A 115343-nucleotide genomic window follows, 5' to 3' on the forward strand; every position below is an offset into this window, starting at 1 on the left:
GTTTTCAAGAAATCCCGACAGAGGAAATGGAACAGTTAGGACTTCCGGAAGAATGGTTGAAGCAAAAATAAAAGCCCGTTGTCGCTTCGGTTGTCGAGCCGGTTGTCGGTCTGGTTGTCGGGCAAAAATCCCGAAAGCCTTGATATTGCGGCACTTTTCCCTCTCTGACAACCATGACAACCAATATTATAAAGAAAAAGGAAATAGTAAAAAGATAGTATCGCCCGATAAAGAAAAAAGGTTTTCTGATGTCCGTTGTCGGAACTTCGTTGTCAGACCTTTCCTTGTCGGGCTTTTTCATTCAAGGAGGAATATCGTATGACAAATATTGTGAACAGTACACTACCCACCCCAAATAACCATTCGGAGAAAAACAAACCGGATGGAGTTTTTGTGATTAAGCAAGGCAAAACAAATTATAAAGTCAAAGTGTTTTTTGACCATAGTAGCGGTTTGACTGCGGAGGACAGGTTGAAACGCATTATTCAGGCAGAAGCAGAGAGAGAATCTGCGTAAGTAATATGAAAAATATCCACGCACCCCCTTGACAAAAGCTTTCAGAAGATACCCTCCTGTCCGCTATGGAGAACGCAGGAAAGGATGATATCCCCGATGAGGCGGAGCGAAAAGGTCTTGGCACGCCTGCGACCAGGGCGGCTATCATCGAAAAGCTGGTGGCAGCCGGATTTGTGGAGCGCAAGGGCAAGAGCCTGATCCCCACGAAAGCAGGTATCAACCTTGTTACGGTCCTGCCGGAGCCGCTGACCTCTCCCATGCTGACAGCGGAATGGGAACAGAAATTGACGGAGATCGCAAAGGGCGGCGCTGACCCGGATACCTTCATGGACGGTATCCGCACGATGGTCCAGGAGATCGTGTCCACCTATTCCTGCATTTCCGAGGATGGCAAAAAGCTGTTTGTCCCGGAGAAGGAAGTGATCGGTACCTGCCCCCGCTGCGGTCAGCCGGTCTATGAGGGCAAGAAGAACTTTGCGTGTTCGGATCGGTCCTGCGGTTTCGTCCTCTGGAAAAATGATCGCTTCTGGACGAGCCGCAAGAAGGAGCTGACAAAGAAAATGGCAGCGGACCTTCTGAAAAAGGGACGTACCAATGTCAAGGGAATGTGGTCTGAAAAGAAACAGACCACTTATGACGCTGCGGTGATCCTGAACGACACGGGCGGCAAGTACATCAATTTCAAGCTGGAATTTCCAAAAAGAAAGGTTGGTGCTGATGGCAGAAAATAAGACTTTGGAACATTTACCCGAAGTGAGGGCGGCGGTGGCTGCCCTCTCCCCGGAGGACCGGGAGGTGCTGGCGGCGGTGCGGACCTCGCCCTTCAAGCTGACAGCGCCGGAGCAGTTCAAGGAGTTTGCGGCCAACATCGACTATTTCGTATTTGAGCCCAATATCCACGATCTGAATGATCTGGGGTGGCGGTATCTGGCACAGCACATGGATATGCTGCTGCCCCCGGAACTTCTGAAAGCGATCGACCCTGTTCCGTTTGGCAAGTACGCCATGCAGGAGGAACAGGGCCATTTTACGAAACACGGATATATTTCTCTCTCCGGCGACGAGTGGAACCATGAACGCCCTGCGGAGCCGGAGAAAAAGCCCTCCATCCGGGAACGGCTGGAACAGGGCAAGAAGGAATGTGCGGAGAAAAACAAGGCGCAGCCCCATAAGGAAAAATCTGCGCCGGAACTGTAAGGAGGTGCTGATATGCCATATTACGATCACGACAAGGATTATCCCTTTGCCGCCTTTATCACCAATCTTGGGAAGTACAATGAGGGCGAGCTTGTGGGCGAGTGGGTGAAGTTTCCCACCACCGCCGAGGAATTGAAGGAAGTGTTTAAGCGGATCGGGATCGGCCAGAAGGATAACTTCGGCAATCCCTATGAGGAATGGTTCATCACGGACTATGACTGTTATGTGGACGGCCTCTATGACAAGCTGGGCGAATACGAAAATCTGGACGAGCTGAATTATCTGGCATCGAAGCTGGATGAAATGGACCAGAGCAACTATGCGAAATTCCAGGCCGCTATGGAGATCGGTGACTATACCAGCAGCCTGCAGGAAATCATCAACCTCACGGAGAATCTGGATTGTTATGAGATTTACCCCAATATCGAGGATTATGACGATCTGGGGCGTTATTATCTCGAAGAACTGGAGGTTTCAAAAGTTCCCGCCCACCTGCAGAACTATATCGACTATGAAGCCTATGGCCGGGATGTGGCGTTGGAGGAAAACGGCACTTTCACCGATCAGGGCTATGTGTGGGATACCAGAGAAGCCTTCCATGAGTATCATGACGGCGAGCGCGGCAGTATCCCCGACGAGTACCGGGTGATGACTTTTCAGGACGATCTTCCCGAAGAAGAAAAATCTGAATGGGCTATGGATATCGCCTTTGACATGGACGAGTTTTTCCGTCAGAACGATCCGCAGTATGCGGCAGAGCACCCGGAGGCGCACGCCGCAAAGGAAGAACTTTACGAAAACCTGATGGCCGGACGCATTTCCGCTTTGGATGAAAAGCTGGCGGCGTTGGGGCAAACGCAGGAGGACTATCTCCCTTCGGAGATTGAAAAATTCAAGGACGCCACGGGCTATGAGGAATTTCTGGATTTTGACCCGGCGGAGGTCAAAGCCGCTTTGGATGACCCGGAGAAGTCCCATGCAGATGAAATGCTGGACGCCGCGGAGAGGCCTGCCTCGGAAAAGATGACTGTGCTTGTAGTGGAGCCTATGAAGGAACCCTATGTGAAGGAAATCGCCCCCGACCTTCATTCCCTGCAGGCAGAGGTTGGCGGTGATATTGGAGCGACTTATCCCTATTCTGACCCGGTAGCGCTGGTCTGTAATGATGAAGGCAAACTCATTGGGCTTGACCTGAACCGTGGGCTGCGGGATGAAAATGGAGAAATTTATGATATCGTAGCAGGAACTTTCCTGGTGGTTGGACTTGGTGAGGAAGATTTTGCGTCCCTGTCCCCGGAACTGATCCAGAAATACACGGAACAGTTCAAAACGCCGGAACGATTTATGCAGATCAATGGCAATATCGTCGTTCTCCCTGTCCCGGCAGAGAAACAAGACCTCGCTTTTCTTCCAGACCGTTTTGAGACCGGCGAGCGTGTGCAGACACCGAGGGGCAGCTTTCAGGTGACGGCTATGAGCCGGGAGCAGATGGAGGTAGCCGGTTACGGTGTCCACCATATTTCCGATGATGGAAAGTATCTTATCATGGGGAATGGCACACGGGCCTTTGCCGTGGCAGCGGAGCAGCCGGAAAAGGACAATCCTCTCCGCACAGCGGAAATGACGCTGGAGGATGACTACGGCATGATCGACGGCGTTATCAACAACGGCAGACGCGGCGAAGAATTGGGAAAAGCCCAGGAGTACGCAGAGCGGACAACGCCGGAGAAGCCTTCCATCCGTGAGCGGTTGGAGGATGCCAAACGGGAGTGTGCCGAGCACAAGTCCCCAGAAGGAAAGAAGCCCGTCCGTGATGTGCCGGAGCATGATTGCCTATGAGCCGAAGCAAGAAGTGGCGGCTGGAATGGGCGTTCTTCCTGGGCGAGAACGGCAGGCGGCAGTATAACCATATCTGTAAAAAATGTGTTCATGGCTGCAAGCAGAGTTTCCGGGCGTGTCTGGTCGCTTGTCCGTATTACAATTCCAAACGATCTAAAATCTGTGAAGATAAGGGTGGAAAAACCGCAGAATAATTCCCTGTATCCGTATTTTCAAAGGGAGCCTTTATGATTTCTCATGTGTCGGTCTGCTTGCTGACACATGAAGAAAAAGGCTTGATTTCAGACACTTTCTGTCACGCAAAACGGGAGTACAGCTTTTCGGTTCGTCCGATCTGCTGTACTCCCGCTTTTTTTATTTATTTTCGTCATTATCAGGCTTTTCCGTTTCCGCTACGCTTTCTATCATGTCAACGACTACGGCATTAAGCTGTGCGGCGTTCTGCGATGTAATGACCGGTCGCCCGGTATCTTTTTCAATATCCTGTCGAACCTGACCGGCATAGCTGCCGCCACGACGGGCAATTTTCTGACTTTCAGAAAATCCTTCCGGCTGATGTGCTTTTGACAGTTCTGTGGTTGTTGCCTCTGCCAGCATATTCAGAACAATTTCCATCGTGCTCATGTTATCACGAAGGTTTTCTTTTTTCAGACCTTTCAGCTTCTTATATTGCCGAGTAGTCATGCCGGACCATGCTTTCGTGATCTCATCGGTGAGAATGGCATATTCTTTGCCCTGCTGTACGCCGCGCTCCTGCCATTCCGCGGTAAGCTCATTACGGACACGGATAGAAAGAAGCCGCTGATGAATCCAGTCTGTATCATAGCCTTTTTTCTGATAAGTCTCTAACGCACGGTCGATTGCCTGCTCCGGGTCAATCGTTTCTTCGATGCGTTCACGGCCGACCTGAGCAAGCCAGAGTTTGAATGGTTCAGCCTTAGGTGATGGGATGGACTGAATAATGCGTAAAATCTGTTCAGCCGTTGCCGCCAGCACTTTGCGCTTTTTGCCTGTTGCGCCCATCATTGTTACCTGGGGACAATTTGTCCCCAGGTAGCTTGCAAGCTGTTCATCACGCTTACGCATTTTTTTGAGGTAGTCTGTTGGATTGGAGCTATCTGTCAGAACAGCGATAACATCCACAACGGAGAAATACCATTCTTCCTGTTCTTCGTCCCATGCGGTGCGTATTTTTCTATCTTCAAAAAGCTGGATGGAATTATTTTCGTCCATGCGCTTCAACCTCCTTAGAGTATGTATTTTAATTTTAACATGAAAGGTTTTCTATTTCTATAAGAGAAGCAAATTTCGCCGTAGTAGGTGTTGTGGGAATGTGCGTAAACTGCCAGGATTGTGAGGCTGTGGGAAAGCTGTTTGCAGACTTGTGGGAAAAGGCTTGTCTTTTTCCATCAGGTTGTGAATGGCTTTTCCATCGGCACGAGCGGCAGTTTTCCATATTTCCATGACGCAAGAAAATCATCCAACGATCAGCCGGTACACCGTCAGCGGCACATACCACACCGCCACAATAAGCCGCCAGGCCAGAACGAAACCGCCGATTACACCGCCGATAATAAAGTTCAATGCAAACAAGGCGATCCCTCCACCAAGGGAGCCGCCGCTCGGCACGATCCAGAGGCACATCCGATGGAGGCCAAACGGCAACCCGCAGAGTATCCAGATCCATACATAGTCAATCTCTCCGTTCTTCATGCAGACGGATTTGAAGATACAATATAGGATCAGTGCCACGGTCACGGGCAGTACACTTTTGAAGAAAAATGCTTTGATCGCTTCGCTTCTTGTCATCGGTAAAACCTCCTTCCGCAGTTCCATTATACAGGATGCCGGGAGCTGCGCCCAGCGTCTTTTAAAGAAAATTATTCAAGCTCATGCCGCCGCTGTTGTTCCTGTTCCTTTGCAACGGTCAGCAGCGCATCCACATTTTGCTTGACGGTCTCGTATTCCTGGGCTTCGGCTCTTGTGGCTTTATATTCAGCAAGGAGCCGTTCCTTTTCTGCGTTGAGATTGGCAAGCTCCGTTTTCATGCTTTCCGTTGTTGGCAGCGGCACAGCCCCCATCCGTTTCAATTCTCTGGTGGCCGCTTCAAAAAGGATGATCTCGCCCTCATGCCCCCGCAGGAACTTTTCTTTATCATTCGATCTGCGGTATCGGTCATAAAGCGGCTTTAGCTGACGGTAAGTTCCGGCGTGCTTCATCACAAGGGCAAGTTCGGCACTTCTACTTTCTATCCGCTTGATTTCTGCATGAGCGGTATCTCTCCGTGCGGATAATGCGGTCAATTTGCTTTCCAGTTCTCCATAGCTGCCGATTCCGTGTTCGGTCAGGAAATTCATGGTCTTGGCGGCCTGTTTCAGATTGTTCAGCTTCGCCCAATGGGTGAAGCCTGCACTCTGCTGTGCTTTGATGTTATTCTGGATATCAATGAGCAGGCTGATCTTTCCGTCCTGCCGTTTCGGTTGGCGGGAAGGTCTGGATCGTCCGGCGATCCGGGCGGTAAGGGCTTCTTCGGTGTAGTCAACCCCCAGCGTTTTCAGACGGGTGAACCGTTCCTGATCCGGTGCTCTGGCAGAGATATACTTGCCGCGCTTGATCTCATAACCTTCTCTCTGCAGGCGGCGAAGCAGTTCTTCCAGATTGGAACAGGCTGGCAGGAGCCGGTCGATGGCCGCTTTCAGCTTTGCCTTATAGCTAGTGCCGTTCTGCGTGGCCTGATGTTCAATATAGCTCTTGCCCTTGTCCTGTCCAGGAATAATGACAGACAGACCATGTTCCTTGCAAAGCCGGTCGGAGGTGCGGCGGATATAGTGATAACTCCGCTTGTTGGAATGATAATGCTTGTGATCCGCAAAGCTGACCGCATTGAAAATCAGGTGGTTATGAACATGATCTTTGTCTATGTGGGTGGTAAGGACAAACTCATACTTGCCGCCCAGGATTTCTTTTGCGAGTTCCATGCCGATCTCATGGGCCTGTTCCGGCGTGACCTCCCCAGGCTGAAAGGCTTGGATCAGGTGGCGGCCCAGGTTTGTTCCCTTGTCGATGGCGTGGCGGCGGGTCCAGGAAAATTCGATATCCGCAGTTTCGGCGGCGCAGCCATAGGCGGATACCAGGAGCTTCCCGTCTGTTTTCTCCGGGTTGCAGATATAGTCAATGGCTGCTTTCAGCGTTGACTTGATAGGATGTGTCTTTGTAACTGCCATATCTGATCCAGCCTTTCCCGTATCTCGTCCATGTCGGCCTGATACGCAGGACCTCCGGCGTTGATCCGCTTGGCGATCTGGTTGATGTTCCGACCGATGGCGGAAAGCTCTTTGGTAAATGCCTTGATATCTGCGGTGTCAGTATAGATGATATACCCGTCAATCGCCATCTTGCGGAGGTAGGCGCCATATCTGCGTGTGGGTAGCTGGCTCATTTTTTCGTCTATGAGCCGTTTTTCATCCTCCGTGACATAGAATTTCATTTGGATATTCCGCTTTCGGTTTGCCATGCGTCGCCTCCGTTCTTTATAAGGGTTTGGGACTATCCCAACAAGCAATTTTGAATTTTCGGGTAGAGGGCCTGAAAATCTCAAAATTCGCAAGCGGGTACTCGCTTGCTGTGCTTGCTACCGTAACCCTACCCTCGTATTCTCTCCCTACTAATACTACAATTTGAAACGGAGATTTTGGCTGACTTACTGAAAAAATCTAAAGAAAGACGGTATTGTTGCCTTTAACAGGTGATAATACCGCCTCTACATTTATATATTTCCCAAATTCTTTGACCGCCGGTATTCCAGCGGAGAAAGACCAAACTGCTTTTTGAACACGGCTGCAAATTTTCCTTGATTAGAGTAGCCGACCTGTTCGGATATTTCGGCAATCAGACGCTTTGTGTCCGAAAGAAGCCTTGCGGCTTCGTTCATACGGAGTTCCCGCAGCCAGGTGGATATATTCTGTCCATATACGCCTCTAAAATAATTTTTCAGGCTGGTTTCACTGACCGAAAATCGTTCTGCAATCTGTCTTACAGGGATGTGCTGGCGAAGGTCATCAGAAAGGATTTGTGCCGCCCTTTTTGCAATTTCAACCTGTGTTTCCGTGTAGAAGCCGCAAGTTTTCGGAGGCCGGATTTCCATGTTAAGAAGCCGGTGGAGAAGTTCAAGAGTATAGATTTGCAAATGGAAGGCAGAGGGTCTTTCGGATAGCCGCCAGAGGTTTTGAAATATATTTTCCAGTTCACTATCCGCTTCGTTGATATATGTCTTATGATTGCCACAATAATTTTCTTCCAGCGTAGGGAGGTCAAGTGAAAAAGATTTCAAAAGTTCACCGCAGGACTGTAAAAGAAGTGGCAGGTCAAAGTATATTTTTATGCCCTGATATTGCCGTGTGGGAAAGATATATTCTTTCTGTGCGGTCTGTTCACTGACACAAAAATCATTTTCCTTCAGGTAAATGTAGGAGCCGTCATCCAGAAGCAATTCACTTCTGCCCGAAACGCAATAGTTAATCAGCAAAGGCTTTAGATCTGAATTTTCATCCGACTCCGGCCATACGGGAGCGTTTACAAAAATAAAAGCCAAAGTCAGCCCCGGAAAGAGCGTATGGAATGTCATGCGTCCCTTGCCATCTGCCCGATCCAAAAGCAATGTGCTGCTATTTGGACTGTTTTTCAAGGTCACACCAGAAACAGCATCGCTGTTTTCTAAAATGTTGTATATCATGTTACGCAACTGCTTCGCCCCTTTCATCACGCAAAATCGCTGATAGTATTATACCTGCGAGAAAACTCCTGGTCAATGGATATTCTGGTAGAGCGAAAAAGCTCCTTGCTATACGGGCTTAAAATACCGATATGTGCATAGAAGCACAGCTGAATTTATGCTATCATTAGGGTCGGTTAGCAAGAACTAATCAAGACGAAAGTAATCATGTTAGGAGGTTTCGCAATGAACAACAAATTGCAAGGAAAGGATCTCATCAATATCGGTATTTTCACGGCGATTTATTTTATCGTCATTTTCGCTGCGGCGTCCATCGGTTTTATCCCGATTTTCATTCCGCTTATCAGCGTGATCGTGCCGCTTGTGGGCGGTATTCCGATGATGTTGTTCTTCTCCAAAATCAAAAAATTCGGTATGCTTACCATCTGCGGGGTGCTGCTCGGTATCATTATGTTGCTGACCGGCATGGGCTGGTGGTGCATCCCTACCGGGCTGATTTTCGGGCTGATTTCCGATTTTATGATGAAAGCCTGTGACTACAAGAACGCCAAGCGTGAAGTGCTGATCCACGGCGTTTTTTCCATGTGGGTAATCGGGGCGTTTATTCCCATCGTTGTGACGCGTGACGCTTACTACCAGAGCCTGCTCCCCGGCTACGGTCAGGAATATGCCGACACGCTCATGGCTTATATGCCCGACTGGATTTTGCCTGTACTGCTTATTGCTGCTTTCGTCAGTGGTCTTGTCGGCGGCCTGATCGGACGGAAGATTTTCAAAAAGCACTTTGAGCGGGCGGGAATTGTGTAATGAGCCGCGAACTTCTTGCAAGTCAAAAAAACAATAGCGGAATTTTATTAGACCCCCGGACAAAACTGGCGGTACTGATTACCATAGCTGTCTTTATTTTAGGCGGTTCGTATGAAGGTATCATGCAGTATTACATCATCGTGTTGGCAGCGATCCCGCTGTTACTTTTGTCAGCGGCCAGAAAATGGAAAGGCGCTGTTCTCTATATCCTGATTTTTGGAGGCAGTCTGTGCCTGGAAATGTTCGGCCTGTCCCGACTGACCGGCGTAGCAAACTACATCGCGGTAGCCGTCGTTGGTATTCTTCTGCGGTTCACCCCCAGCGTGGTCATGGGATATTTCGTGGTAACTACAACCACGGTCAGCGAATTTGTTGCGGCGATGGAACGGCTCCACCTGCCGCAGCAGATCACCATTCCTATGTCTGTGATGTTTCGCTTCTTTCCCACGGTTGCGGAAGAATGGAGCGCCATTGGGGACGCCATGCGGATGCGTGGCGTCCGCTTTGGCGGTGGTAAAGCTGGTACGATTTTAGAGTATCGGATTGTTCCCATGATGATCTGCTCCGTCAAAATCGGGGAGGAACTGTCCCAGGCAGCCCTTACGCGGGGATTGGGAGGCCCGGTAAAACGGACGAATATCTGTAAGCTGGGTTTTCATGTGCAGGATGTTATTTTCCTGCTGATCTGTCTGGGAGCATTTGCAGCGCAAATCTATGTGCTTGCCGCAAGGGGGTGAAGGAAATGATTGAATGTCAAGATGTGTCCTTTTCTTATCCTGCCAGTACCCTTCCCGACAGTGAGAGGCAGGCCGGTGGCGCTTTGAAACATATTTCCTGCACTATTGAGGACGGTTCTTTTGTCCTGCTCTGCGGGACTTCCGGCTGTGGGAAAACAACCATGACCCGGTTGTTTAACGGCTTGATCCCCCATTATCATGAGGGGACTTATACCGGCTCCGTCTATCTGGATGGAAAGGATACCCGTGACCTGTCACTGTTTGATATTTCTCTGAAAGTCGGTTCTGTATTTCAAAATCCGCGTTCTCAGTTTTTCAATGTGGACACGACCAGCGAACTGGCTTTCGGCCCAGAGAATCACGGCATAGCGGAAGATCTTGTGCGTGACCGTGTAAAGCGTGTAGCTGCACAGCTAAAGTTGGAGCCGCTGCTTGATAGAAGTATTTTTTCTTTGTCCGGCGGTGAAAAGCAAAAAATCGCCTGCGGATCGGCAGCGGCGATTGACCCGGATATTTATGTGCTTGATGAGCCATCATCCAACCTTGACGCATACGCTATCGCTGATTTCCGGCAGCTTCTCTTTACTTTGAAATCGCAGGGAAAGACCATCATCATCTCTGAACACCGGCTGTATTATCTGTCCGGCCTCTTTGACCGTGTCCTGTACCTGAAAGATGGAGAAATTGACGGTGATTATACAGCAGAGGAATTTTGCGGCCTGTCGGCAAAACAGCGCGACGATATGGGATTGCGTCCTCTTGACCTTGCGGGGCTTTCAGAAGTTGAAGGCCCGCCGCAGAGAACGAATGAGGCGGTTTGGACGATAAAGAATGTATCTTTCGCCTATAAGCATGAGCCGGAAACCTTGCATATAACGGAAACCTCTTTCCCATCCGGCAGCGCCACGGCCATCATCGGACATAATGGTGCTGGAAAATCCACATTTGCCCGGTGTCTATGCGGATTGGAAAAGCACTTCAAAGGAACGGTGCAGGATCAGAGCAAGAACTATTCCAGAAAAGAACGATTGAAACTCTGCTATATGGTCATGCAGGATGTAAACCACCAGCTCTTTACTGAAAGTGTTCTGGATGAAATTCTGCTCAGTATGAGAACTGAGGATAAGCAGAGGGCAAGAGAAATCTTGCAGGAGATGGATCTGCTGCCTTATGAGGACTGCCACCCGATGGGACTGTCCGGCGGCCAAAAGCAGCGCGTGGCGGTTGCCTCTGCGATTGCTTCGGAGCGCCCTCTGATTTTATTCGATGAACCGACCAGCGGTCTTGACCTGTTTCACATGAGGCAGGTTGCCAATGTTGTTAATCAGGTGGCGAATACTGGAAGAACTGCGCTTGTGGTAACGCATGACCCGGAATTTATTCTACGCTGCTGCAATTATGTCCTTCACTTAGAAAACGGGCAAATTCAGGAAAGTTATTCCATAGAGGACAGCGATGGCCGAAAACGCCTGCTAAAGTTTTTTCTGAGTGATATGAAGAAGGAGGTGTCCACAGAATGAAGGAGGAAAAGAAAGACTCACCCATAGGAACTTTATGGGGATGGGGCAAACCCTATCACGGGAAATTCATCGGCAGTATTATCCTTGCAGTATTAGGCGTGGCCTGCCAGATGGTGCCCTATTTCTGCGTGGCGCATATTGTCACAATGATGTTGTCTGGGGAACAGAATTTTTCCCGCTATGTGACCGCTGGTATTATTGCACTGTGCGGCTACTTTGGGAAGGTGCTGTTTTCCTGTCTTTCTACAACGATTTCCCACACAGCGACCTATTACACGCTGCGTGATCTGCGGGAGAATATCACCGCAAAGCTGGCTCGCGTCCCGATGGGGACGATTTTAGATACTCCGTCCGGCCAGTATAAAACGACGATTGTTGACCGGGTTGAAGGCATGGAATCGACCTTCGCACACCTGCTCCCGGAAATGACCGCAAATGTGCTGGTGCCTTTGGTGATTGTCGTATATCTGTTCGTTATGGACTGGCGCATGGCGCTCCTGTCCCTTGTTACGCTGGTGGTGGGCCTTGCTGTCATGTCCGCCGGTATGAAGAATTATCCCGTCAAATGGGAGGGCGCGGTTAAAGCGGGAAAGCAGATGGCAAACGCCATTGTAGAATACATCGGCGGGATTGAGGTGGTAAAGGCGTTCAGCCAATCCGCCGGTTCCTACAAAAAATATTCTGACGCGGTGAATTATAACGCCAACTACTATGTGGACTGGATGCGGGAAAACCAGAAAACCATGAGCGCCTACAACGCCATCCTGCCCTCAGTGCTGATTTGCGTGCTGCCCTGCGGTTTTGCATTCTGGCTCTCCGGCAGTCTGGAGCTTTCCACCTTCCTGTCCATTGTGATTTTCTCGCTGGGGCTGATTGGGCCGATTATTGCGGCCTTTACCTTTACGGACGATTTGGCTGTACTGGGGACAAATGTGGAAGAAATCAGCCAGCTTCTGAACGCCGAAGAACTAAACCATAAAGAAACGCCGATCAAGCTGGAAAATACCGGCATTTCTCTTAGGTCTGTGTCGTTTTCCTATGACGGGACAACAGAGGTTTTGCATGATGTGAATCTCGCCATCCACCCCGGAACCATGACCGCTCTTGTAGGGCCGTCCGGCTCCGGCAAGTCTACGGTGGCGAAGCTGATTGCCGGGTATTGGGATGTTACATCCGGCAGCATTACCCTCGGCGGCCATGAGCTGAAGGATATGCCGCTGTCTGAAATTGCAGACCAGATTTCCTATGTATCTCAGGACAACTACCTGTTTAACCGCAGTATCCGGGAGAATATCCGCATGGGAAGACCCAGTGCCACGGACGCAGAGGTGGAGCAGGCAGCCAAACAAAGCGGCTGCGACGCCTTTATCCGCAAGCTGGATAATGGCTATGATACGGTTGTCGGCAGCGCCGGTTCCCATCTTTCCGGCGGTGAACGCCAGCGGATTGCCATCGCCCGCGCCATGCTGAAAAATGCGCCGGTTGTCATTTTGGACGAGGCAACTGCCTATATCGACCCAGAGAATGAGGCGCTGGTGCAGAAAGCCATTTCCACTTTGACTGTCGGCAAGACCCTGATTGTGATCGCACACCGGCTGTCTACCATTGTTGGCGCAGATAACATCGTTGTGGTGAAGGATGGAAACATCCACGCACAGGGTACGCATGAGAAGCTGCTGGAAACCTGCCCCCTCTACCGGGATATGTGGCAGGCGCACATCGGCGCGAAAGACCAGATGTAAGGGGGTGTTGTCGGATGTATGGAACATTGAAAAAAATCTTTGCTTTTGCAGGCAGCAAAAAGGGGCTTCTAAAAAAATCCCTGTTATTCTCATTCCTGTCCGGGCTGTTTTCAGCCATGCAGTTTGCCGCCCTCTTTGTAGTGATCGGCGCGCTGGTATCTGACAACCGGGACGGAAAGTTTATCTGGCTTTCGCTGGGGATTATGGCCGTTTCCCTCATTGGGCGTATTATTACGACCTATTTCTCCACGATGGAGCAAACGGAAACCGGCTATTGCATGGTGGCGGAAAAGCGTATCCACATCGGAGATCGGCTGCGCTACATCCCGATGGGCTACTTCAACAAGAATAGTATCGGGAACATTACCGCCATTGTCACAACAACTTTGGGCGATGTAGAGAACTCAGCAGCCCGTGTCCTGGTGTCAGTGCTGGGCGGTTTTTTCAACTCGGTTGCCCTTGTCATCGTCCTGTTGGTATTTGACTGGCGGATCGGTCTTGTGGCCGTTGCTGGTGTCCTGATTTACCTTGCGGCGGCGGAACTGGCGCTTCGCAAATCTGCCGCGCTCAGCGGGGTACGCCAGCACACACAGGAGTCCCTTGTGGAGTCTGTGTTGGAGTACATTCAGGGGATGGGGATTGTCAAAGCATTTGGACTGGAACGGGACAGCACGCAGTCTATCGGCAGTGCAATTAAGGCGAGCTGCCGAGATAACCTGAAATTGACAAAGGCCAGCGTTCCCTATGACGCCATCAAACAGGCCGTTGTCCGGGTGTTTAGCGTCCTGTTGCTTTTGGCCTCGGTCTGGTTCTGGCTGGACGGCTCCCTGTCGCTGGCCTACGGCTTGATTTTGGTGATTGCTTCTTTCATGGTGTTCAACGATTTGGAGAACGCCGGGAATATGGCCTCTCTGCTACAAATGCTGGCGGCCTCGATGGATACGGCAAACTCCATTGATGACACGCCGGTGATGGACGAGAAAGGCGCTGACATTACGCCGAAGTCCAGCGAGATCGTGTTTGACAAGGTGGATTTTTCCTACGCAGACCGCAAGATATTAGATCAGGTCAGCTTTACCATTCCCGAAAAAACGACTACGGCCATTGTCGGCCCTTCCGGGGCAGGAAAGACAACGATGTGCAACCTGATTGCCCGTTTTTGGGATGTGAATGCCGGGAAGATTACCATAGGCGGTACGGATGTACGGGATTTTAAGCTGGACAGCCTGATGAAGAATATCTCGATGGTGTTCCAGAGCGTATACCTCTTTGCAGATACGATTGAGAACAATATCAAGTTTGGCTGCCCGGACGCCACCCATGAGCAGGTGGTTGAGGCGGCGAAGAAGGCTTGCTGCCATGACTTTATTTCTGCCCTGCCGGATGGCTATGACACTGTGATTGGCGAGGGCGGCGGCACTCTGTCTGGCGGCGAGAAACAGCGGATTTCCATCGCCCGCGCCATACTGAAGGACGCACCCATCATCATTTTGGACGAGGCGACAAGCAGTGTTGACCCGGAAAATGAGGATGAATTGCAGCGGGCTATTGAGGCGCTGACCCATGACAAGACTATCATCATGATTGCCCACCGGCTGAAAACCGTCCGCAACGCCGATCAGATCCTTGTACTGGACAACGCTCATATCGTCCAGCGCGGCACTCATGCGGAGCTGATCCAGCAGAAGGGCCTGTATGCCGACTTTGTATCGGCCAGACAGGAGGCCATCGGCTGGAAGTTGGCTCAGTAAAGGAGGTTCAGATGAAACTTCATGCGTCCGGGGAGGACTACCTGGAAACCATCCTTGTTCTCCAAAAGAAACTCGGTATGGTGCGCTCCGTGGATGTCGCCCGGCACTTGGAGGTCACAAAGCCCAGCGTGTGCCATGCGGTGGCGACCCTGCGTGAAGGTGGCTTCCTGACAATGGACAGCGGCTATTTCCTTCACCTGACCGATGTGGGCCGTGAAGTGGCGGAGCAGATCTACGAAAAGCACCGCTTCTTTACCGACCGGCTGATCGAGGCTGGCGTAGACCCGGTAACGGCGGAAAAGGACGCCTGCCGGATGGAGCATATCATCAGCCAGGAGTCCTTCGAGCATCTGAAAAATGCTTACAAAACAAAAAAAGAATAAACTGCCCGCATAGCAAACGGGTGAAACAGTAACGCGGCCGGGCACATCGAACCCGACCGCGTTACTCGTCTTTCTGGAAGGCTTCCGCCTGTTTGCAGAGCGCGATAAATTTTTCGATCTCTGCTTCGCTTTTCCCGGCAAAGAAGTCCACGACTGTTTTCGAGACTGTCTGATTTACCATTTCCGGGAAAATGGCGGCGTCTACGCTGATATTCAGTTCTTTGGCGACAAGGACCACCGTTTCAAATTTCGGATTACTCTGGCAGGTCTCCAAATCTATGATCGTGCGGGGGTTCATACCGAGGCGTTCAGCTAACTGCTTCTGCGTCAGATGCTGGCGCTTCCGTTCTGACCGCACCTTCCATGCAAATAGATCCAGCGGATTGTTCACTACACATCACCTCTACATCATTGTAGGGTGTGCTTCCGCTCATATAAATAACCATACAGCTCATGCAAAGTGAGTTATAACTCATATTTCGGAGTAAAGGGGGATATGGATGAGAGCGCCAACACAAAGGAGGTCAAAATAAGGCGGGGTTTACCGTTTGTACGGCGGATGCCCATGCCACTACGAAAAATATTCCAATAACGCAGCCGCGAGCCATGCTCATGAAAGTGAGTTATGGCTCGCTTTTTATATACTGTGGCTCATATCTCACAAAACCCGTTTCTTTGAGCGCCTGGGCGTGGGCTGCCGCTCCCCGCCCCGTTTCGTTCCGGCCTGTCAACCCGAACGAAACGAAAGGAGCCAATTATGAGCGGCAAAAAATTTTTTCAGATAGATCCCGAAAACCGGCCAAACCAGACCACTCGTGAACGAGTAGTGAGCGAAAGGGGAAGAAAAGAACTGCCTCCCGGCACGAAGGGAGGTGAGAACTTGAAACCTGACCGCCACTACGAGCACAAGCAGTACGCCTTTGATAGCTACTGCAAGAAGGTGCTGAAATGCGAGGCGTGCAACGGCTATCGCCAGATCAGCCGGCACCAGAAGCGTTTCACATCTTTGGAAGAACTGTCCGAGGCAGAAATGGCCCAGCTTGCGGTATATGACCGCTACCCGTGGGAATACACGACCTTCCCTGTGGGAGGGGGCGTGATTCTGATCGAGGATGACGGGCTGGCCGAGGCGCTTCTGGGGCTGTCCCAGGAGGACCGGGAAATCTTTATGATGCACTGGTTCCTGCGGATGACCGACGCACAGATCGCCAGGTACATAAACATGCCCCGCCGGACGGTCAATACCCGCAGGCATAAAGCCTATCGGCTGCTGACAGAGCTGATGGGAGGTGAAGCGGATGACTAAATCTGCGTGCACGCGGGCATCGCTGATCCCTTACCCGGTGATTGCCGCCGCTGTCGGAGGCGACCCCGAAGCGGTGAACCGGGTAGTCCGGCATTACTCCGGCTACATTGCCGCGCTGTCTACACGGACGAGCTATGGCCCTGACGGCTATCCCCGTCCCCAGGTGGACGAAGATCTGCGCGGTCGGCTGGAAGCAAAGCTGATTATTTCCATTCTGGATTTTGACCTGAGCTGATCCAGGACCGGGCGCTGCGTGTTCCCCTTTCCACGCGGCGTCCCGTTATAGCTCCTTGACAAAGAAAGCCCGTTGGGAGGCCAACGCCGCAGTATAAGGCAAACGGATACATTCCTGTTTGTGCCGAGCCATACGGCCGGTGCGCCATGACCTCGTTTCAAGTCCGCAGGACGGGACCACTGTAACGGGCGAGCGAACAACGCCAGACCGCAAAGCAAGCGTGGCAGCTTGTGGGCGATGACACACGGGCAGGGTTAAAGATACTCGCGCATTGAACGCCCACAAAGCATTGTGCGCCGCACCCATCAGCATGGGCCGGGGTGAAACTCCCGTGGAGCTGTGCCAACAGCCGTCCGTAAGCCTACTTTTCTTTTTTGAAAGTTTATGGATAGATCGTAAACTTTTCAATTAGCAGCAGACAAACACGGAGCAGCACGGTAAAATGATGGTGGAAGTTATATTACCCACACATATTCGTGCTGTTCCTTTTCATAACTGAAAGGGGGTTCTCATGTCTCAAACATGGAACGGCACGAAGAAAGAAACCCCTGAAAGAAGGACATATACGGTTGACGATATTGCTCAAATTCTGGGCATCGGAAGAACTTCCGCATATATCCTTGTAAAAGAAGGGCACTTCAAAATCGTGCGAATTGGTAACGCCATACGCATTTCCAAGCGGTCATTTGACGAGTGGCTTGACTCCCTCGACCTGTGATCCAAGAAAGGAAGAACGATATGGCATCTATAATCAAGCGAAAGAAAAACTATTCCGTTGTTTACAACTATGTGGACGAAAACGGAGAAACCAAACAGAAGTGGGAAACCTGGCATACCCACAAAGAGGCCTTAAAGCGCAAGGCGGAAATCGAAAATCAGCAGCACACGGGAACTTTTCTCCCGCCAAGCAATCAGACGATCACCGAGTTCCTTTATGACTTCGTATCTCTTTACGGGGAAAAGAAATGGGGCGTGTCTATGTATGACGGCCAAACGGCACTGATTGCGAACTATATCAATCCAATCATCGGTGATATGGAGGTACAGGCGGTTACTCCCCGTGCGGTTGACGGTTATATCCAGACCTTGCAGAAAACCAAGTCGGTGTCTACCAAGACCCGAAAGGCCGTTACCACCTATGTCAGCGACAAGACCATTGAAAAGATCATCAAGCTCCTGCGGTGTGCGTTTAAGCAGGCGGTACGATGGGAAATCATTGCAAGAAATCCCTTTGACAATGTGATCCTCCCGAAAACGGAGTATGCGAAACGGGATATCTGGACAGCGGATATGATCCGTCTTGCTCTGGACAAATGCACGGACAGCAAGCTCTATGTGGCAATGAACCTTTCCTTTGCCTGCTCTCTGCGTATGGGTGAAATCCTGGGGCTGACCTGGGAGAACGTCCATATTTCCGATGAAGATATTGCGGCGGATAATGCCTATGTCTACATCGACAAGGAGCTGACGAGGGCATCCAAACGGGCGATTGAAACGCTGGGTGAGAAGGATATCTATTACATCTTCACTCCGCTCATGCCGAACACCAGCACAAGAATTGTTCTAAAAAAGCCGAAAACCGATTCCAGCATCCGTAAGGTGTGGCTACCGAAAACGCTGGCCTACATTCTGCGGGAATGGAAGAAGTCCCAGGACGAGCTGAAAGGTTTCCTGGGCGACGAGTATCAGGACTTCGATCTGGTGGTGGCACTTCCCAATGGACGGCCCTGCGAGGATCGTATCATCCTCAAAGAATTTGCAAAGCTCCGTGAGGACGCAGGGCTACCGAAGGTGGTCTTTCATTCTCTCCGTCATTCCAGTACCACCTACAAACTGAAACTGAACCACGGCGATCTGAAAGCCACCCAGGGCGATACGGGCCATGCCGAGATCGACATGATAACCAGTATCTATGCTCACATTCTGGACGAGGATAGAAAGGTCAATGCTCAGAAATTCGAGACAGCCTTCTATGCCAAGCCTGATCTTCGCAATGTCCGTCCGCCGGAGGAACCGGCAAAATCGGAGCCTGCGACCCTGGACCTTGAAAGCCTTGTGGAGCAGCTTCAGAAGTCGCCGGAACTGGCAAGTGCGCTCGCAGCCCTGATAGCGGCGCAAGCCCCGGCAAAGTGATCCGAAAAATCGAATTAGCAAAATGCAGAATTTTCTTAGCAAATTTCTGAAAAGCGTTCGAGTCCAATTAGCAAATATACATCATGCGGCGCATAAAAATCTCCCGGTAACGGAAGTGAAATTACCGGGAGAAGGAGGAAGAAAAAAACGCTGCAAACCCCGAAAAAGGCTTGCAGCGGTGCTTTCTGGCGTCCCAGAGAGGATTTGAACCTCCGACCTCACGCTTAGGAGGCGTGTGCTCTATCCAACTGAGCTACTGAGACATTTATAAGTTTTATGCAATTTTCAAGGCTCGAAGGAATCGAACCATCTGCCGCTTAGGAGGCGTGTGCTCTATCCAACTGAGCTACTGAGACATTTATAAGTTTTATGCAATTTTTACTGCTCGAAGGAATCGAACAATCTGCCGCTTAGGAGGCGGACCCTCTATCCTGGTGAGGTACGGAGGCATTTATGAAACTTTAGCATTTTGCGAACAGACAGATAATCGCTTCTTGCCAAAAGGCGATGGCCGAAACATATCTTAGGAGGGGCTCTATCCGGCTGAGCTACTAAGATAAATTTCAACTTCTTTATTTTACACGCCGGGGGGAGAAATGTCAATGGATACCGCGAAAAAATGCGAAAAGCTCTTGCATTCTTCCTTATAAGAGCATATAATACAAAGGTTAGTGCGGGAAAAGCACAAAGATACAGAATCCAGCCATGAGAAAGGGGCTTTTACCATTGCAGAACGAAAAATTGAGAAATGTTGCCATTATTGCCCATGTTGACCACGGCAAGACCACCCTGGTGGACGAAATGCTCAAGCAGGGCGGTGTATATCGGGAGAATCAGGAGACTGTAGACCGGGTCATGGACTCCAACGACCTGGAGCGGGAGCGCGGCATTACCATCTTGGCCAAAAACACCGCCATTCGCTACGGCGACACGAAAATCAATATTGTAGACACCCCGGGCCACGCCGATTTCGGCGGCGAGGTAGAGCGTATTTTGAAGATGGTTAACGGCGTTATCCTGCTGGTGGACGCCGCTGAGGGGCCCATGCCCCAGACCCGCTTCGTCCTCAACCGTGCCCTGGAGCTGGGCCACCGGGTTATCGTGGTGGTAAACAAGATCGATCGGCCCGACCAGCGCATCCACGAGGTGGTGGACGAGGTGCTGGAGCTGCTGCTGGATCTGGACGCCACCGACGAGCAGTTGGATTCCCCGATGCTGTTCTGCTCTGCCCGACAGGGCATTGCGTCCTATTCCCCCGATGTGCCCGGCACAGATCTGAAACCGCTGTTTGACACCATTATTGATTATATCCCCGCGCCGGAGGCGGATGTGGATGAGCCGTTCCAGATGCTGGTGTCCGCCATTGATTACAACGAGTTCGTGGGCCGTATTGCCATCGGGCGCATTGAGCGGGGGACCCTGAAGCAGAATCAGGAGATCGCCGTGTGCAACTACCACGACCCCGATGCGCCGGCCAAGAAGGCCAAGGCCGTGAGCCTGTATGAGTTTGAGGGCCTGGGCAAGAAGCCGGTCACGGAATCCACCGCAGGCAACATCGTTGCCCTCAGCGGTATCGGTGATATTACCATCGGCGACACCATCTGCGATCCCGGTGCTGTGGAGCCGCTGCCCTTTGTGAAGATCTCAGCCCCCACGATGGAGATGACCTTCTCCATCAACGACTCACCCTTTGCGGGCCGGGAGGGAAAATTTGTCACCTCCCGTCAGCTGCGAGAGCGGCTGTTCCGGGAGACGCTGAAGGATGTTTCTCTGCGGGTATCTGAGATTCCCGGGGCAATGGACGCCTTTAATGTGGCGGGCCGGGGCGAAATGAGCCTGTCTATCCTCATTGAGACCATGCGCCGGGAAGGGTATGAGTTCCAGGTATCACCTCCCCGGGTGCTGTATGAGACCATCGACGGCAAGAAGTGCGAGCCCATCGAGCGCCTGGTGGTGGATGTGCCCGGCGAGTCTGTGGGCGCGGTTATCGAGAAGATCGGCGCCCGGAAGGGCGACCTGGTGGAGATGACCCCTGTGGGAAACCGCATGAAGGTGGAGTTCCTGGTTCCGGCCCGGGGCCTGTTCGGCTACCGCAACGAGTTCCTTACCGATACCCGGGGCGAGGGCATCATGGCCAGCGTATTTGACAGCTACGCCCCCTATAAGGGTGAGATGAACCGCCGGAATACCGGGTCCCTTATATCCTTTGAGACGGGTGAGTCCATCACCTACGGGCTCTTTAACGCCCAGGAGCGGGGTACGCTCTTTATCGGCCCGGGCGTGAAGGTGTACGAGGGTATGGTGGTAGGCGTGTCTCCCAAGCAGGAGGACATCACCGTAAATGTCTGCAAGAAAAAGCAGCAGACCAACACCCGTGCCTCCGGCTCCGATGATGCGCTGCGTCTGGTGCCGCCTCGGAAGATGAGTCTGGAGCAGTGCCTGGAATTTCTGGCGGATGATGAGCTGCTGGAGGTCACGCCGGACAATCTGCGTATCCGCAAGACCATCCTCAACCACGAGAAGCGCATGAAGGCCGCCCATGGCGGCAAGAAAAAGTAAAAAAAACCCGGGCCGGCAGGTAAGCAACCTGCCGGCCCGGGTTTTTTTAGCTTTATGAGATTTTCGCATCTGGCATTTCACGCGTTTTTTGCCCCTGAATGCGGCAGGTGTTCGCTCTGATCAGAACTTCAGGTTGACCCGTACGTCGTCCAGAGCAGGTGCCTTGGCGATCAGACCCTGCTGGAGCATCCAGTCGATATTCTCCTGCCAGCACGCGTCGGACTGGGACAGGAAGGCGGCGCTGTCGGTCTCCATCATGGGCAGCAGCACGCCCATGCTCTTGCGCTCCACCGTCTCAGACAGGGGGAAGTTCTCCTCGTTCTGGTTGGCCAGCAGGGTCTTCAGCGCCCCTTCCGGGTCGGCCTTCATGTCGGCAAAGCCCTTGGCGGATGCCCGCAGGAAGGCGCTGAGGGTCTCGCTGTCGCTGGCAATGGCATCGTCATTGGCCAGGAACACACCCTCATAATAGGTGGGCACGCCGTAGGAGTCCAGGGCGAACCAGTTCACCTCAAAGCCCTCCTCCTCCATCTGGGGCACTTCGTGGTTCACCAGACAGCCGATGGTGGCATCCACGTTGCCAGTGGTCATGGAACTCATCAGGTCAAAGCCCACGTCCACCATGGTCACGTCGCTGTAATCCGCGCCCACATACTGCATGATGCTGCGGATCAGCGCCTCTGAAAGCTCCGTGCCGGCATAGCCGATGGTCTTGCCCACCAGGTCCTTGGCGCTGGTGATGTTCTTATCCTTCAGGGACAGCACGATGTTCAGCGGCCCCTGCACCACAGCGCCGATGGATTTCACCGGCACATTCTGCTCCGCCCGGGCCTGGATGACATCCTGCTGGTAGTACAGGCCGATATCTGCCTGTCCGGCGGCCACCAGGGAGATGGCGTCATTGGCGTTGGAGGGGAAACGGATGTTGACCTTCAGCCCCTCGTCGGCATAGTAGCCCTTCTCTATAGCCACATACAAAAAGGAGTGCAAAGCATTGGGATACCAGTCCAGCACTACGTCCAGCTCCTTCAGGTTTTTAGAGCTGCCGCTGTCATTTTTCTTAGCGCCGCAGCCGCAGAGCAGCAGCATGGCGCAGGCCAGCAGTGCACAAAAAAAACGCTTGCAATATTTCATTTTTATAACCTCTCTTATCATTCGGTTGTTCAGGATTCGCCCCGCCAGCGAACCAGCTTTTTCTCCAGCAGCGACACCAGCGCTACCGCCAGCATAGCCACCACCGACAGCAGTACGATGGGCGCAAAAACCCCCGCGCCGTCCAGCTGGGTCATCATGCGGCGGGAGAAATAGCCAAGGCCGCTCTGGGCCCCCAGCCACTCGCCGATGGCCGCGCCGATGATGCTCATGGGGATGGCCATTTTGATCGCGGAGAAGAAGTAGGGCAGCGTGCAGGGCACCTTGATCTTGAAGAAAATGTCCCGCTTGGTCGCGCCGTAGGTCAGCAGCAGCTCCGTCATCTCCACCCTGGCGGACTGCAGCCCGTCGTATACCGTGATGGTAATGGGGAAAAAGGTGATGAGTACCGTCACCAGCACCTTGCTCCAGATGCCGTAGCCGAACCACAGCACAAACAGCGGCGCAATGGCCGTGGTGGGGATCGTCTGGGAGGCCACCACCACCGGATAGATCGCCTTACGGAAAACCGTGCTGGCGTCCATCAGGATGGCAAGACCCAGGCCCAGCACCAGGGAAATGGCAAGGCCCACAAAGGTCACCAGCATGGTGGCCGGCAGATGTACGGTAAACAGCACCGCCCGCAGCGCCCAAAGCTTTTGCAGGATCTGGATAGGTGTGGGCAGGATGTAGGCCGCGTTCACCTCCATTGCCCCCAGCTGCCACAGTATCAGCAGCGCAAACAGGAAAATCAGGGCCGGCAGATTGCCCCTGCAGGCTTTTTTCATACCGTCACCTGCTTTCTCAGCATGTCCACCAGCTGTTCCCGCAGGGCCACGATCTCCGGCCGGGTCAGATCCTGCCGTGTGCGCGGATAGTCCATGGGGACCGGGATCTCCCGCAGGGTGTGGATGGGTGTTTTGTCCACCACCAATACGCTGGAGGACAGGAATACCGCCTCCTCCACGTCGTGGGTGATAAACAGGATGGTCTTCTTGTGGCGCTGCCACTGATCCAGCAGCCACTCCTGCATGGAGATGCGCGTCAGAAAATCCAGAGCCGAAAACGGCTCGTCCAGCAGCAGCAGGTCGCTGCCGGCCAGCATGGTCCGGGCAAAGGCCGCCCGCTGCCGCATTCCGCCGGAAAGCTCGTCCGGCCGCTTGTCCCGGCAGCCGGCCAGCCCCACATCCGCCAGGGCCGCATCGATCAGCCCCAGCCGCTCCGCCTTTGTGCCCCGCCGCTGGATCTCCAGCGGCAGCGCCAGGTTTTCCCCGATGGTCCGCCAGGGAAACAGCATGTCCTTCTGGGGCATATAGCCGCAGTAGTGCTTTTGCCCGGAAACGGGCTTGCCAAGGACGGATATGGTGCCGGATTTCGGCTGCAGCAGGCCGTTGGTCATGCGGAAAATAGTGCTCTTTCCGCAGCCGCTGATACCGATAATGCAGTGAAAGGACCCCGGCTCCACGGAAAAGGAGAGCCGGTCAATGATGTCAAAGTCCTCACCGGGATACTGAAAGGACACCTGGTCAAAGCGCAGAATACTCATGTGCGTATTTCCCAAGCCATATCCCAGAAGCCCAGCTCATAGCGGCTGCAGTTGACGAAAATATCCGTCAGGTAAGCCAGCTGCTCCTCCGTGGCACCGGCTGCCAGGGAGTCCATCAGCTCTATCAGCGCCCGGTTGGTGGCGGCGTATTCTTCGGAGGCATAGCCCCGGATCCATTCGCCGTAGAAGGGATGCTCCGCCGCACCGGGGATCTGGGCCAGGGCCTGTCCGATCTCGGCATAGCTCCAGGAGCAGGCCAGGATGGATGCCACGATCTCCGCAGGCCCTCTTGCCTCTGCCACGGCCAGCATGTAATGTGTATAAGAGAGGTTGTCGAGGGCAGGCTGCACGTTAAATACCTGCTCCTCAGAAATGCCAAGGCGTGCCATATAGGCCCGGTGGATTTTCATCTCACCGCCTAAAATGGCATCCACATTGGCGGAAAATGTCCGCATCAGCTCCGGGCTGCGAGCCTTGACCACCCCCAGGGCAAAGACCCGGGCATAGTCAAAAAGATAGAGATAATCCTGCAGCATATAGTGCTGGAATTTCTCCACCGGCAGCGTTCCGTCGCCGATACCGGTCACAAAGGGGTGCTTCAGGCATGCCTCCCAAATGGGGGCAGCTGCTTCACGAAGGCGGCAAGACACAGAATTCGTCATTTTACTCCGCCTCCTTCATGTATTCGCTTTTCAGATCGAAAAGATGGTTCATAGGTCCGCGTCCGCGGCCCAGATCCAACATGGCCCCCAGGGCGCCGGAAATATAGTCCTTTGCCCGGCGCACTGCTTCCTCCAGGTCCATGCCCTTGGCCAGATTGGACGCAATGGCGCTGGACAGGGTGCAGCCGGTGCCGTGGGTGTTGGGATTGTTGATGCGGCGACCCTTGAACCAGTGCCCGGTGCCGTCCTTCCAGAGAAGGTCGTTGGCGTCGTTCAGGTCGTGTCCTCCTTTGCAGAGCACAGCGCAGTGATACCGCCGGCTGATAAGCTCGGCCGCGCGCTCCATATCCTCCGGGCTGCTGATGGGCATTTCCGCCAGGATCTCCGCCTCGGGAATATTGGGCGTGGCCACCTCTGCCAGAGGCAGCAGCTCCGTTTTCAGGGCCTGTACCGCGTTCTCCTGCAGCAGGCGGGAGCCGGAGGTGGCCACCATCACGGGATCAACCACGATGTGCTGGGCCCCATACTGGCGCAACTTCTGCGCAATAACGGAGATCAGCTCCGAGGAGGACACCATACCGATCTTTACCGCATCGGGGAAAATATCGGTAAACACGGCGTCCAGCTGCGCGGATAGAAACGCGGGTGTGGAATCCAAAATGTCTGTGACGCCGGTAGTATTTTGGGCAGTCAGGGCCGTGATAGCGCTCATGGCGTATACTCCGTGAGCGGACATGGTCTTGATATCTGCCTGGATACCGGCGCCTCCGCTGGAATCGCTTCCAGCGATGGATAATGCTGTTTTCATTGCTTTGCTCCTTTCTTCTTTCAGCATTACTTTTCTATAGCGGCAGAAAGTGGTGCCCCCGATCTGCCGCTTGAAGGCCCCGGCACAGAGGCCGAGACAAACTTCCGTATAGGGTTTTACAGAATATGCAGCTGCTCTGCCCGGGCGCGCAGGTCCAGGGCAGCCTGCCTGGGGTCGGCCGCCTTCATGATAGCGGAAACCACGCAGATACCGGCAATACCGGTTCCCTGCAGCACGTCGATATTGTCCCTGTTCAGTCCGCCGATGGCGTTGACCGCAATAGGAACCGCCTTGCAAATATCCCGCAGCGTGTCCGTGGAGGTAAGAACGGTTTTCACCTTAGTGGTCGTGGGATAAATCGCCCCTACGCCCAGATAATCCGCCCCTTGCTCATAGGCTTCCAGCGCCTGAGGCACGGTCTTCGCCGTAGCGCCGACGATTTTATCCGGCCCCAGGATTCTCCTGGCAATGGCAATAGGCAGATCGCTTTGCCCCAGATGCACGCCCTCGGCGTCGATGGCCATGGCCACATCCAGCCGGTCGTCAATAAGCAGCGGAACACCGTATGGCAGTGCAAGCGCATGCACCTTTTCCGCCAAAGACATATACTCCCGGGTGGTTCTGTTCTTTTCCCGGATCTGCAGCAGGGTCACACCCCCCTGCAGGGCTGCCTGGGTTCTGCGCAGGAATTCCTCCTCGCTGAACCCTGTGCTGTCGGTGATAAAATACAGACTGGTATCAAGCTTCTTCATTTCTGATCTCCTCCCGATCCATATATCGTTCTATCTCCGCCTTTCCCACCGTGGAGAGCTTATCCATCAGATTCACCTGAAAGCTGCCGCTGCCGCGGTCCGTTTCCGCCAGCTGCCCGCAGATGCCCAGCACCACGCAGGCGGTGACGGCGGCGTCCATATCCGGCTGCACCGAGAGATAGGCCGCTGTCAGCGCCCCCAGCATGCAGCCCGTTCCGGTGATCCCGGAGAGCTGTGGGTTGCCGTTTTTCACGTGGACAAGGCGTTTGCCGTCGGTGATAATGTCCACCCTCCCACTGGCAAGGATCACTGTGTGGTACGCCCTTGCCAGCTCCATGGCCGTGCGATCCAGGGTCTGTACGTCCAGCGCCGCGTCCGCGTCCACCCCGGAGGAGCAGTAGTTCTCCCGGTACAGGGCATGGATTTCGGAGTAATTGCCCTTAATGACGGCAGGTGTCGCCTCTTGCAGCAGCTTGCGGATATACCCCCGGCGCAGCCTTGAGCAGGCAACGCCCACCGCATCCAGAAGAACGGGGATGTGCCTGTTCTGGGCCGTCCGGGCGGACAGGCGCATAGATTCCATACGCGCATCCGTTATGTTTCCCAGATTCAGCATCAGGGCCCGGGCGGTGGCGGTGATCTCCTCCACCTCGGCCGGATGCTCCGCCATAATAGGGCGGGCGCCCACGGCAAGGACGGCGTTGGCGCACTGGTTGATGGAGATGGGGTTCGTAATGCAATGGATCAGGGGGCTGTATTCCCTGACTCTTTGGCAAATATCAGCAATGGGCTGCATCCTTTGTTTTCACCTTCTTGATGACATAGTAAATGATTGCCGCGGCAACGCAAACGCCCGGCGCTGCATAGGCCAGAATGTTCCAGATAGAGCCGGTGAGCTTGAAGATGTTCGAGGCGATCTTGATGACCACGAACAGGATCGCGCCGAAGGCGGCGATGGTCAGCGAGTCGGAGAGCACCGTGCTCTTGTCGGTGTAGCTTGTGGAGTTCAGCTTCAGCTGGAGCTTGGTGAGCATCCCGTTGGATGCGATCTTACGCAGAAATACATAGGCGATGCTGCCGCCGATGAGGGTGCCGCAGATAAAGGAGGGCACGTAGAACATCCAGCTCAGCCCGTCTCTGCCCCACAGGTAGCTCATCACCGGGTAGGATACAATGGCGCCGATGATGCCGGTGCCGATGACTTCGCCCACAACGGCGCAGATGATCTTACCCTTGGACATACGGTAAAACACGCCGGACAGGAATGCCCCGAACACGGCACCTGTCAGGGCCAGGGGTGGGATCCCCATGGTCGCCATGCGGATAATGCCGATAAGGGTGGCGCAGAGCAGGGAATACCACGGCCCCATAAACACGGAGCAGACGATATTGATGAAATGTGCCATGGGGCACATTCCCTCCACCCGGAGGATGGGCGAGATGACAACACCCAGAGCAACGAGCATGGACAGTACGGTCAGCTTCAGAATACCATTTGAGTTTTTCACTTGTAGTGCCTCTTTTCATATTTTTATACGAAGCGATGGCTTCGTTCGGTCGAGAATCCATTTTCTCCTCTCACCCCGAAACACGGGTTCCCTTCGCAAAAATACAAGATACAAGGCGCTCCCCTTCTATCCGCCCGAAACCACTCGGGATAGGTCTCGTCACATCCTTTCTCAAAATATAAAACGGAAGCTGCCCGGTTTGGGTAACTTCCGCGAAAGAATATACAGGTATCCCTACGTTGGCATTATCCAAATCAGGTTATCGGTCGAAGGTTTTGCCTTCCTCTCAGCCTGTAACACAAGCTCCCGTCTAAAATGTGGTGTCATTATACACCTGTCGTCAGCCGATTGCAAGTGCTATTCGGCAAAATATTTGCATTCCATTGTTGTTAAGACTGTCCTGCATCGTGGCGCGAGCTTTTTTGCCCCGATCATTGACGAGGGAGGAAAATCATAGTACAATACAGAAAAATCAACGTAGGGGGAGAAAAATGACACTGAATGAGATGAAAATCGGCAGCACGGCGGTGATTCGCCAGGTGGGTGGTGAGGGGCCCCTGCGGTGCCGCCTTTTAGACATGGGGCTCATACCGGGCACGAAGGTCACGCTGCAAAAAGTGGCGCCCATGGGCGACCCTATTGAGATTCGCGTACGGGGCTATGAGCTGACGCTGCGTGTGGAGGACGGACAGAAGATTCAGGTGGAGGAGGTAAAGGCATGATCTTTGCGTTGGCAGGCAATCAGAATTGCGGCAAGACCACGCTCTTTAACGCTCTTACCGGCTCTAACCAGCATGTGGGCAATTTCCCCGGTGTAACGGTGGATCAGAAGATAGGGGAGATCAAGGACGGCAAGAGCGGCTCGGTGGTAGATCTGCCGGGCATCTACTCTCTGCGCCCCTACACCCAAGAGGAGATCGTGACCCGGGATTTCATTCTCAAGGGAAAGCCCGATGGGATCATCAACATCGTAGATGCCACCAATATTGAGCGGAATCTCTACCTGACACTGCAGCTGCTGGAGCTGCGGGTGCCCATGGTGCTGGCCCTGAATATGATGGATGAGGTGCGCGCTAACGGCGGGACCATAGATGTGCAGGAGCTGAGCCGCTGCCTGGGCATTCCGGTGGTCCCCATCAGTGCGGTGAAGGGGGAGGGCGTGTCGGAGCTGCTGAATCAAGCAGTACACACCGCCCGCACAAAGACTTTGCCCAAGGTATACGACTTCTGCTCGGAGGAGTCTGCGGTGCATCGGTGTATCCACGCAGTGGTGCATATGATCCAGGACCACGCCGACAAGGCGGACATCCCGGCGAGATTTGCCACTACGAAGCTCATTGAGGGCGATGAAAACATCCTGCAGCAGCTGCAGCTGGATCAAAACGAAAAGGAGCTGCTGGAGCACTGCATTGTGCAGATGGAGAACGAGAGCGGCCTGGACCGCAACGCCGCCCTGGCGGATATGCGCTACAGCTTTATTGAAAAGGTAGTGGAAATCTGCGTGGTGAAGTGCCACGAGAGCAAGGAGCACCGCCGCTCTGTGCAAATGGACAAGGTGCTCACGGGTAAGTATACGGCCCTGCCGGTGTTTTTCGGCGTGATGTTTCTGATTTTCTACCTGACCTTCAACCTTATCGGGCAGAATCTGTCGGATTTTCTGAGTCTGGGCATTGACAAGCTGACTATGCTGGCCGATAAGGGCCTCACGGCCTATGGCATCAATCCGGTGGTGCATAGCCTCATTATAGACGGCGTTTTTGCCGGTGTAGGCAGTGTGCTTTCCTTCCTGCCCATCATTGTGACGCTGTTTTTCTTCCTGTCCATTTTGGAGGATACCGGCTACATGGCCCGGGTGGCTTTTGTCATGGACAGGCTCCTGCGGAAGATCGGACTTTCCGGGCGCAGCTTTGTGCCTATGCTCATCGGCTTCGGCTGCACGGTGCCGGCTATTATGGCCACCCGTACCGTATCCTCGGATCGAGACCGGAAAATGACCATTTTGCTGACACCGTACATGAGCTGCTCGGCAAAAATACCCATTTATGCGGTGTTTTCTGCCGCCTTTTTCCCAAATCATGCGGCCCTGGTGATGATCGGTCTGTATGTGACAGGTATCCTGCTGGGGATTCTTTTGGCGATTGTGCTGAAGGACACAGCTTTCCGTGGGCAGCCGGTTCCCTTCGTGATGGAGCTGCCCAACTACCGTATGCCCTCAGCCAAGAGCGTAGGTCTGCTGCTGTGGGAAAAGGCCCGGGACTTCCTGGAACGCGCCTTTACCGTTATTTTCCTGGCTACTATTATTATTTGGTTTCTGCAGACCTTTGACACAAAGCTCAATGTGGTCACAGACAGTGCCGATAGTCTCCTGGCCCTGGTGGGACAGTTTATCTCCGGCATATTCAGACCCCTGGGCTTTAACGACTGGCGGGTTGCCACGGCACTGATTTCGGGCTTCACGGCTAAGGAAGCGGTGGTGTCCACCCTGGCTGTGCTGCTGAATACCAGCACAGCCAACTTGGGAGCGGCCCTGGGCACCCTGTTTACACCGCTGTCGGCACTGTCTTTCCTGGTATTTACGCTGCTGTATACGCCGTGCATTGCGGCGGTGACCACCATTCGCCGGGAGCTGGGCTCCTTCTGGAAAATGCTCGGCGTGGTGGTGCTGCAGTGCTCGGTGGCATGGCTGATGGGTATGCTGGTGTATCAGATCGGAGGGCTGCTATGAACGCATGGGACTGGTTGCTCCTGGCCGCTGTTCTGGTGGGGGCCGGGTTTGCCCTGGCGCATTTGCTAAAGAGCAAAAAGAGCGGCTGCTGCGGAAACTGTCACTCGTGCGGCGGCTGCTGCGAAAGAAAATAACGGAACGGGCGGATGCTTCGGCGTCTGCCCGTTTTTCGTGGGGACTGGCACAGTTTTGCCCCGGGAGACATAAAATACCCAAAGGGGTGGATGCTATGCTGAATCGATTTACACAACTGCGGCGCAAGGAGGTCATCAACCTCTGCGACGGCTGCCGCCTGGGCTGCGTGGGAGATGTAGAGGTGAAGCTGCCGGAGGGAGAGGTCCGGGCGCTGATCGTGTTCGGCCCGTGCCGGTTTTTCGGCCTGTTCGGTAGGGGCGAGGACTACTACATACCCTGGGACTGCGTGCAGAAATTCGGGGATGATATCATTCTCATTGACAAACCGTTCCGCCGTCCGGAGGGGCCGGGGGACCGAAAGCGCCGCCGGTGGGGATAAGGCGGAAAAAACCGCAGAAAATATAGAAAATCAAGAAAAACCACTTGCATTTTAGATTTGTATGTGGTATTATATTTCAGCATTCCGCACAGGTTTGGACTCTCGGTCGGTGCCGAAACGGTTGGCCGGGGGGAGGAAAAGCCTGGAGGGTAAAACTAAATTTCAAAGGAGAACGAATCAAAATGGCAAATCAGAATGTTGTTTCCATGAAGGCTCTGCTGGAGGCCGGCGTACACTTCGGTCACCAGACCCGCCGCTGGAACCCCAAGATGGCTCCCTACATCTACACCGAGCGCAACGGGATCTATATCATCGACCTGCAGAAGACCGTGAAGAAGCTGGAGGAGGCTTACAACTTCGTGCGTGAGCTCAGCGAGTCCGGCCAGAGCCTGCTGTTTGTGGGCACCAAGAAGCAGGCTCAGGAGGCCATTAAGGACGAGGCCCTGCGCTGCAATATGTACTATGTGAACGCCCGCTGGCTGGGCGGCATGATGACCAACTTCAAGACCATGCGTACCCGTGTGGACCGCCTGAACCAGCTCAAGACCATGCAGGCCGACGGCACCTTCGATATGCTGCCCAAGAAGGAAGTTATCAAGCACCTGGGCGAGATCGAGAAGCTGGAGAAGTATCTGGGCGGCGTGAAGGAAATGAAGAAGCTGCCCGGCGCTCTGTTCATTGTGGACACCCGCAAGGAGCGCAACGCCATCGCTGAGGCACACCGCCTGGGCATTCCCGTTGTGGCCATTGCCGATACCAACTGCGATCCCGATGAGATCGACTATCCCATCCCCGGCAACGATGACGCCATCCGCGCCATCAAGCTGATCTCCTCCGTCATGGCCAATGCCATGATCGAGGGCCGTCAGGGCGAGCAGACCGAAGAGGCTGCCGCTCCCGCCGAGGAAGCCGCCGAATAAGCTGATTCCTTTTACCGCTGAACCAACGGGGCAGGGCGTGTCCCTGCCCCTTATTTTATGAATCATTGAACTGGAGGATATAAAAATGGCTTTTACTGCTGCTGATGTTAAGAACCTGCGTGAAATGACCGGCGTGGGCATGATGGACTGCAAGAAGGCTCTGGTGGAGACTGACGGCGATATGGACAAGGCCGTAGAGTACCTGCGCGAGAAGGGCCTGGCCAAGGCCGCTAAGAAGGCCGGCCGCATCGCTGCCGAGGGCATGAGCTATGTGTGCGTGGAAAACGGCGCTGCTGCCCTGGTGGAGGTGAACTGCGAGACCGACTTCTGCGCCAAGAGCGACGCCTTCGTGGCTTTCGTGAAGGATATTGCCAAGACCGTTCTGGAGTGCAATCCCGCCGATGTGGATGCACTGATGAACTGCAAGTATGTGGGCACCGATCTGACCGTGGCCGAGACTATGCCCGAGAAGGTTATGTCCATCGGTGAGAACCTGCAGATCCGCCGCTTTGTCCGTGTGGACACCAACACCTCCGTGGGTTATGTCCATGCCGGCGGCAAGATCGGCGTGCTGGTGAATCTGGCGGTGGAGGGCGGCATCGACGCCACCGAGATCGGCAAGAATGTTGCCATGCAGATCGCGGCCCTGAATCCCCGCTTCTGGGATAAGTCCCAGGTGAGCCAGGAGGTGCTGGACGAGGAGAAGAAGGTGGCCCTGGCTCTCATGGATCAGGATCCCAAGATGGCCTCCAAGCCCGCACAGGTCAAGGAGAAGATCGTCATGGGCAAGATGAACAAGTTCTATCAGGAGAACTGCCTACTGCAGCAGGAGTTCGTCCGGGGTGACCTGTTCACCGGCTCCGTAGAGGGCTACATCGCCGACGCAGCCAAGAAGCTGGGCGGCTCCGTGAAGTTTGTGAACGCTGTGCGCTTCGCCACCGGCGAGGGCATCGAGAAGAAGCAGGAGGACTTCGCCGCTGAGGTCGCTGCCCAGATGAACATGGGCAAGTAATTCTTGCTATAATACAAATTGAAAGGACGGTTCCGAGAGGGACCGTCCTTTTTAAGACTGGCGAAAATTCCTGCGGAATTTTCTGCCAAAAGGCTTGCAGTCTGCCGCCTGCGGGCGGCAAACTCTGCGAGTTTTTCTGTTAACAAATGAATCCTGTCATTCCGAGGGAGCGAAACGACCGTGAGAGTCCGTATTCTCCCTCGAAATGACAGGTTTTTTGCGCTTTATCATAGCTTCTCCAGCTGCTCCGGGGTGTCGATGTCGATGAGCTGGGAGGAGGGGACATCCAGGAGCAGCAGATCGTCTTCATGGGCCAGGATCACCGAGCGGCCGCCGCAGTCACCGGTGAGGGCCATCAGCTCCGGAAAGAAGCGGGCAGGGAAGAGGCAGGGGTTTCCCCGACGACCGTTATGGCCCAGGCCCACGATACGGTCCGGGTGGGCGGCGGCAAAGTCCAAAAGCCGAGACACCGTCTCCTTTTGCAGCTTGGGTTGGTCCGCTACCAGAAAAAGCACCGCATCGCAGTCCTCCAGGGCCGCCAGACCAATGCGTATAGACTCGCTCTGTCCCCGCTCCGGGTGGGGATTGTGCAGGGGGGTGAAGCCGTATTTTTCCGCCGGTGCCGCCACCTGGGGGTACTGGGTCACTACCACCACCCGGTCCAGCTTATCTGCGGGAATAGTAGAAAGGGCACGGTCTATCAGCGTTTCCCCGCACCCCAGCTCCGCCGTCAGCTTGTTTCCGCCAAAGCGGTGGCCAAAGCCCGCGGCCATTAAAACACATCCGATTTTCATAGGCAACACTCCTTTTCCGTAGTATACCCAAATTTCCTCTTTCCTGTCAACGGAATGTATCATTATTTGCAAAATAGAATCACGGTGTCCCTTTTCAAAAGGCGTTTTTTATGGTACAATGCATGATGGTAATATGTAATTAATATATCCTTTTATAAAAAATGCATAAGGGAGGCTATACAATGCCAGCAACGAAAATCGGCGACAAGGTCATCCGCGTGGATGCCATCGAAAAAGCCCGGGGCGAGGCAACCTATGTCTGCGACATGACCCTGCCGGATATGCAGTACGCCTACATGGTCCGCTCCACGGTCCCCAGAGGCACCATCGACGCCATCCACCTGCCGGAAATGCCCGAGGGGTATTATTTTATTTCCGCCAAGGATATTCCCGCCCAGGGGAAGAACGAGCTGTGGATGATCCTGAAGGACTGGCGCTGCTTTGCTGAGGATTATGTGCTGTATGTGGGTGAGACCATCGGCCTGGTGGTGGGCCCCGACCGGACTGTCCTGAAGGACCTGCGAGATCAGATCAAGATCGACTATACCGAGCAGACCCCTGCCGTGACCATCGATGAGGGCATCAGCAGTGTGGGAGGCCCCATGTTCCCGGAGAAGGGCAGCAATGTCATGTGCGAGCTGTTCTGCCAGAAGGGCAGGCCCATGGAGGAGGTTTTCGCTGAGGCGGACGAGATCTTTGAGGAGACCCTGACCACCCCTTACCAGGAGCATGTCCACCTGGAGACCAACAGCGCCATTGCCGACTATGAGGATGGGAAGTTCGTGTTCTACGCTTCGGCGCAGTGCCCGTTCTACATCCGCAAGTCCATTGCCGGTCTGCTGGATATTCCCTATGACGACATTATCATTCGCCAGTGTACCACCGGCGGCGCCTTCGGCGGCAAGGAGCATTTCCCGGATGTGCTCTGCGGAGCGCTGCTCATTGCGGAAAACAAGATCCGCAAGCCCATCAAGATGGTTTTCGACCGGGAGGAGGACACCCAGTTCAGCGTGAAGCGCCATCCCTCCAAGTGTATCTACAAGACCGCTGTGAAAAACGGCGAGATCATCGGCACCGAGGGCCATATCTACTACAACTGCGGCGCCTACCTCTCCTCTTCCTTCGTGGTGCTGCAGCGGGGCGTGTTCCATGCCAACGGTGTATATACTATCCCCAACACCTATCTCAAGGGTGAGGGCATCGGCACCAATACCTTCCCCACCTGCGCGTTCCGAGGATTCGGTGCGCCCCAGACTCTGTTCTGCTTCGAGACCCACCTGACCCACTTGGCCCACCATCTGGGCGTGGATCCTCTGGCGTTCAAGATGCGGTACCTGGCCAAGAAGGGCGACGAGACCACCACCAACGGCCACATCATCGAGGATGTGAAGCTGCCGGAGATGATCGATGTCATCACGAAGGAATCTGACTACTGGAATAAGATCAAGGAATATAAGCCCGGCTGCGGACGGGGCATCGGCGTAGCACTTTATAACCACGGCGACGCTTTCACCGGCAACGGCGAGCAGGCCATTATCAAGGGCCACGCCCGGCTGACCAAAACCGGCGACAAGGTGGAGATTTTCGTGGGCTCCACGGAGATGGGTCAGGGCTTCCGCACCACCCTGCGCAAGATCTGCGCCGCCACCCTGGGCATTTCCATGGACAATATTGAGTATAAGAATCCCGATACCTCCAAGGTGGTGGATTCCGGCCCCACCGCCGCTTCCCGGTCTACGATGGTCGTGGGCCGTCTGGTGGAGCGGGCCGCGCTGGAGATGAAGGAGCGCTGGAACGAGGGCGATTTCTCCACCGAGGTGGAGTATGAGCATCCCGAGGGCTACCCCTGGGATCAAGCCACCTTCCGGGGCGATGCATACCTGGGCTACGGCTGGGGGGCTGTGATCGTGGAGGTGGAGGTGGACAAGCTCACCAATGAGGTCAAGACCCTGGGTGTGTGGTCCTCCCATGAGATCGGCAAGGCCATTGACGAGCTCATCGTTCACGGCCAGGTCAACGGCGGAATCCTGCAGTCTCTGGGTTACGGCTCCATGGAAAAGCTGGAAAATAAGAAGGGCTATTTCAAACAAAAGAGTATGTCCGACTATGTTATTCCCACCTCCATGGACTTCCCCAAGCAGTTCTGTCACATTCAGGAAAATCCTTATCCCTGGGGCCCCTACGGAGCCAAGGGTATGGGCGAGCTGGTGTTCAACGGCGCATCTGCGGCCTATGTGGATGCGGTGGAGCGGGCCTTGAACTGCAAGTTTACTTCCATCCCCATTCCTGCTGAAGATATTGAGGAGGCGCTGAAGAATGTATAACGATGTTCGATTTACGCTGAACGGCAAGCCTGTGGTCTACACCGGTAACCCCCTGCGGCGGCTGCTGGATGTGCTGCGGGAGGACTACGGTCTCACCGGCAGTAAGGAGGGCTGCGGCGAGGGTGAGTGCGGCGCCTGCTCCATCATTAAAAACGGCAAGCTGGTGACCCCCTGCATCATCCCCGTAGGCGCTATTCAGGGAGCTGAGCTGCTGACCATTGAGGGTATCCGCGACACCGAAAAGGGTAAGTGCATCATCGAGGCCTATGCCGAGGGCGGCGCCGTGCAGTGCGGCTTCTGCATCCCGGGCATGGTAATGGCCACCTATGTGCTGCTCAATGAGAACCCCGACCCCACAGAGGACGAAATCCGCCTGGGCATCAGCGGAAACCTCTGCCGCTGCACCGGCTATGACCTGATCGTGGAGTCTATCCATCTGGCCGCCGAGAAAGGAGCTGCATTATGGAAGAAGTAAAATGCTATATGCCGCAAACCCTGGCCGAAGCCCTGCAAATTCGTAAGGAGACCGGGGCCCAGCCCCTGGCGGGCGGCTCTGACCTGATGGTGGCCAACAGCCGCGGCGCGGGTATCGTGCCGGGCTTTAAGAAGCCGATACTGATTATCTCCAACCTGCCGGAGCTGAAGGGCATCCGTCGGCTGGACGACGGCACCGTGGAGATCGGCGCTCTGTCTACCTCCTGGGAAATTCACACCTCACCTGTGACCCATCCGCTGCTGAAGGATGCCGCTTCCCGCATGGGAGCTGTGGCCCTGCGCAACAGTGCCACCATCGGCGGCAACATCGGCAACGCTTCTCCCAAGGGTGATATGCCGCAGCCGCTGATCCTGCTGGACGCGGAGGTGGTGCTGCAGAGCGTGGACGGCGAGCGGCGGATGAAAGTGGATGATTTCATCATCAAGACCAAGGTCACCGCCATCCGGGGCGACGAGCTTATCACCAAGGTGGTCATCCCGCCCCAGGAGTTTACGCATATTTTCTTCCGAAAAATCGGTATGCGCCGCTCAAACGCTATCTCTAAGCTGACCCTTTCCGCTGCCGCCAATATCCGGGACGGCATAGTGGCGGATTTCCGGGCCTCCTCCGGCGCTGCCGGCCCCAAGGTGGAGCGCAGCCGTGCGGTGGAGAGCTTGCTCATCGGACATGAGGTGGCGGAGCTTCCCGCCTTGAAGGGCGCATTTCTGGACGCCTGGTGCAACGATGTCATCGCGCCCCACGCTATGCCCGAGTACCGCCGCAACGCCACCCGGCGTATGCTGGAGTATTTTATCGATGCCCTGGTGGCCGGTCACCCGGAAGGCCGGGTAGAATAAGCAGGAGGAATGAACATGATCTATCATCCCACAACCCCGCTGGAGGCCGTGACGATGCGCAAGCAGAATGCTGATACCGCCGTGTATCTGGCCGGCGGCACCGACGACCTGCGCCTGAACGGAAGCGCCCAGGGAAAGGATCTCATTGATATTAACGGCCTGGGTCTGGACGATATTTTCGTGCAGGACGGCAAGCTCTACATCGGCGCCCGCTGCACCTTTAATCAGATCATCGAGAGTGACCTGGTGCCGGAGTTTATCAGGGAGGCCGCCCGTTTCTGCGCATCCTTCACCAAGCGCAACAGTGCCACCGTAGGCGGCAACATCGGCCTGCGCCGCCAGGATAGCTACCTGGCTGCGGCCCTGACGGCGGCGGATGCGGTGCTCAAGTCCATCACACCTCACGGCGAGGAGATGAAGCCCATCGGCGAGTACCTGCAGAGTGGCTGCAAGCGGCTTATCGAGTATGTGGTGCTGGACGCAGACCGTACCGGCTGGGTCAAGCGCTTCACCAACACCACCTCCAGCCATGCGGCTGTGACGGCGGCGGTGTCCGGGGGTATTTATGCCCTCAGCGTCTCCGGCAGTGACTTTGTCTATGGCACCACGCCGGACCTGGCGGATTCCATGGAATTCACCGACGATATTTCCGGCAGCGCTGCCTATAAGAAGTACCTGGCAAAGATCGTATTTACACTGGGGAGGTAAGGCAAATGGAAGTGAAATGCAGACTCAACGGTGAGAATATTATTCTGCGCGGCGAGCCTACGGACCGCCTGCGGGATGTGCTGTACCACACCGGGTGCTACTCCGTCCGCGACAGCGATGACGCCGAGGGCTTTGCCGGGTCCGACACCGTTATTTTTAACGGTCAACTGAAATATTCCAATTTTATCCTGCTCTATCAGGCAGAGGGCGCCGATATTAAAACGGCGGAGTCTCTGCTGGTGAAGGGCGAGCTGAACTATGTGCAAAAGGCCATGGTGGCTGCGGGCATCGTACAGAGCGCCTATAATGCCCCGGCGGCGGCGCTGATCCTCACCTGGCTGCTGGAAAAGCATCCCAATCCCACCCGGGAGCAAATTAAAGATGTGCTCACCGGTATTTTCATCCGCGATGCGGGCTACGAGCACTACTATCTGGCTGTGAAGCTGGCCTGCGAGCTGCGGGATCAGGGCGAGTTTAAGACGGAGATCGCCCCGTCCTTCCGTCCGCAGCTGGACATCATCGGTAAGCCTGCCGGAAAGATCGACGGTGCGGCTTTGGTTTCCGGTGAGCCTGTATTTGTGGAGGATAAGGTTCCGGCCAATGCCTGGTGCCTCCATGTGCTGCGCAGCCCCTTTGCCAGCGCCTATATTAAGTCCATCGATACCAGCGAGGCGGAGAAGCTGGACGGTGTGGCCGCCATCATTACGGCGGAAAACTGCCCGGATGTATACTATATGCAGGCCGGACAGGGTACCCCTGAGCCGTCGCCCCATGACCGCCGCCTGTTTAACCGGAAGGTCCGCCATGTGGGCGACCGTGTGGCGGGCATTGTGGCCCGCACACCGGAAATTGCCGATAAGGCCGCGTCTCTTATCAAGGTGGAATACGAGCCTACGGAGGCGGTGTTCACCGTGGAGGAGGCTATGGCCCCGGGTGCGCCCCTGGTCCACAACGGCCCCGTGCAGTATAACGCCGGAGCCCCCGATGACCTGGAGGCATACAATAAGCTCCAGGGCGATCCTCGGGAGGGAAAAGTGGTTTATCAGTTCCCCCTGCACGCAGACATTCATAAGAACATCGCCGCGTCCAATAAGGGCGGCATCGGCGATATGGAGAAGGGCTTTGCCGAGGCGGATGCCATTGTGGAGCGGACCTACCAGACCAGCCAGATTCAGCACACACCCCTGGAGCCCCATGTGTGCTATGCCCATGTGGAGAGCGGCCGACTGGTGCTGAACTGCGCCACCCAGGTGCCCTACCATGTGCGCCGCATTGTCAGCTGGGTTTGCGGCATTCCCGAGAATAAGATCCATGTTATCAAGGAGCGTGTTGGCGGAGGCTATGGCTCTAAGCAGGACATTTTGGTGGAGGAGCTTACCGGCTACGCCGCCTGGATCACCAAGAAGCCCGTGTATTACCGCAATACCCGGGCCGAGGAGTTCTACGCCAACTCTACCCGCCACCCCATGCGGGTCCATGTGAAGATGGGCGGCAAGAAGGACGGCACCATCACGGCCCTGTTTATGGAGGTTTGTGCCAATACCGGCCCCTACGGCAACCACTGCCTGACGGTGCCTATGAATAGCTGCTCCAAGACTATGCCCCTGTTTAAGGTGGACAATATGGCCTACGACCTGAAGGTATACTATACCAACACACCTCCCGCCGGTGCCTATCAGGGCTATGGCACGCCCAAGGGCACTTACGGCATCATGATGGCCATGGCGGAGCTGGCTGATAAGCTGGGCGTCGACTACCGTACCATGGTGGAGAAAAACCATGTGGAAGAGGGCTATATGCTGGAGATCCTCAAGGGATTGGGCGAGGGCCGCGAGGGAGCAGTGGTTCCTGTGGGCTCCTGCGGCCTGGATGAGGCCATTGAGCGGGGCTGCGACATGATCGACTGGGGTAAGAAGGAAGTGTCTGATGATCCTGACTGGAAAATCGGCAAGGGCTTTGCCATGATTATGCAGGGCTCTGGCCTCCCGGGACTGGATCATGCTGAGGCTATTGCCAAGCTGGAGACCGACGGCACCGTCATCCTCAATAGCGGCGGCGCTGACTTGGGCACGGGCCTGGATACCATCTCTGCCAAGATCGTTGCGGAGGTGCTGAAGCTGCCCATGGACCGCATCACTGTGGTTTCCGGCGACACGGACTCCTGCGCCTTTGATACCGGCGCCTATGCCTCCTCCGGCACCTTCTTCAGCGGCAACGCATCTCTGGTGGCCACCACGAAGCTCAAGGAGCTGATTTTGAAGGAGGCCGCCCTGCAAATGGAGGAGAAGGTGGAGAACCTGGATGTCCGGGCCCCCGGCGAGGTGTATTCCAGGGCTTCCGGCGCCACCCTTTCTTACTACGACCTGGTGCATACCGCCACCAGCGGCACGGGCCGCGGACAAATGGTTGCCCACGGCAGCTTTGTCACCAACGCCTCCTCCGTACCCTACGGCGCACACTTTGCACAGGTGGCGGTGAATGTAAAGACCGGCGAAATTAAGGTGCAGAAGTTCTATGCCCTGCAGGATGCCGGCACGCCTATCAATCCGGAGATTGCCCTGTGCCAGATGTATGGCGCGGTGATGAAGTCCATCGGTCATTCGCTGTACGAGGACATGAAGCTGGATAAGAACGGCAAGTGCATCAACGCCAATCTCACCGACTATGGTGCGCCCATGATCGATGAGGCTCCGGAGGATTTCAAGTCCGTTCTCATTGATGTGGATGATAAGTTCGGCCCCTATGGCGCCAAGTCCATTTCCGAGATTGCCTGCAACGGCGCGGCGCCTGCCATCGGCATCGCCATTCACGATGCCTGCGGCGTGTGGCTGCGCAGCTGGCCTATGACCCCGGAGAAAATCCTGAAGGCTTTGGGTAAGATCTGATTTTAGGGAAAAGCGCAGTAATAGTGCCCCCTAAAAGCTAAAAAAGTGCAGCGAAAACCATTCCAAGCTACCAAAAGGGCTTGCCGTCTGTTTTGCACAGACGGCAAGCCCTTTCACTTCTTTTTTCACAATGTTATCGTGGATATACAGTACTATACGCCGCCCTTTGGAGCTTGCCCGGAGTTTGGGACTGACCCGGCTCTTGTCCGGCTTTCAAGACTCAAAGCCCAGCATAATCCCGCCGCGCTCGGCATAATAGCTGCACAGGCCCCGCAGCGGATAGCTCTTTACCTCTACTCCCGGGAAGCGGTGCTGAATCTCGACGCAAAGCTCCAGTGCAAGGGCTGGATTCTGACAATGTCCGATCCGAACGCTCCCGCCCTTGCAGCCAAGCCGTTCCATCTCGTGCAGCATGAATTCCTGGGTTTTCCGCTGCCCCCGGCATTTCCCCAGCATCTCAAGGGTACCTTCAGAGCTGGCCTGCCCAACGGCACGGATACCCAAAACGCCGGCCATGGTGGCTGCCAGCTTGTTAACCCGCCCATTCTGCGCAAGGTTGTGCATGGATTCCAGGGCAAAGAGCAGATGAGTGCGCTCGCGATATGCTTGGATGTCCCTGCACACATCGTCGAAGTCGGCTCCGGCGCACATCGCAGACTGCGCTTTTTCTATGAGAAGTGCGATCTCCGGCCCGGCCGACAGGGAATCCACAACACAAATACGGCGTGATGGATCGAGCTCCTCACAGTGCTTCTTTGCGGCACAGGCCGTGCTATAGCTGCCGGAAAGACTGCTGGTGATGGTGAAGGCGATCACATCGCCGCTGTCACCAAAGGCCTCTGTCCAGTCAGCAATATTCGGGCATGCACTGTAAGACCGTCCCTTAGTGCTGCGCAGTACAGTGACCATCTCGTTCACATCCAGAAAATCGTCATCACGAAATTCCTCCGTGTCTGTGCGAATAGTAAGCGGAACACTGACGAAGTCTGCTCCGTCCAGCGTGAGAATGTCGCAGCTGGAGTCTGCGACGATACGAAACTGATTCATGGCGTGGCCTCCGAATAGCAAGAAGTATTTCACCCGATTTTGCAAATCGACACAGGCATTCTACCAGGTTTTTATCATTCCGTCAACAGCTTTTGAAAAACCTTTAAAAGAATTTCATAAAACTGTTGAAAGGGCAACGGGAGCTGTGTATAATAACTGCATGGAAAAGGAAGTGAAGACTATGATAGAGGATATTAATGGTTTCCGTCTGCCGCGGTATACACAGATACCGGATGTCGGACTTTATCTGGAGCAGGTGGTGCGCTATGTCAACGCCCATCTTGCGCCGCTGGGAGAGCCGGAGCTGACAAGCTCCATGGTGAGCAATTATGTGAAGCAGGGCCTGATACCCTCTCCCGTAAAAAAGTCATACACAGCGGAGCACCTCGCGCGGCTTCTGTTCATAGCCGTAGTCAAACCCGTTGTTCCGCTGGAGGGGCTTCGCTTGATGTTCGGTATACAGGAGGACAATTATCCTCTTCAAACCGCCTATGACTATTTCTGCGATGAATTTGAGAATATGCTCGGTGCCGCGTTCGGTATATCCCCTGCAAGAGATGGGATTGGCAAGACACAGTCCGACGCAAAGGATCTTCTTCGCAATACGATCCTGGCCACCGTCAATAAGGTCTATCTGGATCGATACCTGGAGGATTATCAAAAGCGACGGGAGATAAGGAATGCACGCAGTATCTGCTGAATTGGTGCAACGATTGAACCGTAATTGAATAAAAATCCCTTTACAGACACTGAGCAGCGCCCCATTTGTCAGACAAGTATGGAAAAATACTTGTCTGACAAATGGGGCGCTTTTGTATGTCATAGGGAGGACCTATCGTGGTCGAGCCATAATTGATCCGCGGAGGCCGGGAAGAAAATGATCCACGCCCAATAAACAGCTATCCTTTAAGTGTGTTGAAAACTGGAGAGGAAACAAGCCGAATAATTAGGAGTGGGCTAATACTTGTGGTAAAAGATTCTGCGGAAAAAGGCGGGACCGCATATGCGATCGGAAAAGGATTCTCAACGATCATTTGACAGTATTGGCCAACTGCGTGAGAGCGAAAGATTTATGACCGGTAATGGTCGGACAGGGGGGATTTACTCCTCCTCGGCTTTTGACAATCCTGACCGCAGAAGGATGCGCAGAGTTTGGCGTATCTTTTCCATCTGCTCTGGTCCGGCGTCGTTTTCTGCCAGAACCTTCAAGCCGATGAAATTGCCGATACCCATGTTGATGAAGGACCAAAGCATAGGGTCCATTCCTTCGGGCAGGGCGCGGCTTTTGGTCAGTGCAGGCACATATCGCTGGGCGTACTGGTAGTAATATTGCAGGAAAAGATCCCGGTCAATGTACAGGGACTCGAAGATCAAGTTATAGCAGGCGGGATTTTTATAGGCAAAGCCAATGAACTCCATAATGTACTCCACCTGGCGCTCAATGAGATCTCCGGTGATCTTTCCGGCCCGGGAATCCAGATAGTTCTGAAGGCGGAGGGCAAAGCTTTGCATAATATAGACATATATTTGATACTTACTGCGGAAATAAATGTAAAACGCCCCCACGGACAGTCCGGCGCTTTGGGCGATATCCTTGATGGTGGTGCTGCGATACCCTTGCTGACTGAAAAGCTCCTCAGCGGCCTTGACCAATCGATCAAAACTGCGGCGGCCTTCTTCACTTTCTGGGATAACTACTACCAAGTCCAGCTTGCTGTTCATCGGCTATGCTCCTTTTCTGTGTAAAGCTGTGTATAGGATAGCGTGTTTTGAGGCTGTTGTCAACAAAATAACCTAAAAAACAAGCAAAATACATAAACTCCAATTCACTTGAATTATTTGTCATATTATGCAATTACTTAACAAAAATTTGTGCAAAAATTAAAAAAATCACAATGTCATTAAATTGATGTTGACAAAAGCGCTATATACAATATATTATAAAGCCACAACAGGTGAATTATGATTCACCACATGAAGAAAAAGGAGGGGCGCACTCATGTTTGCCGCATTTTTGTCTACGGTTTGCGGATCGCTGCTGAGTATCTGCGTGACGGCGCTGTCGGCGTTCTCTGTAACCATCATTTTTCGGACATCCACCACGGCCAATTTTGCCCAGGGATCTATCGCAGCCTTTGGCTGCTATGTGGTGGCAGAATGTCTGAACCGGTGGGGGGTCCCGGTTTACCTGGGCGTGCTGCCCGGCATGATCGTGGGTGTCGTTATCGGCCTTTTTATCGACCTGATGGTGTTCCGCAAGGGACGCCATGTGGGAGAGCTGGGAAAACAGATTATCACCATGGGATTTGTGTCCCTGTTCTACGGCGGCATTCCGCTGGTGTTCGGCAATCCTGAGTTCATTCCCTTTGAATCCTTTTATAATACCACCAAGGCCGGTGTGGAGTCTAATGTGGTGCTTCGTGTCTTTGGCGGGGAGATCGTGCTGACAAAACATGCGCTGATCTGTGCCGCTATTACCGCCGTGGTGCTGGCAGCCCTGTTCCTACTGCTGAAATACAGCAAGTGGGGCCTGGGTGTTCGCTGCACAGCCTCCAGTGAGTTTACCGCCGAGCTTATGGGGATCAATACCCATGTCATCACGGCCATCTCCTGGGCACTGGCCTGTGCGTTAGGCGTGCTGGCCGCCGTGATGTATGCCGGCGGCGGCGCCATGATCAGCACCTCTTTTATGGGTACCATCCAGGTCAACGCATTCCTTGCCTGCATTCTGGGGGTATTTGCCACCTTCTACGGCCCCATTGTAGGAGCGGTTCTGATCCCGGTTCTGTCCAACTGTGTGGGCTTTTTGGCGAATTTCCCTGCCTTTTATGACATCAGCCGCTGGCAGATGGTCATTGTGTATGTCCTTCTGCTGGCCATCATCCTCCTCAAGCCCCAGGGCCTGTTTGGGAAGAAAGTGGTAAAGAAGGTGTGATTATGACGGACTTGAATGTTAAAAAGGAATATCTGAATCTGATTTACGCCGATTGCGGCAAGGTGAGCGCTGGAGAAAAGATAAAGAAGCTGTTGGCAGTTCCCGGGACCCAATATTTGATCTTTGGGGTGATATTGGGCGTTTTTCCGTTGCTGGCGCAGCTGGGCGTTCTGACCAGCTCCTTCGTCTTTGCCGTGGGAAACACCATGATTTATGCCATTATGGCCATTGGCTTCTGCCTGCTCATGGGCTACTCCGGTCTGGCTTCCCTGGGTACGGCAGGTTTTGTAGGGATCGGCGCATACATTGCCTACTATTTCATGCAGGTATACGGAGCACCTTTCGGCATCGCCTTTATCGTTACGGTGATGATAAGTCTGTTCAGCGGCGTGCTGGTAGGCTTTATCTCCCTGCGGATCGAGGGAATTTATCTGGCAATCCTGACGCTGGGTCTCTCGGAAATTCTGCGCAACACCTTCATTTCTCTGAAATCCTCTATCAAGCTGGATATGTCCAAGGTGCGGCTCTTCGGTGTAAAGATCGGAGAGGAGCAGGTGTATCTGCTGATCCTGGCGCTGTTTGTCCTGCTGCTGTTCATTACCTCCAACCTTATCCGCAGCCCTATCGGCCGGGCTCTGCTGTCGGTGAAAAACAGCACCTCCGCCGCCCAAGCCATGGGTATTAATCTGATGAAGTACCGTGTGCTGGCCTTCGTGATCTCCACGGTGTATGCCGCTATTGCGGGACTTATGTACATGATGCTCCTGCGGAACATGACTACCTCTACCTCCACGCTGCTGAGCATGGCAACCTCCCTGAACATTTTAGGCGCTGTGGTCATCGGCGGAGCCAAGTCTCTATGGGGCACCACTTTCGGGGTGTTCATCATCTACGGACTGCAGTCAACGCTCCTGAGCAAGATTCCCTTCTTCGTGGAGAACCCGGCGTTCATCACCATGATTACGGGTCTGCTTATCATCCTCATCGTAATGTTCTTTCCCGGCGGCATAGCTCAGATGATGGGGAACCTTATGCAAAAGAGAAAAACAGCAAAATTCGCTGCCAATACGCAAAGGAGGGTGGACGGTTATGGCCAGAACTGACAGAGCGTACAGAAAAATGATGCGCAGAAAAACTATGCTCTGCGCCGAAAAGGACTACAGGGACATTCTCCTGCGGGACTGTCAGGAGCAGGCCCGGAAAAAAACGGACGCTTACCGCACACAGCTTATGCGGGAGCTGTATACCGCGCATCCCGATTGGATTCCGGCGGAGGAGGCCGGCAAGATCGTGTTCGACAGCCGCATGGCGCAATTCGATGCCGACATGGCATTTGTTCGGAAGCAGGCCTCCACCCGGGCGGCTAAGGCTATCTCGAAGGATCCTGCCTGTGCAGAGCGAGAGGAGGAGAAGCTGCAGCAGCTGCAAAAGGAGCATGAGGAGCTTCGGAATCAGTACAGCTGCCGATTACAGCGGGAGATCAGTGCCCAGTTGACGGATATGCCCGGTGACGGGGCAGAGCGGGAAGCGGCTGTTTCCGATATTGAGCGGAAGGTAGATGCATTTCGGGCAGAGCAGGAGAAGGCGGCACAGAAGCAGATGGAAACGATCCGGCAAGCGGAGGATAGCAAGATCCAAAAGCTCTCAGACGCCTTGGGAAAACTGCAGCTCACTCCGGCTGACAGACCGGGGCTGCCGGAGGGCGTGGTGCTGCGAGTGCAGGATCTGTGTATGTATTTCGGTGGTGTCCACGCTGTAGACGGCCTTTCCTTTGATGTGAAAAAGGGTGAAATTTTCGGCCTCATCGGTCCCAACGGTGCAGGTAAAACCACTGTGTTCAACTGTATCACCCAGTTTTATAAGCCTACCTCCGGCACACTGCTGTTTGAAAACAAGGCAGGCGAGGTCATCTCCTTGCCGGAGGAAAAGGTACACGATGTGGTACTGCAGGGTATCGTCCGCACCTTTCAAAATGTGGAGGTGATTCGGGAGGTCTCCGTACTGGATAACCTGCTTATTGCGGGGCATCGGCAGTTTACGGCGGGGATTTTGTCTCAGGCTCTACACCTGCCGACGCTGAAGAAGCAGGAGCGCATTATAAGGGAGAAGGCCCTCCGTGTGCTGGAATTCATGGGCCTTACGGAGTACAGAGATTGGTATGCCGCAGGCCTGCCCTACGGAATCCTGAAGAAAATCGAGATCGCACGCACACTGATGTGCGACCCCCAGCTGATTATATTGGACGAGCCTGCCGCAGGTCTGAACGACACGGAAACTTTGGAGCTGGCGGAGCTGATTCGCCGCATCCGGGATACCATGGGCTGCACCATTTTGCTGGTAGAGCATGACATGGGACTTGTGATGAACATTTGTCAGACCGTATGTGCCATTTCCTTCGGGAAGCTCCTGGCAATCGGGACGCCGGAGGAGATTCAGAAGGATCCGCAGGTACAGAAAGCGTATTTGGGTGAGAGCGATGAGGAGGTGGAGAAGTAATGGCGCTGCTGGAAGTCAGAAACCTCCAGGTCAATTACGGACCCATTCAGGCAGTAAAGGGAATTGATCTGGATGTGGAGAAGGGGACCCTTGTGGCGCTGCTGGGAGCCAACGGCGCAGGAAAGACCACCACACTCCGGGCCATCACCGGTATGGTAAAGGCGTATGGCTCCGTTCATCTGGGTGAGACGGAGATATTGGGCCAGCGAGGATACAAAACCGCCCGTATGGGCGTGAATATGTCTCCGGAGGGCCGGCTGATCTTTGCCGGACTGACCGTGGAGGAAAACCTCAAGGCCGGAGCCTATTGCATCAAAAGTGCCAAGCAGTATCAGAAAAACATGGATCGAGTGCAGGAACTGTTTCCCATTTTGAGGGAGCGGCGGCGCCAGCAGGCGGGAACCCTCTCCGGCGGTGAGCAGCAGATGCTGGCCATTGGCCGGGCGCTGATGGCGGACCCGGAGATTCTGCTGCTGGATGAACCCTCCTTGGGTCTGGCTCCGCTGATCATTCAGGATATTTTTAAGACCCTCCAGGCCATCCGATCCGAGGGGACGACCATCCTCATGGTGGAGCAAAACGCTTTGGCCACGCTGAAAATTGCGGATTACGGCTATGTGCTGGAGCTGGGCAAGATCAGCATGCACGGCCCTGCCAGCCAGCTGGTCCGGGACGAGCGACTTATTGAAGCCTATTTGGGCAATAAAAAATAAACGGCTTACCGCTCTGAAAAGAGCCTGAGCATATAAAACAAAAAAGGAGAATGAACCATGAAAAAGTTTCTTTCCCTGCTACTGGCAGCAGCGATGCTGTGCACCCTTCTGGTGGGCTGCGGCAGCAAGAGCGACGATTCCAACGGCGATTATAAGCCCTTTGTAGAGGTACAGGGTGTCAGCGACGACACCATCCTTGTGGGCAACACCGCCGCCACCACCGGTGCCTACGCCACCGTGGGCGTACCCTTCAATGCCGGCATGGAGGCTGCCTTCAAGGCCTATAACGATGCCGGCGGCTTCCAGGGTAAGAGCATTGTCCTCAAGCACTATGACGACGGCTTTGATGGTGCGCAGGGCATGACCTACACCAAGCAGCTGGTGGAAACCGATAAGGTGTTCGCCATTGTGGGTCACTTTGGCACCAATACCGTGGGCGCAACCCTGGATTATCTGAAGGAAAAGGGTGTCCCGATGGTCTATGCCGCCACCGGCATTGACGATCTGTATCAGGAGGGCGCCAAGGGCAATGATGCGGTCATCTACTCCGTACAGCCCATTTACAGCGCTGAGGGCCGTGTGCTGCTGGCCCGGGCTGTTGCCCCCAAGGCGGACGGCATGGGTTTGGGCGGCACCAAGGTGGGTGTCATTGCCACCACCGATGACGCAGGCGCCGGTCTGTTGGCAGGCGTGAAGCGTGAGAACGAGGACCTGAAGGCCCAGCTGACCGTGCAGGAGGTGGAGGCCTCCGCCACCGATTTCTCCGCCGCTGTGAATGTGCTGAAAAACGCCGGGTGTGATGTGGTGATCGCCTGCATGAATCAGAACCCCCTGGCTACGCTGATGAACACCATGCGGGATGTGAACTACAATGTGAATGTAGTCACCTCTTATGTTAACGCTTCTGCCACTACCCTGGGTGCCTTTGTGGACAGCGGTGCCATCACCGACAGCCGTATGGTTTACTGCACCGCCTGGCTGGATGTAACCACCGAGGCAGGTATGGCCGATTATACCACTTTCTATACCGCCATGAGCGCCTGGGAGCTTGCCAACGGTGAGTCCGGCAGTACCTACGCACTGAACTCCTATGCCATGGCCGGATACATTGCCGGCAGTATCTTCGTGCAGGCTTTGCAGGCTGTGGATAAGGCGGGCCTGGAGCTGAACTATGCCAACTTTGCCAAAATCATGGAGGAGACCGAGTTCTCCATCCCCATGGGCGGAACCATCAGCTATGCCGGCGGCGACCGGTTGGGCGTTACCGCTCTGGCACTGAACTGCGTGAGCCTGAGCAAGAATGACGCCGGGGTATATGCCCTGACGCCCGTGAGCCCCATCCTGTCTCTAGCGGATGTGGTGGCTGCCATCAAGTAATCAATATATTATAGAGGTCAGCGGCCGCCATGCAGGCGGCCGCTGATCGGAAAGTGAAAGGATGGTGTCCCTTATGCCTACATTTGAAATGGACGGCAGACACATCTATTTTGAATCCCATGGCCAAGGCAGGCCCCTGGTCCTGCTCAACGGTATCATGATGTCCTGCGTAAGCTGGCAGCCCTTTATTGAGGCCTTGTCCGCAAACAATCGACTGCTTCTGGTGGATTTTTTGGATCAGGGAAAGAGCGAAAAAATGGTGGGCCAGACCTACGACCACGGCATCCAGGTGCAGGTGGTTCGGAGACTGTTGGAGCATTTAAACCTGCAAAGCGCCTGCGTGGCGGGCATTTCCTACGGCAGTGAGGTAGCGCTGGAATTTGCTGTTACCTATCCGGAAATGACCGACCGCCTGATTCTCCTCAACGCCACGGCCGCTACCGGATGGTGGCTGGGAGATATTGGCCGGGCATGGAATTTGGCTTCCGGCAGCGGTGAAGCGTATTATCACACCGCTATTCCGGTGATCTATTCGCCGGACTTTTATACTAAGCGCCATGCGTGGATGGAAAATCGAAAAAAACTGCTGATCCCGCTGTTTGAAAATCCGGATTTTATCGGCGCCATGCGTCGCCTGACGGACAGCTCCGAAAGCTATGATTTGCGGGACAGACTGGATCAGGTGCGGTGTCCCACTTTGGTGGTGTCCTGCCAAGAGGATTATCTCACCCCCCTGAAGGAGCAGGAGTATTTGGCCGCCCATATAAAGGACTGCCATCATGTGATCCTGCCGAATTGCGGTCATGCCTCCATGTACGAGCAGCCTGCGCTGTTTGCCTCGCTTATTGCGGGCTTTGCGGGACTGCCGCAAGTGAAGTTTGACATCTGAGGAACGAAGCTATGAGTTTATCCTATCGTACAATTACAACGCCCCGGCTTACCACTGCCTATCTTTCGGCCGGCACACCCGGTAAGCCTCGCCTGTTGCTGCTCCACGGCAATGTTTCTTCCGCTGTTTTCTATGAGCATCTGATGGAGCGTTTGGCAGATGATTTTGAAATGCTGGCACCGGACTTCCGCTGCTTTGGCCATTCCTCTGCTCTGCCCATTGACGCTACCCGAGGAATGCGGGATTTTTCCGACGATATTGCCGAGTTTTTGCGTGCTGTGGGCTGGGATCGGTTTCATCTTTTCGGCTGGTCCATGGGTGGAGGCGTGGCTATGCAGTATGCCATTGACCACCCCCGGCAGGTGCAGAGTCTGATCCTCCAGGCACCGCTTTCGCCCTTCGGCTTTGGCGGCAGCTACGGGGAGGCGGGCACTCCGGTGGAGCCTGCGGGACTGGGCAGCGGGGCGGCCTGCACAAACCAAGCCTTGCTGCAGGCTATCCGCACCGGTGACCGCACTCTGCCCGGTCAGGTCATTGACAGTGTGTATGTGGCCGCCGGGTATAAGCTCCCGGAAGCGCAGCGGGAAAAATACATTGACTCTATACTCCTGTGCAAGACGGGAGATGATATGTGCCAGGGCGACAGCGTTCCCTGCACCCAATGGCCATACGCTAAGAGCGGCGGCAAGGGCGTGTCCAACACAATGTCCGTGCAATACTGCAACCTTTCCGCCCTGGCGGATGTACAGCCCCAAATGCCCATTTTGTGGATTCGGGGCGACAAGGATGTGATGGTATCCGATCACAGTGTCTGCGATGTGGCGGTATTGGGGCAAATGGGAGTTCTGCCCGGCTATCCCGGAGCGGATCAATTCCCCTCTCAACCCATGGTGGAACAGATGTGGTATGTGCTGGAGCGGTATCGCGCAGTTGGCGGCCGGTACGAGGAGCAACTGATCTCCGGCAGCGGCCACGGCTGTATGTTGGATCACGAGGATCAGGTGGTGGCTCTGCTGCAGCAATTTATTCTCTGAACACAGGAGGAATACATATGTTATTTGAAAAGACTGCTATTGTTACCGGCGCTGCCAGCGGTATCGGCTATGCGGTGGCTCAGGCGCTGCGTCAAGAGGGCGCGCAGGTCGTCATGGCCGATGTGAACGAGGCTCTGCTCATTGAGTCTGCCCGCAAGCTGGGCGGCGTACCCTTTGTGGGCAACCTGACCCGGCGGGAGGATTGCCGCCGTCTGGTGGATTTTACCGTGGAGCGTTTCGGCGGTGTGGACATTCTGGCCAATGTAGCGGGCGTGCAGCATGTGTGCCCCATTGAGGAGTTCCCGGAGGATAAGTGGGACTTCATCATCAGCCTTATGCTCACAGCACCGTTCCTGCTGACACGGTACTGCTGGCCCTATATGAAGGAAAAGGGCTGGGGACGCATTATCAATATGAGCTCTATCCACGGCCTGGTGGCCTCGGAATTCAAGAGCGCCTATGTGTCCGCCAAGCACGGGCTCGTCGGCTTTACCAAGACGGCAGCCATGGAGGGCGGCCCCCAGGGCATCACCTGCAATGCCATCTGCCCTGCCTATGTTATGACTCCCCTTGTGGAAAAGCAGATCGCAGCGCAGGCTCAGACCCACGGCATCCCTGAGGAGAAGGTCATTTCCGATATCATGCTCTCCAAGGCGGCCATTAAGAAGATGGTTCCGGCGGAGAATATCGGCGCTATTGTGAAGTTTCTTTGCTCCGACGCGGCAGCGTCCATCACCGGCATCGCTTTGCCCATCGACGGCGGCTGGACAGCCAACTGAATCGTTTGATTTCACTCTCTTTTATAGACAAGACCCGGTGCCGAAGCACCGGGTCTTGTCTTGGTATAGAGGGGTAAATCACCAGATATGATTCTTCTCTGCTTCCTCCAGCAGCCAGGCTCGGAAGTCTGGGTGGGCGATTTTCGTGAGCGCCTGCACACGCTCGGCGATAGTCAGACCCCGAAGCCAGGCAATGCCATACTCGGTGACCACATAGTCCACATCATTGCGGGAGGTGGTCACGGCAGCGCCGGGTGTCAGCATGGGGACAATCTTGGAATGGAGCTTGCCGTCCCGATCCGTGTAAGTAGAGTGCATGGCAAGAATAGACTTGCCGCCGGGAGACATTTGTGCGCCCTGAATGGTCTCGGCCTGGCCGCCGGAGCCGGAGAACTGCACCGGGCCCACGGATTCGCTGGCAGCCTGACCAGTTAGATCCATCTCCAGTGTGGCATTGATGGACACGAATTTATTGTTGCGGCCGATGGTATAGGGGTCATTGGAGTAGGTGCTGGACTTGAAAAGTACCATGGGGTTATCATCCAAAAAGTCATACAGGCGGCGGCTGCCCATGGTGAAGGAGCATATACTTACGCCGTCATTAAAGCCCTTTTGGGTGTTGTCCACGGCACCGCACTCAATAAGGTCCACCATGGTTTCGGTGAACATCTCTGTGTGGATGCCCAGATGCTTTTTGGACTTCAGCTCATTGGCAACGGCGTTGGGAATGTTGCCGATGCCCAGCTGGATGGTGGAGCCGTCCTCTACCAGGGAGGCCACATATTTGCCGATGGTGGCATCCACCTCCGTATAGGGGGCGGGGTCTACGCAGAGGATGGGACGGTCAGACTCTACCAGCGCCGTTACCTGAGAGATGTGCACCATGGTGTCACCGAAGGTGCGGGGATAGTTGGGGTTCACCTCCACAAGAAGGACAGCTCCGGCCCGCACCACATCCATTTCGTAGATGGAGCTGATGGAAAGGGACATATAGCCCCGTGCGTCCATGGGAGATACGGTCGTAAGCAGCACCGGGCGGCGGCCTTCATAGCGGATGCGGTCCAGAGTCTTGCGCAGGATGCTGGTGGAGTGCTGAGGTACGGCACTTACCAGACGCTGGGCGTTGGCCTTGCGCAGACCCGCGGTGAAGAACCAGCCGTGGTGTGCCATGACAGCCTTCATTTCCGGGTCGTGGAACACGGGATAATCCACCGAGGGGATGCAGCTCTGCAGAATAACATCTTTTACACCGGTGTCCTTAAGATGCTGCAGCTCACCCATCAGAGCGTCCGGGCAGGAGGCGGCCATGGGCGTGAAAACAAAGTCTCGGCTCTGAATGTTCTCCAGCACCTGCCGGGCGGACATTTTTTTGCGGTTGTATTCTTCCTGATATCTGTTCATAAGCGATCCTTTCCCTGCTTGGCAGAATTTATCGGTTTTTGTCCCTTTTAGAATACCCGGTTTTGCTTCGCCTGTAAAATACCCGTTATTTATTACCTATAACTTGAATTTATGAAGCAAAAAACGGCCTCGATACCGAGACCGTTTTCTGAGCTCATGGTTTGCATAGCTCCAAAAAGAGCTGCATAGGGGTCGATAGAAACCGCTCCTTTCGATACGCCACCGACAGTATCCAGGGGGCGGCAGGGTCCTGCAGATGCAAGCATACGGACTCTGACCGGGGATGCTTGTCCATAAGCGCTTTCGGGAAGAAAGCCACGCCCCGGCCGTCCAGAGCCATCTCATAGAGCAGATCCCACTGGGAGCTTTCAAAGGCCACTTGGGGCGCAAAGCCCGCCTGACGGCACAGGCTCTCCACCACGCCGCTGAACATGAAGTCCTGGGAGATCATCAGTAGAGGCTCATCCCGCAGCCGGGACAGGCTGATCGTTCCGCAGCCGGCCAGCGGGTGATCCCGGGAGACCACCGCCACGATCTCCGACCGCACCACCGGCCGGGTCACATACGCTTCCCGGGATATGGGCTCCAGTACAACACCCAGGTCCAACTGCCCTTCATCCAGAAGGGAGAGGATGCGTCGGGACGGTACCTCCGTGATCTGCAGAACAATATCCGGGTAGGTCGCCTGAAACTGGCTGATGAGGGTGTGATAGTAAATGGAGCCGGAGGTGGGAGGAATTCCGATGTGCAGGGTGTCGGCGGCGCTTTGAATGCGCTGCCGGATCTCCCGGGTTTGGGCGTCTGTAAAAGCCAGCAGCTTTTGCGCGTACTCGTAAAACAAGGCGCCGCTGTCGGTGAGCGCAAAGTCCTTGGCGTTTCGGTCGATGAATTCGGCTTCAAACTCCTGCTCCAGCAGGCGCACGCTTTTGCTCAGTGCGGGCTGGCTGATATGAAGCTGCCGGGCAGCCCGGGTGAAGCTGCGCTGACGCACAATCTCCGCGAAGTATTGCAGCTGGTGTAAAGTCACAGCTCCGCACCTCCTTAGAATACCTATATGTGTAGGTATTTATGAGATAAGAATACCATATGCCGAAGCAGAAGACAAGACGAACTCGAGGCCTCTTAAAAATTACTTCCTCAGCGCTTAATTGACGGGGCTAAAGCGTTTCAATTTCGGCTTTTCATTTCGTTAGAATGAGTTTAGTTATAGTGGCATTATTGCTTTGCGTCAAGAAGTCAAAGGAAAGAGATAAGACGCATTAGTGAATGCCGCTTCTATATATATCCGCTGGGATACATTTGCTGCTATATACAGGCAGCCGCTCATTCAGAAACCGCCGCAGTTTATAGCAAATTGACATTTACTTTTCTTTGCGCTGCATTCGCCACAGAGTGGAGCGGCTCACACCGAGCCTCATCGCCGCCTGACTTTGATTGCCGTGGGCTCGGCGCAGGGCAATCTCTACCAGTTCGCGGGTCATCTCCTCCAGCGTACGATTTGTGTCAAATGTCGGAGCCTTGGCCGCAGGCTGAGGGGACTCTAACAACAATTGCTGTCGGACGCTTTCGGCGGAAATATAGGATCGCTCCGCCGTCAGCGTTAACTGTCGTATGACGCGTTTTAACTGGTCCATATTTCCGGGCCACGGATAGCTTTGCAGAAGCTCCATCGCCTCCGGAACAAAACCGATGACTTGATGGGCGCTTTCAGCATTAAACTCGTTGAGGTAGAGGCTGCACAGAGCCGGGATTTCAAAGACGCGTTCCCGCAGAGGAGGCATTCGCAGCGTCAAACAGGAGTATTGCTGGCGCAGAACCCGACAGATGGGACAGTCCTCAGCTTGAGGAGTATCTGTAACGACCGAAAACAGAAATCGATTGTTTCCTCCCGATAGGATATGCCGAGCCAGAGAGTCTGACTGTTCCTTCGTAAGACAGTTGCAGTTTTTAAAATAGAAAGTGCATCCGGCGTCGTATAGCGGGGAGTCCGTTCGCGTTAGAAAGCTCTTCCAGAATTTGCTGTCCGCCCGGTCGCAATCCACCACACAAAGGGGGTGGTCACGATGCAGACCGTTGGAATACAGAACATTTGCGGCCCGATCCTTGTGTGTGCTGATCTCACCAAGGATTAGCACAGGGGAACGGGATACCGCATAGCGCTGCAGATTTTGGTGAAGGGTGGAGTTGATGTACTTTTTGAAATACTGCGGCGAAATATCTTCGCAGCTGAAAAAGCTTACGACCTCACTGCGGGACATGTCCTCCGGCAGGGGCTCGGCCTGCAGAAAGAAATAGGAGGAACCCTCCAGAAATACTCGCTGACAGGAAATTTTCCACGGCTGTTCCTGAATTCGCCGGATTTGCACGCCGCCCTCCGCATCGTCCGCTTGTGCGGCGATTTTTTGCATCATCTTCCGCAGCCGGGGCTTTCGGGCAAGAGAGGGACTCTCCCAAAATGCCGTTAGGTCCTCCTGCAGAACAGCCAGCTCCCATTGGTGTTGACGGGCTTGACGCTCCAGCAGTGCGTCCCGGACACGAACTGCGGTCATCAGATGATGCAGCTGCAGCGCTTGACGGATCGAGTTTTCCAGACTTTCCACGCCGGAGGTGATCAGAATAGCGTCCAGAGAATGCTGCTTGGCATACTGCGTCGTCACCATATCACCTATGATCAGGGTGACGCCTTGCTGAATCAGTTCATCTACCGTTTTTTCCAGCGTATCTCCCTGCGAGATCGAATAAATCGGCACTTCATATTGCAGCACGCTGCACAGGAGCGTTGCCATACGAGCAATGTTGGGATAGGCGACCAGGGCATAGCGGCCGGTGTAGTTTTCCGCCAGCTTTAAGGCGGACAGCACATCATAGCTGGATAGCTGGATCTCCACCACGGGGATGGAAACAACGGACCGCAGCACCTCCGCCGTGCCGCCGCGGGAGATGACAATATCAAACTCTTCCTCATCGATTTCCTGCACCAGACGCGCACCCTCGCCGAGGTCGCCGACCATCACCGTCAGGCGAACCTCCGGCCTGTCCTTGCAGATAAACAGCAGTATATTCTTCATACTCTCATAGGGCGCTATGACCAGGATCCTGCACGGGATCATGCGATTCACCACCTGTCTTATTTTGAAACATTTTTTTCTTGTTGCAGAATTAATTATACACCAATTACAAAAGTGTTGCAATATGAAACTTACTTTTTTGATTTCGCCATTGATTTGATTGAACCGCTGTGATAAAAAAGGGACAGAAAGTAAAAATATGGGGCGCAGACCCCAAGGGAGGTATATATGGAGATCAAAGGTATCATTGCCGCCATGGCCACCGCCATGTACGAGGATGGAAGCATCAATGAGTCCGAGATCCGCAATCAGGTGAACCGGCATATTCGAGCCGGGGTAGACGGTATCTTCTGCCTGGGTACCAACGGGGAGTTCTATATCCTCAGTACAGAGGAGAAGAAGCAGGTCATGCGCATCTGTGTGGATGAGGCACGAGGACGGGTACCTGTCTATGCAGGGACCGGCTGTGTGGGCACGCAGGATACCATTGATCTGTCGCTGGCGGCGCAGGAGATCGGCGTAGATGTGCTGTCCGTTATCACGCCGTATTTCGCAGCGTTGAATCAAGAGGAGCTGTACCGTCACTATGCAGATATTGCCGCCGCGGTGACCCTGCCTATCGTGATGTACAACATCCCCATGCGCACCGGCTGTGCCATTGAGCCGGAAACGGTATCCCGGTTGGCGAAAGACTTCTCTAATATCCGGGGCGTAAAAGACTCCAGCGGAAAGTTTGAAAATATTCTGGCATACATACACGGTACAGATCCGGAGCATTTCTCCGTCCTTTCCGGCAACGATGCACTGATTCTGAAAACACTGCAAAATGGAGGTAAGGGCGGAATTACCGCAGTTGCCAATATTCTGCCGGAAATGATGGTGAGTATCTATCAGAATTGGAAGAAGGGCGACATGGCTGCCGCTGAAGCTGCCCAGCAGGGTATTCAGCCCATCCGTGACTGCTTCAAGTACGGCAACCCCAACTCGATTGTTAAGCGGGCAGCCAACCTGATCGGACAGCCCCTGGGTCCATGCCGCAAGCCGTTTGGAATGGTGAGCGAGGAGACGGACAGAGCCATTTTGGATACCATTGACCGATACTATGCGGCCTACAAGCGCTGACAAGGAGGTAAGGAGATATGATTAGTCTGAAGCTGCCTGTGTGTACCCACTTGGGGGAGGGCAGTGTGAAAGTTGTCCCGGAGATTATTCGCCGGGAGAACGCGAAAAAGGTTGTCGTGTTCACCGATCAGGGTGTGCGGCAGTCCGGCGTATGCGATGTGCTGCTTCGTGAGCTGGCAGATATTTCCTATGCGGTGCTGGACGATATACCGCGGGAGCCGAGCTACTTGGATGTAGAGAAAATCGCCGGGCAGCTGGAGGCAATGGCGTGCGATTTGATCGTAGCGATCGGCGGCGGCAGTGTGATGGACACAGCTAAGCTATGTTCCATTCTCAAGGGCGCCCCCTATACCATTCGAGATCTGCTGCAAGACCCTGCACAGGGGCGCAAGCAAGTAAAGACAGTGTTCCTGCCCACCACCTGCGGCACCGGGTCTGAGGCCACCTGCAACGCCATTGTAGCCATCCCGGAGGAGAGTGTGAAAAAGGGCATCGTCAACGATGCCATGATCCCGGACTATGCGGTTTTGGATCCGCTGACGATCCGCCGTCTGCCGAAATCCATTGTGGCAGCTACCGGTGTAGACGCGCTGGCACATGTAGTGGAGTGCTACACCTCACTGAAGGCTACAGATTTCAGCAATATGTTTGCCGTAACCGGCGCCAAGCTGATTTTCAAAAACCTGGTACGCGCCTATGAGGACCCGGACGATATGGAGGCCAAGACTGCCATGATGCTGGGTGCATTTTACGGAGGCGTGGCTATTACCGCCAGCGGCACCACCGCTGTGCATGCACTGAGCTATCCGCTGGGCGGCAAATTCCATATTGCCCACGGCGTATCCAATGCCATCTTGTTTGCGCCGGTGATGCGCTGCAACCGTCCCGCCTGCGAAAAGGAGTTGGCGCAGTTGTGTGACGCGGTGTATCCCGAATGCCATGGGCAAAGTGCCGAGGAAAGATCTCTGCGTATCATCAGCGCCATCGAGGATGTTATCCGCCGCACGGATATCCCCACGGATCTCAAGCCCTACGGTGTGCAGCCGTCGGACATTGAGTTTTTGGTCACCTCTGGCAGCCAGCAGCGGCGCCTGCTGGACAACAACCGCAAGGAACTGACGCTGGAGGAGATCCGGGCTATTTATCAAAGCGTCCTGTAAGGGCTGCGAAAGAATCACAAGGAGGCGTTAAGCATATGAACCGTCCGATTTTGGGGATCACCATGGGAGATCCCGCCGGCTGCGGTCCTGAGATCACCGTCCGGGCTTTGTCCGACGCCACGGTGTACCAACGGTGCCGGCCGTTGGTGATAGGCGACATCAAGTGCATCCGCGACGCGTTGCGGGTGACGAACCGACCGGAGCTGAAGCTCCATCAGGTGGATAGACCCAGCCAGGGGCTATATGAATTCGGTACCATAGATGTGCTGCATCTGGAGCTGGTGGACTGGGACAAGTTTTCCTATGGTAAGGTAGATCCCATGTGTGGAAATGCCGCTTTTCAGTGTGTGAAAAAGGTCATCGAGCTGGCTATGGCGGGAGAGGTAGACGCTACCGTTACGAACGCGCTGAACAAGGAGGCCATGAATCTTGCCGGACATCATTTCAACGGTCATACTGAGATCTACGCCCATTACACCGGGACGGACAAGTACACCATGATGCTGGCACACGATGATCTGCGGGTGGTACATGTATCCACCCATGTATCTCTGCGGCAGGCCTGTGACCTGGTAAAAAAGGAGCGGGTGCTGGATGTTATCCGCATTGCCCACAAGGCATGCCTGGAGCTGGGTATCGCAGCGCCCAAGGTGGGCGTATGCGGTCTGAACCCCCATGCAGGAGAGGACGGCATGTTCGGGCGGGAGGAAATCGAGGAGATTGCTCCTGCTATTGAACAGGCCAAGGCCGAGGGTATTCAAGCGCTGGGCCCCCTCCCACCGGACACCGCCTTTTCCAAGGCGTTGGGCGGCTGGTATGATATCGTGGTCTGTATGTACCACGACCAGGGGCACATCCCTTTGAAGGTCGTGGGCTTTGTATACAACAAAGATCTGGGCCGCTGGGATGCAGTGGCAGGTGTAAATGTAACATTGGGCTTGCCCATTATCAGGGCCAGTGTGGACCACGGAACCGCTTTTGGACACGCCGGAACCGGCGTTGCAAATGAGCTGAGTCTTGTAAATGCTATGGATTACGCCATCCGTATGGCAAATGCCAAAAAAAATGTATCCGCCGTAAAGTGAGGGGCCTATATGTATTTCATCATCGCCGATGATCTGACCGGCGCAACCGATACAGGCATTCAATTCCAAAAGCGTGGTATTGCCACCACGGTTCTGGTGGAACCGCCGAAGGAAACATGGCCCTGTCTTGGCGAGAACACTGCGTTGTCCATCAATGCAAGCTCCCGGGAGCTGCGCCCACAGGAGGCGGCGGTCCGCACACGGGAAGTCCTGCAACATATAGTCCTGTGCGATCAAGATACACTCTTTAAGAAGGTCGACTCGCTTATGCGGGGAAACCCCGTGGAGGAGTTGGAGGCTGCGCTGGAGGCTGCCGACCGCCGGATCGCGTTGGCGGCGCCCAGCTTCCCGAGGATGGGCCGTACCGTAGACGGCGGCGTACTCCATCTGCCGGATGGTTCTGCTAAAGACCTGCTGACCTTGTTCAAGAACCGCGCACACATGACTGTTTGCCACATCCCACTGGCACGCCTGCGGACAGAGGGGGCGGGTCTGGCTTCCGCCCTTGCCCGGAGGGAGGCACCGCTTCTGTGCCTGATCGATGCTGTGACAGAGGCGGATCTGTCGCTGGTGGCGGAAATCGGGCAGGCGCTGGATGCGCCTCCTGTGTACTGCGGCAGCGCGGCGCTGGCAGAGGCGCTGCCTGTGAGAGGCGAGCTGCCCAATGTACCGTGCCGCCCGGCTGCCAAGCGTGTTTTAGTTGTTACCGGCTCCCGGAAGAAGGAGACGGCGGCACAAGTTCGGCGCTTGGAGGCTGTCTGCGGACTGCACAAGGTCTTACTGGATTCCGAGTGCTTACTGCACGGGCCTGCTCCTGCGGAGATTTCCCGCGCTGCACAGAAACTATCAGAGCTGCTGCGGCAGGAGTGCAGTGCGATACTGGCCTTTGACAGCTTGTTTTGCAGCCAGACCGGATTTGCGGATGACGATGTTGCCGCACGGCAGGCGGGTAGGAGTCTGGCCTCCAAACTGGGTGAGGTACTGAACGGTATCGACCGCACGCTGTATGATGGATTGATTTTAGTTGGCGGTGACACCGCCGTGGAGGTGTGCCGCAGCTTGCATACCACGCAGCTCCTGCTTTTGGAGGAGGTGCAGAGCGGAACTCCTGCCGGACTGTTGGCTGACGGTCAGCTCCGGGGGATGCCGGTCATCACAAAATCTGGTGCATTCGGGGATGAAGATACCCTGCTGCACACATGGAAATATATCAGGAGAGAAAGCGAATAAGGAGGAGATCACACAAGAATAGCAGAGCATATGTCCCGAAAATCAAAAGTCGCGTTACCTTAAACAATCATTCTAAAAGAAAGAAGGAGTCACTATGGCAACCCTCGAAAGTAAAAAAGCCGCTACCCTGGGAAAGAGATCTATTATCGGTATGATTATTGGCCTGGCACTGGGCGCGATCCTGTGCTTTGTCCCGAACGGCTATGTCCGTGATGATATCATCATCAATACCATACTGAACATTGTCGGTAATGGATATCTGAATCTGATCAAGATGACCATCATCCCCTTTGTTTTTGCATCCCTGGTCATGGGCATCTCCAGTGCTACCGATGTCAAGCAGGTGGGACGCATCGGCGGCAAGATCCTGATCATCTATGTAGCTACCACAGTGGTCGCTTCCGCCTTTGGTATTTTGGGCGGCATGATCCTCAAGCCCGGCGTAGGCGTGGATCTCGGGTCTTTTGACCTGTCCAACACCTATGAGAATGTTAACACCTCGTTTGCAAGCGTTATCCTTGACTTTATCCCCACGAATATTGTGGAGTCCTTTGCGAAGGGTAAAATGATCCACATTGTGGTCTTTGCCGTGTTCTTCGGTATTGCCCTGAGCCTTATCGGCGAGAAGGCAAAGGCCGTGAAGAAGTTCAACGAGTCTCTGGCCAACACCATGCTGAAAATTGTGAACATTGTTATGCAGCTGACCCCCTACGGCGTGTGCGCCCTGATGGCTAAGACCGTTGCCAATCTGGGCTTCACAATCATTGTGACGCTGGCCAAGTACTGCGCCTCCGAGATCTTCCTGCTCTTCCTGTTCGGTCTGCTCGTCTATGGCCTGATGCTGAAGCTCTTCACCGGCCTGAGCTATGGCCGCTTCCTCAAGAAGTACAGCCGTATTGCGCTGGTGCCTTTCTCCACCTCCTCCTCCAACGCAACCCTGCCTTATTCCATCGAGTTCTGCCGCAGCATCGGCGTTTCCGAGAAGGTGGCATCCTTCACCCTGCCTCTGGGTGCCACGCTGAACATGGACGGCAGCGCCATCATGCAGGGCATGACCGCTGTGTTCGTGGCGCAGCTGTACAACATTGACCTGACCTGGCCCATGATCGTTACCATCGTGATCGCCGCTACCCTTGGCACCATCGGCTCCCCCGGTATGCCCGGCGTGGTCATGGTCACGCTGACCGTGGTGCTGCAGTCCGTGGGCTTCCCGCTGGAGGCAATCGCCATCATTGTGGCAATCGACAAGTTCCCCGATATGTTCAAGACTGTACTGAATGTGCTGGGCGACTCTGTGGATACCGTGATCGTTGCCAAGTCCGAGGGCGAATTTGACGCGGATGTGTTCAACGGTCTGAAGGAAGCGGATGTCAATGTGGGCGAATGATCCCGCGAAACCTTTTCACTTTATATGTAAGGAGTATCCGTTATGGTTATCAGTAGTAAGTTTCTGGATGCACTGACCCCCTCATCCATTCGAAGCATTACGGCCAAGATCCGCGACAAGGCAAAAGACGGTATTCAGGTAGTGTCCTTTGCCGGTGGTCTGCCCAGCAAGGAGTTTTTCCCGCTGGAGGATCTGCGCCGCATCACCGACCAGGTTTTTGAAGAGGAGGGCGGCGAAGCTATTCAATATGCCGCCTCTGACGGCTACGATCCCCTGCGTCAGTATCTGGTGGAGTTTATGAAGCGCTATCAGGTCAACAATATCGACTACAAGAATATCCTCATCACCAGCGGTGCCCAGCAGGGCTTAGCTTACCTCTCTAAGGGCATGATCGAGCCGGGGTCCGTGGTCATCGTGGAAAATCCGTCCTACCCGGGTGCACTGGACACCTTCCGTTCCTACGGCGCGGAGATCGTGGGCGTCAGCATGGATGATGATGGTATGAAGATGGATGTGCTGGAGCAGATGCTGCAGCAGCAGCACAAAAAGGTGGCGTTCATCTACACCATTGCGGATTTTCAGAATCCCACCGGGCGCTGCATGTCCATTGAACGGCGCAAAAAGCTGGTAGAACTAGCAGAAACATACGACACCTTCGTTGTGGAGGATGGTCCGTACAGCCTGATCTCCTTTGATGGACAGGTTATGCCGGCTATCAAGAGCTTTGATACGTATGGACGGGTCATCTATTCCGGGTCAACCTCCAAGACCATTGCTCCGGGACTCCGCATAGGTTGGCTGATTGCCGATCATGAGAGCATTACCAAGCTGGTATATCTGAAAATGCGGGATGATCTGCAGGTGAACAACATTGCCCAGCGTCAGGTGTACCACTACTTGAAGGATTGCGATTTTGACGGCCATCTGAAAACGGTAATCGATGTGTATCGCCGTCGGCGGGATGTGATGGCAGAGGCTGTCCGCGCCAGCTTCCCGGAGGGCACACGGGTGATTCTGCCCGGCGGCGGTCTGTTCATGTGGGTGGATCTGCCCGAAGGCACAGATGCGTTGGAGATGTTTGACTTTGTCTTTCAAAAAAATATCGCCTATGTGCCAGGTCAGTTTTTCTGCTGTGATGGAAGCGGCAAGAATGCCATGCGGCTGAACTTTTCCACCACAGGAGAGGAGGATATTGCCCGCTGTATCCCCATTCTTGGTGAAATGATAAAGCAATATCTGAAAAAATGATCTTGCGCAAATAAGCGATGCTGCTTTGCTGCTGCGAAAAATCTCCGCGATTCCGGAGCGCGCGTGAAGTATATGTTTATGAGAGGGGGCGAACCTATACAGGTTCGCCCCCTCTCAGTCTGTCAATTGCGCCGCTCTGTAAAGGCGGCTACCGTTTCCGATAGCCGCCTTGAGACCTATTCGCTTTGTTATCTGTTGTACTTTTTCTTTCGGCTTACAACCGTTGTGCCGATAACAGCGCCGCCGCTGATGAACAGAAGTGCGATCCATAAAACGAGATTGCTGCTGTCACCGGTTTTGGGCGAGGTAGTATTTCCAAAATTGTCGGTCTGATCAGTCGGCTTCGCCGCAGAACCCGTTGCGGGAATTTCAGCGGCGGCCTTCTTATAGCCACAGACGGTGCATTCCTCGTGTTTGGAGCCTCTCGTGGTTGCGGTGGCTTCCTTATCGATGACCCACTTGAAGGTCACCCTGCCGGAGGGTTGGACCCACCACCATCCGCAACTGCACCATTGAAGAGGGCGTGACCATCGGCTATGACGGCACCCAGAGCGAGATCGGCTCCATCGCCGGGCGTATGCAGGGCACGGTGGAAAACTGCGTCAGCTACGCCACAGTCAAGGGTGTCAACTATGTGGGCGGCATCATCGGCACCCGGGACAACGCGATGGGCATCTGTACGGTGAATAACTGCACCTTCGGCGGCACGGTGGAGGCCACCGGCAGCTATGTCGGCGGCATCATGGGCGGCGGCTACGGTGTAAACAGCAGCGCACCCAACGGAATTCGCACAACCGTTACGGATTGCAAGGTGACCGATACCGCCTCTGTCACGGGTCAGGAAAATGTGGGCGGTATTCTCGGCGGTGATGGCTTTGTGGCCCAGGCGTGGAATGGCTATTCGTTCAAGAACAACACCTTCCTGGGTAAGATCAAGGGCGAGAGCAATGTGGGCGGCATCATCGGCTACTACCGCAGCCTGAATAAATTTGACAATATTTCCAATAACATCTATGCCGCCGACTGCGGTGCGACCAAGGGAATTGCCGCCGTGCAGTATGTGGACACAAATCAGTTCGCAAACCTGACCGAAAAGGACGGCACGACCTACTTTAACACCTCAAAAATGGAGATTAACATGCGGGACACGAATACGCTGTATCTCTATGCAAACGATGGGACGCTGATGAAAGGTCCTACTGTCCGGGGGTGCGACTGGAAAGCCGACCACAACCGCACCGACGACCCCCTGGGGAAGGATGCAGTGAAGCTCTGCCGCAGCACCAACGAGAGTCTCCTGCCCGATGATAACGGCGCAGGTACCCCCGGCAATACCCCCGCCACCGGCGATACCGGCGTGCTGGTTTGGGTCATCGCCCTGCCCGTGACGATTCTCGCCGCCGCCTTCGTCCTCAAGCGTAAGGAGCGGGAGGCGTAAGCCAAAAAGAAAAACCTAAGCGGCAAAATAAAACAGCACCCCGGGGTCTCTTGCATGACAAGAGCCCCCGGGGGTTTTTCGTTTTACGGGTAAATGTGCTGAAATCTCGCTTGCCTTGATGATTTCCAGCTTTGCGGGAATGTTGTTCAGATAGTCTGTCATTGTCTTGTTCTCCTTTTCGATAGAAAGTCTGGGCATTGGATAACGGCGGCACGGAAGCTCTGCTTGCAGCTCCTTTCACATTTCCTGCAAAGCTCGTTATATTTCTTCCTGTCACGCTCATCAAGAAAGAACGCCCATTCTCTCTTGAGGTATTTCGGCATACGGGGTATAACGGACACCTCCTTTTCACTGCCGAATTGCCGATTTGCTCCCGAAACGCAGAAACGCCCAAAACCGTTTCCCGCTGTATAGTTTCGGGGCGATTTTGGGCGTTTTCCTTCGATATGAACGGCGTTGTTTTAGCGGCGGAATCCTTACCGTCCGTCATTCAAAAACCGCTGTTTGTCACTTCCTGGTAACAAAAAAGCGCCGTATTGCTACGACGCTTTTGTCTTGCTCGGAAGCTGGAGCAAGGGAACGCTATTCAATTATCTGTTATACTTTTTCTTTCTGCTTACAACCGTTGTGCCGATGGCTGCACCGCCGCTGACAAACAGCAGGGCAATCCACAGTGCAAGGTTGCTTGTATCGCCGGTCTGCGGACTCTTATCGGATGTTCCCGGTTTGGTACTGGCAGGCTTTTTTTCAAGAGCCGAAATCGCATCTTCGATAGCCTTCGCCATTGCGTCAACTTCGCTCTGTTCAGTGATGTTCTTGTCACGGACAACAGCCTTGACAGCAGTTTCTACAGCAGAGAAGTCCTTGTAGTTGTCCTTGTTCAGTGCATTTGCTTTGGCAATGGCTGCATCTACCTTTGTGTAATCAGCGGGGATGTTATTGTCATCCCACACAAAAGTTGGATGACCGATTCCGGCAACCCATTCAACGCCCGCACCGGCATTGGTTTGCAAGCCAGCAAGGACATCTGCGGAGGTGAAGTTGGAGACGGCAGTGCCGCACGATGACTGGTCAAAGGTCGGATCGGCACTCGCAGTACCTGCATCCCAATCAACCACCAGCTTAGCAACGGCTAAGTAATTGCCTTTATTATCAGGATATTTTTCTTCATCAAGCGTTACACCATCAGGAGGGGTATCCGGCCAAATGCAGTCGGTAACATGGGTCTTTACAACAGCTGTAATCCAAGTGATATTGCCAGGCTCAGCGCCAGTGATGTTTTTTGTCGCAACTATGCAATTTTTGATTATTACGCCAGGCTTGTTCCCAGAGAAGTTTTCAAAGTTTGCACCGAGAATACCACCTACAGCTGAATAGATATTATTGCAGGAAACAGAACCGCCAAACCAACAATCGGTAATCGACGAGCTGTCCGCAGAGTTTTCCCACTGACCAATCAGCCCGCCAACGGTATCAACATGATCTTCATCGGATTCTGTACTGATAACCGTGGCGTCTGAGCCGCAGCCTTTTACTTGTGTGCTCCCAGTGCATTGGCCAATCAGTCCGCCGACCATCTTGTCGCCAACATTGTTTTCTATCTTTCCGCTTGTATAGCAGTTTTCAACTGTGCCGCCATCGACCCAATCTGCCAAAATGCCGGCAAGTAACGAACCATCATTTGAGGCAATATCAGCGTCTATAACAAGTAAATTCTTTAATGTACCACCGTCAGAAACAACTCCGAATAGTCCGTTTCGAATAAGTTCGTCACCAGTAGAGTGATGATGCAAATTCGTGATTTTGTGATACTGCCCATCAAAAGTACCAGCAAAATATCTGCCAAAGTTGCTGCCATTTCCAATGGGGGTCCACTGGCAGCCGGATAAGTCGAGGTCATTATCTAAGTAAATCGTTTTCCCTTCAAATGATACAGATGCAGTTTTGTCATTGACTAACTGCGCTAAACCGGCCAACTGTTCGGCAGTGGTGAAACGGTATTCAGTGTCCGTCTCATGGTCGGTGTACCAGCTTATATCTGCCGTACCGTCCCAATTATCTACTGAAGTTCCTTCAGCAAACGCTGTCATCGGAACAAGTGCCATCACAAGGCACAACGCAAGCAGAAGACTTAGAAGTTTCTTCTTCATTTTTATTCCTCCAAAATAATTCTATCCGCTATTTTCTTCCTCCGACAGCGGACACGCCGGAGAAGATAGAAGGTTTAACCGGAAAAGATCGATTTGCCGGTCGTGGTTAGGACTTCAATATCAAACCACCATCCTTCCGGCAAACGCAAAAAGCCGAAGCCAAGGCATAATGCGCCCTGTCTCCGGCAACTGGTTCGCTATAAATTGTATGAAATAAGACTTGACACGCTGAAAAAACGGCGCTATGCTCCTGCCGAGCCGAGCCGAGCCGAGCCGAGCCGAGCCGAGCCGAGCCGAGCCGAGCCGAGCCGAGCCGAGCCGAGCCGAGCCGAGCCGACAATAATTGTCGCATTTCCGTTTGCCATAGTCAAGTCCTCCTTCCATAATTTCTAAGGCAAAAGGATATGAATTCCCCTACCCCATAGATATACAAAAGTATTTTAGCAGATTTTCCCCAAAATCTCAAGTAGTTTTCAGAATATTACTCTCTTGAAGCCATAACAGATTCTTCCGAAAAGTCGGGATTCGATTAATGATAATTTTATAGATTTTGTTTCCTTTCTAATTATAATATGTTTGAAGTAAGGTTTCAATATAAAACACAAATATTAGTGGGATTGCAAAAAAGCAAAACCTGCATATTAGTGAGTTAGTTCAGTTGATCTTTGATTTAAACATAAAAACGGAGCGATTTTCTATTAAAATCGCTCCAAAACACATAATATTTGATTATTCGTGGGATAAAAAAGAGACAAACAAGCTTTTTAGACTTGTTTGTCTCTTTTGGTCCGAGTGTCGAGATTCTCGAACTCGAGGCCTCTTGAACCCCATGCTACCCGATATTTAAAAAAGTTGGAAAAATAGATTTAACAAGCAAAATACGGGAATATTTCGGGTGTAAATACCCTTATTATGCACGCTTTTATTTCATATTTTTCTTATTTTTGTATTTCTATTATGCATGAATTACGGAATAATGCGCTGAATTTGTTATAAAATAATGGAATGTGAATTTCTAACAAAAGTGAACGGATTCGGAAAATAAAAAGTGAAAAAATTCTGTGTTTTTTCAATTGGTTTGAAAAAAATTCCGTGTTTTTGGGCTCAGGAACAAGCACGGAATTTTTAACAAAAAACACGCAAAAGTTTCGTGCCTCTAAGTTGTTCGGACGAATTATACGCTCCGCTTTGGGAAGTCGCCAGCGAACTCGGCCAGCAGGCCTTGGCAGCCCGCCATCACATCCAGCCATGTTGCCTGGAAGTCGCCGGTGTACCAGGGGTCTGCCACATTGCCGGGTCGGGCGGTGTGGTCCAGGAGCAGGGAGATTTTCCCATCCGGGTCGCCGCCGCATATACAGTGCATATCCCGAAGATTGGCGCTGTCCATGCCTACCAGGAAGTCGTAGTCGGCATAATCCTGTCTGGTGAGTTGACGGGCGGCGTGGCCCGCACAGGAGATGCCGTGCTCGGCCAGCTTGCGTCGGGCCGGTGGATAGACGGGATTGCCGATCTCCTCGCGGCTGGTGGCGGCGGAGGCGATATGGAATTGGTCGGTCAGTCCGGCCTTTTGCACCAGGTCCTTCATAACAAACTCGGCCATGGGACTGCGGCAAATATTGCCATGGCAGACAAATAGAATTTTCTTCATGTGTGGCCTCCTTAAAAATTACTACATCGCCAGCTAAAATGACGAGGATAAAGCGATCCAATTTCGGCTTTTCATTTCGTTAGAATGTGTTTAATTATAGTGAGATTATTGCTTTGCGTCAAGAAGTCAAAGGAAAGAGACAAAGCCGTTATCCGTGTGATAGAGGCTCCGGCAGTCACGCCGACCGCTGAAGTTGCCGCGCCGAAGCCGTAAAAGCGCACAGAGCAGCCTATATTTTTTTCCTGTTGAAATATGGCGCATTGCGTAGTATAATAAAGAAAACCAAATAACGGGACAGCGTGAGCCGGGTTTATCCCGGCGGCGGAATGGGGTGAAAATCCCCGCGAGACGGTCACTGTGATGTCGATTTATTCGGCTAAGCCAGATACGCAATACGCTGCTCCCGGGTCGCTGCCAGTACCGGGGCCAAAGCTGTTATACGAACGCTTCACCCGGCTGCTTTTTGGCAGCCGGGTGATTTTTTGCTGCCAGGCACCATGGTGCCTCATGCTTTCCATGGAAAGCATGATAGCCATTTCAAGCCGCCGGGGCGGGGGAGGACGGCAGACCCCTCCGCCCCGCTTTCCATGAGCCGGACGGGACGATGTAGGCATCGCCCCAATGACAGCAAAAGCAACAGCCGCAAGGCGTTTACATAGAGAGAAGAGAAATAATTACAAGGAGGAAAAAGAAATGAAAAAACGAATTCTTTCGTTTGTCCTGGCGCTGGTGATGGCGGTCTCGCTGCTGCCGGTCAGCGTGCTGGCGGCGGAGGATACACCTGCGGTGAAGTCCGAATACTCGCCGCCCGACTCTGATGTGAAAGTGATTGGAACATACCAGGTTGACGAAGATACAACGTGGGATGTTCGACTGGTCACGGTGAATTCGACAAAGTATAATTATATTCAAACACCTCTTGACACAAAGACAGGCGTGATTTCAACCGAGATGCACAAGGTTGGCGACCTTGTGTCCGGCAAATATGAGACGAGTCATTACAAAGGCTCGGAGACTTACGAGAGCGGAATCCGTCTCTACGATCAGATGAAAGACCATTTGAACTTGACTGTTGCTGACGCATTAGAAAGCACCGCAACGCAGACATGCTTCTATAACTTCAAAATAACGGGGCGGCCTAATAAAAAAAAAGTAAAGGAAATCTATGGACTTCTCATCATTCAGTGGACGGCAGGCGAGTTTGTTGCTCTGGATAAGACGAAATTACAAGAGGCGATCGAAACTGCCCCCACTGCCGATAGCGGGAAGTATTACACCACTGGAGATAAGTTCAACGGAAAGAACACCAACCCAAAAGGCTTTTGGGCAGAATACCAAACGGAACTGAAAAGTGCAAAAAGAATCAATACAAGCACAAGCGTAACACAAGAGAAAATCGACAATGCCGTTGCCGGGCTGCAAGCCGCCATCGGCAACCTGATTCCCACCACGCAGGTGAACCCCACGATTCTCCATGAGACGTTGAGAATAATGCATGCCAGCGGATTCTACGAAGACGCAACAAAATACACTCCGAACACGTGGGCGCCCTTTGACGCGGCGCGCACGGCAGCCCATGCGCTGCTTGACGGGCTCTTCGATGAAAACGGAAATGCCACCGCCGCCAATACAGCGGAAAAGCAGAGTGAGATAGACGCTGCGGCTGCTGCACTGACGGAGGCGGAGAAAAATCTGTATGGAACCTCTGAGGTGGAAGTAAATAAAAAGACCATCGAACGAATCAACACGTTTTTGGCGGACGTGATCGCACTGGCGGATACCGTTAAGCAGAGCGATTATACCGCCGAAAGCTGGGCGAAATTTGCCGCCGCCCTGACCGCCGCCAGGAACGCCAAAGCCCCCGTGCTGACGGACACCAAGGCGGACGATGCGTCTGTTGCCGCCTATAAAAAGGTGTATGAGGATCTGTATCATGAGTTCTACTGTGGTCTGACCCCGGTGGGCGAGATCACCGTCTCCCTCACATATCTTGACCCGGAGAAGGCGCGTCAGGGGAACGGTACAGGCTCTCGCGCCGGTGCCACCCAGCAGGTGACGCTCAGCGGCGACTACTCCCTCTATGCGGCGGTGGACTCGCTGAAAAACAAGCCGGCGAATCGAATTATCTGGCCGCATGCCAAGATATTTATCAACGGCGTCTACGTCACCGAGTGTTATATCAAGCAAGAAAGTTATGACTGGCGGAGCGATACTGTATCCAAAAATTTGCGGCTGCACCCCGGTGACACGGTCGTGGTGGATCTCAATCTGGACCCGCAAACTGAGAACCAGCCCACCATCTACGACAGCAGCGCACACCTGTGGCAGTATATCGACAGTATAAAGACATCGCAGTTTGTCCAGAGCAACGGGCTGGAGGTGAAGGCGGGCGAACCGTTTACCCTGACCGTCCGGCAGGCAAAGGCGGCGTTGGGTCGCAGCCGTGCTGTCGAGGCGGGCGCAAACATGACCCTGTTTATCAGTGACATGGCGGAAGCCCCCGCCGATAACCACCCCACCACGAAGCAGATTACTCAGAATGAAAAAGCGGTTATCACCGATGCAGACGGCAGTGCCAGTGTGACGCTGTACCGTGAGGGCTGGTATCTGATCGCTGCCTATGACCTGCGGGAGGACGAAAAGGGCAACATCGATAGCGGCGGTGACGGCAAAACCCCCAGCTACGCAGGTAAATACTATTCTGCAAACAGCGGCGCAGCCATTTGGGTTCATGTGAATACGCCCGACGACCTGTCCGCCGTGAAAAATACTTTGCAGTCCCAGCTGGACAAGGTGTATGCCGCCTATGCGGAAAACTATTTCCGCCCCGCTGTCTGGAGCGAACTCAAGAGTGCCTATGATACCGGCACCGCCGGTATCAAGGCTGCCGCCACCTCCGGCGATGCCAGTGATGCCCAGCAGACGGCCATTGAAACCATCAGAAAGCTGCAAAACAACACCACCGCGGAGAATAAACAGAACCTGACCACCTTCCGCACGGCGCTGAACAAGCTGCCCGACGATGCCAGCCTGCTTTCCGCCGGTGTCAAGTCCACCGTGGACAAGCTGATCGCCTGCTATGAGGGCATGAGCGACTACCAGCGCAGGCAGCTGACCGGCGTGGAGCAAACCAAGTACAACAGTATCAAGGCTTTCGCCGATACCCACGAGACCTTCCCGGAGGACAAGGCGTTCAAGCTGACGGTGAACGTGGTGGGTGACACCGACGAAGTTACCGCCGCGCTGAACGATATGACCAAGTACCTGCGGGAGCATCCTGCCACCCAGGATCGCGGCAGCGGCGGACGCCGTGACAACCCCATCCAGACCGAGCCGTTCTGCGTTTTCACGGCAGCCATCCCGGATAGCACGGAAGTGACAACGGCCGCCGCATGGACCACGGTGCGCTTTGTCTCCAGTATCGACTATGCGGCGTACTTCCAGACCCGTGCGGCGAAGGGGACGTTTACCGTGGACGGTGCGAAATGGAGCATCAGCAATGAGAACCTGCACTTCACTACCGATGGCCTCGGTTATACCGTCAATGGCGGCTTGACTGTCACTATTGGCGGCCAAGCCTATGAGATCAAGAGCATTACCTATCAGGGAATTGATCCCGGTTCTATAAAGTCCGGAAGGATGATTGCCTACGATGACACAGAGTATCTGGGCAAGAATAAGGACTATATCAATATGCGCTTTGAGGATGCGGTGCAGAGGTTCACCATGCCCTACAACGATGTGGCCGTGACCGTCACCTGGGGGCCTGTCAGCGAGAATGTGAACGCCACCAGGACTGCCGCTCTCTCCCGCCTGCAAACGCTGTATAACAGCCTGGGCGACAAGGCCGAGGCGACCTATCAGGACGGTGTCAAGGCCATCCAGGCTGCCACCTCCGTGGCCGCCGTGGAGACTGCCTATCAGTCCGCTGTGGTGGCGATGAAGAAAGCCGCCAATAACTACGGCAAGGTGCAGGTCATTGTGGAGAACACCACCTATTCCAAGAAGGACGGAGCACCTTGGGACGGCACGCTGGTGAACACATGGGTCGATCTGTCCGCCGACAGCACCATGATGTCCTGTGTGGTCGATGCGCTGAAAACCAAGAACGCCACGGTGGTGGGTGCAGAGAGCAACTACATCTCCTCCATTAACGGCCTCAAGGAGTTTGACGGCGGCAAGTCCTCCGGCTGGATGGGCACGCTGAACGATTGGTTCACCAACGAGGGCTTCGGTGCGTTCACGGTGAAGAGCGGCAAGCTGGCAAGCGGCGATGTGATCCGCATTATGTTCACCTTGAACGGCTATGGCGCCGACCTGGGCGGCACCTGGGGCAATTCCGACACTACCCTCAGCGCCCTGAAGGTCACCGGCGGTAAGCTGACCCCCAATTTCGTCTCCGGCGAGGCCGGCGGGCGGTATGACTATACTCTGGTCATCGATGGCGACAGCGGCAGCATCCGCCTGAGCCCCACCGCCGCCAACAAGAACTTCCAGGTCAAGGCCTTCCTCAACGAGAAGGTTACCGATAAGACCGAGGGCAGCAGCTTCTTCAAGCGCACGGAGAGCATCCCCGTGAAGGTGGGCGACACCATCTATGTGGGCTGCGGCGCCAAGGGCTGGCTGAGCATGAATAATCAGAGCGGCAATACCCAGAGCAGCGACGGCACCTGGTATGTCCTGCATGTCGTCAGCGCCGACACCGGTGCGGACTATGTCGTTGGGCTCATCGACGACCTGCCTGCCGCCGTGAAGTACGAGAACTATTCCGCCACCGAGGACGCCGTTTCCGCCGCCCGGGCTGCCTACGGCATCCTCAGCAAGGCCGAGCAGTCCAAGGTGAGCAACCTCACCAAGCTGGAGAAGCTGGAGCAGGCCATTGCGAGCTTCCGCTCCGTGGACACTCTCAAGGCTCAGATTTCCAACCTGCCGGAGGCCGATAAGCTGTCCGTGGCCCACAGCCAGACAGTGGCCGCCGCCGAAAAGATGTTCCTCGCCCTGACGGCAGAGCAGAGGGACTGCCTCACCATCGCAGAGGTGGAGAAGGCCGAGGCCGTGTTTGCCGAGATGAAGAGAATCCTGGAGGCACCTATCAAGGACGCTGAGGCCAAGATCGACGCCATCGGTGAGGTTACCCTGGAGAGCGGCGAGGCCGTCCTCACCGCCCAGGCCGCCTTCAACGCCCTGACCCCCGAGCAGCAGGCGCAGGTGAGCAACGCTGACAAGCTGCAATCTGCCGTCACCAAGCTGGCTGCCCTCAGAAAGGCAGTTTTGACCGAGAAGCTGGACGAACTCTATAAGACCACCGGCGACTTCATGGCCACCCTGGGCACCCCCACGGTGAACTCCATCGGTGGCGAGTGGATGGTCATCGGCCTGGCCCGCAGCGGCCGCCCCGTGCCCGCCGGGTACTATGACAATGTGGTAGAGTATGTGAAGGCCAAGGCTGACGCCAATGAGCGTCTGCACCCGGCCAAAGTCACCGACAACGCCCGGGTGATCCTGGCCCTCACCGCCATCGGCAAGGATGTCACCAATGTGGGCGGCCACAACCTGCTCAAGGGCTTGGATAACATGGCCTATGTGCAGACTCAGGGCATCAACGGCCCCATTTTCACCCTCATCGCCCTGGATAGCCACAACTATCCGACCTCCGGTGATGTGACCCGGGAGAAACTGATTCAGGTCATCCTGGATGCCCAGCTCACCGACGGCGGCTGGGACCTGAGCGCTGAGAACGCCGACACCGATATGACCGCTATGGCCATCCAGGCTCTGGCACCTTACTACAAGACCAACGAGACCGTGAAGGCTGCTGTGGATAAGGCTCTGGAGGCCCTTTCCGCCCTGCAGCGCAATGACGGCGGCTTTGGCAGCTGGGGCACCGTGAACAGCGAGTCCTGCGACCAGGTCATCGTGGCCCTTACAGCCCTGGGCATCGACCCCATCGCGGATAGCCGCTTTGTGAAGAACGGCAACACCGTACTGGACGCTCTGGCCGGGTTCTATGTAACCGGCGGCGGCTTCCGGCACACCGCTGGCGGCGACCTGGACGGTATGGCCACCGAGCAGGGCTACTACGCCCTGGCATCGTACTACCGCTTCCTGAATGGCCAGACCAGCCTGTACGACATGAGCGATGTGGCCGTTCAGACCGCCGGCACCTCCGGCGGCGACAATAGCGGCAACGGCACCAACAACGGCGGCACTCCCGCCACCAGCGATACCGGCGTGCTGGTTTGGGTCATCGCCCTGCCCGTGACGGCCTTGGCCGCTGCCTTCGTCCTGAAGCGTAAGGAGCGGGAGGCGTAAGCCAAAAAGAAAAACCTAAGCGGCAAAATAAAACAGCACCCCCCCGGGGTCTCTTGCATAACAAGAGACCCCGGGGGTTTTTCTTTTTTACCGCCAACCGTTCAAAAGCCGCTGTTTTTCGCTTCCGGGTAACAAAAAAGCGCCGTATTGCTACGACGCTTTTGTCTTGCTCGGAAGATGGAGCAAGGGAACGCTATTCCATTATTTGCTGTACTTTTTCTTCCTGCTTACAACCGTTGTGCCGATGGCTGCACCGCCGCTGACAAACAGCAAAGCAAGCCACAAAGCAAAATTGCTGGAATCGCCGGTCTGGGGAGGTTTGGAATCGTCCTTCAGCTTCGTCGTTACGGTGTCTGTTTTTTTGATTTCCTTTGTACCATTCTTGTCGCTGTAATATTTACCGCAGTCGTCGCAGTACCAATACTCGATATTGCCCTCGGTGGCCTTTGTCGCCGCCTTTGCCGGGATGTGCTTTAAGTCGGTGTGGTTCTTCGCATCAATCTCGCCGTATTCCGCACCACAGAACTCACACTTTGCCTTATCCTTGCAGGTCGCTTTCCCGCCGGTGTGCTCAGTCAGCTTCTTGCCGCAATAATCACACTTGTGGTCTTTGTTATCGTCTGCACACTCGCTGATTATATAATCGCAGATATCACATTTGTGGTCTTTGTTTGCATCGATGCAATTCTCCGTTTGCGTGCCTGCAGAGCATCCGTCAACGGTGCAGGTGCGGGTATGGGTGCCGTCTTCGTTGGACGTCCAAGCGCCCCAGTCGTGATCCAGCGCATTGCCGGAGAAGAAGGTCGCCTCATCCGCCGTGCCCTCAGAGCTCAGACCGCAGACTGCGCAGGACTTGTAGTAGACCGCCTTTTCCGTGCAGGTGGCGGCGGATTTCAGGTACTTTGCATCCACGGTCTCCGCCGTGAAGTCGTGCGCCGCCAGCTCGCCATAGGCTGCGTTGCAGTCCTCGCAAATAGCCTTTTCCGTACAGGTCGCCGTGCCGCCGTGGCAATCTTCGGTTTCCGTATGCGTCGCGTCGTGAGTGCAGACGCGGGTGTGTGTGCCGTCTTCGTTGGATGTCCAAGCGCCATAGTCATGGCTGAGCGGTTCGCCATTGGTAAAGGTTTCCGTGCCCTGCGCGCCGCAGGTGGAGCAGGACTGATAATATACCGCCGGGCTTGTGCAGGTGGCGGCGGATTTCAGCCGGTACTCGTTCACCTGATCGACGAAATGGTGCGGGCCAAGCTCGCCGTACGGGTGCTGGCAGACCTCGCAGAGCGCCGGGGCAAGGCAGTCGGCCGTGCCGCCCTGATGCGCGCCGCGATCCACCTCCAGATGGCAGCAGGTGTAGAATCTCCAGTGGCTGTCGGCATCGGTCTGCCAAGCGCCCGGATATTCGGCGTGACGGTTCGGATTCTTGTCCCCGCTTGCAAAGGTCGCTTCGCTGGCCGTTCCCTTGGAGGACAGCATACAGATCTTGCAGGATTTGTAATAGAGCGCGGGAGAGAGGCAGTTTGCTTCCTTGTACAGAAGTGCAGTGATTGCAGTTTCTCCCGTGAAGTCGTGCTCAGTCATTTTGATGCCGCAGGTGTCGCAGAAATGGTTGCAGTCCGGGTCGGCGTGTTTGAGCCGCTCAGCCTCTCCGCCGCAGACGGTGCAGGTCTTCCAGTGACTGTCTTGGTTTGTGCTCCAGTCGCCGTAGGTGCAGCCGGCCGTTTCAACATGGCTGGCATCGTGGGTGCAGACGCGCTTGTGCGTGCCCTCCCCGTCGGGCGTCCAAGCGCCCCAGTCGTGATCCAGCGCATTGCCGGATTCAAAGGTCGCTTCGTCCGCCGTCCCCTTGGAGCTGGTACCGCAGACGGCGCAGGACTTGTAATACACCGCCTTTTTGGTGCAGGTCGCGGTGGATTTCAGATACATTTCTTCGGCCTTTTCCGCCGTGAAGCTATGCGCCTTCAGCGCGCCGTAGGGCTGACCGCAGTGGTCGCACACGGCCTGCTCCGTGCAGGTCGCCGTGCCGCCGGAGTGCTCGCGGAGGGTGATATCCTTGGAAACGCTGAAGCGGTAGCCCTCCGCCGTCGTGGCAGAGGCGATAAAGCGAAAGCCGGTTTCCTTCGCACTGTAGTACTTGGCCGGGATCGTTCCCGCGCAGACGCCGTCGACCGGGGTGATGGGTTTGCCGTCGCCAGTGTATTTAAACTCATAGCTGTAGACGGGATTCGTGCAGCCCTCCGGCAGGTTGAAAGAGAATTCGAAGTCCTGCGTGCGGCAGACGGCATCCGGCGCGGTGATGGTCAGGGTGGGGAGGTCCTTCTTTTCGACCTTATTGCCGCAGAATTCGCATTGTCCCCAATACTGGCCGTTTCCTGTCTGCCATTTGTAGGAATGGGACGAATGGACGGTCACGGTGAGCGTCGTGGAATTGCCCGCCTTGTCCGTGGCGACGACGGTCTGCGGGGTTCTCGCGTCGGTGAGGGTGATCTGATCCTGTTCGTTGGGGGTCACGGGCGTGCCGTTGACCGTCACGGTGTCCAGATACAGGTCGGTCACGGTGAGGGTCTTGTCGCCCTCGCCGCAGAAAACGTCGCCATTCTTCGCGCCGGTGATCGTCGGGGCGGTCTTGTCGATGATGATTTTCTCCGTGCATACAACGCCGTAGCGAGCAAGGAGCTTCGTCCCCAACTGTGCATAGATCACATAGGGCTTTCCCTCCTCCAGATTCAGAGATGCCGTATTGAAGGCGCCGGTATAAGGATAGTGATCGTGCCCGCTGCTGAAAAGGACATCCGCAGCTAGGCCATTCGAGTAGAACTGATCGCCGACGGCGTACTCAAAATACGACAGTTCCTCCGGATGGGCGGTATTGATCTGTACGGTCTGATCTTCGTTGAAGAAGTGTTCCGTACCTTCGGAGCGGAAGCCGGTCCACTGGGAATCGCCCACGGAAATGGTGCTGTAATCAATGAAAACGCCGCTCCAAAAAGCAATGAAGGTAAGGCTGTCCTCGCCGCCCGTAGCAAAGTCGCCGTAGGTTTCTCCGCCCATGACTCTCCTATTGCCGATCAGCAGTGCTTGCAGCCTTTCATCATTTTCTCTTGTCGGCCTTGGCGTCAGGAGCTTCCAAATTTCATCCGTCCATTTGACGTTCTTCAATTCCGTGACCGTCGAGCCGTCCTGGTTGACGATACGGACGGTATAGTCGCTGCGCTCCTCCCAGACGGGGTAGAGCGTAAGCGCCTCGTTTTGCTCATAAATCGCGTTCAGGGAATAGTCCCTCTCGCCGCCGTCGTGCTTCGACCAGCCGACCTGGGTGTAGCCGAGGCGGGTAAAGAGCGCGCCTTGCAGCTCCAGCGCGTTGTTGTACTCCTTGTTCACCGTCTTGCTGTCGCCCGTGCCGTTTGCGCCGGGGGCGTAGGTCACGGGATAGGTCTTGGTTTGCAGCTGGAGCTGCTGCGCGGCGTTATAGCCGATGCTGTAGCCCGCGCTGTCCGGGGTAAAGCGGCTGGTGTAATCCGTGCCGTTGGCCTCGGCGAACACCACAGGAACTGCCGTGCTCTCGGTGGTCAGGCCGATCTCGGCGGCGCTGCCGAGATTATCCAATGTAACGGTTTTTCCGTTGGCAAGATAGAGATTCGCGCCGGTGTTTCCGGTGATCTTCACGTCGCCGGTAAGGGTCAGGGAGCCTGCGCTCAGCGCGACCGCGCCCTTGCCGCCGGAGTTTCCGGTAATCCGGCCGGTGCCGAGGTTGGCGGTCGAGCCGTCCCGCGTCAGCGAGATCGCGCCGCCCTTGTTGTTCTTGATTTCGACGGGAATGGCGCTGCTCTGCTGCGCCATCGTCACTCTGCCGTAGGCCGCGTCGATGCCCGCGCCGGTATTTTCCGAGATGGTGCCGCCGTAGAGGTTGACATTGGTATAATAGTCGCTTGTCGCGATGGAGGGCATGGGCCAGTGGGTGGCCGAAATACCCGCGCCGGTATTGCCGGTGATCGTACCGCCGTAGAGGTTGATGGTATCATCTGACGGGGTGATGGTGGACATCACGCCGTTCCTCTCGTTGCCGGAGATGATGCCGTCGTACATGTTGAAGGTTCCTCTGTTAATTACACCGGGGCCGTACTTGGTGTTGCGGATGCTGCTGATGACCGGGCGATCTGTGGGATAGTCGGAGCTTTTTTGATAGTAGCAGCCGCCGTACATATTGAACGTGCCGCAGTTATAAACGCCGCAAACCGGGTCGTTGTAAACATCGCGGATGCCGTCCGTTTCCGAGCTGGTCATGCAGATGCTCACGCCGTAAAGGTCAAAGGTGGCAGTTCCGTCAACAGAAACAGCGGCGCAGCTGTCGCCGGTGATGAGGCCGCGGTCGCCGGAGAGCTGGCAATCCGTAAATACCAGACGCGCGTTATTCATCACATAGAAGGCGCTTTGTGCATCCGGCACATTGCAGGTAAGGGTATGGCCATGCAAACAGATCACAAACGTGCAGCCCTCCCAAACATGGATTCGTTTCGTGAGGGTGACATCATTGGCAAGGTAATAGTAGAACGTTTTTCCCTTGTTGTTCGATGCTTTATAGTTGATCTCCTTAAGGTCCTCTTCCGATCGGATCACGTTCATTTTTGAAATATCGCCGGAGGTATTTTCCTTCCCGTCCTTGGTGAAGTAGACCCCTTCATAGGCCGTGTGTCCGTTCATGGCTTTATGATTGCTGATTCCTCCTCCGCAGACGCAATGCGCCGACGGATGCGGCCAATTAAGGCGAACCGCGCTTGCCGTGAGCGGGAAGAGCAGCGCGAGCAGGCAGAGCGCCAGCAGAATGGCGAACAGTCGTTTTTTCATGAGGCTTCCTCCGTTTCGCTGCCTTTCGACAGCTTAAAGTCATATTTCATTTCCAGCATTGCAAACAGCTTATACATAACCTCTGTGGCAATTGCCTTGATATCCAGTGATTGAATAAAGGCAAGCACCTTTGCCTGCTCCGCCTCCGGCACCCGATACACCCGCATCGCCGCCGTCAGAAAACGGCTGAGCTTGCGTTCCAGCGGAAAATGAATATCGCATTTTCTCGCCATATAGCTGCGCATCAGTCCTGCCGTGCCGATTTCCATCTCGTAAAAGTCGCTGTCGCTGTAATCCGGGAAATTCCCGCCGAAGATCTGCTTCAGCTCTGCCGTGGTATGCAGATAGATATACTCCGATGTTTCAGGCAGGGAGTAGGCTTCAATGTAGATTTCCCGCAGGTTCTCGTTCAGCTCGGTCAGTGTCAGTTGGATCGCCGTTTCCACCGCATAGGCGTAAACCGGCGGCAGCTTGCTGTCTGCAATGCTTCTTGCCACGCCGAACTGTCCGCCGAACATCGTTTCGGTCAATTCCAGCAAAACTCTGTCCTTGGTCGGAAACAGATTCAAATAGCTTCCCCTTGCCACGCCTGCTTCCTCCACGATCTGACTGACAGAGGTGTTTTTATACCCCTGCTCCAGAAAGAGACGGACGCACACGGTCAGTATTTTCCTCTTTGTTTCACTGCTGTCTCTCCGCAAATATATCACCTCCCCTCAAGCGTTTTAGTATGTATACCAATAATATCATAACAAGAACAAAAAGGCAAGTAGAATTTGAAACTTTACCTCCGTAAAGAGCAGCCTATATTTTTTCCTGTTGAAATATTGTGCATTGCGTAGTATAATAAAGAAAACCAAATAACGGGACAGCGTGAGCCGGGTTATCCCGGCGGCGGAATGGGGTGAAAATCCCCGCGAGACGGTCACTGTGATGCCGGTTTATTCGGCTAAGTCAGGAACGCAATACGCTGCTCCCGGGCCGCTGCCAGTACCGGGGCCAAAGCTGTTATGCGAACGCTTCACCCGGCTGCTTTTGGCGGCTGGGTGATTTTTTGCCGAGGCAGTACTGCCTCATGCTTTCCATGGAAAGCATGATAGCCATTTCAAGCCGCCGGGGCGGGGGAGGACGGCAGACCTTTCCCGTCCTGCTTTCCAGAAAAATTTTTGCGCTATTTGTCGTTCCTTTCATGTTCCCGAGACCCGGGCCGTGCTGCAAAGAGTGCGGCCCGGGGGGAGGAAAACAGGGGGCGTGAGATATAGGGTATTACAGATTGCCACGGGCGCGGTGCGCCCTCGCAATGACAATTCTCAAGAGGTCTGGCGTGGGCGGACAGGGTCGTCCGCCCCTACCGACGCGTTCAGGAAATGCGTAGGGGAGGGGCTCTGCCCCTCCCGCGGGCGGGGTAGAACCCCGCCCCTACGGAGGACAGAAAAAATTGTGTGTGATTGCTTCGGCATTTACATAAATAAAAAGAATGAAAGGAAAAAGAAATGAAAAAGAGAATCATTTCTCTGCTGCTGGCGCTTATCATGGCGCTGTCACTGCTTCCCGTGAGCGTGCTGGCGGCAGACGACCACACAGGTCAGGTCCATGTGACGGTGGAAAACACCACCTGGGCCAAGGCCGACAACGCACCCTGGGAGGGGACGCTGGTGGACGAATGGGTCACCCTCCAGGCTGACTCCTCCATGATGAGCTGCATCAAGGCAGCGCTGGAGAAGAAAAACATCCCCTCCACCATCAATTCCAGCAGCTACGGCGGCGAGTACATCAGCGCCATAAACGGCATAGGTGAGTTCAGCGCGGGCAGCGAATCCGGCTGGATGGGTACGCTGAACGACTGGTTCACCAACCTCTCCTTCTCGGCCTTCACCGTGCAGGGCGGCACCCTGGCCGCCGGGGACGAGATTCGCGTCCTATACACCAAGACCGGCTTCGGCAAGGACCTCGGCAACGACTGGAGCACAGCCGGCAACACCGCCCTCTCCGCCCTGTCCTTCAGCAGCGGCACCCTGTCCCCGACCTTTGACAAGGCCACCACGGCCTACACCCTGACCCTCACCGCTCCGGCCAGTGTCAAGGTCTCCGCCACGGCGGACAACAAGTGCAACCAGGTCTATCTCTCCGTGGGCGCCACCAGCTATCGCCGCAGCGCCTCCGTCCCCCTGGAGAGCGGCACGGTGCTCACCGTCCGCTGCGGTGACGCCGCCGAGGCCAGCGGCAGCACCCCCGCCGTCACGCCCACGGTCTACACCGTCACCGTGAAGGTAGACGCACCCCAGACGCCCCCGGCCCGCCGGGAGGGCGTACCCGCCACAGCGGCGAAAAATGTGTCTGTGAACAAGCCCTACACCCTGGACCTGAGCACGATTTTCGCGGACATCAACGGCGACCCCCTGACCTATCTGGTCAGTGTCAACGGCGGCGCGTATGCCAAGGCTGATGCCAACTATACCTATACCCCCACCACGACGGGGGCCACCACCCTGACCTTCAAGGCCAACGACGGCCACGCAGACAGCACCGACACCTATACGGTGACGCTGACGGCGTATGACAAGATCAGCGTGGTATTCAAGGGAATTAAAACAAACGGGCTGACAAGCTTCAAGCTCTATGACTATGAGGCTGAACGCACCGAGAAAAACAATCTGCTCGCCAATGTGAGCCTGACAAACAAAACATATAAAGTCAGTCTCCCTATCGGTGCGTACTGGATTGAAGCATACGATAAATATGAACATAAAGTCGGCGCTATGGTTGTGACCGTAGAGCCGGGCACCACCGCATTTAATATACACGCAGTTTTCGGCTTGGGTAAATCTGGCTGGGTTTTCGGAACGGATTATGCGCTTTCTGTAACAGAGAAAAGCCCGGACGGGAAGGTAACTCGACAAATCGAACTTGGCGAAACCGGCGGCATGAATATGGCCGCAAATAAAAATATTATGCCCAGCATTATCTACCTGGATGGGGACAGCATAAAAATCACGGCGACCCCCATCGGAGATAAAGCGTGGGACTATGAGGCGGAAACATGGAGCCCGATCAGAAGCACACAGGACTGGAAATGTAGTTTCCGTTTCCCTAAATCTGCACAGCCGACCTACTCCTTTACCGTAAATGCCCCGGCTGGTTCTACCATCACCGGCGGCAGATTTGATGTCTCGTATGAATATAACTATAATGTTATGAAGCGTGAGGTCATTAAGGACGATGAAACCGGCGTGACGGTAAAGTTTACCATCAAAGAGTCTGATACTACAAAAGGAAACGCTTTCTTCCGGGTGCAGCATCCCGATGGCGTCACCTATTGGGACTTCTCGGGCATGAAACCTAAAGAGCTAACGGCGCACGGGTGGGAGTTTTTGACGCAGGCTGGAGACAACATCACGGTCACGGCAAAAGATCTGCACATTGGGGACAGCAGCTTCACCAAGAGTACGATTACCCGCTTTGAAAAGAGCCCCCAAGATCGCGGTGATATTTACCTAAACATCAATAGTAAGGGCTATAAGAACATGACCGTGGGCGAGACCTTTGGCTTGAATGTGTTCCGCAATTGGCAGGCCACCGATAGCTTTGCAAACGCCTATATCGCGCTGCCTGATATGCATTATCAGGTGGTCGATGTGAATGGCCAGCCCAGCGATGTGGTGTCCATCGTGCCGGAGGAGCTGAATAGCTGCTCTGCCACCATGACCGCCAATAAGCCTGGCACGGCCATCGTCCTGGTGACCTATGATACCATGTCCCATATCCGAAGTGTGGACGGCACCGGCACCAAAGACTACACCGCCATCTGGCCGGAGTGTACCGGCGTGTTCGTGGTGACGGTGGATGCCGACGGCACCGCCATCCAGACCAACATGGTTTTGGACCGCATGGACAGCACGGTTACGGACAAATCGTCTCTGGCACTGGATGCGGAGTTTGATATTCTGTTCTACCTGGGCGACGACGGCGCGACTTACAGCTTCAAGCCCGAGGATGGCTGCACCGTCAGCGTGGCCCGCTCCACCGTCACCGACAAGATGACCTTCAGCGGCTTCACAACCCAGGGCGTCTCCGTAGCGGCGGACGGCACCGTCACCCTCAGCGGCCTCACCACCGGGCGGCACATCGTCAAGGTGGAGAAGGGCGGCGTGGCCACCTACCAGGTCATCACCGCCCGCCAGGTCACTTTGACCCTCCTGGACAAGGACGGCAACAAGCTGCCTGCGGACACCGCCTTTAAGCCCGGCGATCGGGTGACCCTGCAATTCTGGGGCCTGCTCAGCCCCCAGGAGAAAATGGCTACGATTTATAACAATAATTTTGCCCTGTACTATGAGGGAACGGACGGCAGCTATTTCCGCACCTTTAAGGACGGCGATGTTTTCGGCGGCATGTATGACTTCTCCGGCAACCCCAATAACCAGCGCGTTACCATCACCATCCCCGAGAATTGGACGGGCAAGACTTACGACTTGACCGGTGGAATCAGCTTGGGCGGCTTTGGCGGCAAAGCCGGACACCGCGCCGTTTCGTATAAGTACGGTAGAGACCCCGTTTTTGACGCGGGTAGAACCAGCGGCGTTCTCGCCCGCCTGCCTGCTGTGACCCTGCGTGTGCAGACCACCGTCCTGGACGAACTCTACAAGACCACCGGCGACTTCATGGCCACCCTGGGCACCCCCACGGTGAACTCCATCGGTGGCGAGTGGATGGTCATCGGCCTGGCCCGCAGCGGCCGCCCCGTGCCCGCCGGGTACTATGACAATGTGGTGGAGTATGTGAAGGCCAAGGCTGACGCCAATGAGCGTCTGCACCCGGCCAAAGTCACTGACAACGCCCGGGTGATCCTGGCCCTCACCGCCATCGGCAAGGATGTCACCAATGTGGGCGGCCACAACCTGCTGAAGGGCTTGGATAACATGGCCTATGTGCAGACTCAGGGCATCAACGGCCCCATTTTCACCCTCATTGCCCTGGATAGCCATAATTACCCCACTATGGGCGATGTGACCCGGGAGAAGCTGATTCAGGTCATCCTGGCCGCCCAGCTCAACGACGGCGGCTGGAACCTCAGCGGCGAGAACGCCGACACCGATATGACCGCTATGGCCATCCAGGCCCTGGCCCCCTACTATAAAACCAACGAGACCGTGAAGGCTGCTGTGGATAAGGCTCTGGAGGCTCTTTCCGCCCTGCAGCGCAATGACGGCGGCTTTGGCAGCTGGGGCACCGTGAACAGCGAGTCCTGCGCTCAGGTCATCGTGGCCCTGACGGCCCTGGGTATTGATCCTACCACCGACAGCCGGTTCATCAAGAACGGCAACACCGTACTGGACGCTCTGGCCGGGTTCTATGTCACCGGCGGCGGCTTCCGGCACACTGCTGGCGGCGAGCGGAACGGCATGGCTACCGAGCAGGGCTACTACGCTTTGGCTGCCTACTATCGCTTCGTAAACGCCCAGACCCGGCTCTATGACATGAGCGATGTGACCATTCAGACCGGCGGCAGCAATACCCCCGCCACCGGCGATACCGGCGTGCTGGCTTGGGTCATCGCCCTGCCCGTGACGATTCTCGCCGCCGCCTTCGTCCTCAAGCGTAAGGAGCGGGAGGCGTAAGCCAAAAAAAACCCAAGCGGCAAAATAAAACAGCACCCCCGGGGTCTCTTGCATAACAAGAGACCCCGGGGGTTTTTCGTTTTGCGGGTAAATGTGCTGAAATCTCGCTTGCCTTGATGATTTCCAGCTTTGCGGGAATGTTGTTCGGATAGTCTGTCATTGTCTTGTTCTCCTTTTCGATAAATAGCGTGGGCAGTGAATAACGGTGGCACGGAAGCTCTGCTTGCAGTTCCTTTCGCATTTTCTGCAAAGCTCGTTGTATTTCTTCCTGCCACGCTCATCAAGAAAGAACACCCATTCTCTCTTGAGGTATTTCGGCATACGGGGCATAGCAGGCACCTCCTTTTCGCTGCCGAATTGCCGATTTGCTCCCGAAACGCAGAAACGCCCAAAACCTGACCTCGCTGTATGGTTTCGGGGCGATTTTGGGCGTTTTCTTTCGATATGAGCGGCTTTGTTTTAGCGGCGGAATCCTTACCGTCCGTCATTCAAAAGCCGCTGTTTGTCACTTCCGGGTAACAAAAAAGCGCCGTATTGCTACGACGCTTTTGTCTTGCTCGGAAAACTTTATTTCCTTGTGCTTGCTTACGGTCAACTTCCGCTTGGCTCAGTCTCATAGACGGCAGGTTGCTCCTGCTCCTCTGCTTTAATCTCTGCAATTCCCAGCCCGAAGTATTTCTCAAAGAACGCTTTCAGCTTTTCAATGATGCCCTGCATCTTCTTGGCTCTGCTGCCACCGCCGAAGCGGGATACCGGGGGCATGAGTTTGTCAATCTCCGTTCCTGTTGTTTTCAATGCCCCATCACGGAATGCATTGGCAACGAATTTGCGCGTTTCCTCATTTTTGAGCTTTTCTGTCGTGATGATTTCGGTCAGATCGTTTTCCTCCTGCTCCAGAACAAAGCGCCGCCAGTCCGTAGTGACCTGCGTATCCACATTGACATGGCTGATAAATGCTTCGATAAGATCCTTCTTGCTGCGAAGCTGTATGCTTGCATCAACTGCTTTGCGGATGGAAGCAAGGATTTCTTTATCTTCACAGTTGCCGTCGTGATATTTCTCAACCAACATCAATATGTAGTCGATATTGATTTCTACCTGCTTAATCAGCTCGATTTCAAATTCAATATCGTCCGTTATATCCTCTTTTTCGGCATCTTCCTTTCTGCGGTACTTGTCGTAGAGATCAAGGTAGATACTCTGATAATCCTGTAAATCTCGTGCGGCAATGCTGTCCTATGGAAGCGCCGCATCCACAAGTCAAAACACAGTCAACACTGATTAGATTCTTGCTCACAAAAATGCATGTGAGTTTGGGGCTTGACCAAAAAGTCCTTATATCCCCGCATGAAACGCAAAAGTAGTTCAGGGCGACCGTTCCAGTTGAAATATCGACCTTTTGACCCACTTTACCTGCTTTGTTTTGCAAAAATGCATCAATTTGAACATATTCCTTATCGGGCGGTTTTGATAAAACATCAGATAATCTCATAAAGTTTATTCACCGCCATCCTTCGCTTCCGGCAGCTCTTTTGTATGTGAATCTGCTTCCAGCAATATTCTGTCGAAGTCGCTTTGATACAGCTGATCCTGCACGATGCGATATTTTTCAAACTCGCTCAGGGCGTGAGCCTTGGCAAGCTCTGCGGATACCTTTCCGGCATCCTGCAAAACCTCTCTGTCCCACACGGTGAGAAAGCCATCGAGTCGCTTCTCCCAATCTGCCATTGTCATCGGAATGTGCCGCTCTGCCTGTGCTTCTGCCAGATCCAGATATGCCGAAACAATGCGTCCCAACTGGGAAAGCTCCTTTTCGGTCAAGTAGTTTTTCGCTACCACAACATCGTAGGCATGAATTTTACTTTTTGGCGAGCCGTCCCATGTGGTAAGCCCCATGTGTTCCTTTTCCGCATCCGCTCGGTTGTAGATAACCTCGGCTGCTGTTTGCCCATGAACACTGTAATGCAATTTGTTTTGCACCGCTGCAAAAAAGCGTTTTGTAGCCGCTGCGGAAGGGTCATAGTCCAGAGCTGTGGCATAAATATCGGTGATTTTCTGGTAGAATTTTCGCTCCGAAAGACGAATCTCACGGATTCTTTCCAGCTGCTTTTCAAAATATTCTTTTGTCAGCACTGTTCCGCTGTTTTTCAAACGGTCATCATCCATAACCCAACCTTGAATGGTGTAATCTTTTACAATACGGTTGGCCCATTTTCTGAACTGCACCGCTCGCTCGTTATTCACCTTGAAGCCAACCGAAATAATCATTTGCAGATTATAATGGTTTACTTCACGGGCAACCTGACGGGAACCCTCCGTTTGAACTATCCGATATTTTCGGATAGTTGACGATTGTTCCAATTCTGAATCGGAATATATTTTTTTAATATGGTCATTGATGGTTCGTACATCCACATCATACAAAGTAGCCATCATCTTTTGCGTCAGCCAGATATTTTCGTCCTCGTAACGCATCTCTATGCTTTTTTCGTCTGCACCTGTGGAGGCAACAAATGTCAGATATTCCGCAGCGGAGGAACGAACGATGTTGATTTCACGCTTGTCCTTCTTCATCATCCCACCTCGATCTCTGCAATAATCTTTGCTATTTCATCACGAAGAACCTGTTCACGGGCAACGATTTTCTCGATCTCGGCATTAAGTGCCACAATGTCGATTTTCTCTCTGGTGTCCTCGGCTTCCACATAGGTGGAAACCGAGAGATTATAATCATTGTCCGCAATTTCCTCATAGTTTGCCAGATGCGAGAAGTGTGCTTCCTCGGCTCGATTGGCAAAAGTGTCCACGATTCTTTCGATGTTCGCCGGTGTCAGCTTGTTGTTGTTCGTTACCTTGATACACTCAGCGGAAGCATCAATAAACAGGGTTTTGTTGTCGGCTTTGCCTTTTTTCAGCACCATAATGCAGGTCGCAATAGGAGTTCCAAAGAACAGATTGCTTGGCAGCTGGATAATGCAATCAATAAAGTTGTTGTCAATCAGGTATTTTCTGATTTTCTGCTCTGCGCTGCCACGGTACATAATGCCGGGGAAGCAGACGATCGCTGCTGTGCCGCCTGTTGCCAGCCACGAAAGGGAGTGCATGATAAAGGCAAGGTCGGCTTTAGACTTCGGTGCGAGAACGCCAGCCGGAGAAAAACGAGGATCGTTAATCAGCAGAGGGTTGTCATCACCAGCCCACTTGATGGAATACGGAGGGTTGGAAACAATCAGCTCAAACGGTTCATCGTCCCAATGCTGCGGTGCGGTTAGTGTGTCCTCGCAGGCGATGTCAAACTTATCAAAGCCAACATCATGCAGAAACATATTGATACGGCAAAGGTTGTAAGTCGTGATATTGATTTCCTGCCCATAAAAGCCGTTTCTGACGGCATCTCTGCCCAAAACCTTCTCCGCTTTCAGAAGCAGGGAGCCAGAGCCGCAGGCGGGGTCATATACTTTATTGATTTCAGTCTTGCCCACCGTGCCAAGTCTGGTCAGCAGCTCGGAAACATCCGCAGGGGTAAAGAACTCGCCGCCGGATTTTCCCGCCCCGGATGCGTACATTGTCATCAGATACTCGTAGGCATCGCCAAAGGCATCAATATCGTGATCCTTCACATCACCAAGGTTCATATCAGCTACGCCATGCAGAAGTTTTGCAAGGCGTTCATTTCTCTTTGCAACGGTAGATCCGAGCTTGTTGCTGTTCACATCAAAATCATCGAACAGTCCGGCAAAGCTGCTTTCGGAGGAAGAGCCCTTTGCAGAGCTTTCAATGTGGTTGAATACACGCTCCAAGGTTTCGTTCAGGTTTTCATCGTTGTCGGCTCTGAGATTGACATTGCAAAACAGCTCGGACGGAAGAATAAAGAAGCCCTTTTCTTCAACCAGTCCCTCACGAGCTTCTTCTGCATCGGTATCAGGCATTTTGGCATAATCAAAATCGGTATTGCCAGCTTCCTGCTCACCAGAATTGATGTAGTTGGTCAGGTTCTCGGAGATATAGCGATAAAACATGGTTCCGAGAACATAGTTCTTAAAATCCCAGCCGTCAACGGCACCACGAAGTTCATCAGCGATTGCCCATATCGCACGATGCAGCTCGTCACGCTCTTGTTCTTTCTTTGTATCAACCATGGCTTTCCTTCTCCTTTTCGTTCGGTATAAATTCCAGAATATCGTCAACGCCACAATCGAGGGCACAGCAAATTCTTTCGATGCTCTCTAATGCTATATAGTTGTCACGCTTTAATCGGGTAATGATGTTAGCACTAAAGCCGCCTTTTTCCATCAGCTCAGCATTGGTCATTCCCTTATCAATCATAAGATGGAACAGTTTTCTGTAGCTTACCGCCATAGCTTCGCCCTCCTTTTGCCATATTTTTATCATATCACGAATAAGTGAAAAAATCAAATCAAAGCTTAGCCTCTTGCGACATTCGTTTTTCACGCATTTGAAGGGAATAGGCACTTTTTGTTTCCTTCCATTACTCACAGAACTTTATGACTTCTTGAATACTACCCGAAAAGAGAAAGCCGCCGTCTGTTGACAGCGACTTTTCTCTTTAGCAGGTAAACCGTATCAGCAGTTCATTTAGGGCATCCACCGCACCGAGCCTTTTTTCCTGTATCTCTCGATTTCGCCACTCCATAAGACACTGACAAGTTACTCTGGTTTCTACCGGCTCAAAAGGGATTTTCTTCTTCCGTCCCGGCTTCATTGCTTCTGCAATGTCGCACAGGCGGAGGGCAAGATTATCAATCTGAGCGTTAGTTTCTGTATCGTACCCTCTGTGCTGCTGTATTAAGCCGTTTATCAGCACCCGCACCTCATAATCGTCCAACTTCACCTTCATAGCCACACTCCTAACAGTAAATAAAATCGTTTGCAACGCTTTCCATAGCAGCACTGCGGATGTTGTTCATTCTCCCAACCTACAGCATTTCCTAAAACTTCTTTGCCCTGCGGCGGCTGGATCAGATGGATTGCGAAATGGATGCCATTTTCTCCACCCGCAGCAGCATTCCCAACGGCCAACTGTCAGGCTGGAACCACCGGATGCATAGGGTGATCAGCTTCGTGGCGTGAGAAATTTTCTTAGAAGGAATAGAAGAAAGGGACCGGTAATCTGCCGGTCCCTTTCTTCTTTGCGCACTTTTCATGCGGGCTGCTGTATAGCTTCGGATGCAAAAATTCCTATAAAAAAGACACATATACATATTTGTTCACAAAAAATTTAAAAATTACCGTGCATTCGAGACTTCATATTCAGGCAACAGGCATCAAAATACCAATGAAACATACAAGCGTTGCGTCACTGTATACACTTATTTTTTGTTGACCTAAAAAAGAGAACGCGACATGCAAAAAATGCAGTGCATATAAGCGAGCTTGTTTTGCACAAAAATTTAAAGTCCTGTTTTTTCGAGACTTCGTATTCAGGCAAAAAAACCACACAATATGGGTAGATGATGCAAACGCACTGGGGAGACTTGTGCAAGCAAATTTTTAAAATTGAGGAGCTGAAAGAAAATGAGTAAAATTATCGACAATCCTTTTCCGACAAAATACCCGGGTATCATGGTCGTCATTACCGCTAAGAAAAAGGGAAATAAATGGTACCTTACCGGCAAGCTCAAAAACACGAGTGGTAAGACCTTGACCGGTTACCAGCCCTGCACTCGCACGGCAAAAACCGCAGACGATCTGATTATATGTAAGGAGATCGTTTTTACGCTGGAGAGCAAGCTTCAGAGTAAGAAGCAGTCGACTGCGGATAAAGATGCGGATAATACGGTGCCCGTTAGTCCTGCGGGTGAGAAGATCCAGATGGCGTTTGAAAAGGTGAAGGCCATGGACCCGAAGAAGATCCACGGTGCCTGGAGCCGGTCTACGGCTGTAACCGCCAGGAAATATTTTGAACGGAACATTCTTAAAGTGTTGATCCGGTGCGCAGAAGAATCCTACACGCAGGAAACCTCCATCCGGATTCAAGGGAGGATTCGGGACATCTTTCGCGCCTCAAAATCGGGCGATTCAGAGGCTGAGGACAGGACCGTATTTCGCCATTTGCAAGAGGCCGAGAAAATCTATCGTTGTATGGACTCGCAATCGGAGGAACCGCTGCCGATATTTGACTTTGACTTTGATACGCCCAATCGGAATCGAAAAGAGCAGTTCAAATCTTTTTCACAGGAAGACCGCCTTAAAATCGTCGATATCCTGAAAGAAATGATTGCCAATAAGCCGATGGTTGTCAAAAGAATGGTAGCCATGTTTGACGCAGGTCTGCGCACAGGTGAGGCTTGCGCGGTCCAATTTGAAAACATTCGGGAAGAGGTCACACCCACCGGGATCCGTTACGGCCTATACTGTGTGGAAGGCCAGGAGGATCCTGCCAATAAAGGAAAGGTGACCAAACTTTTAAAGACCGCCAATGCCTATCGGACAGTGCTATTTTCTTCCTGGGGCTATGGCATGATCTGCCGCTGCAATCAGCTTGCGCCGGAGACACCCTCGGATACGCTCCCGGTCACCAGTGCCGCTCTGTGCAAGGAGTTTAGGGGAATTATGGAGGGAATCGGCATTACACCCCAGAATATTCAGTTATGCTGGCAGGAGAACGGAGGACCAAAAATTGAACTAACGGCGAGTTCAGTCCTTTTGGATGCGCAGATCAGCGACTATATCCTGCGCCGCGATCGCGCATCTCGCTGGAAAACAAGTGCGGCATGAGTTCAGATGATATAGATATGCTGCTGGGCCACAGCCTCAACGGGAAAAGCTACTATATGCGCCGGGTGCGCCGCGATGCCTTTCTCTTGCCGGAGCACCTCAACACTCTGGCTGAGCTGAACGAGAATTACCACTATCATGCTGACTATCAGCCCCAAATTTCCCTGTCAGACGAGAGCCAAGAGGAGATCCCGCTGCCTAAAGCCGGCGTGCGCATTATTTGCAACAACACCGATCATCCCATTAGGAAGCGGATCTGCTTCTGGACAAGCGAGCCGGGTGATTACATGACTTTCCGGGCTTCTCCCGGCGTTTTGGCTCAGGTCAATGTGCAGAGCAACCCATTTAATATGCAAGACAGCCGCTCCTCATCTGCGAGCGGGAGTTAGGAGGGATTATTATGGCAAAAGAAAAAAAGATTGAATTCCCAAATCCGAACTTTCAGCTCTATGAAAGGGTCGATGATGAAAAGCACATGCTCAAGTATGAGGGGAGCTATAACTTCATGGGGGTCAAGGCGATATTCTCTGTAACTGACCAGTATCCATTCAATCTAAAGACGCCAAGCAATCGGGTAAATTGCCGTTATCGAGGGACGGCCTCCATTCGGGACCCTCAGAGAAACGGGAAGGTGCTGCGGCTTCAGGGAGAGAAAGCTGCATGCGCTTTGAATGATTATTACATGAAGCACCCCGAGGAGAAATCGAATCCAAAGACAGATTCGGATGTGTTAAAGATTGCGGAAACCATCAATTTTAATGGCGAGTCTGCCCAGGAGCTTGCGGAATTTATCTTTTCAAAGTGTACTAAAATGTTGGAGAAGTATCAGGATCAGCTCGTTGACTGCGTTCGCCTTCATGTCCAGCCGGCTACGATCTCGCCCGGCGAAGCAGCTTACATTTACACGGACCAATTTCTCAACAAACGGCATGCAAAGGCAGCAGAGGAAACCCGCACCGCTATACGCAATACCATTTTCAAGTTTTTCAAGCGGATGGAAAATAAGCCCATGTCGCGGTTTACGAAGCGGGAGATCAATAAGTTTGTAACCACGGAAAACATCTCGGACAGTGCAAAAAATACGCTGTATCAGTTTTGGGGATATTGTCTGGAGAGGCATTATTGCGAAGGGGACAATCCCTTTGAACGCGCCACACCGAAGAAGTTTTCGCCTGAAGCGCAGGCGAGAAAGAGCAAGCAGAAAAGCTATCTGGCCCAGTCTGAGCGTGAGTATATTTTCCAGCGGCTGAAAGTACAGCCCAACGCCTATGCGTGTCTGGTTGCACTGGGACTTTTTTGCGGCCTGCCCATTGAGACTGCCCTGAAGCTGACTTGGGATAAAATCCATTTCGATAAAGGTGTGGGATGGATCGAGCTGATGGACACTGACCTTGACGGAGACCGCTTTACCTGTGCGACCCATAATTACTCCTTTGTGATGATGCCGCAGGCCTATGAGATCCTACATAAATATAAAGAGACGCTTGAGACGCAGGAAAAGTGCGATATTTCCCATAAGCGGATTGCAGGCGATCCTGCTATTACGAAAGTCGCGCTGAATAAATTCGTCGAGACCCTTATGGCGCAAATGGTAGTCTTAAAAATCGGCGGTACGGCATTCCCGTCAAAAAGCGGATATTCCGTGCTGGTGGAGACCTATCGTATGATGATCGAACTGGAATGCGGTATACAGGACGATGAGGGCACCAAGCGTTTTCTGCAGCATCGTCCCATGACGGGATTGGTAACAGACGACCATTATGTCTCCTATACGGACGCTGAGGCCCGTGACCGTCAATACATGATTTTGAAGCGCCAGGCACCTAAAAAGAATAACTCTAAAGGCAAGATAGACCTGAAGAATGGGGATGTAAGGTATTATCCTGACAGCAATAAAGAGCGGCTTTTTGTGTGCATGGATGTTGAAATTCAGTCGGGGGAGTACTTTGCCATCGATGCCGGGTACACAATAGAGGGCAAGATCATGTCGCGTGACACAGATGATGAGGATAACAGCGAAAACGAAAATTAAAATACATAGACGAGCAGCCGCATGAAATTTTGTGACCCCAATGAAAAAAATTTTTCTTCCAGTCCCGGATTAACTCCTCAAAAAAGGACAGTTATGCACGGCGTTATGTACGCGTTATGCACAACTTTTTTGAAATTTTCAAGAGTCCTTCTAAAAGTGCAAAAAAGTTCTGAAATCCATAGATTTCAGAACTTTTTGGTCTGAGTGTAATTATAGGATTTCAGAAAACGCAGATATATCAATGGTTTGCTGGCAGTCGGCAAGAGGTTTTTATTCTTTTTGCAATCCATCAGTGTAGCTTGCATTTATAAATTCAAACCTTGCAGCATTATTGCATATTTCTGGAGTTGTTAATATGGCATACAGTATGCGGCGCATCATCTGAATTTCATTAAATCCGATGCTATTGTAATCGTGGTCATATGCATCTCTACCCGTTTGGAGATGTACTCGATTTCTCAATTCTCGTAATTTCTTGAGTGCCGGGAAAATATTATGATCTATTGTCAGAATGTGTTTTTTCTCAATTCTTTTAATCATTGAGTCTAAATCCATTCTCATTTCATAAGGCGGTACTTTTTTATATAATTTCGTTTCTGCTTTGATAGTTACTCCATCTGTCTCTATGGGGTTAGCTTTAAAGTTTGAGTATTCTTCCCATTCCGTTTTGTTCCAGTTTCCCGTACTTTTTAGCAAATAGACAAATAGCATTTCAGTAATGCCCATTCCTGTTATGATATATGATTTATATAGCATAGTGAGCAACACTTCTGATAATTTGAGTTCTTTTATTTGCTTTTCAATGTACTCGATGTATTGCATACTATATGCGAAGTTGCTATTCAGTCTTTTGTTTTCTTGTGTGTCATAAGGAATTTTGATACTCATTTTATATGACTCTACTGACTGGGGGTACCATCTGTTCCTTGCTTCATTCTTGGCGATTAAAGTTTCCATAGGTTACCTCACATCACATCAAAAGTACTTATATTTAAGTATACCATATCATCATGAATTTCGCTACCCCAACGGGACAACGGGCGGCGTTTTCATATATAAAACCATGAAGGGAGGTCACTTCCACCCGGCCAGTCTGCGGACTGGCTTTTTTCATGCCACGAAAAAGGAGGTTTGCAAATGGCAGATGATAAGAAAAACATTCCCGAGGCAGCCCCGCCCACCGAGGCTCCCACTCCTGCGGTAGAAAATGCCGCCGTGCTGGAGCAGCCCTCTCCCGGGCCTGCGCTGACCGACGCAGAGGCGGTCATGCTGGAGCATGAGGGGCAGGCGGCGCTCTTTGAAATGGGCGAGGCCGTGCCTGATCCCGCTGACGCTGTTACCCACGCCGAGGTGGAGGAGCCTGCCGCTCCCGAAGCTCACAAGGCCGAAAAGGAACAGGAGCAGCCGCCCACTCCCGACAAGGACGATCCCGCCCCGGCACATTCCGGCAAGGTGGTGGATTTCGCCGCTGCCCGTGACGAGGCGGCCAAGGAGGAGAAAAAGGCGGTCAAGCAGAAGCCGCCCACCGAAAAGGACAAGCCTGCCAAACCCGGCAGAGGCCGTCCGCCCAAGGAGGGCAAGGCCGCTCCCGATAAGCCTAAGCCGCCCAAACCTTGGGACAAAAAGTCCCAAAGCAAGCCCGCCCCGGAGAAGCCTGCCGTGGATAAGGGCGGCGCTCCCGTTGGTGCGGAGGCCACGCCGGAGCCGTCTGCGCCCCGTGACGCCACCCGCGCCGAAAAAGAGGAGATCGTCTATCTCAATCTGTCTGACCTGCACCCGTTCAAAAATCATCCCTTTGGTGTCCGGGACGATGCGGAGATGCAGGGGCTTGTGGAGTCGGTCAAGGCGGCGGGCGTCAATCAGCCCGCGCTGGTGCGTCCCCGTGAGGATGGCGGCTATGAGATCATCGCAGGCCACCGCCGCCAGAGGGCAAGTGAACTTGCCGGATTTGCGAATATGCCGTGTATCGTCCGCAACATGACGGACGATGAAGCCATCCTCGCCATGACGGATGACAACCTCCGTCACCGTGAGCGTATTTTGCCCACGGAAAAGGCGCAGTCGCTCAAAATGCAGGTGGAGGCCATCAAGCACCAAGGCTCCCGCCCCGGTGAAGAGGACAAGGACGCCGGAAAACGCTCCACGCAGGTCGTGGGAGATCGCAACGGCATGAACTACAAGCAGGTGCAGCGGTATATCCGCCTGACCGAGCTTGTGCCGGATTTGCAGAAAATGGTGGACGAGAAAAAACTGGCGTTCACCCCGGCGGTGGAAATCTCATTCATCCGCCCGAAGCATCAGAAATATATCGCCGTGTCCATTGAGGGGCAGCAGTCCTCGCCATCGCTGTCGCAGGCGCAGAAAATGCGGGAGCTGGACAAGGACGGCAAGCTCAACGGCGATGTAATCGACGGTATTCTGTCGCAGGAGAAAAAGGAGGTAGACAAGGTGATCATCAATAGTGCGGAACTGGAAAAGTATTTCGGCAAGGATAAGTCCCCGAGGGAAATGAAAGACAAGATCATTTCTCTGCTGGATGACTGGAAAGCCAAGCAGCCGCCCGAGCTGGGCAAGCCCGAAAAGAAAACGGATCTTGAAAAGTGACCTTGGGACTTTTTGCCCCGAGGTCTTTCGTTTCCCCGGATGGCTCTTGTGGTTATATCCCCCGTCGCCGCCCGTATTCCAGCATGGCCGAGAGCGGGCTGTCAAGGGTGCATCGCACCGCCGTTTTCGGCGGCCAGCCCTTGACCGTCTGTCCCGGCTATGCTTTTTCTCCGGCAAGCGGCGGGGGTATATCCTCCAGAGCCGCCCCCTTTCCCAAGAATGGGAAAGGGCGTGGGGTTTGGGTTGATCTACTACATTATAAATTGGAGGTTTTTACAATGAAACGACCCCTCGCATATATTACTGCCGCATGGTGCGGCAGCGACCACGAAAACACAAAGCTGGCGGCGCAGTATTGCCGCACGGTGTATGAGGCGGGCTTTTCGCCCATCTGCCCGACGCTCTATCAGCCCCTTTTCCTCAATGACGCCGTTCCCGAGGAGCATAAGAGCGGCATCGACATGGGGCGCGACCTGCTCCGCCGTTCTCATGTGCTGATGGTGTGCGGTCATACCGTCACCGAGGCCATGAAGAACGACATCGCCGTTGCCCAGCGGCTCGGGATCACCGCCACCACCCTTGAGGGCATTTTGACCGTCAAGGGGCAGGGGCGCAGATAAGATGACGGCGCTCCGGCTGGGGAGCCTGTTTGACGGGATCGGCGTGTTCCCGCTGGCGGCGGTGCGCTGCGGCATTGAGCCGGTATGGGCAAGCGAGATTGAAAAAGCCCCTATCTCCATCACCAAGCGCCACTTTCCCGATATGGCGCACTTGGGGGATGTGACAAAGCTGGACGGGCGGGAGATCCCGCCCGTCCATATCATCACCTTTGGCTCACCATGTCAAAATCTCTCGCAGATCGGCAACCGCAAAGGGCTTGCGGGAGAAAAGTCCAGCCTGTTTTTTCAAGCCATCCGCATTATCCGTGAAATGAGGGAGGCGACAAATGGTCTATTTCCAGCAATCGCTGTTTGGGAAAATGTCATGGGAGCGTTTTCATCAAATGACCGGATGGATTTTAGAGCCGTCCTATCCGCTTTCACAGACACCGATGTTTCAATGCCTGCTTCTGGAAGATGGGCAGGAGCCGGAATGGTGCGAGGGCGAACGCCTGACCTCTGTTGGCGGCTCATGGACGCCCAGCATTGGGCAAGCCCCCGGCTGGCACGACGGCAGCGCATCTTTCTTGTGGCAGACTTTGGAGGACGGCGCTCCCACGAAATACTTTTTAAGCCCCGCACAATGCAGTCACTTTCTGCATCTGGCAGAGATAGCGGGCTGCCCGCCGCCTGCGGAGATCGAGGCTCTTTTATTGAAGCAGGGCGGCGCGTACCAATTACCCGACCCTTTCAATGCTTCCGTATGCGGGCCTCCGCCAAGGAGCGGACGGAAACAGCGTTCCGAAACAGCTTCGGATTGCCAACTGACCCTTTTCCCACTCTGTTAGCGGGCGGCATTTCGCCCTTTGCCTTTTGGTACGAGGACGATCCCGCCGGGGGCTGCGTCCGCTTTCCCACGGAAACGGAATGTGAACGGCTCATGGGGCTGCCGGAGGGCTGGACAAGGTACGGCGCGGATGGCGAGGAAATCCTATCCTCCCATCGCTACCGGGCGTTGGGAAACGCCATCGCGCTGCCCTGTGCCGAGTACATCATGGCGGGGATCGCGGAGGCGCTGACAAAAGGAGGTGCAAATGACGGTATTTGAAGCCTACATCACCAACCTCGGCAAATACGCCGAGGGGCAGCTTGTGGGCGAAACGCTGAAATTTCCGGCCACCACGGAGGAGGTGCAATCGCGTCTAAAGAACATCGGCGTGGACGGTGTGCGGTATGAGGAATTTTTCATCACCGCCTTTGACGGCGATGTGATGGGCTTATACGATTATCTCACCGAGTATGAAAACTTGGACGAGCTGAACCATTTGGCACATCTCATTTCCGAGCTGGACAGCGACGAGATCGAAACGTTGGAGGCTACGCTCAACAAGGGCGACCATACTTCCAGCGTGGCAGACATCATCAATCTCGTTCACAATCTGGACTGCTACGAGCTGCACCCCGGCGTGACCGACGATGAAACGCTGGGGCGCATCTATGTGGAGGACATGGAACTGTTGGATGTGCCGGACAATGTGCTGCCCTACTTCGATTTTGAAGCCTACGGGCGGGATATGCGGATCAACGAGGGCGGCCACTTCGCCCCCACAGGCTATCTGACCCGCAGCGGCGACTTCAAGGAGGTGTACCATGGGATCGAGGACATTCCCGCCGAACACCGTATTTTTGCGTACCCAAAGTTGAATATCCGGGAGCAGATGGCGGCCTACAAGGAGGTCATAGACCGTTCCTCTTTGGAGGGCAAACGCCTGCACCCGAGAAAGGAGCATGATGACCGCTGACCTTGGGACATTTTGTCCCGAGGTTATATTTCTATCAGAGAGGAGGCGATGACGGCTGGTAGACGAGGATATTTCCCGGCGCACGATTGCCGTATCGGTGAAAGCGTCGAAGCTGACCGCCCGGGGGCTTGCCTATGTTGTCCGGGCGGTGGGGCGCAAGATCGTCAAGGCGCACCGGGCAAAGCAGACACCTCACGGCAAGCAGACCGTGAAAAAGCTCATGGCGCACGGCACATCCACCAGCAGCCTTGAGCTGTCCGGGGACACGAAGCTCTTTGACCGGGTAGCCCGGAAGTGGAATGTGGACTATGCCTTTTATCAGACCGAACCGGGAAAATACCTGCTGTTCTTCAAGTCCGGGCAGGCGGACGCTATGACCGCCTGTTTTTCGGAATACTCCCGCAAGGTGCTGGATAAGCCCAAGTCCCGCCAGCCCACGATCCCCAAACAGATGAAGCAGGCGGAACAGCAGCTTGCCAAGGAAAAGCCGCCCAAGGAGCATATCAAGGAGGTGTCGCATGACAGATAAACTCCGTAAATATGTGCTGCCCAACATTCCCTATGTGTTCATCGGCTGGGCGTTCCTCAAGCTGGGGACGGCGTACCGTCTGGCAGCTGGCGGCGATTTTGACCATAAGCTGCTGGGGCTGGGACAGACCATCGGCGTGGCCTTTGCCGACTTTGCCCCCGGCCTTGCCCCCTTTGACTGGCTGGTGGGCATTGTGGGGGCGGTGGCGTTCCGCCTGCCGATCTACTTCAAAAGCAAGAACGCCAAGAAGTTTCGCCGGGATGCGGAGTACGGCAGCGCCCGCTGGAGTGCATAATTTTAAGTGTAAATGACACATACATGGACGCACAGGAGGTTATGCACATGACTGATTATAGCAAAATTACAGCCCTTTACTCCCGCCTTTCCGTAGGCGACGAGGACAGGGACGGCGGCGAAAGCAACAGCATACAGAACCAGAAGCGTATTCTTGAAACCTATGCGAAGCAGAACGGCTTTTCCAATCTGCAATGGTACACAGATGACGGTTATTCTGGGGCGAACTTCCAAAGACCCGGTTTTCAAGCCATGCTTGCGGACATTGAAGCCGGAAAAGTCGGCACCGTTATCGTCAAGGATATGTCACGGTTAGGGCGAAACTATCTGCAAGTGGGAATGTATACGGAAATGATTTTCCCACAGAAAGGCGTCCGCTTTATCGCTATCAATGACGGAGTGGACAGCGCACAGGGCGACAATGATTTTGCCCCTCTGCGGAACATTTTTAACGAATGGCTGGTGAGAGATACGAGCAAGAAAATCAAAGCAGTAAAACGGTCTAAGGGTATGAGCGGGAAGCCCGTCACGAGCAAACCCGTATACGGCTACTTTATGGACGAGGACGAAAATTTTATCATTGACGGGGAAGCCGCCCCTGTTGTGCGGCAGATTTACAGCTTGTGCCTTGCCGGGAACGGGCCGACCAAGATAGCCCGTATGCTCACAGAGCAGGAGATCCCCACGCCGGGAACGCTGGAATACCGTCGGACGGGAAGCACCCGCCGCTACCACCCCGGCTATGAGTGCAAGTGGGCGACCAATACCGTGGTACATATCCTTGAAAACAGGGAGTACACGGGCTGTCTGGTAAACTTCAAGACGGAGAAGCCGTCCTACAAGACCAAGCACAGCGTAGAGAACCCCATTGAGAAACAGGCGATTTTCGAGAACCACCATGAGCCTATCATTGACACCCAGATGTGGGAGCGTGTGCAGGAGTTACGCAAGCAGCGCAAACGCCCGAACCGCTATGATGAAGTGGGCTTATTCTCCGGCATACTCTTTTGTGCCGACTGCGGCAGCGTCCTTTACCAGCAGCGTTACCAGAACGCCACCCGCAAGCAGGATTGTTATATCTGCGGGAGCTACAAGAAGCGTACCCGTGACTGTACGGCGCACTTTATCCGCACCGACCTGTTGACCGCCGGAGTGACCGACAATCTGCGGAAAGTCACCAGCTATGCAGCGAAGCACGAAGCCCGGTTTATGAAGCTGCTGATCGAGCAGAACGAGGACGGGGGCAAGCGCAGGAACGCCGCAAGGAAAAAGGAGCTGGAAGCCGCCGAGAAGCGTATCAGCGAGTTATCCGCTATCTTCAAGCGGCTGTATGAGGACAGCGTGACCGGGCGCATTTCAGACGAGCGTTTCACGGAGCTGTCGGCAGACTATGAAGCCGAGCAGAAAGAACTGAAAGAGAGAGCCGCCGCTATCCGGGCAGAGCTTTCCAAAGCGCAGGAAGCCACGGTAAACGCAGAAAAGTTTATGAATGTTGTCCGCAAGTACACCAGCTTTGAAGAACTTACCCCTACCCTTTTGCGTGAGTTTGTGGAGAAAATCGTTGTGCATGAGTGCAGCTATGACGAGAACGGCACACGCAGACAGGACATTGATATTTATTACTCTTTCGTTGGCAAGGTAGACCTGCCCGAATGACCGCCCGACCTATCCGGCGCAATGCGCAAACGCCGGATAGGAACGGCAAAATTTTTTACACTTCTACTACTTCTTTATCACACATCAGCAAAGTCTCAGGGCATGAAGCAGCTCATGGCGGGCGGCGGCATCATCGTGCTGGGTACGACCCTGATCCCTCTGCTGTCCACCCTGTTTTAAGGGCGTAAGGCATGGGATTTCTCACCGACTGGCTGACAGACTGGCTAAAAGAGCTGCTGATCGAGGGGATCATGGGCAACCTCACAGGGCTTTTTGATACGGTCAATTCCCGTGTCGGAGAGATTGCGGTGCAAGTGGGAACTACCCCGGCGGCATGGAACGCCGGGGTGTTCTCCCTGATCCGGCAGCTTTCTGAAACGGTGATACTGCCGATTGCCGGTCTGATCCTCACTTTTGTTGCCACCTATGAGCTGATCCAGCTCATTATCGAGAAGAACAACCTGCATGATCTGGACTACTGGATCTTCTTCAAGTGGATATTCAAAACGGCCTGCGCCATTTTGATTTTGTCCAACACTTTCAATATCGTCATGGCCGTGTTCGATGTGTCCCAAAGCGTTATCGCCCGGGCAGCCGGGATCGTGCAAGGCTCAACGGATATTTCAGAGGCCATGCTTGCCGACTTGGAGGCCACGCTGGAAACGCTGGGGCTTGGCTCTCTGCTGGGGCTGTGGCTGCAATCCCTGCTCATTCATGTGACCATGTGGGCGATCAATATCGTGATTTTCGTCATCGTCTATGGCCGCATGATCGAAATATACCTGCTGACCAGCTTAGCCCCCATCCCCGTTGCCACGCTCTCCAACCGGGAGTTGGGCAATACCGGGCAGAACTATTTGAAGTCCCTGTTCGCCGTGGGCTTTCAAGGCTTGCTCATTCTCGTCTGCGTTGCCATCTATGCGGTGCTGATACAGGGCATCGCTACAAGCGGCGACCCCATCGGCGCGATATGGGGGTGCATGGGCTATTCCGTGCTGCTCTGCTTCTGCTTGTTCAAGACTGGCTCCATCGCCCGCAGCGTGTTCAGCGCACATTAAAGGAGGGACAGCTGTAAAACTTGCTGTTGAATTTTACAGCAGAATGGGATATACTATAGGCGAAAGGAGCTGATCAATATGCCAAATATCAAACCCATTTCTGACTTGCGGAATTACAGCGAGGTACTGCATGATGTGGCTGTGGGCGCTCCTGTCTTTTTGACGAAAAACGGACGGGGGCGGTATGCCATCGTGGATATGCACGATTACGAAAAAACACAGGCCACCCTGCGTCTGATGAACGAGCTTGCCAAAGGTCGTAAGTCCGGCGAGGAGAAAGGCTGGCTGACCTTGGAGGCCGTGGAGGAACACCTTGGGATTACCCATGAATAATCTGCACCTGTCCTACGAGGCGCAAAATGACCTTTTTGACATCAAGGACTATATCGCAGAGGATCTGGAAAATCCGCAGGCGGCAATCGCCACGGTAAGCAAAATCACAAAAACAATTCGTATGCTCCGTGACCGCGCGCTGATCGGCACACCGCTTTCCTCCATCGCAGATGTAGACAGCGATTATCGCTTCCTTGTCAGCGGAAACTATATGGTTTTCTACCGGGCGAATGGGAACGACATCTACATTGACCGTGTTCTGTATGGCCGTAGGGACTACCTGCGTATTCTATTTACAGATATACAGTCAGACACTATCGAATAACAAACACTTTTGAAACCGTCAGCTTCTCGCTGGCGGTTTTTTCATGTGCAAAGGAGCGTGATTTTATCGAAAAGTACCCCATCATTTACGCTGACCCGCCGTGGCGCTACTCTGCAAAGAAAGTACAGGGCGCGGCGGAAAATCACTATCCCACCATGAGCATTGATGAATTGTGTGCGCTGCCTGTGGCCGAGCTTGCGGCCAAGGACAGCGCCCTTTTTATGTGGGCGACCTTTCCCCAACTCCCGGAGGCTCTGCGGCTGATCCGTGCGTGGGGCTTCACCTATAAAAGTGTCGCTTTTGTCTGGCTCAAAAAGAACAAAAAGGCGGATAGCTGGTTTTATGGGCTGGGCTTCTGGACGCGGGCCAACGCTGAGGTTTGCCTGCTGGCGACCAAGGGACACCCCAAGCGGCAGGCCGCCGACATTCACCAGTTTATCATTTCGCCCATCGAAGCCCACAGCAAAAAGCCGGACGAAACCCGTGACAAGATCGTTGCCCTCATGGGCGATTTGCCCCGTGTGGAGCTGTTCGCACGGCAGACCGCTCCCGGCTGGGATGTGTGGGGCAACGAGGTAAAGCCGACGATCCCGGACTTTGGGACAAGTTGTCCCAAACTGGAGGTGACAGACTGATGCCCTATGTGAATGTCCCAAATGACCTTTCTAAGATCAAGACAAAGATCGCGTTCAACCTCACCAAGCGGCAGCTTATTTGTTTCGGCGCTGGTGCGGTTATCGGCGTTCCTACCTACCTTTTGACCCGGCAGGCCATCGGCAACACCGGGGCGCTGTTCGCTATGCTGGCGATCATGCTCCCGGCGTTCCTGCTGGCGATGTACGAAAAGGACGGCTTACCCTTTGAAAAGGTGATCCGCAATATCATCCGGGTCAAGTTTACCCGCCCCGGCATCCGCCCGTACCGAACGGAAAATATCTACGCCCCATTTGTGCGAAAGGAGGAGCCTATTGAGCAAAGCAAAGAAGCAGAAAAACGGAAATAAGCACCGGGCGCTGTCCGCCCAGCAGACCATTCCTTATATCGCCATGCACCCGGACGGGATCTGCCAGCTCCCCGGCGGGCTTTACACAAAGACGCTGGAATATGAGGACATCAATTATGCCGTGGCGTCCACGGAGGATCAGACTGCCATTATCAGCGGGTGGAGCGCGTGCCTGAATTATTTTGACAGCTCTCTGCCGTTTCAGCTTTCCTTTGTCAACCGCCGCAGCCGGAACGCCAACCGCTACAAGGTAAATATTCCGGCGCAGGAGGATGACTTCAACAGCATCCGGGGCGAGTATGTGGAAATGCTCAAATGCCAGATCGCCAAGAGCAACAACGGCATTGAACGGTACAAGTACATCACCTTTGGCCTGCCCGCCGAGGGCGCGACGGAGGCGCGTCCCCGGCTGGGGCGCGTGGAGACGGATGTCATGGGCAACCTGAAACGGCTGGGCGTCCAGTCCCACCCGCTGGATGGCCGGGATCGGCTGGCGGTGCTGCATGGGCAGATGCACCCCGGCGGGCGTGAGCCGTTCCGCTTTGCGTGGAAAGACATTCCCAAGACGGGCATGGGGACAAAGGACTACATCGCCCCGGACAGTTTCGACTTCCGGCAGAGCCGGACTTTCCGTGTCGGCCAGATGTGGGGCGCGGCGTCCTATTTGCAGATCATGGCGTCGGAGCTTTCGGATAAGCTGCTGGCGGAGATTTTGGAACTGGACGCCGAGCTGACCGTCACCATGCACATTCAGACGGTAGACCAGCTCAAGGCCATTAAGACGATCAAGGGAAAGATCTCTGACATAGGCCGCATGAAAGCGGAGGAACAGAAAAAGGCTGTCCGTGCCGGGTACGATATGGAGATTTTGCCGCCTGACCTCATTACCTTTTCCAAGGACGCCGCCGAGCTGCTCTCCGACCTGCAAAGCCGCAACGAGCGAATGTTCCTGCTGACCTTTACGGTGGTAAACCTCGCTCCCACCCGGCAGCGGCTTGAAAACGATGTGTTCACGGTGAGCGGCATCGCGCAGAAATACAACTGCGCCCTGCGCCGTCTGGACTGGCAGCAGGAACAGGGCTTTGTGTCCTCGCTGGCGCTGGGCTATAACGGCATTGAGATCCAGAGGGGTATGACCACCAGCTCCACGGCCATCTTCATTCCCTTTATGACCCGGGAGCTTCGCATGGACGGGCAGGCGCTTTACTACGGCATGAACGCCCTTTCCAACAATGTCATCATGGCTGACCGCAAAAAACTCAAATCCGCCAACGGAATGTACCTCGGCTCTACGGGCAGCGGCAAGAGCTTTGCCGCCAAGCGGGAGCTGATCAATGTGTTCCTCGCTACCAATGACCGTATCATCGTGGTTGACCCGATGGGCGAATATGCCCCGCTGGTGCGGCGGCTGGGCGGACAGGTCATTGAGATCGCCCCGGACAGCCCGCACCACATTTCGCCTATGGACTTGCAAATGAATATCAACGACGAGGACAGTCCGCTTTCCATGAAGGCGGATTTTTTGCTGTCCCTGTGTGAGCTGATCGTGGGCGGCAAGGAGGGCTTGCAGCCCATCGAGAAAACCGTCATTGACCGCTGTGTGCGGCTGGTCTACCGGGAGATGGCGCTGGGGCTGGAACCAGCGAAAACGCCGCTGCTGCAAGATCTGTATGAGGAGCTGCTGCGCCAGCCCGAGCCGGAGGCGCGGCGGGTGGCGACGGCGCTGGAGCTTTACTGCACAGGCTCTCTCAATCTTTTCAACCATCCCACGAATGTTGACCTCAATTCCCGTGTGGTCTGCATCGTCTTAAAAGGCTTGGGTGAAAACCTCCGCAAGATCGCCATGCACACCACCAACGAGTTTGTCACGGCGGCGGTGAACGCCAACCATGCCGAGGGCGTGGCGACTTGGTGCTACTTTGACGAGTTCCATATCCTGCTCCGTGATCCGTTGACGGCCAGCTACTTTGTGGCGGTATGGAAAATGCTCCGCAAAAAGGGCTGTGTCCCCTCGGCGCTGACGCAGAATGTGAAAGACCTGTTGGCCAGTCGGGAGATCGAGAACATTTTGGACAACACCGATTTTATGGTGCTGCTGTCGCAGGCGCAGAGCGACCGTGCGATCTTGGCAAAGCAGCTTGGCATTTCCGAGCATCAGCTCTCCTATATTACGCACTCCAATTCCGGCGAGGGCTTGCTGTTCTATGGAAATGTCACCATCCCGTTTGTAGACCGTTTCCCCCGTGGGGAGATCTATGACCTGCTGACGACCCGCCCGGAGGATCTTGCCCATGAGCGAACAGACGAGTAACCCCACTTCGGGACAAAATGTCCCGAAGTCCAAGTTCCGCAGAAAAAGCCGGCAGGAGCAAACGGCGGCGTCCAAGCTGCGGATGGAGCGCCGGGGCGAGAAGCTGGACGCCGCCCGGGAGAAGCTGGCAAAGCAAAAGCCGCCGAAAAAGCCCGGTGCGGTCAAGCGCCTTGCCCATACTGCCGGACACGGCGTCCACGGCTTTGTGCATGGCAAGCTCTATGAGGTCGAGCATGAAAATGTCGGCACGGAGGGCGCACACCGTTCCGAGCTGGCGGCGGAGTCCGTGTACCGCTTCGGCAGGCGCAAGCTCCGCAAGGCCATCCGGGAACACCCGGCAAAGGCGGTGGAGCGTGCCGAAAGCAAGCATATCAAGGCCACGGCGGACTATTACTACCGCAAGACCATGGAGGAACACCCGGAAATGCAGGAGGGCGGCGCGGTGTCCCGGTATCTGCAAAAGCAGAAGATCAAGCGCCAGTACGCAAAGCAGGCGCGGGAGACTGCCAGACAGACCGCCAAGGCCACCGAGGGTACGGCGTCCGTCACGGGCAAGCTGGCGGAAAAGGTGTCTGCCTACATCAAGGAACACCCCGGCGGACTGCTTCTGCTGCTGGCGGCGTTTCTTCTGCTGGTGGTGCTGCAATCGTGTATGTCCTCGCTGGTGACGGTGGGCAACGGCGTGGCCGGAGCCATCGGCGCGTCCACCTATGCCGCCGAGGACGCTGACCTGCTGGGGGCGGAGGCCGCCTACTGCGCTCTGGAGGACGAGCTGCAACGCTACCTCGACACCTACACCCGCACCCACGATTATGACGAATATCATTTTGACCTCGACACCATTGAACACGATCCCTATGTGCTGCTGTCCATCGTCTGCGCGCTCCATGAGGGCGAGTGGACGCTGGGCGAGGTACAAGGAACGCTCCAAATGCTCTTTGACCGCCAGTATATCTTGACGGAGGATGTGGTGGTAGAGGTACGCTATCGTACCGTCACCCGGACGGACAGCGAGGGTAACGACTATGAGGTAGAAGTTCCGTACAACTATTACATCTGCTATGTCACACTGGAAAACTTCAACCTCTCCCATCTGCCCATCTACATCATGGGCGAGGAACAGCTTTCCCGGTACGCTCTCTACATGGCGACGCTGGGCAACCGTCCCGACCTGTTCCCGTCCTCGCCCTATGTGGGCAAGTACACCGGCAAGCCCCCGGCACATGAGATCCCGGAGGACTACCTTGCCGATGAAACCTTTGCCGCCATTTTGAAGGAGGCGGAGAAGTATGTGGGCTATCCCTATGTGTGGGGCGGCAGCAGCCCATCCACATCCTTTGATTGCTCCGGTTTCGTCAGCTATGTCTACAACCAATGCGGCTGGGACTTCGGACGGCTGGGGGCGCAGGGGCTATACAACATCTCCACCCGGACAAGCAGCCCCAAACCCGGCGACTTGGTGTTTTTCACGGGGACTTATGACACGCCGGGGATCTCTCATGTGGGCATCTATGTGGGCGACGGCTGGATGCTCCATTGTGGCGACCCCATCAGCTACGCCAACCTCAACACGAGCTACTGGCAGTCCCATTTCTACGCCTACGGAAAATTATTTTGACAGGAGGTTTTTATGGCTATCTCCAAAAGTGCAAAAATTCAGGCCGAGATTGAAAAGGTCACGGCCAAGATCACCGAGCAGCAGGCACGGCTCAAGGAATTGGAGCAGAAGAAGCTGGAGGCAGAAAACAGCGAGATCGTGGAGATCGTGCGCGGCATGAGCGTTTCGCTCACCGACCTGCCCGTGCTGCTTCAGACCATCAAGAACGGCGGTACTTTGGGACAGAATGTCCCAAAGTACAATACGGATAAGGAGGACGGCGAATGAACAAGTGGATGAAGAAGCTGACAGCGGCGCTTTGCGCCGCTGTTTTGATGTGCGGCATGGCGGTCACGGCCTACGCCGGGGGCGGTGAGGAATGGAGTGGGCTTGACCCGGCAGAGCCGCTGCCCACTGAAACCGTTAACCCCGGTGAAGGCTTCACCGAGGACGGCAATTTTGTGACCCGCGATCTGCTCTACGACAAGGCCACCAATAAGCAGTTCATCACGGTGCAGACCAGCGGCGGCAACACCTTTTACATCGTCATTGACTATGACAAGCCCACCGACGAGGACGGCGAGCAGTACCAGACCTACTTTTTGAACATGGTGGACGAGGCCGACCTGCTGGTGGCGATGCAGGCTGCGGGCGGTGCGCTGCCGGAGTGTGCCTGCGCGGACAAATGCGCCGTGGGTGCTATCAACACAGATTGTACCGTCTGCGCCGTGAATATGGGCGAGTGCCAGGGCAAGGCTCCCGAACCTGTGCCTGTGGTAGAGCAGGAGCCTGACCCCGAGCCGGAGCAGCCCAAGAACAGCGGCGGGACGATCCTGCTTGTGCTGGCCGTGGCGGTCATTGGCGGCGTGGCTGGCTGGTATTTCAAGATCTATCGTCCCAAAAAGCAGCAGGCCGCCGACGCTGCGGAGGACTACGGCGACGATTACGACGATACCCCGCCTTGGGAGGACGAGGACGAAACGGAAAGCGAGGGCGAGGAATGAGATTTACCAACAGCCCCTATGAGGACTTTATGAAAGAAAAAAGCTACTTCAAGGACGTCCCGCCCAACCTGCCGCCCAAAGGCTCCCGCTGCGACGGTTGTCCCTACTGGCACGGGATCGGCTGTATGTTCTGCTACCGGGAACAGCTCAAGCCCAAGACGGGAGAGAAAAATGAGCCGTGAATTGACCCGGCAGGAAAAGGCGGCGATCCGCTCCCTTGTGAAGCGGTGGTGCGCCAACTATGACAAGGACGCTGGCTGCCTGCCGCTGGACTGCGAGTGCTATATGCTGGGCAAGTGCTGGACGGGCGCTTATTGCCGCTATTTTTGTTCGGCGGTGCTGCCTCTTGATCCGGTGCTGGAAAGGTCGCTGACCGTGGAGCGTATCACGGAAACCCGGCCTTGTCCCATCTGCGGCAGGGCCTTTCTCCCAGACGGGCGGCAGCGGTATTGTTCGACCGCTTGTGCCGGGACTGCCCTGCGGGAGCAGAAGCGGGCATATATGCGCCGCATGCGGAGATAGTGCGTGGAAATTTAGCTCCGGGAAACGCCTGTATTTGCAAGGCTTTTCCGGGGCGCTTTTGGGGTGAGAGGTATGTTTTCCCGTTTACCCCTCTTTTTGCAAAAATGCTTTCCACATCCAAGCAACGCAACTTTGGGACATTTTGTCCCGAAGTCCCGGCTGAAAGGAGGAATTATGCCGAAATATTATGAGATCAGCGAGTCGGCGGCAAAGCGGGCAAAGGATATGAACAGCTATTCCGACTATGCCCCCGGCTCGGCCACGGCGGGCTACCGGGCGATGGTGGATGAAGCCTATGCGCTGGCAGAGAGGCAGAAAGCGCGGGTCGATCCCATGTACCATGATAAAATCGACGCCCTTGTTGACCGCTACGCCCGCAGGCTGGCGGAAAACCTCAATGAGCGCAACGCCATTGATGCCCGTGTGCCGTCTATTCTAATCACCGGGGGCGGCAATTTCCCCGTGGCGAAAAAGGCCAAGCAGAACGCCGCCCGGGATCGCAACTACGGCGAGTACGCTGAAATTGAAAAGCTGCTGGATAAGATCCGTTCCACAGGCCGGGGCGGGATCAGCGCCGACGATGACCTTGCCGTGGAAAAGCTCACGAAAAAGCTGGAGGGAATGGAGTCCCAGCAGGCTATGATGAAAGCGGTCAATGCCTACTACCGCAAGCACAAGACGCTGGAGGGCTGCCCTGAACTGACGGCGGAGCAGGTGGAAAAGGTCAAGGCGGCCATGTCCCAAGACTGGCGCAAAGACCCCGTTCCGTTTCCGTCCTATCTGCTCACCAACAATAACGCCAATATCCGCCGTGTGCGCCAGCGCATCGAGGAGCTGAGCCACAAGGCGGAGTTTGTGGGCTGGACATTCCCCGGCGGTGAGGCCAATGTCAACGAGGCGGAGAACCGCTTGCAGCTCATTTTTGCGGAAAAGCCGGACGCCGATACCCGGCAGGCGCTCAAAAGCGAGGGCTTCAAGTGGGCGCCCAGCCAAGGGGCATGGCAGCGGCAGCTCAATCAGAACGCCATCCGAGCCGCTGCAAGGCTGGACTTTCTGCGCCCGGAGGACGGCAAAAGCCCCTATCAGCTCCAGCCCTTTGCAAAACGGGCGGAGAAAGATGTATCACGGTGAGGATGGTATATGGACAAAAACCAAGGCTATGAGATCATAAAGGCCGTCATGCTGGAAAACGGCAGGGGCTTTGCGCTGGGGCATCATCCTACCGCTCCCTCGCCCTATGTCACATGGGCTTGCTATGATGACAGGGACGGCCAGCGGCAGTATGAATGGGGGCATTACGGCAGTGACCGTGCCGCTCTGGAACAGGATTTTACGGCGCGGGTGAAGGAGTACCAGCGTCTTTACAATGTCGGTGTCAGGCAGACCGAGGCTCCCGGCCTTTACAAGTATTATTCTACCCAGCGCCCCGTGGACATGGGGACATTCCCCAAGCCGCCCCGCAACGCCCCGGATGAGATCGTCAACTACGATCAGCGCGTCCCGGTTGAAAATGGGTCGTTTCTGGCGTGGGGGCATCTGACCTACACACGGCCATTGACGAAACGGCAGACGTCTGACTATGAGCTGCGGCCTGCACCTGACAATCCCGACAGGCCCCGTTCGATCCGGGAGCAGATGAAAACCGCCGCAAAGCTGGCCGAGGCTGACCGGGGCCAAGCGGCCCCAAAGAAAAATGCCCCTGACCGGGGCGACAGATAGGAGGACATTTATGGATCAGGAACACAATCCCAACAAGAACGCCGAGCATTTTATGGAGCAGAACGGGAACATGATCGACGGCATCATCAACAATCTGCCTGTGCCGCCCCGGTCAGAAAAGCCGCTGGATAAGGTGCGGGAACACCCGCCCAAGCGCCGCAGCCGGGAGCGTGAGGAGCGTTGACAAAAAAGCGCGTCCGCAGCGTCCCCATCTATGTGTGGGTACGGCCTGACGAGCTGGAGGTCATTCGGGAGCGCATGGCCGAGGCGGGCATCCGCAACATGAGCGCCTATATCCGAAAAATGGCGCTGGGCGGCTATGTGCTCCACGTTGACCTTGAACCCGTCAAGGAGCTTGTGTCGCTCCAGCGGCGCTGTGCAAACAATCTCAATCAGGCGGCCGTCCATGCCAACACCTACGGCATCTACCCCTCGGAGATCGCGGCGCTCCAAAAGGACTATGCCGACCTTTGGGAGCCGTTGTCCGAACTGCTGAAAAAGCTGTCAAAGATTGTTTCTTTATAAAAAGGGGCAGGAAATAATCCTGCCCCTTTTTAGCTATCTTTTTTGCAGTAGTTTAGGCTTGAAATATACGTTGAGAAAAGGGAAAGCATTTCATCAATACACTTAGTGATACAACTAATGAAAGTTTCGACATCTTTTTGCGTCACAGTAATGCTGTTTTCTCCATGTGCGATGGAATTTCGATACCAAACTAATTTTTCAATAGTAGGCTTTTGCTGGTCTAGCACGGGAGAAACTGAAATTTCAAAGTAAGAAAGCATTTTCGATAATTGCTTAAAATTTAAGTTGGAATTTGCCGAAACAACGCTTCTATCAATATGTACTCCTGTTTTTTGTGATGCCAAAAATTCGTTCAAAAACCGTGACTGTTGGTCTGTCGAACAATTTCCTTGCAAATATGAAAACCTTTTTCTGTTGTCTAATAATAAAACGTGATTGGCAGCATCTTGATATGAAAGACTTATTTCATTGAGGTAGTCAACCAGTAGTTTCATTGATGCGACACAAAAGCCTTCCCAATGCGAATAAATCATCGGAATACAAAACTTCCAAAATAAAGGGTAATGCGATCTGAAAGAAGGGTAAGTATATAGAAAGGGGATTTTCTTGCAAAACTCAAGTTCAGTAATTCGCCATTCTCGCTCTGCTACCAACAGACATTGTAATTCGTGCTCTGTCATTCTGCATCATCCAAAAGAATTTTTCTTGCAATGATCAACTTGTTATTTATTGCGCTAGGATTGCTACTTGCTGCACCGGCATACTTTTTGAAATCTGCATTTTCGCGAAGTTCAGCGACACGACTCACAAATGTATCGGTTGCAATCGCACGATAATTCTTAGATGTAGTTGCTAATGATAGGAAAATAGAGTCGAACATACTAGTTGAGAGATTTAACCGTGATAGCTTAAATATGTCACATCCCGCAGGCTGTAGGTAAGTGCAGATTTCCTCAAAAACTTGCTTTGTCTTTTCAATTTTTTCAACATCGGGAGTTTCACATTGCTTTTTCATAATCTTATCAAAGAAGTCTTCAATAACCTTCTCTGTGAACTCCGCACGGAAATTGTATAGTGAGAAAAAGCGTAGGAATAGTTCCTCATACATCATTTTTTCTCTTGCATCGTCAGAAATGTTTACCAAAGCTCTATATATAGGATTATTTGAGCACTTATTTATGGTAGCGCTGAAATACTTATAGTTAGCAAATCCACGGAAAATACAGTTTCGTATCTCTTGACGGGTTAAACCTTCACCACCTGTATTAAGTCGTTTGAACAACTCATATCGCATCTCAAAATGGCTGTCTTTTTGTATAATTTCGACTCTACAAGGAGTTCTTTTGATTGTCAATTTTAAGTCCAAAGGTAGCGTCTCTATTGTTAAGCCTTCCAATTCTGGAACAATACTACCCGGCTTTAATACTAAATGATTTTTGCTCTCATCCTTTAACTCTCCAAAGAAGGAAAGGACAGTCGAAACTCGTTGCAATCCATCTATTAACTCCCAAGTGCCATCTGAGTTAGTCGCTACGAAGATAGAAGGGAACGGGATTCCTAGTAAAATGGACTCAATAAAATCAGTTTGCCGCTGCTTGTCCCAACGGAAGGCCCGCTGATATTCTGGTGAAATAATGATCTCTTCATCCTTATACATATTGATGATTTCACCAAAAGACATATCCACTCTGTCAGATTTAATATCTTGCCTATATTGGGAGATTCTGTCGTTAATATCCATACAAACTCCTCCGAAAAGATTATTCTCCAAGTTGCTTTAATATTACCGCACAATATATAGAAAGTCAATCTGAGGATTCTTGGGGAAAATGATCCTTATTAGGGGGCATCTACTCCCAAAGCGGTGAAAGCTCGACATCCTTGTGTGCCTATTTTCCCAGCGGTATAATATGGGTAGAAGGACTGACCAACCCGATTTTTTGATGGAGGTAGCTGCTATGATCGTTCTCAAAATCCTTGCCGCCCCCGTGATGGTGGCGCTGTCCCTGCTGGCCGCTATGGTCACATTCCTGTTCTGCGTGGCGTCCGCCGTGTGTGAGCTGGGCTGCATTGTGCTGACGCTGCTCTCCGTCATCCTGTTCATTGGTGGGCAGACGGTGGGCGGTGTGGTGTGCCTCGTCCTTGCGTTCCTCGTTTCTCCCTTTGGCGTTCCCGCCATCGCTGAGTGGCTGGTGGACAAGCTGCACTCGGCCAAGTTCGCCCTGCGGGATTTCATCACCGGCTGATACTTCGGGACAAAATGTCCCAAAGCTGAAACGACGGCGGCTGACCACAGCCGCCGTTTGTCATATCGGAAGGAGGGCTGCCTACGGCCACGACCTACTACAAGAAGCACAAAATCAGCAAGGGCGAAACCATCGCGCAGTCCTTGAAAGAGCGGTTTGACTATGGGCAAAACCCGGACAAGACCGAGGGCGGCGAGTTGATCTCGTCCTACGGCTGCGACCACATGACCGCCGATGCCGAGTTCCTACTAAGCAAGGCCAAGTACAAGGCCGTCACAGGCCGGGAGCAGCGGCGGGATGCCGATGTGCTGTGCTATCAGATCCGCCAGTCATTCAAGCCCGGGGAGATCACGCCGGAGGAGGCCAACCGCATCGGCTATGAAACGGCGATGCGC

At 54.1% G+C, this 115343-nt stretch carries 105 protein-coding genes, 1 tRNA gene, 4 pseudogenes and 1 riboswitch (2 of these 111 cut by a window edge); of the genes and pseudogenes, 74 read left to right on the top strand and 36 right to left on the bottom strand.

Features of this window, described 5'->3' with window-relative positions; translation table 11 throughout:
- The 5 genes and pseudogenes from KI236_RS01365 to KI236_RS01385 form a co-directional block, all read left to right on the top strand.
- Nucleotides 1-71: the 3' end of a virulence-associated E family protein gene (locus KI236_RS01365; protein ID WP_029677266.1), read on the top strand. The gene continues 1294 nt to the left of window position 1, outside the view; 71 of the gene's 1365 nt are visible here — the last part of the coding sequence; the start codon falls outside the window, past its left edge; its stop codon occupies nt 69-71.
- Between the two features lie 247 nt (nt 72-318).
- Nucleotides 319-516 (top strand): hypothetical protein, encoded by a 198-nt coding sequence (locus KI236_RS01370; protein ID WP_005335835.1) that lies wholly within the window; start codon nt 319-321, stop codon nt 514-516.
- Between the two features lie 41 nt (nt 517-557).
- Nucleotides 558-1247 (top strand): annotated as a pseudogene (locus tag KI236_RS01375) (DNA topoisomerase); the annotation flags it as partial.
- Entirely contained in the window at nt 1234-1713 is a 480-nt protein-coding gene (locus KI236_RS01380; RefSeq protein ID WP_212818636.1) for a hypothetical protein, read from the top strand. The pseudogene KI236_RS01375 and the gene KI236_RS01380, both read left to right, overlap by 14 nt.
- A gap of 12 nt (nt 1714-1725) precedes the next feature.
- Nucleotides 1726-3552, top strand: coding sequence for an antirestriction protein ArdA (locus KI236_RS01385; RefSeq protein WP_212818638.1), 1827 nt, complete (start codon nt 1726-1728; stop codon nt 3550-3552).
- A gap of 354 nt (nt 3553-3906) precedes the next feature.
- Here KI236_RS01385 and KI236_RS01390 read toward each other — a convergent pair whose 3' ends face one another.
- The 5 genes from KI236_RS01390 to KI236_RS01410 form a co-directional block, all read right to left on the bottom strand.
- Nucleotides 3907-4794 carry a BRO-N domain-containing protein gene (locus KI236_RS01390; RefSeq protein ID WP_456243469.1) on the bottom strand — a complete coding sequence of 296 codons (888 nt, stop codon included), beginning with the start codon at nt 4792-4794 and terminating at the stop codon, nt 3907-3909.
- Between the two features lie 234 nt (nt 4795-5028).
- Nucleotides 5029-5361 (bottom strand): DUF6050 family protein, encoded by a 333-nt coding sequence (locus KI236_RS01395; protein WP_212818642.1) that lies wholly within the window; start codon nt 5359-5361, stop codon nt 5029-5031.
- A 71-nt stretch (nt 5362-5432) separates the two neighbouring features.
- Nucleotides 5433-6776, bottom strand: a complete 1344-nt coding sequence (locus tag KI236_RS01400; RefSeq protein WP_118601452.1) for a relaxase/mobilization nuclease domain-containing protein — start codon at nt 6774-6776, stop codon at nt 5433-5435.
- The gene (locus KI236_RS01405) at nt 6737-7066 is read right to left on the bottom strand and encodes a plasmid mobilization protein (protein ID WP_118601453.1); all 330 of its coding nucleotides are present in this window, start codon (nt 7064-7066) and stop codon (nt 6737-6739) included. The genes KI236_RS01400 and KI236_RS01405 overlap by 40 nt, the downstream gene beginning before the upstream one ends.
- Before the next feature lie 252 nt (nt 7067-7318).
- A complete protein-coding gene (locus tag KI236_RS01410) occupies nt 7319-8284 on the bottom strand; it encodes a helix-turn-helix domain-containing protein (RefSeq protein ID WP_212820573.1) in 966 nt (321 codons plus the stop codon).
- A gap of 225 nt (nt 8285-8509) precedes the next feature.
- Here KI236_RS01410 and KI236_RS01415 point away from each other — a divergent pair, with 225 nt between their 5' ends.
- Genes KI236_RS01415 through KI236_RS01440 form a run of 6 tightly spaced genes read left to right on the top strand, consistent with a single transcriptional unit; the run spans nt 8510 to nt 15224 of the window.
- Nucleotides 8510-9091, top strand: coding sequence for an MptD family putative ECF transporter S component (locus tag KI236_RS01415; protein ID WP_148430715.1), 582 nt, complete (start codon nt 8510-8512; stop codon nt 9089-9091).
- Nucleotides 9091-9828, top strand: a complete 738-nt coding sequence (locus KI236_RS01420; RefSeq protein WP_212818645.1) for an energy-coupling factor transporter transmembrane component T — start codon at nt 9091-9093, stop codon at nt 9826-9828. Before KI236_RS01415 ends, KI236_RS01420 begins: the two co-directional genes overlap by 1 nt.
- A 5-nt stretch (nt 9829-9833) precedes the next feature.
- A complete protein-coding gene (locus KI236_RS01425; protein ID WP_212818647.1) occupies nt 9834-11348 on the top strand; it encodes an ABC transporter ATP-binding protein in 1515 nt (504 codons plus the stop codon).
- Complete coding sequence (locus KI236_RS01430; protein ID WP_212818649.1) at nt 11345-13090, top strand: ABC transporter ATP-binding protein; 1746 nt, start codon at nt 11345-11347, stop codon at nt 13088-13090. Before KI236_RS01425 ends, KI236_RS01430 begins: the two co-directional genes overlap by 4 nt.
- Nucleotides 13091-13104: 14 nt before the next feature.
- Nucleotides 13105-14841: an ABC transporter ATP-binding protein gene (locus KI236_RS01435; protein WP_212818651.1), complete on the top strand. Its 1737-nt coding sequence runs from the start codon at nt 13105-13107 to the stop codon at nt 14839-14841.
- A gap of 11 nt (nt 14842-14852) precedes the next feature.
- The gene (locus KI236_RS01440; RefSeq protein WP_173827649.1) at nt 14853-15224 is read left to right on the top strand and encodes a metal-dependent transcriptional regulator; all 372 of its coding nucleotides are present in this window, start codon (nt 14853-14855) and stop codon (nt 15222-15224) included.
- 61 nt (nt 15225-15285) lie between these two features.
- On the opposite strand, the gene KI236_RS01445 is transcribed toward KI236_RS01440, so the two are convergent.
- Complete coding sequence (locus KI236_RS01445; RefSeq protein WP_021661500.1) at nt 15286-15615, bottom strand: helix-turn-helix domain-containing protein; 330 nt, start codon at nt 15613-15615, stop codon at nt 15286-15288.
- Nucleotides 15616-16104: 489 nt separating this feature from the next.
- Here KI236_RS01445 and KI236_RS01450 point away from each other — a divergent pair, with 489 nt between their 5' ends.
- From KI236_RS01450 to KI236_RS01465, 4 genes are all read left to right on the top strand, one after another.
- Complete coding sequence (locus tag KI236_RS01450; protein ID WP_228298381.1) at nt 16105-16530, top strand: sigma-70 family RNA polymerase sigma factor; 426 nt, start codon at nt 16105-16107, stop codon at nt 16528-16530.
- The gene (locus KI236_RS01455) at nt 16523-16765 is read left to right on the top strand and encodes a helix-turn-helix domain-containing protein (protein WP_008817058.1); all 243 of its coding nucleotides are present in this window, start codon (nt 16523-16525) and stop codon (nt 16763-16765) included. Before KI236_RS01450 ends, KI236_RS01455 begins: the two co-directional genes overlap by 8 nt.
- A 511-nt stretch (nt 16766-17276) precedes the next feature.
- A complete protein-coding gene (locus KI236_RS01460; RefSeq protein WP_005541444.1) occupies nt 17277-17483 on the top strand; it encodes a helix-turn-helix domain-containing protein in 207 nt (68 codons plus the stop codon).
- Nucleotides 17484-17503: 20 nt separating this feature from the next.
- Nucleotides 17504-18898, top strand: coding sequence for a site-specific integrase (locus tag KI236_RS01465; RefSeq protein WP_212818655.1), 1395 nt, complete (start codon nt 17504-17506; stop codon nt 18896-18898).
- A gap of 186 nt (nt 18899-19084) precedes the next feature.
- On the opposite strand, the gene KI236_RS01470 is transcribed toward KI236_RS01465, so the two are convergent.
- A tRNA-Arg gene (locus KI236_RS01470) sits at nt 19085-19161 on the bottom strand.
- 463 nt (nt 19162-19624) lie between these two features.
- Here KI236_RS01470 and typA point away from each other — a divergent pair.
- Complete coding sequence (gene typA, locus KI236_RS01475; RefSeq protein ID WP_212818657.1) at nt 19625-21457, top strand: translational GTPase TypA; 1833 nt, start codon at nt 19625-19627, stop codon at nt 21455-21457.
- Nucleotides 21458-21577: 120 nt separating this feature from the next.
- Here typA and KI236_RS01480 read toward each other — a convergent pair whose 3' ends face one another.
- The 8 genes and pseudogenes from KI236_RS01480 to thiW all read right to left on the bottom strand — a co-directional run.
- A complete protein-coding gene (locus tag KI236_RS01480; protein ID WP_212818659.1) occupies nt 21578-22588 on the bottom strand; it encodes an ABC transporter substrate-binding protein in 1011 nt (336 codons plus the stop codon).
- Nucleotides 22589-22617: 29 nt separating this feature from the next.
- On the bottom strand, nt 22618-23373 hold the full coding sequence (locus KI236_RS01485) for an ABC transporter permease (protein WP_212818662.1): 756 nt from the start codon (nt 23371-23373) through the stop codon (nt 22618-22620).
- Nucleotides 23370-24125, bottom strand: coding sequence for an ABC transporter ATP-binding protein (locus KI236_RS01490; RefSeq protein WP_212820575.1), 756 nt, complete (start codon nt 24123-24125; stop codon nt 23370-23372). Before KI236_RS01490 ends, KI236_RS01485 begins: the two co-directional genes overlap by 4 nt.
- Before the next feature lie 2 nt (nt 24126-24127).
- A complete protein-coding gene (tenA, locus tag KI236_RS01495; RefSeq protein ID WP_212818664.1) occupies nt 24128-24793 on the bottom strand; it encodes a thiaminase II in 666 nt (221 codons plus the stop codon).
- Nucleotide 24794: 1 nt separating this feature from the next.
- Nucleotides 24795-25601, bottom strand: coding sequence for a bifunctional hydroxymethylpyrimidine kinase/phosphomethylpyrimidine kinase (thiD, locus tag KI236_RS01500; RefSeq protein ID WP_212818666.1), 807 nt, complete (start codon nt 25599-25601; stop codon nt 24795-24797).
- A gap of 116 nt (nt 25602-25717) precedes the next feature.
- A complete protein-coding gene (gene thiE / locus KI236_RS01505) occupies nt 25718-26353 on the bottom strand; it encodes a thiamine phosphate synthase (RefSeq protein WP_212818668.1) in 636 nt (211 codons plus the stop codon).
- Nucleotides 26340-27149 carry a hydroxyethylthiazole kinase gene (thiM, locus tag KI236_RS01510; protein WP_212818670.1) on the bottom strand — a complete coding sequence of 270 codons (810 nt, stop codon included), beginning with the start codon at nt 27147-27149 and terminating at the stop codon, nt 26340-26342. The genes thiE and thiM overlap by 14 nt, the downstream gene beginning before the upstream one ends.
- Nucleotides 27150-27327: 178 nt before the next feature.
- Nucleotides 27328-27861: pseudogene (thiW, locus tag KI236_RS01515) on the bottom strand (energy coupling factor transporter S component ThiW); the annotation flags it as partial.
- Nucleotides 27862-28075: 214 nt separating this feature from the next.
- Nucleotides 28076-28178, bottom strand: a riboswitch (TPP riboswitch).
- Nucleotides 28179-28352: 174 nt separating this feature from the next.
- Here thiW and KI236_RS01520 point away from each other — a divergent pair.
- The 6 genes from KI236_RS01520 (at nt 28353) to tsf (ending at nt 33032) form a co-directional block, all read left to right on the top strand.
- Nucleotides 28353-28583 carry a FeoA family protein gene (locus tag KI236_RS01520; protein WP_212818674.1) on the top strand — a complete coding sequence of 77 codons (231 nt, stop codon included), beginning with the start codon at nt 28353-28355 and terminating at the stop codon, nt 28581-28583.
- Nucleotides 28580-30586 (top strand): ferrous iron transport protein B, encoded by a 2007-nt coding sequence (gene feoB / locus KI236_RS01525; protein ID WP_212818676.1) that lies wholly within the window; start codon nt 28580-28582, stop codon nt 30584-30586. Before KI236_RS01520 ends, feoB begins: the two co-directional genes overlap by 4 nt.
- Complete coding sequence (locus KI236_RS01530) at nt 30583-30720, top strand: FeoB-associated Cys-rich membrane protein (protein ID WP_212818678.1); 138 nt, start codon at nt 30583-30585, stop codon at nt 30718-30720. The genes feoB and KI236_RS01530 overlap by 4 nt, the downstream gene beginning before the upstream one ends.
- Before the next feature lie 95 nt (nt 30721-30815).
- Nucleotides 30816-31100 (top strand): YlmC/YmxH family sporulation protein, encoded by a 285-nt coding sequence (locus tag KI236_RS01535; RefSeq protein ID WP_212818680.1) that lies wholly within the window; start codon nt 30816-30818, stop codon nt 31098-31100.
- Nucleotides 31101-31282: 182 nt separating this feature from the next.
- Nucleotides 31283-32020 carry a 30S ribosomal protein S2 gene (gene rpsB, locus KI236_RS01540; protein WP_212818682.1) on the top strand — a complete coding sequence of 246 codons (738 nt, stop codon included), beginning with the start codon at nt 31283-31285 and terminating at the stop codon, nt 32018-32020.
- Between the two features lie 85 nt (nt 32021-32105).
- The gene (tsf, locus tag KI236_RS01545) at nt 32106-33032 is read left to right on the top strand and encodes a translation elongation factor Ts (protein WP_212818684.1); all 927 of its coding nucleotides are present in this window, start codon (nt 32106-32108) and stop codon (nt 33030-33032) included.
- A 227-nt stretch (nt 33033-33259) separates the two neighbouring features.
- On the opposite strand, the gene KI236_RS01550 is transcribed toward tsf, so the two are convergent.
- Complete coding sequence (locus tag KI236_RS01550; protein ID WP_212818686.1) at nt 33260-33826, bottom strand: nucleotidyltransferase family protein; 567 nt, start codon at nt 33824-33826, stop codon at nt 33260-33262.
- A 182-nt stretch (nt 33827-34008) separates the two neighbouring features.
- Between KI236_RS01550 and KI236_RS01555 the strand changes: the two genes are divergently transcribed.
- Genes KI236_RS01555 through KI236_RS01575 form a run of 5 tightly spaced genes read left to right on the top strand, consistent with a single transcriptional unit; the run spans nt 34009 to nt 41075 of the window.
- Nucleotides 34009-36150, top strand: coding sequence for a xanthine dehydrogenase family protein molybdopterin-binding subunit (locus KI236_RS01555; RefSeq protein ID WP_212818688.1), 2142 nt, complete (start codon nt 34009-34011; stop codon nt 36148-36150).
- The gene (locus tag KI236_RS01560) at nt 36143-36625 is read left to right on the top strand and encodes a (2Fe-2S)-binding protein (RefSeq protein WP_212818690.1); all 483 of its coding nucleotides are present in this window, start codon (nt 36143-36145) and stop codon (nt 36623-36625) included. The genes KI236_RS01555 and KI236_RS01560 overlap by 8 nt, the downstream gene beginning before the upstream one ends.
- On the top strand, nt 36613-37482 hold the full coding sequence (locus tag KI236_RS01565) for an FAD binding domain-containing protein (RefSeq protein WP_212818692.1): 870 nt from the start codon (nt 36613-36615) through the stop codon (nt 37480-37482). Before KI236_RS01560 ends, KI236_RS01565 begins: the two co-directional genes overlap by 13 nt.
- 15 nt (nt 37483-37497) lie before the next feature.
- Nucleotides 37498-38190 (top strand): FAD binding domain-containing protein, encoded by a 693-nt coding sequence (locus KI236_RS01570; protein WP_212818694.1) that lies wholly within the window; start codon nt 37498-37500, stop codon nt 38188-38190.
- Between the two features lie 5 nt (nt 38191-38195).
- Entirely contained in the window at nt 38196-41075 is a 2880-nt protein-coding gene (locus tag KI236_RS01575; RefSeq protein ID WP_212818697.1) for a molybdopterin-dependent oxidoreductase Mo/Fe-S-binding subunit, read from the top strand.
- A 213-nt stretch (nt 41076-41288) separates the two neighbouring features.
- Here the strand turns inward: KI236_RS01575 and KI236_RS01580 are convergent, their stop codons facing one another.
- Nucleotides 41289-42122: a DegV family protein gene (locus KI236_RS01580; RefSeq protein WP_212818699.1), complete on the bottom strand. Its 834-nt coding sequence runs from the start codon at nt 42120-42122 to the stop codon at nt 41289-41291.
- Nucleotides 42123-42303: 181 nt separating this feature from the next.
- Here KI236_RS01580 and KI236_RS01585 point away from each other — a divergent pair, with 181 nt between their 5' ends.
- The gene (locus KI236_RS01585; RefSeq protein ID WP_212818701.1) at nt 42304-42822 is read left to right on the top strand and encodes a DUF1836 domain-containing protein; all 519 of its coding nucleotides are present in this window, start codon (nt 42304-42306) and stop codon (nt 42820-42822) included.
- 401 nt (nt 42823-43223) lie between these two features.
- On the opposite strand, the gene KI236_RS01590 is transcribed toward KI236_RS01585, so the two are convergent.
- Nucleotides 43224-43844, bottom strand: a complete 621-nt coding sequence (locus KI236_RS01590; RefSeq protein WP_212818703.1) for a TetR/AcrR family transcriptional regulator — start codon at nt 43842-43844, stop codon at nt 43224-43226.
- Between the two features lie 277 nt (nt 43845-44121).
- Here KI236_RS01590 and KI236_RS01595 point away from each other — a divergent pair, with 277 nt between their 5' ends.
- The 8 genes from KI236_RS01595 to KI236_RS01630 all read left to right on the top strand — a co-directional run bounded on the left by KI236_RS01595 (nt 44122) and on the right by KI236_RS01630 (nt 52345).
- Nucleotides 44122-45057: a branched-chain amino acid ABC transporter permease gene (locus KI236_RS01595; RefSeq protein ID WP_212818705.1), complete on the top strand. Its 936-nt coding sequence runs from the start codon at nt 44122-44124 to the stop codon at nt 45055-45057.
- A 2-nt stretch (nt 45058-45059) separates the two neighbouring features.
- A complete protein-coding gene (locus tag KI236_RS01600; protein WP_212818707.1) occupies nt 45060-46160 on the top strand; it encodes a branched-chain amino acid ABC transporter permease in 1101 nt (366 codons plus the stop codon).
- Nucleotides 46147-47553, top strand: coding sequence for an ABC transporter ATP-binding protein (locus KI236_RS12090; RefSeq protein WP_228738066.1), 1407 nt, complete (start codon nt 46147-46149; stop codon nt 47551-47553). Before KI236_RS01600 ends, KI236_RS12090 begins: the two co-directional genes overlap by 14 nt.
- Nucleotides 47553-48266 (top strand): ABC transporter ATP-binding protein, encoded by a 714-nt coding sequence (locus KI236_RS01610; protein WP_212818709.1) that lies wholly within the window; start codon nt 47553-47555, stop codon nt 48264-48266. The genes KI236_RS12090 and KI236_RS01610 overlap by 1 nt, the downstream gene beginning before the upstream one ends.
- A 57-nt stretch (nt 48267-48323) precedes the next feature.
- Nucleotides 48324-49643, top strand: coding sequence for an ABC transporter substrate-binding protein (locus KI236_RS01615; RefSeq protein WP_212818711.1), 1320 nt, complete (start codon nt 48324-48326; stop codon nt 49641-49643).
- Nucleotides 49644-49716: 73 nt separating this feature from the next.
- Nucleotides 49717-50532 carry an alpha/beta fold hydrolase gene (locus KI236_RS01620; RefSeq protein WP_212818713.1) on the top strand — a complete coding sequence of 272 codons (816 nt, stop codon included), beginning with the start codon at nt 49717-49719 and terminating at the stop codon, nt 50530-50532.
- Between the two features lie 11 nt (nt 50533-50543).
- Entirely contained in the window at nt 50544-51566 is a 1023-nt protein-coding gene (locus KI236_RS01625; protein ID WP_212818715.1) for an alpha/beta fold hydrolase, read from the top strand.
- A gap of 17 nt (nt 51567-51583) precedes the next feature.
- The gene (locus KI236_RS01630) at nt 51584-52345 is read left to right on the top strand and encodes a 3-hydroxybutyrate dehydrogenase (RefSeq protein WP_212818717.1); all 762 of its coding nucleotides are present in this window, start codon (nt 51584-51586) and stop codon (nt 52343-52345) included.
- 78 nt (nt 52346-52423) lie between these two features.
- Here the strand turns inward: KI236_RS01630 and KI236_RS01635 are convergent, their stop codons facing one another.
- From KI236_RS01635 to KI236_RS01645, 3 genes are all read right to left on the bottom strand, one after another.
- On the bottom strand, nt 52424-53746 hold the full coding sequence (locus KI236_RS01635; RefSeq protein ID WP_212818719.1) for an acetyl-CoA hydrolase/transferase family protein: 1323 nt from the start codon (nt 53744-53746) through the stop codon (nt 52424-52426).
- A gap of 154 nt (nt 53747-53900) precedes the next feature.
- On the bottom strand, nt 53901-54773 hold the full coding sequence (locus KI236_RS01640; protein WP_212818721.1) for a LysR family transcriptional regulator: 873 nt from the start codon (nt 54771-54773) through the stop codon (nt 53901-53903).
- A 334-nt stretch (nt 54774-55107) separates the two neighbouring features.
- The gene (locus tag KI236_RS01645; RefSeq protein ID WP_212818723.1) at nt 55108-56856 is read right to left on the bottom strand and encodes a PrpR N-terminal domain-containing protein; all 1749 of its coding nucleotides are present in this window, start codon (nt 56854-56856) and stop codon (nt 55108-55110) included.
- 186 nt (nt 56857-57042) lie between these two features.
- Between KI236_RS01645 and dapA the strand changes: the two genes are divergently transcribed.
- From dapA to KI236_RS01675, 6 genes are all read left to right on the top strand, one after another.
- On the top strand, nt 57043-57936 hold the full coding sequence (dapA, locus tag KI236_RS01650; RefSeq protein WP_212818725.1) for a 4-hydroxy-tetrahydrodipicolinate synthase: 894 nt from the start codon (nt 57043-57045) through the stop codon (nt 57934-57936).
- A gap of 17 nt (nt 57937-57953) precedes the next feature.
- The gene (locus KI236_RS01655) at nt 57954-59096 is read left to right on the top strand and encodes an iron-containing alcohol dehydrogenase (RefSeq protein ID WP_212818727.1); all 1143 of its coding nucleotides are present in this window, start codon (nt 57954-57956) and stop codon (nt 59094-59096) included.
- Nucleotides 59097-59131: 35 nt separating this feature from the next.
- Complete coding sequence (gene pdxA, locus KI236_RS01660; protein WP_212818729.1) at nt 59132-60181, top strand: 4-hydroxythreonine-4-phosphate dehydrogenase PdxA; 1050 nt, start codon at nt 59132-59134, stop codon at nt 60179-60181.
- 9 nt (nt 60182-60190) lie between these two features.
- On the top strand, nt 60191-61411 hold the full coding sequence (locus tag KI236_RS01665) for a four-carbon acid sugar kinase family protein (protein WP_212818731.1): 1221 nt from the start codon (nt 60191-60193) through the stop codon (nt 61409-61411).
- A 94-nt stretch (nt 61412-61505) separates the two neighbouring features.
- Nucleotides 61506-62798 (top strand): dicarboxylate/amino acid:cation symporter, encoded by a 1293-nt coding sequence (locus KI236_RS01670; protein ID WP_212818733.1) that lies wholly within the window; start codon nt 61506-61508, stop codon nt 62796-62798.
- A gap of 42 nt (nt 62799-62840) precedes the next feature.
- The gene (locus KI236_RS01675) at nt 62841-64046 is read left to right on the top strand and encodes an aminotransferase-like domain-containing protein (protein WP_212818735.1); all 1206 of its coding nucleotides are present in this window, start codon (nt 62841-62843) and stop codon (nt 64044-64046) included.
- A gap of 188 nt (nt 64047-64234) precedes the next feature.
- On the opposite strand, the gene KI236_RS12095 is transcribed toward KI236_RS01675, so the two are convergent.
- On the bottom strand, nt 64235-64516 hold the full coding sequence (locus tag KI236_RS12095) for an LPXTG cell wall anchor domain-containing protein (protein WP_228738067.1): 282 nt from the start codon (nt 64514-64516) through the stop codon (nt 64235-64237).
- A gap of 53 nt (nt 64517-64569) precedes the next feature.
- On the opposite strand from KI236_RS12095, the gene KI236_RS01685 reads away from it, so the two are divergent.
- Nucleotides 64570-65484, top strand: coding sequence for a hypothetical protein (locus KI236_RS01685; RefSeq protein WP_212818738.1), 915 nt, complete (start codon nt 64570-64572; stop codon nt 65482-65484).
- Nucleotides 65485-65499: 15 nt separating this feature from the next.
- On the opposite strand, the gene KI236_RS01690 is transcribed toward KI236_RS01685, so the two are convergent.
- Complete coding sequence (locus KI236_RS01690; protein WP_212818740.1) at nt 65500-65646, bottom strand: hypothetical protein; 147 nt, start codon at nt 65644-65646, stop codon at nt 65500-65502.
- Between the two features lie 35 nt (nt 65647-65681).
- Between KI236_RS01690 and KI236_RS01695 the strand changes: the two genes are divergently transcribed.
- The gene (locus tag KI236_RS01695; protein WP_212818742.1) at nt 65682-66005 is read left to right on the top strand and encodes a hypothetical protein; all 324 of its coding nucleotides are present in this window, start codon (nt 65682-65684) and stop codon (nt 66003-66005) included.
- 69 nt (nt 66006-66074) lie between these two features.
- Here KI236_RS01695 and KI236_RS12100 read toward each other — a convergent pair whose 3' ends face one another.
- Together KI236_RS12100 and KI236_RS01705 are read right to left on the bottom strand one after the other, a co-directional pair.
- Entirely contained in the window at nt 66075-67634 is a 1560-nt protein-coding gene (locus KI236_RS12100; RefSeq protein WP_228738068.1) for a hypothetical protein, read from the bottom strand.
- A 1174-nt stretch (nt 67635-68808) separates the two neighbouring features.
- Nucleotides 68809-69282 carry a low molecular weight protein-tyrosine-phosphatase gene (locus KI236_RS01705; protein WP_212818744.1) on the bottom strand — a complete coding sequence of 158 codons (474 nt, stop codon included), beginning with the start codon at nt 69280-69282 and terminating at the stop codon, nt 68809-68811.
- A gap of 693 nt (nt 69283-69975) precedes the next feature.
- On the opposite strand from KI236_RS01705, the gene KI236_RS01710 reads away from it, so the two are divergent.
- Nucleotides 69976-75594: a DUF4430 domain-containing protein gene (locus tag KI236_RS01710; protein ID WP_212818746.1), complete on the top strand. Its 5619-nt coding sequence runs from the start codon at nt 69976-69978 to the stop codon at nt 75592-75594.
- Between the two features lie 201 nt (nt 75595-75795).
- Here KI236_RS01710 and KI236_RS01715 read toward each other — a convergent pair whose 3' ends face one another.
- Nucleotides 75796-80433: a hypothetical protein gene (locus KI236_RS01715; protein WP_212818748.1), complete on the bottom strand. Its 4638-nt coding sequence runs from the start codon at nt 80431-80433 to the stop codon at nt 75796-75798.
- Nucleotides 80430-81134 (bottom strand): TetR/AcrR family transcriptional regulator, encoded by a 705-nt coding sequence (locus tag KI236_RS01720; RefSeq protein ID WP_408059035.1) that lies wholly within the window; start codon nt 81132-81134, stop codon nt 80430-80432. Before KI236_RS01720 ends, KI236_RS01715 begins: the two co-directional genes overlap by 4 nt.
- A gap of 792 nt (nt 81135-81926) precedes the next feature.
- Here KI236_RS01720 and KI236_RS01725 point away from each other — a divergent pair.
- A complete protein-coding gene (locus tag KI236_RS01725) occupies nt 81927-86051 on the top strand; it encodes a DUF4430 domain-containing protein (RefSeq protein WP_212818750.1) in 4125 nt (1374 codons plus the stop codon).
- Nucleotides 86052-86642: 591 nt separating this feature from the next.
- Here KI236_RS01725 and KI236_RS01730 read toward each other — a convergent pair.
- The 6 genes from KI236_RS01730 to KI236_RS01755 form a co-directional block, all read right to left on the bottom strand.
- Entirely contained in the window at nt 86643-87281 is a 639-nt protein-coding gene (locus KI236_RS01730; RefSeq protein WP_212820580.1) for a type I restriction endonuclease subunit R, EcoR124 family, read from the bottom strand.
- Nucleotides 87238-87543 carry a hypothetical protein gene (locus tag KI236_RS01735; protein ID WP_212818752.1) on the bottom strand — a complete coding sequence of 102 codons (306 nt, stop codon included), beginning with the start codon at nt 87541-87543 and terminating at the stop codon, nt 87238-87240. The genes KI236_RS01730 and KI236_RS01735 overlap by 44 nt, the downstream gene beginning before the upstream one ends.
- 5 nt (nt 87544-87548) lie before the next feature.
- Nucleotides 87549-88625: a virulence RhuM family protein gene (locus KI236_RS01740; protein WP_212820582.1), complete on the bottom strand. Its 1077-nt coding sequence runs from the start codon at nt 88623-88625 to the stop codon at nt 87549-87551.
- The gene (locus KI236_RS01745; RefSeq protein WP_212818754.1) at nt 88625-90190 is read right to left on the bottom strand and encodes a type I restriction-modification system subunit M; all 1566 of its coding nucleotides are present in this window, start codon (nt 90188-90190) and stop codon (nt 88625-88627) included. The genes KI236_RS01740 and KI236_RS01745 overlap by 1 nt, the downstream gene beginning before the upstream one ends.
- Nucleotides 90183-90410, bottom strand: a complete 228-nt coding sequence (locus KI236_RS01750; protein WP_212818756.1) for a helix-turn-helix domain-containing protein — start codon at nt 90408-90410, stop codon at nt 90183-90185. Before KI236_RS01750 ends, KI236_RS01745 begins: the two co-directional genes overlap by 8 nt.
- Nucleotides 90411-90618: 208 nt before the next feature.
- Nucleotides 90619-90909, bottom strand: a complete 291-nt coding sequence (locus tag KI236_RS01755) for a hypothetical protein (RefSeq protein ID WP_212818758.1) — start codon at nt 90907-90909, stop codon at nt 90619-90621.
- Nucleotides 90910-91586: 677 nt separating this feature from the next.
- Between KI236_RS01755 and KI236_RS01760 the strand changes: the two genes are divergently transcribed.
- The 3 genes from KI236_RS01760 to KI236_RS01770 are packed head-to-tail and all read left to right on the top strand — an operon-like array spanning nt 91587 to nt 94821.
- Entirely contained in the window at nt 91587-92789 is a 1203-nt protein-coding gene (locus tag KI236_RS01760) for a hypothetical protein (protein ID WP_212818760.1), read from the top strand.
- The gene (locus KI236_RS01765) at nt 92786-93178 is read left to right on the top strand and encodes a hypothetical protein (protein WP_212818762.1); all 393 of its coding nucleotides are present in this window, start codon (nt 92786-92788) and stop codon (nt 93176-93178) included. Before KI236_RS01760 ends, KI236_RS01765 begins: the two co-directional genes overlap by 4 nt.
- 11 nt (nt 93179-93189) lie before the next feature.
- Nucleotides 93190-94821 (top strand): hypothetical protein, encoded by a 1632-nt coding sequence (locus KI236_RS01770; protein WP_212818764.1) that lies wholly within the window; start codon nt 93190-93192, stop codon nt 94819-94821.
- A 270-nt stretch (nt 94822-95091) separates the two neighbouring features.
- Here KI236_RS01770 and KI236_RS01775 read toward each other — a convergent pair whose 3' ends face one another.
- A complete protein-coding gene (locus KI236_RS01775; RefSeq protein ID WP_212818766.1) occupies nt 95092-95778 on the bottom strand; it encodes a hypothetical protein in 687 nt (228 codons plus the stop codon).
- A gap of 180 nt (nt 95779-95958) precedes the next feature.
- On the opposite strand from KI236_RS01775, the gene KI236_RS01780 reads away from it, so the two are divergent.
- The 23 genes and pseudogenes from KI236_RS01780 to KI236_RS01890 all read left to right on the top strand — a co-directional run bounded on the left by KI236_RS01780 (nt 95959) and on the right by KI236_RS01890 (nt 112702).
- Nucleotides 95959-97425 (top strand): ParB/RepB/Spo0J family partition protein, encoded by a 1467-nt coding sequence (locus tag KI236_RS01780; RefSeq protein WP_212818768.1) that lies wholly within the window; start codon nt 95959-95961, stop codon nt 97423-97425.
- Nucleotides 97426-97703: 278 nt separating this feature from the next.
- A complete protein-coding gene (locus tag KI236_RS01785) occupies nt 97704-98045 on the top strand; it encodes a DUF7768 domain-containing protein (RefSeq protein WP_212818770.1) in 342 nt (113 codons plus the stop codon).
- Between the two features lies 1 nt (nt 98046).
- The gene (locus KI236_RS01790) at nt 98047-99132 is read left to right on the top strand and encodes a DNA cytosine methyltransferase (RefSeq protein ID WP_212818772.1); all 1086 of its coding nucleotides are present in this window, start codon (nt 98047-98049) and stop codon (nt 99130-99132) included.
- Nucleotides 99119-99826: an antirestriction protein ArdA gene (locus KI236_RS01795; RefSeq protein ID WP_212818774.1), complete on the top strand. Its 708-nt coding sequence runs from the start codon at nt 99119-99121 to the stop codon at nt 99824-99826. Before KI236_RS01790 ends, KI236_RS01795 begins: the two co-directional genes overlap by 14 nt.
- A 97-nt stretch (nt 99827-99923) precedes the next feature.
- Entirely contained in the window at nt 99924-100355 is a 432-nt protein-coding gene (locus KI236_RS01800) for a PcfB family protein (protein ID WP_212818776.1), read from the top strand.
- Nucleotides 100345-100641: pseudogene (locus KI236_RS01805) on the top strand (conjugal transfer protein TraG); the annotation flags it as partial. The gene KI236_RS01800 and the pseudogene KI236_RS01805, both read left to right, overlap by 11 nt.
- Before the next feature lie 50 nt (nt 100642-100691).
- Nucleotides 100692-102305 (top strand): recombinase family protein, encoded by a 1614-nt coding sequence (locus KI236_RS01810; protein ID WP_212818780.1) that lies wholly within the window; start codon nt 100692-100694, stop codon nt 102303-102305.
- A gap of 87 nt (nt 102306-102392) precedes the next feature.
- Nucleotides 102393-102485, top strand: a pseudogene (locus tag KI236_RS12340) (Maff2 family mobile element protein); the annotation flags it as partial.
- Between the two features lie 11 nt (nt 102486-102496).
- Nucleotides 102497-103363 carry a VirB6/TrbL-like conjugal transfer protein, CD1112 family gene (locus KI236_RS01820; protein ID WP_117472067.1) on the top strand — a complete coding sequence of 289 codons (867 nt, stop codon included), beginning with the start codon at nt 102497-102499 and terminating at the stop codon, nt 103361-103363.
- A 78-nt stretch (nt 103364-103441) separates the two neighbouring features.
- Entirely contained in the window at nt 103442-103696 is a 255-nt protein-coding gene (locus KI236_RS01825; protein WP_212818783.1) for a type II toxin-antitoxin system prevent-host-death family antitoxin, read from the top strand.
- The gene (locus KI236_RS01830; RefSeq protein ID WP_329958956.1) at nt 103677-104021 is read left to right on the top strand and encodes a type II toxin-antitoxin system RelE/ParE family toxin; all 345 of its coding nucleotides are present in this window, start codon (nt 103677-103679) and stop codon (nt 104019-104021) included. Before KI236_RS01825 ends, KI236_RS01830 begins: the two co-directional genes overlap by 20 nt.
- Nucleotides 104022-104086: 65 nt before the next feature.
- Nucleotides 104087-104656 carry an MT-A70 family methyltransferase gene (locus KI236_RS01835; protein WP_212820586.1) on the top strand — a complete coding sequence of 190 codons (570 nt, stop codon included), beginning with the start codon at nt 104087-104089 and terminating at the stop codon, nt 104654-104656.
- The gene (locus KI236_RS01840) at nt 104656-105024 is read left to right on the top strand and encodes a PrgI family protein (protein WP_212818785.1); all 369 of its coding nucleotides are present in this window, start codon (nt 104656-104658) and stop codon (nt 105022-105024) included. The genes KI236_RS01835 and KI236_RS01840 overlap by 1 nt, the downstream gene beginning before the upstream one ends.
- Nucleotides 104990-107335, top strand: a complete 2346-nt coding sequence (locus tag KI236_RS01845) for a VirB4-like conjugal transfer ATPase, CD1110 family (protein WP_408059036.1) — start codon at nt 104990-104992, stop codon at nt 107333-107335. Before KI236_RS01840 ends, KI236_RS01845 begins: the two co-directional genes overlap by 35 nt.
- Nucleotides 107316-108953 (top strand): C40 family peptidase, encoded by a 1638-nt coding sequence (locus KI236_RS01850; protein WP_212818787.1) that lies wholly within the window; start codon nt 107316-107318, stop codon nt 108951-108953. The genes KI236_RS01845 and KI236_RS01850 overlap by 20 nt, the downstream gene beginning before the upstream one ends.
- A gap of 12 nt (nt 108954-108965) precedes the next feature.
- Entirely contained in the window at nt 108966-109220 is a 255-nt protein-coding gene (locus KI236_RS01855) for a DUF4315 family protein (protein WP_212818789.1), read from the top strand.
- On the top strand, nt 109217-109936 hold the full coding sequence (locus tag KI236_RS01860; RefSeq protein ID WP_212818791.1) for a DUF4366 domain-containing protein: 720 nt from the start codon (nt 109217-109219) through the stop codon (nt 109934-109936). The genes KI236_RS01855 and KI236_RS01860 overlap by 4 nt, the downstream gene beginning before the upstream one ends.
- Nucleotides 109933-110118: a hypothetical protein gene (locus tag KI236_RS01865; protein WP_212818793.1), complete on the top strand. Its 186-nt coding sequence runs from the start codon at nt 109933-109935 to the stop codon at nt 110116-110118. The genes KI236_RS01860 and KI236_RS01865 overlap by 4 nt, the downstream gene beginning before the upstream one ends.
- The gene (locus KI236_RS01870; protein ID WP_212818795.1) at nt 110108-110458 is read left to right on the top strand and encodes a cysteine-rich VLP protein; all 351 of its coding nucleotides are present in this window, start codon (nt 110108-110110) and stop codon (nt 110456-110458) included. The genes KI236_RS01865 and KI236_RS01870 overlap by 11 nt, the downstream gene beginning before the upstream one ends.
- A 174-nt stretch (nt 110459-110632) precedes the next feature.
- Entirely contained in the window at nt 110633-111589 is a 957-nt protein-coding gene (locus KI236_RS01875; protein ID WP_212818797.1) for a hypothetical protein, read from the top strand.
- 9 nt (nt 111590-111598) lie between these two features.
- Nucleotides 111599-112177 (top strand): defense against restriction DarA-related protein, encoded by a 579-nt coding sequence (locus KI236_RS01880; protein ID WP_212818799.1) that lies wholly within the window; start codon nt 111599-111601, stop codon nt 112175-112177.
- A 10-nt stretch (nt 112178-112187) separates the two neighbouring features.
- Nucleotides 112188-112361, top strand: coding sequence for a DUF4316 domain-containing protein (locus tag KI236_RS01885; RefSeq protein ID WP_212818801.1), 174 nt, complete (start codon nt 112188-112190; stop codon nt 112359-112361).
- A complete protein-coding gene (locus tag KI236_RS01890; protein ID WP_212818803.1) occupies nt 112358-112702 on the top strand; it encodes a plasmid mobilization protein in 345 nt (114 codons plus the stop codon). The genes KI236_RS01885 and KI236_RS01890 overlap by 4 nt, the downstream gene beginning before the upstream one ends.
- Nucleotides 112703-112731: 29 nt before the next feature.
- Here KI236_RS01890 and KI236_RS01895 read toward each other — a convergent pair whose 3' ends face one another.
- Together KI236_RS01895 and KI236_RS01900 are read right to left on the bottom strand one after the other, a co-directional pair.
- Nucleotides 112732-113382 (bottom strand): MAE_28990/MAE_18760 family HEPN-like nuclease, encoded by a 651-nt coding sequence (locus KI236_RS01895; RefSeq protein WP_212818805.1) that lies wholly within the window; start codon nt 113380-113382, stop codon nt 112732-112734.
- Nucleotides 113379-114443: a DUF262 domain-containing protein gene (locus KI236_RS01900; protein WP_212818807.1), complete on the bottom strand. Its 1065-nt coding sequence runs from the start codon at nt 114441-114443 to the stop codon at nt 113379-113381. The genes KI236_RS01895 and KI236_RS01900 overlap by 4 nt, the downstream gene beginning before the upstream one ends.
- A gap of 217 nt (nt 114444-114660) precedes the next feature.
- On the opposite strand from KI236_RS01900, the gene KI236_RS01905 reads away from it, so the two are divergent.
- Together KI236_RS01905 and KI236_RS01910 are read left to right on the top strand one after the other, a co-directional pair.
- Nucleotides 114661-114948 carry a CD1845 family protein gene (locus tag KI236_RS01905; RefSeq protein ID WP_212818809.1) on the top strand — a complete coding sequence of 96 codons (288 nt, stop codon included), beginning with the start codon at nt 114661-114663 and terminating at the stop codon, nt 114946-114948.
- A gap of 143 nt (nt 114949-115091) precedes the next feature.
- Nucleotides 115092-115343, top strand: partial view of a relaxase/mobilization nuclease domain-containing protein gene (locus KI236_RS01910; protein ID WP_212818811.1) — the start only. It continues 1113 nt past the right edge of the window; only the first 252 of its 1365 coding nucleotides appear in the window; its start codon is at nt 115092-115094; its stop codon lies off the right edge, out of view.

Origin of the sequence: Vescimonas fastidiosa, assembly GCF_018326305.1 — a bacterium.
GTDB lineage: Bacteria > Bacillota > Clostridia > Oscillospirales > Oscillospiraceae > Vescimonas > Vescimonas fastidiosa.

What these genes read in the sequence shown, in the direction of transcription:
- KI236_RS01425 (WP_212818647.1), top strand. Translation starts at nt 9,834, where the DNA reads ATGATTGAATGTCAAGATGTGTCCTTTTCTTATCCTGCCAGTACCCTT.
- KI236_RS01895 (WP_212818805.1), bottom strand. Translation starts at nt 113,382, where the DNA reads ATGACAGAGCACGAATTACAATGTCTGTTGGTAGCAGAGCGAGAATGG.
- KI236_RS01860 (WP_212818791.1), top strand. Translation starts at nt 109,217, where the DNA reads ATGAACAAGTGGATGAAGAAGCTGACAGCGGCGCTTTGCGCCGCTGTT.
- KI236_RS01865 (WP_212818793.1), top strand. Translation starts at nt 109,933, where the DNA reads ATGAGATTTACCAACAGCCCCTATGAGGACTTTATGAAAGAAAAAAGC.
- KI236_RS01775 (WP_212818766.1), bottom strand. Translation starts at nt 95,778, where the DNA reads ATGGAAACTTTAATCGCCAAGAATGAAGCAAGGAACAGATGGTACCCC.
- KI236_RS01735 (WP_212818752.1), bottom strand. Translation starts at nt 87,543, where the DNA reads ATGAGATTATCTGATGTTTTATCAAAACCGCCCGATAAGGAATATGTT.
- thiE (WP_212818668.1), bottom strand. Translation starts at nt 26,353, where the DNA reads ATGAAGAAGCTTGATACCAGTCTGTATTTTATCACCGACAGCACAGGG.
- KI236_RS01705 (WP_212818744.1), bottom strand. Translation starts at nt 69,282, where the DNA reads ATGAAGAAAATTCTATTTGTCTGCCATGGCAATATTTGCCGCAGTCCC.
- KI236_RS01635 (WP_212818719.1), bottom strand. Translation starts at nt 53,746, where the DNA reads ATGAACAGATATCAGGAAGAATACAACCGCAAAAAAATGTCCGCCCGG.
- KI236_RS01885 (WP_212818801.1), top strand. Translation starts at nt 112,188, where the DNA reads ATGGATCAGGAACACAATCCCAACAAGAACGCCGAGCATTTTATGGAG.
- KI236_RS01870 (WP_212818795.1), top strand. Translation starts at nt 110,108, where the DNA reads ATGAGCCGTGAATTGACCCGGCAGGAAAAGGCGGCGATCCGCTCCCTT.
- KI236_RS01410 (WP_212820573.1), bottom strand. Translation starts at nt 8,284, where the DNA reads ATGATATACAACATTTTAGAAAACAGCGATGCTGTTTCTGGTGTGACC.
- KI236_RS01875 (WP_212818797.1), top strand. Translation starts at nt 110,633, where the DNA reads ATGCCGAAATATTATGAGATCAGCGAGTCGGCGGCAAAGCGGGCAAAG.
- KI236_RS01440 (WP_173827649.1), top strand. Translation starts at nt 14,853, where the DNA reads ATGAAACTTCATGCGTCCGGGGAGGACTACCTGGAAACCATCCTTGTT.
- KI236_RS01670 (WP_212818733.1), top strand. Translation starts at nt 61,506, where the DNA reads ATGGCAACCCTCGAAAGTAAAAAAGCCGCTACCCTGGGAAAGAGATCT.
- KI236_RS01485 (WP_212818662.1), bottom strand. Translation starts at nt 23,373, where the DNA reads ATGAAAAAAGCCTGCAGGGGCAATCTGCCGGCCCTGATTTTCCTGTTT.
- KI236_RS01565 (WP_212818692.1), top strand. Translation starts at nt 36,613, where the DNA reads ATGGAAGAAGTAAAATGCTATATGCCGCAAACCCTGGCCGAAGCCCTG.
- KI236_RS01385 (WP_212818638.1), top strand. Translation starts at nt 1,726, where the DNA reads ATGCCATATTACGATCACGACAAGGATTATCCCTTTGCCGCCTTTATC.
- KI236_RS01590 (WP_212818703.1), bottom strand. Translation starts at nt 43,844, where the DNA reads ATGAACAGCAAGCTGGACTTGGTAGTAGTTATCCCAGAAAGTGAAGAA.
- KI236_RS01400 (WP_118601452.1), bottom strand. Translation starts at nt 6,776, where the DNA reads ATGGCAGTTACAAAGACACATCCTATCAAGTCAACGCTGAAAGCAGCC.
- KI236_RS01520 (WP_212818674.1), top strand. Translation starts at nt 28,353, where the DNA reads ATGACACTGAATGAGATGAAAATCGGCAGCACGGCGGTGATTCGCCAG.
- KI236_RS01625 (WP_212818715.1), top strand. Translation starts at nt 50,544, where the DNA reads ATGAGTTTATCCTATCGTACAATTACAACGCCCCGGCTTACCACTGCC.
- KI236_RS01840 (WP_212818785.1), top strand. Translation starts at nt 104,656, where the DNA reads ATGCCCTATGTGAATGTCCCAAATGACCTTTCTAAGATCAAGACAAAG.
- KI236_RS01560 (WP_212818690.1), top strand. Translation starts at nt 36,143, where the DNA reads ATGTATAACGATGTTCGATTTACGCTGAACGGCAAGCCTGTGGTCTAC.
- KI236_RS01715 (WP_212818748.1), bottom strand. Translation starts at nt 80,433, where the DNA reads ATGAAAAAACGACTGTTCGCCATTCTGCTGGCGCTCTGCCTGCTCGCG.
- KI236_RS01725 (WP_212818750.1), top strand. Translation starts at nt 81,927, where the DNA reads ATGAAAAAGAGAATCATTTCTCTGCTGCTGGCGCTTATCATGGCGCTG.
- KI236_RS01395 (WP_212818642.1), bottom strand. Translation starts at nt 5,361, where the DNA reads ATGACAAGAAGCGAAGCGATCAAAGCATTTTTCTTCAAAAGTGTACTG.
- KI236_RS01380 (WP_212818636.1), top strand. Translation starts at nt 1,234, where the DNA reads ATGGCAGAAAATAAGACTTTGGAACATTTACCCGAAGTGAGGGCGGCG.
- KI236_RS01580 (WP_212818699.1), bottom strand. Translation starts at nt 42,122, where the DNA reads ATGAATCAGTTTCGTATCGTCGCAGACTCCAGCTGCGACATTCTCACG.
- KI236_RS01750 (WP_212818756.1), bottom strand. Translation starts at nt 90,410, where the DNA reads ATGGCGGTAAGCTACAGAAAACTGTTCCATCTTATGATTGATAAGGGA.
- KI236_RS01790 (WP_212818772.1), top strand. Translation starts at nt 98,047, where the DNA reads ATGACGGCGCTCCGGCTGGGGAGCCTGTTTGACGGGATCGGCGTGTTC.
- KI236_RS01620 (WP_212818713.1), top strand. Translation starts at nt 49,717, where the DNA reads ATGCCTACATTTGAAATGGACGGCAGACACATCTATTTTGAATCCCAT.
- KI236_RS01905 (WP_212818809.1), top strand. Translation starts at nt 114,661, where the DNA reads ATGATCGTTCTCAAAATCCTTGCCGCCCCCGTGATGGTGGCGCTGTCC.
- pdxA (WP_212818729.1), top strand. Translation starts at nt 59,132, where the DNA reads ATGAACCGTCCGATTTTGGGGATCACCATGGGAGATCCCGCCGGCTGC.
- KI236_RS01760 (WP_212818760.1), top strand. Translation starts at nt 91,587, where the DNA reads ATGAGTAAAATTATCGACAATCCTTTTCCGACAAAATACCCGGGTATC.
- KI236_RS01765 (WP_212818762.1), top strand. Translation starts at nt 92,786, where the DNA reads ATGAGTTCAGATGATATAGATATGCTGCTGGGCCACAGCCTCAACGGG.
- KI236_RS01690 (WP_212818740.1), bottom strand. Translation starts at nt 65,646, where the DNA reads ATGACAGACTATCTGAACAACATTCCCGCAAAGCTGGAAATCATCAAG.
- dapA (WP_212818725.1), top strand. Translation starts at nt 57,043, where the DNA reads ATGGAGATCAAAGGTATCATTGCCGCCATGGCCACCGCCATGTACGAG.
- KI236_RS01600 (WP_212818707.1), top strand. Translation starts at nt 45,060, where the DNA reads ATGACGGACTTGAATGTTAAAAAGGAATATCTGAATCTGATTTACGCC.
- KI236_RS01575 (WP_212818697.1), top strand. Translation starts at nt 38,196, where the DNA reads ATGGAAGTGAAATGCAGACTCAACGGTGAGAATATTATTCTGCGCGGC.
- feoB (WP_212818676.1), top strand. Translation starts at nt 28,580, where the DNA reads ATGATCTTTGCGTTGGCAGGCAATCAGAATTGCGGCAAGACCACGCTC.
- KI236_RS01420 (WP_212818645.1), top strand. Translation starts at nt 9,091, where the DNA reads ATGAGCCGCGAACTTCTTGCAAGTCAAAAAAACAATAGCGGAATTTTA.
- KI236_RS01570 (WP_212818694.1), top strand. Translation starts at nt 37,498, where the DNA reads ATGATCTATCATCCCACAACCCCGCTGGAGGCCGTGACGATGCGCAAG.
- KI236_RS01755 (WP_212818758.1), bottom strand. Translation starts at nt 90,909, where the DNA reads ATGAAGGTGAAGTTGGACGATTATGAGGTGCGGGTGCTGATAAACGGC.
- rpsB (WP_212818682.1), top strand. Translation starts at nt 31,283, where the DNA reads ATGGCAAATCAGAATGTTGTTTCCATGAAGGCTCTGCTGGAGGCCGGC.
- thiM (WP_212818670.1), bottom strand. Translation starts at nt 27,149, where the DNA reads ATGCAGCCCATTGCTGATATTTGCCAAAGAGTCAGGGAATACAGCCCC.
- tsf (WP_212818684.1), top strand. Translation starts at nt 32,106, where the DNA reads ATGGCTTTTACTGCTGCTGATGTTAAGAACCTGCGTGAAATGACCGGC.
- KI236_RS01585 (WP_212818701.1), top strand. Translation starts at nt 42,304, where the DNA reads ATGATAGAGGATATTAATGGTTTCCGTCTGCCGCGGTATACACAGATA.
- KI236_RS01780 (WP_212818768.1), top strand. Translation starts at nt 95,959, where the DNA reads ATGGCAGATGATAAGAAAAACATTCCCGAGGCAGCCCCGCCCACCGAG.
- KI236_RS01745 (WP_212818754.1), bottom strand. Translation starts at nt 90,190, where the DNA reads ATGGTTGATACAAAGAAAGAACAAGAGCGTGACGAGCTGCATCGTGCG.
- KI236_RS01900 (WP_212818807.1), bottom strand. Translation starts at nt 114,443, where the DNA reads ATGGATATTAACGACAGAATCTCCCAATATAGGCAAGATATTAAATCT.
- KI236_RS01825 (WP_212818783.1), top strand. Translation starts at nt 103,442, where the DNA reads ATGCCAAATATCAAACCCATTTCTGACTTGCGGAATTACAGCGAGGTA.
- KI236_RS01880 (WP_212818799.1), top strand. Translation starts at nt 111,599, where the DNA reads ATGGACAAAAACCAAGGCTATGAGATCATAAAGGCCGTCATGCTGGAA.
- KI236_RS01855 (WP_212818789.1), top strand. Translation starts at nt 108,966, where the DNA reads ATGGCTATCTCCAAAAGTGCAAAAATTCAGGCCGAGATTGAAAAGGTC.
- KI236_RS12100 (WP_228738068.1), bottom strand. Translation starts at nt 67,634, where the DNA reads ATGAAGAAGAAACTTCTAAGTCTTCTGCTTGCGTTGTGCCTTGTGATG.
- KI236_RS01630 (WP_212818717.1), top strand. Translation starts at nt 51,584, where the DNA reads ATGTTATTTGAAAAGACTGCTATTGTTACCGGCGCTGCCAGCGGTATC.
- KI236_RS01460 (WP_005541444.1), top strand. Translation starts at nt 17,277, where the DNA reads ATGTCTCAAACATGGAACGGCACGAAGAAAGAAACCCCTGAAAGAAGG.
- KI236_RS01465 (WP_212818655.1), top strand. Translation starts at nt 17,504, where the DNA reads ATGGCATCTATAATCAAGCGAAAGAAAAACTATTCCGTTGTTTACAAC.
- KI236_RS01850 (WP_212818787.1), top strand. Translation starts at nt 107,316, where the DNA reads ATGAGCGAACAGACGAGTAACCCCACTTCGGGACAAAATGTCCCGAAG.
- KI236_RS01785 (WP_212818770.1), top strand. Translation starts at nt 97,704, where the DNA reads ATGAAACGACCCCTCGCATATATTACTGCCGCATGGTGCGGCAGCGAC.
- tenA (WP_212818664.1), bottom strand. Translation starts at nt 24,793, where the DNA reads ATGACGAATTCTGTGTCTTGCCGCCTTCGTGAAGCAGCTGCCCCCATT.
- thiD (WP_212818666.1), bottom strand. Translation starts at nt 25,601, where the DNA reads ATGAAAACAGCATTATCCATCGCTGGAAGCGATTCCAGCGGAGGCGCC.
- KI236_RS01740 (WP_212820582.1), bottom strand. Translation starts at nt 88,625, where the DNA reads ATGAAGAAGGACAAGCGTGAAATCAACATCGTTCGTTCCTCCGCTGCG.
- KI236_RS01610 (WP_212818709.1), top strand. Translation starts at nt 47,553, where the DNA reads ATGGCGCTGCTGGAAGTCAGAAACCTCCAGGTCAATTACGGACCCATT.
- KI236_RS01430 (WP_212818649.1), top strand. Translation starts at nt 11,345, where the DNA reads ATGAAGGAGGAAAAGAAAGACTCACCCATAGGAACTTTATGGGGATGG.
- KI236_RS01710 (WP_212818746.1), top strand. Translation starts at nt 69,976, where the DNA reads ATGAAAAAACGAATTCTTTCGTTTGTCCTGGCGCTGGTGATGGCGGTC.
- KI236_RS01435 (WP_212818651.1), top strand. Translation starts at nt 13,105, where the DNA reads ATGTATGGAACATTGAAAAAAATCTTTGCTTTTGCAGGCAGCAAAAAG.
- KI236_RS01820 (WP_117472067.1), top strand. Translation starts at nt 102,497, where the DNA reads ATGGGATTTCTCACCGACTGGCTGACAGACTGGCTAAAAGAGCTGCTG.
- KI236_RS01675 (WP_212818735.1), top strand. Translation starts at nt 62,841, where the DNA reads ATGGTTATCAGTAGTAAGTTTCTGGATGCACTGACCCCCTCATCCATT.
- KI236_RS01810 (WP_212818780.1), top strand. Translation starts at nt 100,692, where the DNA reads ATGCACATGACTGATTATAGCAAAATTACAGCCCTTTACTCCCGCCTT.
- KI236_RS01455 (WP_008817058.1), top strand. Translation starts at nt 16,523, where the DNA reads ATGACTAAATCTGCGTGCACGCGGGCATCGCTGATCCCTTACCCGGTG.
- KI236_RS01415 (WP_148430715.1), top strand. Translation starts at nt 8,510, where the DNA reads ATGAACAACAAATTGCAAGGAAAGGATCTCATCAATATCGGTATTTTC.
- KI236_RS01405 (WP_118601453.1), bottom strand. Translation starts at nt 7,066, where the DNA reads ATGGCAAACCGAAAGCGGAATATCCAAATGAAATTCTATGTCACGGAG.
- KI236_RS01645 (WP_212818723.1), bottom strand. Translation starts at nt 56,856, where the DNA reads ATGATCCCGTGCAGGATCCTGGTCATAGCGCCCTATGAGAGTATGAAG.
- KI236_RS01595 (WP_212818705.1), top strand. Translation starts at nt 44,122, where the DNA reads ATGTTTGCCGCATTTTTGTCTACGGTTTGCGGATCGCTGCTGAGTATC.
- KI236_RS01535 (WP_212818680.1), top strand. Translation starts at nt 30,816, where the DNA reads ATGCTGAATCGATTTACACAACTGCGGCGCAAGGAGGTCATCAACCTC.
- KI236_RS01615 (WP_212818711.1), top strand. Translation starts at nt 48,324, where the DNA reads ATGAAAAAGTTTCTTTCCCTGCTACTGGCAGCAGCGATGCTGTGCACC.
- KI236_RS01795 (WP_212818774.1), top strand. Translation starts at nt 99,119, where the DNA reads ATGACGGTATTTGAAGCCTACATCACCAACCTCGGCAAATACGCCGAG.
- KI236_RS01480 (WP_212818659.1), bottom strand. Translation starts at nt 22,588, where the DNA reads ATGAAATATTGCAAGCGTTTTTTTTGTGCACTGCTGGCCTGCGCCATG.
- KI236_RS01665 (WP_212818731.1), top strand. Translation starts at nt 60,191, where the DNA reads ATGTATTTCATCATCGCCGATGATCTGACCGGCGCAACCGATACAGGC.
- KI236_RS01370 (WP_005335835.1), top strand. Translation starts at nt 319, where the DNA reads ATGACAAATATTGTGAACAGTACACTACCCACCCCAAATAACCATTCG.
- KI236_RS01770 (WP_212818764.1), top strand. Translation starts at nt 93,190, where the DNA reads ATGGCAAAAGAAAAAAAGATTGAATTCCCAAATCCGAACTTTCAGCTC.
- KI236_RS01555 (WP_212818688.1), top strand. Translation starts at nt 34,009, where the DNA reads ATGCCAGCAACGAAAATCGGCGACAAGGTCATCCGCGTGGATGCCATC.
- KI236_RS01655 (WP_212818727.1), top strand. Translation starts at nt 57,954, where the DNA reads ATGATTAGTCTGAAGCTGCCTGTGTGTACCCACTTGGGGGAGGGCAGT.
- KI236_RS01530 (WP_212818678.1), top strand. Translation starts at nt 30,583, where the DNA reads ATGAACGCATGGGACTGGTTGCTCCTGGCCGCTGTTCTGGTGGGGGCC.
- KI236_RS01550 (WP_212818686.1), bottom strand. Translation starts at nt 33,826, where the DNA reads ATGAAAATCGGATGTGTTTTAATGGCCGCGGGCTTTGGCCACCGCTTT.
- KI236_RS12090 (WP_228738066.1), top strand. Translation starts at nt 46,147, where the DNA reads ATGGCCAGAACTGACAGAGCGTACAGAAAAATGATGCGCAGAAAAACT.